General features: G+C 45.0%; 73 protein-coding genes, 1 tRNA gene and 5 pseudogenes. 45 read left to right on the forward strand and 34 right to left on the reverse strand.

All coding sequences use genetic code 11. The features are described 5' to 3' along the window. Positions 1-75 precede the first annotated feature (75 nt). Positions 76-876 (forward strand): annotated as a pseudogene (locus ACERC8_RS00460) (site-specific integrase); the annotation flags it as partial. A gap of 487 nt (positions 877-1,363) precedes the next feature. Here ACERC8_RS00460 and ACERC8_RS00465 read toward each other — a convergent pair. Further along, a tRNA-Leu gene (locus ACERC8_RS00465) sits at positions 1,364-1,445 on the reverse strand. A 481-nt stretch (positions 1,446-1,926) separates the two neighbouring features. On the opposite strand from ACERC8_RS00465, the gene rsgA reads away from it, so the two are divergent. The 9 genes from rsgA to ACERC8_RS00510 all read left to right on the forward strand — a co-directional run bounded on the left by rsgA (position 1,927) and on the right by ACERC8_RS00510 (position 10,004). Beyond that, entirely contained in the window at positions 1,927-2,799 is an 873-nt protein-coding gene (gene rsgA / locus ACERC8_RS00470) for a ribosome small subunit-dependent GTPase A (RefSeq protein WP_373657935.1), read from the forward strand. A 64-nt stretch (positions 2,800-2,863) separates the two neighbouring features. Beyond that, on the forward strand, positions 2,864-3,523 hold the full coding sequence (gene rpe, locus ACERC8_RS00475; protein ID WP_373657936.1) for a ribulose-phosphate 3-epimerase: 660 nt from the start codon (positions 2,864-2,866) through the stop codon (positions 3,521-3,523). Further along, positions 3,516-4,151, forward strand: a complete 636-nt coding sequence (locus ACERC8_RS00480; protein WP_373657938.1) for a thiamine diphosphokinase — start codon at positions 3,516-3,518, stop codon at positions 4,149-4,151. The genes rpe and ACERC8_RS00480 overlap by 8 nt, the downstream gene beginning before the upstream one ends. Continuing rightward, positions 4,151-5,425 carry a DNA recombination protein RmuC gene (locus ACERC8_RS00485; protein ID WP_373657940.1) on the forward strand — a complete coding sequence of 425 codons (1,275 nt, stop codon included), beginning with the start codon at positions 4,151-4,153 and terminating at the stop codon, positions 5,423-5,425. Before ACERC8_RS00480 ends, ACERC8_RS00485 begins: the two co-directional genes overlap by 1 nt. Next, entirely contained in the window at positions 5,415-6,353 is a 939-nt protein-coding gene (locus ACERC8_RS00490) for a 3'-5' exoribonuclease YhaM family protein (protein WP_373657941.1), read from the forward strand. The genes ACERC8_RS00485 and ACERC8_RS00490 overlap by 11 nt, the downstream gene beginning before the upstream one ends. Positions 6,354-6,451: 98 nt before the next feature. After that, the gene (gene purR / locus ACERC8_RS00495; RefSeq protein ID WP_373657942.1) at positions 6,452-7,270 is read left to right on the forward strand and encodes a pur operon repressor; all 819 of its coding nucleotides are present in this window, start codon (positions 6,452-6,454) and stop codon (positions 7,268-7,270) included. Positions 7,271-7,366: 96 nt separating this feature from the next. Next, positions 7,367-7,801 carry a low molecular weight protein-tyrosine-phosphatase gene (locus tag ACERC8_RS00500; protein ID WP_373657943.1) on the forward strand — a complete coding sequence of 145 codons (435 nt, stop codon included), beginning with the start codon at positions 7,367-7,369 and terminating at the stop codon, positions 7,799-7,801. Continuing rightward, positions 7,774-8,190, forward strand: a complete 417-nt coding sequence (locus ACERC8_RS00505) for a hypothetical protein (RefSeq protein WP_373657944.1) — start codon at positions 7,774-7,776, stop codon at positions 8,188-8,190. The genes ACERC8_RS00500 and ACERC8_RS00505 overlap by 28 nt, the downstream gene beginning before the upstream one ends. After that, positions 8,187-10,004 (forward strand): acyltransferase family protein, encoded by a 1,818-nt coding sequence (locus ACERC8_RS00510; protein WP_373657945.1) that lies wholly within the window; start codon positions 8,187-8,189, stop codon positions 10,002-10,004. Before ACERC8_RS00505 ends, ACERC8_RS00510 begins: the two co-directional genes overlap by 4 nt. Positions 10,005-10,059: 55 nt before the next feature. Here the strand turns inward: ACERC8_RS00510 and ACERC8_RS00515 are convergent. After that, positions 10,060-10,208 (reverse strand): annotated as a pseudogene (locus ACERC8_RS00515) (ISL3 family transposase); the annotation flags it as partial. An 86-nt stretch (positions 10,209-10,294) separates the two neighbouring features. Between ACERC8_RS00515 and ACERC8_RS00520 the strand changes: the two are divergent. From ACERC8_RS00520 to pflA, 18 genes are all read left to right on the forward strand, one after another. Then, positions 10,295-11,017, forward strand: coding sequence for an SH3 domain-containing protein (locus ACERC8_RS00520; RefSeq protein ID WP_373657946.1), 723 nt, complete (start codon positions 10,295-10,297; stop codon positions 11,015-11,017). Positions 11,018-11,324: 307 nt separating this feature from the next. Then, positions 11,325-11,495 (forward strand): hypothetical protein, encoded by a 171-nt coding sequence (locus ACERC8_RS00525; protein WP_373657947.1) that lies wholly within the window; start codon positions 11,325-11,327, stop codon positions 11,493-11,495. A gap of 86 nt (positions 11,496-11,581) precedes the next feature. Continuing rightward, complete coding sequence (locus ACERC8_RS00530; protein WP_373657948.1) at positions 11,582-11,860, forward strand: hypothetical protein; 279 nt, start codon at positions 11,582-11,584, stop codon at positions 11,858-11,860. A 999-nt stretch (positions 11,861-12,859) separates the two neighbouring features. Continuing rightward, complete coding sequence (gene adhE / locus ACERC8_RS00535) at positions 12,860-15,508, forward strand: bifunctional acetaldehyde-CoA/alcohol dehydrogenase (protein WP_373657949.1); 2,649 nt, start codon at positions 12,860-12,862, stop codon at positions 15,506-15,508. Positions 15,509-15,626: 118 nt separating this feature from the next. Further along, positions 15,627-15,944 carry a PadR family transcriptional regulator gene (locus ACERC8_RS00540; protein WP_373657950.1) on the forward strand — a complete coding sequence of 106 codons (318 nt, stop codon included), beginning with the start codon at positions 15,627-15,629 and terminating at the stop codon, positions 15,942-15,944. After that, positions 15,941-16,456: a DUF2812 domain-containing protein gene (locus tag ACERC8_RS00545; RefSeq protein ID WP_373657952.1), complete on the forward strand. Its 516-nt coding sequence runs from the start codon at positions 15,941-15,943 to the stop codon at positions 16,454-16,456. Before ACERC8_RS00540 ends, ACERC8_RS00545 begins: the two co-directional genes overlap by 4 nt. A 1-nt stretch (position 16,457) precedes the next feature. Beyond that, on the forward strand, positions 16,458-16,685 hold the full coding sequence (locus tag ACERC8_RS00550) for a hypothetical protein (protein ID WP_373657953.1): 228 nt from the start codon (positions 16,458-16,460) through the stop codon (positions 16,683-16,685). A 91-nt stretch (positions 16,686-16,776) separates the two neighbouring features. Beyond that, on the forward strand, positions 16,777-17,811 hold the full coding sequence (gene hrcA / locus ACERC8_RS00555) for a heat-inducible transcriptional repressor HrcA (protein ID WP_373657954.1): 1,035 nt from the start codon (positions 16,777-16,779) through the stop codon (positions 17,809-17,811). A gap of 10 nt (positions 17,812-17,821) precedes the next feature. Beyond that, a complete protein-coding gene (grpE, locus tag ACERC8_RS00560) occupies positions 17,822-18,352 on the forward strand; it encodes a nucleotide exchange factor GrpE (protein WP_373657955.1) in 531 nt (176 codons plus the stop codon). Further along, positions 18,352-18,780: a GNAT family N-acetyltransferase gene (locus ACERC8_RS00565; RefSeq protein WP_373657956.1), complete on the forward strand. Its 429-nt coding sequence runs from the start codon at positions 18,352-18,354 to the stop codon at positions 18,778-18,780. Before grpE ends, ACERC8_RS00565 begins: the two co-directional genes overlap by 1 nt. Before the next feature lie 338 nt (positions 18,781-19,118). Next, positions 19,119-20,942 carry a molecular chaperone DnaK gene (gene dnaK / locus ACERC8_RS00570; RefSeq protein ID WP_373657958.1) on the forward strand — a complete coding sequence of 608 codons (1,824 nt, stop codon included), beginning with the start codon at positions 19,119-19,121 and terminating at the stop codon, positions 20,940-20,942. A gap of 432 nt (positions 20,943-21,374) precedes the next feature. Then, entirely contained in the window at positions 21,375-22,517 is a 1,143-nt protein-coding gene (gene dnaJ / locus ACERC8_RS00575; protein WP_373657959.1) for a molecular chaperone DnaJ, read from the forward strand. Positions 22,518-22,768: 251 nt separating this feature from the next. Then, positions 22,769-25,270: a leucine--tRNA ligase gene (gene leuS / locus ACERC8_RS00580; RefSeq protein ID WP_373657960.1), complete on the forward strand. Its 2,502-nt coding sequence runs from the start codon at positions 22,769-22,771 to the stop codon at positions 25,268-25,270. Positions 25,271-25,815: 545 nt separating this feature from the next. Then, positions 25,816-27,096, forward strand: coding sequence for a uracil-xanthine permease family protein (locus ACERC8_RS00585; protein ID WP_373657961.1), 1,281 nt, complete (start codon positions 25,816-25,818; stop codon positions 27,094-27,096). A gap of 22 nt (positions 27,097-27,118) precedes the next feature. Next, on the forward strand, positions 27,119-27,334 hold the full coding sequence (locus tag ACERC8_RS00590; RefSeq protein ID WP_373657963.1) for a hypothetical protein: 216 nt from the start codon (positions 27,119-27,121) through the stop codon (positions 27,332-27,334). Next, positions 27,331-28,677 carry a Trk system potassium transporter TrkA gene (trkA, locus tag ACERC8_RS00595; RefSeq protein ID WP_018369103.1) on the forward strand — a complete coding sequence of 449 codons (1,347 nt, stop codon included), beginning with the start codon at positions 27,331-27,333 and terminating at the stop codon, positions 28,675-28,677. The genes ACERC8_RS00590 and trkA overlap by 4 nt, the downstream gene beginning before the upstream one ends. 8 nt (positions 28,678-28,685) lie before the next feature. Continuing rightward, the gene (locus tag ACERC8_RS00600) at positions 28,686-30,125 is read left to right on the forward strand and encodes a TrkH family potassium uptake protein (protein ID WP_373657965.1); all 1,440 of its coding nucleotides are present in this window, start codon (positions 28,686-28,688) and stop codon (positions 30,123-30,125) included. 128 nt (positions 30,126-30,253) lie between these two features. Then, positions 30,254-31,042: a pyruvate formate-lyase-activating protein gene (gene pflA / locus ACERC8_RS00605; protein WP_373657966.1), complete on the forward strand. Its 789-nt coding sequence runs from the start codon at positions 30,254-30,256 to the stop codon at positions 31,040-31,042. 121 nt (positions 31,043-31,163) lie between these two features. Here the strand turns inward: pflA and ACERC8_RS00610 are convergent, their stop codons facing one another. The 6 genes from ACERC8_RS00610 to mnmE form a co-directional block, all read right to left on the reverse strand. Then, positions 31,164-33,020: a proline--tRNA ligase gene (locus tag ACERC8_RS00610; protein WP_373657967.1), complete on the reverse strand. Its 1,857-nt coding sequence runs from the start codon at positions 33,018-33,020 to the stop codon at positions 31,164-31,166. A gap of 14 nt (positions 33,021-33,034) precedes the next feature. Next, entirely contained in the window at positions 33,035-34,282 is a 1,248-nt protein-coding gene (rseP, locus tag ACERC8_RS00615; RefSeq protein ID WP_373657968.1) for an RIP metalloprotease RseP, read from the reverse strand. 18 nt (positions 34,283-34,300) lie between these two features. Next, positions 34,301-35,092, reverse strand: a complete 792-nt coding sequence (locus ACERC8_RS00620) for a phosphatidate cytidylyltransferase (protein ID WP_373657969.1) — start codon at positions 35,090-35,092, stop codon at positions 34,301-34,303. Between the two features lie 12 nt (positions 35,093-35,104). Then, entirely contained in the window at positions 35,105-35,854 is a 750-nt protein-coding gene (locus ACERC8_RS00625; protein ID WP_373657970.1) for an isoprenyl transferase, read from the reverse strand. A 114-nt stretch (positions 35,855-35,968) separates the two neighbouring features. Further along, positions 35,969-36,292, reverse strand: a complete 324-nt coding sequence (yajC, locus tag ACERC8_RS00630; RefSeq protein WP_373657971.1) for a preprotein translocase subunit YajC — start codon at positions 36,290-36,292, stop codon at positions 35,969-35,971. A gap of 272 nt (positions 36,293-36,564) precedes the next feature. Then, positions 36,565-37,932: a tRNA uridine-5-carboxymethylaminomethyl(34) synthesis GTPase MnmE gene (gene mnmE, locus ACERC8_RS00635; protein ID WP_373657973.1), complete on the reverse strand. Its 1,368-nt coding sequence runs from the start codon at positions 37,930-37,932 to the stop codon at positions 36,565-36,567. Between the two features lie 116 nt (positions 37,933-38,048). Here mnmE and ACERC8_RS00640 point away from each other — a divergent pair, with 116 nt between their 5' ends. Next, the gene (locus ACERC8_RS00640; RefSeq protein ID WP_373657974.1) at positions 38,049-38,234 is read left to right on the forward strand and encodes a DUF3272 family protein; all 186 of its coding nucleotides are present in this window, start codon (positions 38,049-38,051) and stop codon (positions 38,232-38,234) included. On the opposite strand, the gene birA is transcribed toward ACERC8_RS00640, so the two are convergent. Next, the gene (gene birA / locus ACERC8_RS00645; RefSeq protein ID WP_373657975.1) at positions 38,203-39,156 is read right to left on the reverse strand and encodes a bifunctional biotin--[acetyl-CoA-carboxylase] ligase/biotin operon repressor BirA; all 954 of its coding nucleotides are present in this window, start codon (positions 39,154-39,156) and stop codon (positions 38,203-38,205) included. The two genes, ACERC8_RS00640 and birA, sit on opposite strands and share 32 nt — an antisense overlap. A 237-nt stretch (positions 39,157-39,393) precedes the next feature. Between birA and rplM the strand changes: the two genes are divergently transcribed. Both rplM and rpsI read left to right on the forward strand, forming a co-directional pair. Continuing rightward, positions 39,394-39,840 carry a 50S ribosomal protein L13 gene (rplM, locus tag ACERC8_RS00650; RefSeq protein WP_373657976.1) on the forward strand — a complete coding sequence of 149 codons (447 nt, stop codon included), beginning with the start codon at positions 39,394-39,396 and terminating at the stop codon, positions 39,838-39,840. Between the two features lie 19 nt (positions 39,841-39,859). Beyond that, the gene (rpsI, locus tag ACERC8_RS00655) at positions 39,860-40,252 is read left to right on the forward strand and encodes a 30S ribosomal protein S9 (protein ID WP_018369092.1); all 393 of its coding nucleotides are present in this window, start codon (positions 39,860-39,862) and stop codon (positions 40,250-40,252) included. Between the two features lie 105 nt (positions 40,253-40,357). On the opposite strand, the pseudogene xerC reads toward rpsI, so the two are convergent. From xerC to ACERC8_RS00675, 4 genes and pseudogenes are all read right to left on the reverse strand, one after another. Then, positions 40,358-40,867, reverse strand: a pseudogene (gene xerC, locus ACERC8_RS00660) (tyrosine recombinase XerC); the annotation flags it as partial. Between the two features lie 152 nt (positions 40,868-41,019). Next, positions 41,020-41,490: a hypothetical protein gene (locus ACERC8_RS00665; protein ID WP_373657977.1), complete on the reverse strand. Its 471-nt coding sequence runs from the start codon at positions 41,488-41,490 to the stop codon at positions 41,020-41,022. A gap of 12 nt (positions 41,491-41,502) precedes the next feature. Continuing rightward, on the reverse strand, positions 41,503-42,366 hold the full coding sequence (locus ACERC8_RS00670; protein ID WP_373657978.1) for a hypothetical protein: 864 nt from the start codon (positions 42,364-42,366) through the stop codon (positions 41,503-41,505). A 195-nt stretch (positions 42,367-42,561) separates the two neighbouring features. Then, positions 42,562-42,975 (reverse strand): hypothetical protein, encoded by a 414-nt coding sequence (locus ACERC8_RS00675; protein ID WP_105209103.1) that lies wholly within the window; start codon positions 42,973-42,975, stop codon positions 42,562-42,564. A gap of 172 nt (positions 42,976-43,147) precedes the next feature. On the opposite strand from ACERC8_RS00675, the gene ACERC8_RS00680 reads away from it, so the two are divergent. From ACERC8_RS00680 to ACERC8_RS00705, 6 genes are all read left to right on the forward strand, one after another. Next, positions 43,148-43,789, forward strand: a complete 642-nt coding sequence (locus ACERC8_RS00680; protein ID WP_373657980.1) for a hypothetical protein — start codon at positions 43,148-43,150, stop codon at positions 43,787-43,789. Between the two features lie 789 nt (positions 43,790-44,578). After that, positions 44,579-44,716, forward strand: a complete 138-nt coding sequence (gene rpmH, locus ACERC8_RS00685; protein WP_018368178.1) for a 50S ribosomal protein L34 — start codon at positions 44,579-44,581, stop codon at positions 44,714-44,716. A gap of 555 nt (positions 44,717-45,271) precedes the next feature. After that, positions 45,272-45,985, forward strand: coding sequence for an adaptor protein MecA (locus ACERC8_RS00690; RefSeq protein ID WP_373657981.1), 714 nt, complete (start codon positions 45,272-45,274; stop codon positions 45,983-45,985). 7 nt (positions 45,986-45,992) lie between these two features. Next, on the forward strand, positions 45,993-47,171 hold the full coding sequence (locus ACERC8_RS00695) for a glycosyltransferase family 4 protein (protein ID WP_373657982.1): 1,179 nt from the start codon (positions 45,993-45,995) through the stop codon (positions 47,169-47,171). A 421-nt stretch (positions 47,172-47,592) separates the two neighbouring features. Then, positions 47,593-47,958 (forward strand): Asp23/Gls24 family envelope stress response protein, encoded by a 366-nt coding sequence (locus ACERC8_RS00700; protein ID WP_018368174.1) that lies wholly within the window; start codon positions 47,593-47,595, stop codon positions 47,956-47,958. Further along, a complete protein-coding gene (locus ACERC8_RS00705) occupies positions 47,959-49,617 on the forward strand; it encodes a DAK2 domain-containing protein (RefSeq protein ID WP_373657984.1) in 1,659 nt (552 codons plus the stop codon). A 92-nt stretch (positions 49,618-49,709) separates the two neighbouring features. Here ACERC8_RS00705 and ACERC8_RS00710 read toward each other — a convergent pair. The 6 genes and pseudogenes from ACERC8_RS00710 to ACERC8_RS00735 form a co-directional block, all read right to left on the reverse strand. Continuing rightward, positions 49,710-49,781, reverse strand: a pseudogene (locus tag ACERC8_RS00710) (IS3 family transposase); the annotation flags it as partial. 360 nt (positions 49,782-50,141) lie between these two features. Beyond that, positions 50,142-51,602 (reverse strand): NCS2 family permease, encoded by a 1,461-nt coding sequence (locus ACERC8_RS00715; protein ID WP_373657986.1) that lies wholly within the window; start codon positions 51,600-51,602, stop codon positions 50,142-50,144. Positions 51,603-51,715: 113 nt separating this feature from the next. Next, the gene (locus ACERC8_RS00720) at positions 51,716-52,309 is read right to left on the reverse strand and encodes a DUF1361 domain-containing protein (protein ID WP_373657987.1); all 594 of its coding nucleotides are present in this window, start codon (positions 52,307-52,309) and stop codon (positions 51,716-51,718) included. 2 nt (positions 52,310-52,311) lie between these two features. Continuing rightward, a complete protein-coding gene (manA, locus tag ACERC8_RS00725) occupies positions 52,312-53,268 on the reverse strand; it encodes a mannose-6-phosphate isomerase, class I (RefSeq protein WP_373657989.1) in 957 nt (318 codons plus the stop codon). Between the two features lie 194 nt (positions 53,269-53,462). Continuing rightward, positions 53,463-54,353 carry a fructokinase ScrK gene (gene scrK / locus ACERC8_RS00730; RefSeq protein ID WP_373657990.1) on the reverse strand — a complete coding sequence of 297 codons (891 nt, stop codon included), beginning with the start codon at positions 54,351-54,353 and terminating at the stop codon, positions 53,463-53,465. Positions 54,354-54,531: 178 nt separating this feature from the next. Then, positions 54,532-56,409 carry a glucose PTS transporter subunit IIA gene (locus ACERC8_RS00735; protein ID WP_373657991.1) on the reverse strand — a complete coding sequence of 626 codons (1,878 nt, stop codon included), beginning with the start codon at positions 56,407-56,409 and terminating at the stop codon, positions 54,532-54,534. A 191-nt stretch (positions 56,410-56,600) separates the two neighbouring features. Here ACERC8_RS00735 and ACERC8_RS00740 point away from each other — a divergent pair, with 191 nt between their 5' ends. Together ACERC8_RS00740 and ACERC8_RS00745 are read left to right on the forward strand one after the other, a co-directional pair. Beyond that, the gene (locus ACERC8_RS00740; RefSeq protein ID WP_373657992.1) at positions 56,601-58,040 is read left to right on the forward strand and encodes a sucrose-6-phosphate hydrolase; all 1,440 of its coding nucleotides are present in this window, start codon (positions 56,601-56,603) and stop codon (positions 58,038-58,040) included. Continuing rightward, positions 58,040-59,002, forward strand: coding sequence for a LacI family DNA-binding transcriptional regulator (locus ACERC8_RS00745; RefSeq protein ID WP_018368166.1), 963 nt, complete (start codon positions 58,040-58,042; stop codon positions 59,000-59,002). The genes ACERC8_RS00740 and ACERC8_RS00745 overlap by 1 nt, the downstream gene beginning before the upstream one ends. A 445-nt stretch (positions 59,003-59,447) precedes the next feature. Here the strand turns inward: ACERC8_RS00745 and ACERC8_RS00750 are convergent, their stop codons facing one another. The 14 genes and pseudogenes from ACERC8_RS00750 to uvrA form a co-directional block, all read right to left on the reverse strand. Then, positions 59,448-61,244 (reverse strand): glycoside hydrolase family 3 protein, encoded by a 1,797-nt coding sequence (locus ACERC8_RS00750; RefSeq protein ID WP_373657993.1) that lies wholly within the window; start codon positions 61,242-61,244, stop codon positions 59,448-59,450. 9 nt (positions 61,245-61,253) lie between these two features. Next, positions 61,254-61,994 carry an HAD family hydrolase gene (locus ACERC8_RS00755; protein WP_373658011.1) on the reverse strand — a complete coding sequence of 247 codons (741 nt, stop codon included), beginning with the start codon at positions 61,992-61,994 and terminating at the stop codon, positions 61,254-61,256. A 65-nt stretch (positions 61,995-62,059) separates the two neighbouring features. Beyond that, positions 62,060-63,610, reverse strand: coding sequence for a beta-glucuronidase (locus ACERC8_RS00760; protein WP_373657994.1), 1,551 nt, complete (start codon positions 63,608-63,610; stop codon positions 62,060-62,062). A 120-nt stretch (positions 63,611-63,730) separates the two neighbouring features. Beyond that, a complete protein-coding gene (locus tag ACERC8_RS00765; protein ID WP_373657995.1) occupies positions 63,731-64,570 on the reverse strand; it encodes an SDR family oxidoreductase in 840 nt (279 codons plus the stop codon). Between the two features lie 16 nt (positions 64,571-64,586). Beyond that, the gene (locus tag ACERC8_RS00770; RefSeq protein ID WP_373657996.1) at positions 64,587-65,681 is read right to left on the reverse strand and encodes a mannonate dehydratase; all 1,095 of its coding nucleotides are present in this window, start codon (positions 65,679-65,681) and stop codon (positions 64,587-64,589) included. Between the two features lie 18 nt (positions 65,682-65,699). After that, a pseudogene (gene uxaC, locus ACERC8_RS00775) lies at positions 65,700-67,099 on the reverse strand (glucuronate isomerase). Position 67,100: 1 nt separating this feature from the next. Next, the gene (locus tag ACERC8_RS00780; protein ID WP_373657997.1) at positions 67,101-67,721 is read right to left on the reverse strand and encodes a bifunctional 2-keto-4-hydroxyglutarate aldolase/2-keto-3-deoxy-6-phosphogluconate aldolase; all 621 of its coding nucleotides are present in this window, start codon (positions 67,719-67,721) and stop codon (positions 67,101-67,103) included. A gap of 266 nt (positions 67,722-67,987) precedes the next feature. Then, positions 67,988-68,662, reverse strand: coding sequence for a FadR/GntR family transcriptional regulator (locus ACERC8_RS00785; RefSeq protein ID WP_373657998.1), 675 nt, complete (start codon positions 68,660-68,662; stop codon positions 67,988-67,990). A 169-nt stretch (positions 68,663-68,831) separates the two neighbouring features. Continuing rightward, positions 68,832-70,643 carry a beta-glucuronidase gene (gene uidA / locus ACERC8_RS00790; RefSeq protein ID WP_373657999.1) on the reverse strand — a complete coding sequence of 604 codons (1,812 nt, stop codon included), beginning with the start codon at positions 70,641-70,643 and terminating at the stop codon, positions 68,832-68,834. An 11-nt stretch (positions 70,644-70,654) separates the two neighbouring features. Then, positions 70,655-71,677: a PfkB family carbohydrate kinase gene (locus ACERC8_RS00795; RefSeq protein ID WP_373658001.1), complete on the reverse strand. Its 1,023-nt coding sequence runs from the start codon at positions 71,675-71,677 to the stop codon at positions 70,655-70,657. Positions 71,678-71,751: 74 nt separating this feature from the next. Then, positions 71,752-73,299: an MFS transporter gene (locus ACERC8_RS00800; protein WP_373658002.1), complete on the reverse strand. Its 1,548-nt coding sequence runs from the start codon at positions 73,297-73,299 to the stop codon at positions 71,752-71,754. Positions 73,300-73,625: 326 nt separating this feature from the next. Then, a complete protein-coding gene (gene recG / locus ACERC8_RS00805; protein ID WP_373658003.1) occupies positions 73,626-75,644 on the reverse strand; it encodes an ATP-dependent DNA helicase RecG in 2,019 nt (672 codons plus the stop codon). Between the two features lie 214 nt (positions 75,645-75,858). Beyond that, positions 75,859-76,041: a DUF1905 domain-containing protein gene (locus tag ACERC8_RS00810; protein WP_373658004.1), complete on the reverse strand. Its 183-nt coding sequence runs from the start codon at positions 76,039-76,041 to the stop codon at positions 75,859-75,861. A gap of 85 nt (positions 76,042-76,126) precedes the next feature. Then, positions 76,127-78,949: an excinuclease ABC subunit UvrA gene (uvrA, locus tag ACERC8_RS00815; RefSeq protein ID WP_373658005.1), complete on the reverse strand. Its 2,823-nt coding sequence runs from the start codon at positions 78,947-78,949 to the stop codon at positions 76,127-76,129. A gap of 125 nt (positions 78,950-79,074) precedes the next feature. Here uvrA and ACERC8_RS00820 point away from each other — a divergent pair, with 125 nt between their 5' ends. From ACERC8_RS00820 to ACERC8_RS00830, 3 genes are all read left to right on the forward strand, one after another. Beyond that, entirely contained in the window at positions 79,075-80,019 is a 945-nt protein-coding gene (locus tag ACERC8_RS00820; RefSeq protein ID WP_373658006.1) for a magnesium transporter CorA family protein, read from the forward strand. A 107-nt stretch (positions 80,020-80,126) separates the two neighbouring features. Continuing rightward, a complete protein-coding gene (locus ACERC8_RS00825; protein ID WP_373658007.1) occupies positions 80,127-80,786 on the forward strand; it encodes a DUF1129 domain-containing protein in 660 nt (219 codons plus the stop codon). A 276-nt stretch (positions 80,787-81,062) separates the two neighbouring features. Continuing rightward, entirely contained in the window at positions 81,063-81,314 is a 252-nt protein-coding gene (locus tag ACERC8_RS00830; protein ID WP_373658012.1) for a YSIRK-type signal peptide-containing protein, read from the forward strand. On the opposite strand, the gene ACERC8_RS00835 is transcribed toward ACERC8_RS00830, so the two are convergent. Beyond that, complete coding sequence (locus tag ACERC8_RS00835) at positions 81,290-81,424, reverse strand: hypothetical protein (protein WP_373658008.1); 135 nt, start codon at positions 81,422-81,424, stop codon at positions 81,290-81,292. The genes ACERC8_RS00830 and ACERC8_RS00835 overlap by 25 nt on opposite strands. Before the next feature lie 43 nt (positions 81,425-81,467). On the opposite strand from ACERC8_RS00835, the gene ACERC8_RS00840 reads away from it, so the two are divergent. The 3 genes from ACERC8_RS00840 (at position 81,468) to ACERC8_RS00850 (ending at position 86,812) form a co-directional block, all read left to right on the forward strand. Then, complete coding sequence (locus ACERC8_RS00840; RefSeq protein WP_373658009.1) at positions 81,468-81,998, forward strand: discoidin domain-containing protein; 531 nt, start codon at positions 81,468-81,470, stop codon at positions 81,996-81,998. A 140-nt stretch (positions 81,999-82,138) separates the two neighbouring features. Then, complete coding sequence (locus tag ACERC8_RS00845; protein ID WP_373658010.1) at positions 82,139-85,762, forward strand: alpha-N-acetylglucosaminidase; 3,624 nt, start codon at positions 82,139-82,141, stop codon at positions 85,760-85,762. A gap of 351 nt (positions 85,763-86,113) precedes the next feature. Next, complete coding sequence (locus tag ACERC8_RS00850) at positions 86,114-86,812, forward strand: N-acetylmannosamine-6-phosphate 2-epimerase (protein WP_018368159.1); 699 nt, start codon at positions 86,114-86,116, stop codon at positions 86,810-86,812. Positions 86,813-86,907: the final 95 nt, after the last annotated feature.

Below are 86,907 nucleotides of genomic sequence, written 5' to 3' on the forward strand. Positions count from 1 at the left end.
ACACCTATGGTTAAGCGAGTTATCGCTTAACAAAAACACTTTATAAAAATTGTACAGAAAAGGGGTGCCTTTTCAGAACATTACTCTGAAAACTATGCGAAGAATTTATGGTCACGATTTAAGGCATGCATGGGTTATGCTGAGAGATTAGGATATATTTCATCAATGCCATGCAAGGCGTTAGATAATCCTAGAGGCAAGCACCCTGATACACCATTTTGGACTTATATTGAGTTTCAGAACTTTATTAAATCATTTGATTTACAAGATTACGAAGAGTTACAAAGATTCACAACTATTTGGTTATATTATATGACAGGTGTTCGTGTGAGTGAAGGTTTATCGTTATGGTGGGAAGATGTCGATTTTGAGCATAAATTCTTGAAGGTTCATACAACCTTGGAAAAGGATGAAAATGGAAATTGGTACCGCAAAGACCAAACCAAAACACCAGCTGGAGAACGCCTTATTGAATTAGATGATGTGACAATATCAGTATTGGAAAACTGGCGAAAAAATCAAGTTTCCAATCAAGATACAGATTACATCATTTCACAATTTGGTGAACCGTTTTGTAAATTAACAATCTGTCGAATTATCAAGAGAAAAGCTCAAGAAGTTGGAGTACCGGTGATAACAGGAAAAGGTTTGAGACATAGCCATGCTTCTTATCTCATAAATGTTTTGCAGAAAGATATTTTATATGTAGCAAGACGAATGGGACATGCTGATAAATCTACAACTTTGAATACATATAGTCACTGGTTTAATGCATTAGATAAAACAGTATCAGAAGAAATCACTCAAAATGTAATTAGTGCAGGACTAGATTCCATTTTATGCCAAAATTCCTGCCAAACTCTGAGTAAAGGCTAAAAAGCCTATTATATCACCAACAGAGTAACGTGTGTTATTGTTACTCTTAAATAATCGATATCAGATTGTTTAAGGCTGAAAGCCTAGTATTATAGCCTTTTCAATGAGTTAAGGCGATTAAAAAATGGAAAGTCACCCCACAATTTTTTGTGAGGGTGTCTTTTTGCAACATTTAGTCTAGTAGGGTAATAGTGTCACACCTTAGGGTGATGAAAAGATAGAAGGAAATGGATTTTATTCCATTCTAGTAAGCCTATCAGTAGCATTATAACAGATTTTCGCTCGCTCATGTTGATATCTGCTAGAAAACTAAGGAAAAGTAGCTTTTTAGTTGAAGCTGAGCAGGGGCAAATCAGGTAGGTATTTTCAAATAATGCCGCAGAGCATTTACAGAAAATTCTTTTCTAAAAAGTTCAAGGAAAAGAAAAAAGTTGAAGAACAGTACTTGAAACGTTTCTGTCTTCAACTCAGTAATTGTCTAAAGAAATGCGGAGGAAGGGATTTGAACCCTCACACCCTACGGGCACATGCGCCTGAAGCATGCGTGTCTGCCGTTCCACCACCTCCGCAGGTGATATAACTATCTTAGCTGATTTTATGAAAAAAATCAAGCCTTAGGCAGAACTTTTTTAACCTTCCTAGTCATTCAGTAGCAGTTTTCCAGAGTGAACGAGGGAGTGGGCCAAAAATCGATAACCCAAGGGGGTCGATGTTGTTGCTCACCCCTCGCAAAGTTGAGTAGGGCTGTTATAGCTGATAGCATCAGCGTATTAGGGAGGAGAGTTGCTTTGCAACTCACGATTCCCCACCGTCAAGGCTCAAGCACCTTGAAGCATTCAGCAGTGGTTCATTGGTGCTGAAATACCTAATGAACTGTGCAAGGGCAGCTCTAAAACTGGCAAAGCCAGTAAAAGTTGCTTCCGATCACTGCGTATTGCAAGTAATACCTTATCAACGTTGAAGTTGGAGACTTTTGTCTCAGCCCCAGTACCTATACTAGAGACATTTGATAAAGTATGGTATAATAAAAACAAAAACAGAGGAGTTCATTTGCGAGGAAGAATTATTAAGGCCTTGGCAGGTTTTTACTATGTTGAGGCAGACGGACAGGTTTATCAAACCAGAGCGCGTGGCAATTTTAGAAAGACAGGACAGACGCCTTATGTAGGCGATTGGGTTGACTTTTCTGCTGAGGAGCAGTCAGAGGGTTATATCCTAGCCATCGAGGAACGCCATAACGCTTTGGTGCGTCCACCTATCGTCAACATTGATCAGGCGGTCGTTATCATGTCGGCGCGTGAGCCTGACTTCAATCCCAACCTGCTGGATCGCTTTTTGGTGCTTTTGGAGCACAAGCAGATTCACCCCATCATTTACATTACCAAGCTGGATTTAGTTGGGGAAATGGCAGAGCTGGACGAGATTCGCAGGCAGTATGAGAAGATAGGTTATGAGGTCTGCTATAGTGTCGAGGAGCTAGCGCCTCTTCTGACTAATCAGGTGACGATCTTTATGGGACAAACTGGAGTGGGCAAGTCTACTCTACTCAATAAAATTGCCCCAGATTTAAAGCTCGAAACAGGCGAGATTTCAGATAGTCTAGGTCGAGGACGCCATACCACGCGAGCGGTCAGTTTTTATGATGTCTTCGGTGGCAAGATTGCGGATACCCCAGGTTTTTCCTCCCTCGACTATCAAGTGACCACTAGCGAAGACCTCAACCAGGCCTTTCCAGACATCTCAAAGGTCAGCCAGTCTTGCAAGTTTCGCACCTGTACCCATACCCATGAGCCAGCCTGTGCCGTGAAACCGGCAGTAGCAGCTGGTGACATCTGGCAGGTTAGGTATGATAACTATTTGCAACTGCTCAGCGAAATTGACAACCGCCGTGGAACTTACAAAAAAGTTGCTAAGAAAAAATAAATGACATATCCTTGTCCCCTTTTTAAAGCCGTCGTTCCCATATCTATGTAGAAAGAGGTAACCCATGTCTTCTTACAAAATCGCCCCATCCATCCTAGCTGCTGACTACGCCAATTTTGCCAGTGAATTGCAGCGCATTGAGAAAAGCGGTGCAGACTATGTCCACATCGACCTCATGGACGGTCAGTTTGTGCCTAATATTAGTTTTGGGACAGATGTTGTTGCCAGTATGCGCAAACACAGCAAGCTGGTCTTTGATGTCCATCTCATGGTGGTTAATCCAGAGCGTTATGTGGAGGCCTGCGCCCAAGCAGGGACAGATATTATGACCATCCACACTGAGAGCACTACCCACATTCATGGTGCACTGCAAAAAATCAAGGCAGCGGGTATGAAGGCTGGTGTGGTCATTAACCCTGGCACGCCAGTTGAAGCCCTCTTTCCTGTGCTAGAGTTGGTCGATCAGGTGCTCATCATGACGGTTAACCCAGGGTTTGGTGGTCAAGCCTTTATTCCAGAAACCATGTCCAAGGTCGTTCGAATCGCAAAAGAGCGTGCTCGCCTTGGCTTGAGCTTTGATATCGAGGTGGACGGTGGCATTGATGACCAGACCATTGTCCTAGCAAAAGAAGCAGGCGCCAACGTCTTTGTCGCTGGTTCCTACCTGTTCAAGCAAGACCTGACAGCTGGTGTTGCTCGCCTGCGTGAGGTGCTAGATGCCTAGGATTGCCCTCTGCTTGGGTGGTCAGCCGACTCTTGTGCCACGTACCTTCGATGCTTATGTTGGTGTTGACCGAGCCTGTCTCTTTCTTTTGGAACATGGGCTGGCGCTGGATATGGCAGTGGGGGATTTTGATTCGGTGACAGCAGAAGAGCTTGCGACCATCAAACATCATGCTCTGATACTTCATCAAGCGCCGGCTGAAAAAAACGACACGGATGCTGAACTCGCCCTCAAACTAATTTTTGCCCAATACCCGACAGCTGAAGTGACAATTTTTGGTGCCTTTGGTGGGCGACTGGACCATGAATTGTCCAATCTCTTCTTGCCCAGCGACCCAGAACTTGCGCCCTACATGCAGCAACTGGTTTTGGTCGATGACCTGAACCGTGTCCAGTTTTTCCCGGTTGGCAGCCATGAGGTCACACAGGCAGAAGGGATGACCTATCTTGCTTTTATGGCATCAGGCGAGGGACAATTCACCATTCAAGGAGCTAAATACGAGATGACGCGCAGCACATTTTTCCAAAAAAAAATCTATAGTAGCAATGAATTTTTGGGACAGCCCGTTTGCTTTAGCCTAGATGAAGGGTATGCAGTGGTGATTCAGTCCCGAGATAGGAGGGCGTGATGGCTCTGTTGACCCTTGTCATGGTGGTTTTGGTGTTGTTGGTGCTGATCATCGTTCTCTGGAAGCAACGGCAACAGCAAGATCAACTCATCAAAACTTTAGAGAACCAAGCTGATAACCTCTCAGACCAACTGACTTATTTAATTGACATGGCAGGAAAAAATCAGCTCCTTGCCCAACAGGAGCAGTTGCTCCGCCTGCAAGATGGGCTTTATCAGCAATCTAGTGACCTACGAGAAGCTTTATACGATAATTTAACAGCCAGTCGCAATCAGACGGATCACCGCTTGGAGCAGTTGCAGACCCAGCTGACACTTGCGATTAAAGATTTGCAGACCTCTAATGAGCATCGCTTGGAAGATATGCGCCAAACGGTATCTGAAAAACTCGATCAAACCCTCAATCAGCGCTTGCAGACCTCCTTTGAGACGGTATCCAAGCAGCTGGAGAGTGTCAATCAAGGTCTGGGGGAAATGAAGACAGTAGCGCGTGATGTTGGTAGCCTGAGCAAAGTGTTATCAGGTAGCAAGACACGGGGGATTCTTGGAGAAATTCAACTGGCTCAGATTATTGAGGATATGCTGACCCCTAGCCAATACGAACGTGAGTTTGCGACGGTATCAGGTTCTAGTGAGCGAGTCGAATATGCGATTAAACTCCCTGGCCAAGCATCAGACACCCCAGTCTATCTGCCCATCGATGCCAAGTTTCCGCTAGAAGACTATTACCGTCTGGAAGAGGCATATGAACTGGCTGACCGTGACGGCATTGATCAGCACCGCAAAGCCCTGATGACCAGCGTCAAACGCTTCGCCAAGGACATTCAAAAAAAATACCTGAACCCGCCTGAAACGACCCAGTTTGGGATTCTCTTTTTACCGACGGAAGGTCTCTATGCCGAGGTGGTTAGGCAGGCTGATTTCTTTGACCGCTTGCGACGGGAGGAGCAGATTTTGGTGGCTGGGCCATCGACCTTATCGGCTCTACTGAACGCTCTATCAGTTGGTTTTAAGACCCTCAATATCCAAAAAAACGCGGATGACATCAGTAAGGTCTTGGGCAATGTTAAGACGGAATTTGGGAAGTTTTCTGGGCTTTTAACTAAGGCGCAAAAACAGCTCAATACCGCCAGTCGTACCTTGGACAGCGTTTTAACGACCAGAACTAATGCTATCGTGCGTGCCTTGACCACCATTGAGGCCTATCAAGACAGTCAGACCCAGTCGCTACTTGATTTGCCCCTTTTAGAAGATGAGGAAGATAATGAAGATTAATCAAATGAAAAAGGATGAGATTTTTACTGGTTTCTATCTCATCAAATCGGCTGACGTCAGAAAGACGCGGGCAGGCAAAGATTATATTGCCTTGACCTTCCAAGATGATACTGGAGAAATTTCAGGTAACCTCTGGGATGCCCAACCCTACAATATCGACACCTTTACCACAGGACGTGTGGTAAAAGTCAAAGGACGCAGAGAAGTTTACAATGGGATGCCTCAGGTCAATCAGCTCGTCATGCGGTTGCCAAAAGATGGCGAGCCGAATGACCCTGCTGATTTTAAGGAGAAATCACCAGTTGACTCTGCGGATGTTCGTGATTATCTGGAGCAGATGCTCTTTAAAATTGAAAATGCGACTTGGCAACGCATCGTTCGCGCCCTATACCGTAAGTACAACAAAGAATTTTTTACCTACCCTGCTGCAAAGACCAATCACCATGCCTTTGAGGCAGGTTTGGCCTATCATACAGCGACCATGGTTCGCTTGGCAGAGGCGATTGGGGATATTTACCCTGCACTCAACAAGAGCTTGCTCTATGCTGGGGTAATGCTCCATGATCTGGCTAAGGTTATCGAGTTAACTGGTCCTGACAATACGGAGTATACCATCAGGGGGAATTTGATTGGGCATATTGCCCTGGTCAATGAAGAAATTACCAAGATCATCACTGAACTAAACATCGATGATACTAAAGAAGATGTGACGGTGCTCCGCCATGTTCTGCTCAGTCACCATGGGCAGTTGGAGTATGGCAGTCCTGTTCGTCCAAAGATTATGGAGGCAGAAATCCTCCATATGATTGATAATATCGATGCGGAGATGATGATGATGACAACAGCACTCAATCGCATTGAACCAGGTGAAATGACAGCAAAAATCTTTGCCATGGATAATCGATCCTTTTACAAACCACGGTTTTAAGACGAATACCAAGAGAGACGGGCAATTTGAGCAAAAATGTTCGTCTTTTCTTTTGAATTATGATATAATGGGGAGAACATGAAAAGGTGGCTAATAACATGAAAATAAAACGCAGTGAACGTATGGTTGTCATCTCCAACTATTTGATTAACAACCCCTATAAATTAACCGGTTTGAATGTTTTTGCTGAAAAATATGAAGCAGCAAAATCATCAATCTCTGAGGATATTTCCATCATTAAAAGAGCTTTTGAAAGCAGTGGCATTGGTGAGGTGGAGACCGTTACTGGTGCGGCTGGGGGTGTCATTTTTACACCGATGATTTCAGAAGAAGAAGCCCGTCAAACAGCTTTAGAGCTGTGCGAGCGCTTGTCAGAAAGCAATCGGATTCTTCCTGGAGGCTACATCTACCTATCTGATTTATTGAGCACACCAAAACTCCTGAGAAACATCGGGCGTATCATTGCTCATAGCTTCAAAGGAGAAAAGATTGATGCGGTCATGACAGTTGCGACCAAAGGGGTGCCTTTAGCTAATGCTGTGGCCAATGTCCTTAATGTGCCTTTTGTTATCGTTCGCCGTGACCTCAAAATCACAGAAGGGTCAACGGTCAGTGTTAACTACGTTAGTGGTTCAAGTGGAGACCGTATCGAAAAAATGTTCTTGTCCAAACGTAGCCTAGCGCCAGGTAGCCGTGTCTTGATTGTTGATGATTTCTTAAAAGGCGGCGGGACAATCTCAGGTATGGCCAGCTTATTGGAAGAGTTTGACTCAACCTTGGTTGGAGTGGCTGTTTTTGCAGACAATACCCAAGAGCACCGTGAGCACTTCGCTTATAAATCTTTGCTTAGTGTGTCTAGCATTGATGTCAAATCACATACCGTCAAGGTGGAACTTGGCAATATCTTTGACCAATAAGGTTATCATCCCTTATGAGTATTCAACTGATAAGGGTGTTTCTTGTTTCCCTACATTAGTCGGGGTTGATCTCGCATGTTACGGAGGTAGTAGTAAATGAAAGTGGCGTTTGTTTGTCTTGGCAATATCTGTCGTAGTCCGATGGCGGAGTTTGTGATGAAACAGCTGGCGCAAGACCATGACCATCATCTGACGGTTGTCAGTCGTGCCACATCAAGCTGGGAGCATGGTAACCCAATTCATCGGGGCACCCAAGACACGCTTAATCGTTACGGCGTGTCTTATGACACTCACAAAACATCGCAGCAGATTAGTCTTGCAGACTTGGAAGACTATGATGTGGTGATTGGGATGGACGACCAAAATGTCATTGATTTGAAAAAGCTTTCGGCAGGTCGCTACGATGACAAAATCTTTCTCTTCTGCGATGGCGGAGTTCCTGACCCTTGGTACACAGGCGATTTTGAAGAGACTTATCACTTAGTAACAAGGGGGTGCCAATCATGGTTGGACAGATTAAAGAACAACTAAACCGAATAGCTAAAAACCAATCGTTTGACCGTCCTTTGTTAGAAAAATTAGCCTTTCTATTTGTCTTCTTGATGAGCCTAACCCTTCTGATGGCAACGGTTAGCCGAAAAATAGAGCTCACTCTTGATGATGGGCGCTTAATTTACGTTGGTGATGTCCAAAACCATCGCTTAAATGGCTATGGCGAGCTGACTTATGACAATGGTGATTCTTATAAAGGGCAGTTTAAAAAAGGCGTCTTTCACGGCGAAGGCACCTTTGTTTCTCATTTGGGTTGGACTTACAAAGGGGAGTTCAAAAACGGTCAGGCAGATGGTAAAGGAGTCTTAAACACTGAGGATAAAGCTGTTTATGACGGCACATTTAAACAAGGGATTTATCAAAAATGAAGATAAAATGGTTTTCAATCATACGAGTGGTCGGTCTCCTTTTGGTCTTGGCTTATCACTTCTTTCAAAAGCAATTTTCAGGTGGATTTATTGGGGTTGACCTCTTTTTCACCTTTTCTGGCTATCTGGTCACAGCTGTTTTTATCGATGAGTTTAGTCAAACCGGTCAGATTGACTTAGCAAGTTTTGCCAGACGACGGCTCTACAGAATTTTGCCCCCGTTGGTCTTATCTGTTTTAGTCACCTTGCCTTTCACGCTACTGGTTAGACTAGACTTTGTCGCCAGTATCGGGCGTCAGGTGGCGGCAGCCCTAGGATTTGTAACCAATTTTTATGAAATCCTAACAGGTGGCAATTACGAAGCGCAATTTATTCCGCATTTGTTTGTCCATACCTGGAGTTTGGCGATTGAGGTCCAATTCTACCTGTTCTGGGGATTATTGGTTTGGTTCTTATCACGACGAGAAACACGTATCAACCGACTGAGGGGGAACTTATTTCTCTTGTCTGCTTGTTTATCGCTGGTGACATTTTCAAGCATGTTTATCAGTAGCTTCTTTGTGAGCAACTATTCGACCATTTACTTTTCTAGTTTGACTCATGTTTTTCCCTTCTTTTTAGGGGCTTATTTGGCAACGCTGGTAGGATTGCTCGAGACGACATCTTTTTACAGACGCCTGAGCCAACGGCTTAAAAAACAAGAGTTAGCCTTGCTGGCAACGGGAGCTGGTCTCGTTCTTCTTCTATTGGGTCTATTTTTGGACTTTAATCATATTTTTTCTTATTTATTTGGTTTTCTCTTGTCTAGTTTGGCAACCCTTGTCTTGATTGTGGTTTGTCGCATTTGGAGTGACCGAACACCAGACGGAGTCAATGAGCCTCCGGTGCTCAGTTTTTTAGCTAACATCAGCTATGGTGTTTATCTTTTTCATTGGCCACTGTACAATATCTTTAAAGAAGTAATGCCAAACCTGTTAGCTGTTTTACTCACGACTGCTTTATCACTGATTTTTGCCAGTGCTTCATTTTACCTTCTTGAGCCTTGGTTAGCAGGGGGACAAGCAAAAATCTGGGGTCAAGTCATTGATATCGCCCCTTATCGTCGCTGGTTGCAAGGAGGTCTTGCGGTATTTACAGCAGTTGCCTTGCTCATTATCAGCTTTGCCCCTGCTACTGGTGACTTTGAGCGGCAGATGATGGTCGATAACCTGCATCAGGCAGCGACGCAACTGCAACAGACACGCACTCTTGCTGGACAAGAAAAAGCATCTAAATATGATATCACAGAAGGTGTGACTATCATTGGGGACTCAGTTACCTTGCGGGCGAGCAAATCAATCACAGAAGCACTTCCTGAAGCTCTTGTCGATGCGCAAGGGAGCCGCAACCTCGCACAAGCCAATGAGATTGTTGCTAACCATATTGCTAACGGAAGTTTAACAAAGTATCTTGTCATTGGAACGGGTGTTAATACTATCTATAATTATCAGGAGGAGCTTGACCGACTGGTAGAACAATTGCCAAAAGGCTACCACTTAATCTTAATAACGCCTTATGACGGTAACTCAGCGACATATGATAATCCTGTTGCGCAAAAAACTCGTGATTATGAACTAACCCTAGCCAAGACATATGATTTTATTACCTTGGCTGACTGGCACCAGACCGCTTTGTCAAATCCAGATATTTGGGTGGGTAGTGATAATATCCACTTCGGAGGTGATGGGGACGGCATTGTAAAAGGTGCGACGCTTTACGCTCAAACGATTCAAAAAGCAATTGAGGAAGCTAAAACAAAACCGGTCAAAAATTGATTCCGGCCTTTCAAATAAAACCGGCTACTGATTAACTGTAGTGGGTTAATCACTCCTAGAACCGAGAGAGGACAATTGTGTTCTTCTCTCGTTTTATGTTTAAAGCAATGAAAATGCGAGTTTTGAAGTTTTCATTTTCGGAAGCCGAATGTTTTCATTCTTAATGATGTGGATAAAATTGTTTGTAGTTTCAAGTTTGGTGTTTTAATAAGTTAATTCACGAATAAAAAATTATAAAGCAAGTAGCATGATTAATGGTTGTATGCTATAATAAGTCCAGGAGGATGATCATGAAAAATCAACGCAAGAAGTTCTACTTGACAATTCCTGTTTTTCTGGGAATGCTATTGGCTTCTGGTAAAGTAGCCGCTAATGAAACATCTGCAGAGCAACCACCCGTACCACCAACCACCGAACCCTCTCAGGCAACAACTATAACGCCTGCTGAATCAAGTACTGTTAGTGAGACGACACCTACGGCCGAAGCTAGTCCTGCTATTGCAGTTCGTGCTGCTGTTGAGACCAGCGCAACTACTCCTGCTTCCCAAGTGTCAGAGGAAAGTCTACCAGCTAGTGGGACTTATACCTTTACTGAGCGAGTTGGGGTCAAGAGCGAGCCTAAGATGTCAGCACCAGACCGCGACTACTACACTGAAGGTGAAAAAGCCAACTATGACAAAACTGTCGAGAACGACAACTATCTGTGGATCAGTTACGTCAGCTACTCTGGCAGTCGTAGTTATGTCCCTGTAAAAGATTTAGGAACATCAACTTCCTCAACACCTACTGAAACAGCCAAACCTGTCGCCGAGAAGGCACCTGCCAAAGTCGAGGTTGTCGATTACAAGGAAGATAAGACTAATTTCACGGTCAAAGTGACTGGTTCAAAGGACACTAAGCCATTTTCTCATGTTCGCGTAGCGGTTTGGTCGGAAGATAAAGGACAAGATGATTTGAAATGGTATGAACCTAAGGTATTTAATGACCAGGCAAGTGTTAAGGTTAACAAATAAAATCATTCCAATACCTCAGATGACTGCCACGTCCATGTCTATACGACCTATGAAGACAAAGTAACTATTGGGACAGATCTCGGTAAGATTAAATTATCATCAGCTAGCGGGAGTTATAAGGAAAAAAACCAACAATTTGCAGGTAAATTATTTAATGTAATTGGTGACTATGTAGCAAACGAGCATATGTTATCGCCTCTCGTTTCAGCAATTAAACATATCGAAGATAAGGGGTATCAAGTTGGTTTCAAACTTTCTGATGTTCGTACAAATAAAGGAATTGAGTATAATGCCAATAAACGCTTCTATGAGTGCTAGTACCATTAAAGCACCATTTCTAGTCAGCTTAGCAGAGCAATATCCTGAGAAGATTGCAGAGCACCCTACAGTTATGGAGGCTGTTGCTAAGCAATCGAGCAAGGGGCTATGCTCAATTGCACGAGAACTATGGTCAAGCGGTTATACATCACTGGGCTGATCAATCAGGTATTAGTCGTGATCGCATTAGTCGCCGATGTCCAGATTTGACTCCAAAAGAACTCCATGCTCTTTGGGAAAGCAACTATGAGTACATCCAAGAGGGGGGCTCATGGTAAACAGATTGGTGCCATGTTTGAGACACCAAATCTATCACCGATTAAGTCTGTTTTAGGACAAACTTACAAAACCCAGAGCAAGGCGGGATGGATTGGAGACTTGGACTATCAAGCAGCTAATGATGCGGGCATCATCTATACAACAAAAGGTGATTACATTGTCTCCATCATGTCTAATAGTTATGGTAATTTAGGACTTTTGAATCCATTGGTTAAATCCTTAGATCAATTCCATCAAAATCTATAGTTCATTTTATTGCGATTTATCACAGTCTTAACCCAGATGAAACTTGGTCGCTGTTCTCTTCATCCTGCTTTTGATTTTTACTTCTCAGTTCATAACTAATTTTCCAAACAGAAAATTTGTCATAAAAAAGAGTAATGACGGGAATTTTTAGAAGGCTACAATCGCTTCGAGTTATCACAACAGCGAAACTTCAATAAAGTAAACTAAGTAACTAATCTATCTTTTAAATTTTTATTCTACACCGTAAGGCATAAATAAGCATAATATCCTAGAGGGAATCAAAAAACGATTAGATTTATAGGCTTAGCAGACAAAATAAAGAAATTGTGATAAAAAATTTGAAAATAGTAGTTCTACCACTCCTTGATGACCTGGTCAAGAAGTAGATGACATAAAATTTTAGTGATAATGTCAACTGATTTGAATGATGGTTACTAGGAAATTAAGCTCTTTATTAACCGTATTAGACTGATTACACCTAAGCCTGAGAGAGGATAAATTTTATCCTCTCTTATTTTATGTTTATGGCTAGAAACCATAAAAGTACACCAAAGTTATTTTTTTGACCTAATTTTAGGTGTGTAGTCCATAATTCCTAAGATGGATTCACCCACTATAGCCTTGGTCTTACGAGCTTTAAACATTAAAAGTAACGATAAGGTATTAAACCTGTCCAGCAACAGGGAAGTTCTTATCGTTTTTTCTGTGCTTCGGAGAATAAAAGTTTGCTAGGCAGGAATTGCTTGAGAACGTTCAAAAACTGGGTAGTAATGATTTAGATAATTTATTGACTTGATATAAAAACTTGATTTTTTTAAAGGAAAGGTGTAAACTATATCAGTAAGCGTTTTCTTGTTCAAAATAAAAAACTCGTTGACTTTTGTTAAAAAAATCACAAAAAGGGTTTACAAATGAATGGAAAAGTTGTATAATGAACATGTAAAACAAATGTGAAAAAATTAACAAGAAAAAATCTTGTTAAACAGAGGAGGAAAACCCATGGCTGAAAAATCAGTTAAACCAGAAGACAAAGCACTTAAAGCTCAAGTTCACGTGGATGAGTTGGTGCAAAAAGGTTTTGTTGCGCTTGATGCTTTCCGTCAACTGAACCAAGAACAGGTTGACTACATTGTGGCAAAAGCATCTGTTGCTGCCCTTGATGCGCACGGTATCTTGGCACAACATGCTTACGAAGAAACAGGACGTGGTGTTTTTGAAGATAAGGCCACCAAAAACCTCTTTGCCTGTGAGCACGTGGTCAACAACATGCGTGGTGTGAAAACTGTTGGAGTTATCTCAGATGATCCAATCACAGGTATCACACAAATTGCTGAGCCAGTTGGTGTAGTCTGCGGTGTTACCCCAACAACCAACCCGACCTCAACCACTATCTTCAAATCTCTGATTGCCCTGAAAACCCGTAACCCAATCGTCTTTGGTTTCCACCCATCAGCTCAAGAATCATCAGCTCATGCGGCGCAAATCGTGCGTGACGCAGCGATTGCAGCAGGTGCTCCTGAAAACTGTATTCAATGGATTACTGAACCTTCTATGGAAGCAACAGCAGCTCTGATGAACCACGACGGTATCGCAACCATCCTTGCGACCGGTGGTAACGCCATGGTGCGTGCCGCTTACTCATGTGGTAAACCAGCGCTCGGTGTTGGTGCAGGTAATGTCCCAGCTTATGTGGAAAAATCAGCTGACATCAAACAAGCTGTACATGACATCGTGATGTCTAAGTCCTTTGATAACGGTATGGTTTGTGCGTCTGAGCAAGCTGTTATTATCGACAAAGAGATCTACGATGACTTTGTAGACGAATTCAAATCTTACCACACCTACTTTGTTAACAAGAAAGAAAAAGCCCTCCTTGAAGAGTTCTGCTTCGGCGTGAAAGCCAACAGCAAAAACTGTGCAGGTGCAAAACTCAATGCCAACATCGTTGGTAAACCAGCAGAATGGATTGCAGAGCAAGCAGGTTTCAAAGTACCAGAAGGTACCAACATCTTAGCGGCAGAATGTGCTGAAGTTGGTGAAAACGAGCCACTTACTCGTGAAAAACTCTCTCCAGTTATCGCTGTTTTGAAAGCAGAAGACACCGAAGATGGTCTTGAAAAAGCCCGTCAAATGGTTGAATTCCACGGTCTTGGTCACTCTGCGGCGATCCATACTAAGGACGAAGCTCTTGCCAAAGAATTTGGTACCCGTGTGCGTGCCATGCGTGTTATCTGGAACTCTCCATCTACTTTCGGTGGTATCGGGGACGTTTACAACGCCTTTATTCCATCATTGACCCTTGGTTGTGGTTCTTACGGTCGCAACTCAGTTGGTGACAACGTGAGTGCTGTCAACCTCCTCAACATCAAGAAAGTCGGAAAACGGAGAAACAACATGCAATGGTTCAAAGTACCTTCTAAGATTTACTTCGAGCGCAATTCTATTCAATACCTGCAAACTGCAGAAGGTCTTGAGCGTGTCATGATTGTGACAGACAAGTCCATCGAAAAACTAGGGTTTGTGCAACGTGTGATTGACCAGCTCAACCTGCGTTCTAACAAAGTGACGGTTCAAGTCTTCTCAGATGTTGAGCCAGATCCAGACATCACCACTGTTCGTCGTGGTGCCGAAGTGATGCGTGCCTTTGAGCCAGATACCATTATCGCTTTAGGTGGTGGTTCTCCAATGGACGCTGCGAAAATCATGTGGCTCTTCTACGAGCAACCAGAAGTGGACTTCCGTGATCTGGTTCAAAAATTCATGGACATCCGTAAACGTGCCTTCCGCTTCCCATCATTGGGTGCAAAAGCTAAGTACATCGGTATCCCAACTACATCTGGTACTGGTTCAGAAGTAACGCCATTTGCGGTTGTGTCTGACAAAGCCAATAACCGCAAGTACCCATTGGCGGACTACTCATTGACACCAACTATTGCCATTGTGGATCCAGCTCTTGTAGAGACTGTACCAGGTTTTATCGCAGCAGATACCGGTATGGACGTCTTGACCCACGCGACAGAAGCTTATACCTCAAACTTTGCCAACGACTACACAGACGGTCTCGCTCTTCAAGCCATCAAGTTAGTCTTTGAATACCTTGAAAAATCAGTCAATGATTTTGACAGCGAAGCGCGCGAGAAAATGCACAATGCTTCCACCATGGCTGGTATGGCCTTTGCTAACGCCTTCCTTGGCATGAGCCACTCTATGGCGCACAAGATTGGCGGACGCTTCCACACCGTACACGGTCGGACAAACGCCATCCTCTTGCCATACGTTATCCGCTACAATGGTACTCGCCCATCTAAGACGACAACATGGCCGAAGTACAACTACTGGAAAGCGGATGTGAAATTCCAAGAAATCGCTCGTATGCTTGGTTTGCCATGCGCTACACCGGAAGAAGCGGTTGAGGCTTACGCTAAAGCTGTGTATGACCTCGGTGTGCGTGTCGGTATCAAGATGAACCTACGTGACCAAGGTGTCGACGAGAAAGAACTCAAGAAATACTCTCGTGAATTGGCTCTTCTGGCTTACGAAGACCAATGTTCACCAGCTAACCCACGCTTGCCAATGGTTGACCACATGCAAGAAATCATCGAAGACGCCTACTACGGCTACGCAGAACGCCCAGGACGTCGGAAGTAAAAAAATAAAAGGAAAAGCGATCAGGTAAACTGATTGCTTTTTTCTTGACAAGACTATCGCACTGCGATATAATCAATGTATAACGAACCTCGATATATCAAGAGACGAAAGGAGTGCTATGCAGGAGAAGATTAAGCGGGTCTACATTCCCATGACCGAGACGGCTTTTTATATCCTCTTTGCCTTACAAGAGGAGCGGCACGGGTATGAGATTACCCAGCGGACCAAGGAGCTAACTACTGGACAGGTCATCATCAGCCCTGGCACCATGTACGGCACCTTATCCAAGATGGAAAAGGATGGCTTGATTGCCTTCAAACGAGAAGAAGAAAAACGCAAGATCTACCAGATAACTGCCCTGGGTAGGGAGATTCTGGCTCTAGAGTTGACACGGATCGAACGCCTATATAAAACCAGCAGAGGAGAAAGCCTATGACAACCAAGACGGAAGTGAAATTCTTTTTTATCACCGATTTTGAGGAGGAAGCCAACTACCTGACGGCCATGCACCGCAAGGGCTGGAAGCTGACCAAGATTCGCTTTGACTGCCTCTTTCATTTTGAAGAAACGGCGCCTCAAGAAGTGGTCTATCGCTTGGATTTTAAGGATAATGGCAGAGCTGACCAGGAGACTTACTACCAGCTCTATCGGGATTATGGTTGGGAACCTGTAACGACCTGCAACAGTTTTGAGATTTTTAGAAAACCTGCCAGCCAAGTGGAAGATGATGATATTTTCAGTGATGAGACCAGTCGCTGGGAGATGATTCGACAAATTTTTATAAGACGGTTTTTGATTTTGTTGAGCATGGTTGTCTTGACTATTGCTGGCGGCTCATTCTTTAATAAGCTAGATTTAGCGGTGACAGTTGCCATGATTGATGTACCGATTTGTTTTTATGTCGGTTACCGTTTTTACCAATTATGGAAGAAATACAGAAGGAACTAATATGAAAAAACAACCAATCGCAGCTCTGCTACTGAATGTTGTGACTTTTGTCAGCTTTGTTTTGCCACGGACAGACCTATCAGCCACAACTCTTTCTGACTGGGGGGGTCAATCTTCTGGCTCTGGTTCAGCTAGTCGTGATGTCACTTTTAGTGATTCGATTCTTCAGACAAAAGAAGTCTTCTCGGTCTTAAGACTGAAATTAGCACTCTTGGTAAAAGAGTGCTAATTTTTTCTTGACAAGGAGAGAGGATGGTGTATAATAGGAGTATAAGATTTAGCACTCGATACTTTAGAGTGCTAATAGAAAGGAGCTCGCTATGATTACCCAACGGCAGACAGAGATTCTGAATCTGATTGTGGAGCTCTTTACCCAGCATCATGAGCCGATTGGCTCCAAAGCCTTGCAAGACGTCTTGTCATCTAGTTCGGCGACCATTCGCAACGACATGGCAAAACTTGAGCAGTTGGGCTTGCTGGAAAAGGCGCATACCTCAAGCGGTCGCCTGCCTAGCCGAGCTGGGTTTCAGTATTTCGTGACCCACACGCTCAATCGAGAGTGGATGGACGAGGCGGATGTCTATCAGGTGGTCAAAGCCTTTGACTTTGAAGCCTTTCGCCTAGAGGATATCTTGGAGCGGGCGGCACAGGTCCTGGCAGAGATGACAGGTTACACGGCTGTCTTGCTCGATGTGGAGCCGACCCAGCAACGCTTGACCAAGTTTGATGTGGTGCAGCTGAGTAGCCATGACGCCTTAGCTGTCTTGACACTCGATGCTTCTAAGCCTGTCACCGTTCAGTTTGCCATTCCAAAAAACTGGTTGACACGGGATTTAGCGACCCTCAAGCAGTTGGTTGATGAGCGTTTCATCGGGCAAACGGTCTTGGACATCCACTACCGCCTGCGGACGGAGATTCCTCAAGTGGTGCAGCGCTATTTCACCACGACGGACAATGTGCTGGATGTCATGGACTATCTTTTTCAGCCCCTTTTTCAAGACACTGTCTTTGTCGCTGGGAAAATGGCTACGCTGACCTACGGCAGTCCAGAGACCTATCAGTTTTTGGATAGCCCACAAGCCTTGGCAGTCAGCCTGCGGTCAACCGTGACAGAGCAGGAGACGACCGCTATCTTGGTCGGTGATGCACGAGAGTCTGTCTTGAGTGAGCTGACTGTCATTCATCACCGCTTTCCAGTCCCTTATCGGGGCATGGGGCAGATGAGCTTGATAGGACCGATTGACATGGATTACCATCGGCAGATGAGCCTCATCAATGTCATCAGTCGAGTCCTCTTCATGAAGCTGCAAGACTATTACCGCTATCTCAATAGCAATCATTACGAAGTACATTAAAGGAGGAAGCATGTCAGAAGAAGTGAAACAAGACGACATTCTTGAAGAAGAAGGTGTCGACGAATCAGTAGAAATAACCGAAGAAGTCACTGAAAGTCCAGAAAAAACAGAGCTGGAAATGGCGACTGAGCGAGCAGAAGAGTTTGAAAACAAATACCTGCGAGCCCACGCTGAAATGCAAAACATTCAGCGACGTGCCAGTGAAGAACGCCAGACCCTGCAACGCTACCGTTCGCAGGACTTGGCCAAAAAAATCTTGCCTAGTCTGGACAACTTAGAGCGTGCCTTAGCTGTTGAAGGCTTGACGGACGACGTCAAAAAAGGCATCGAAATGGTGCAAGATAGTCTCCTCCAAGCCCTGAAAGAAGAAGGCGTCGAAGAGGTTGAGACAACAACTTTTGATCCAAATCTCCACATGGCAGTTCAAACCCTACCAGCTGATGACGACAACCCAGCAGACACCATCGCTCAAGTCTTCCAAAAAGGCTACAAACTCCATGAACGCCTGCTTAGACCAGCTATGGTGGTGGTGTATAATTAATGTTATTCTTACGTAACATTACAGAAGAAAACTTTTTTGACTGTCTGGGCATAAAGTCGGGCTTGTTGGAAAAAGACCATGTGGATTCAGTTGAGTTTTCATTGGCAGAAGCGTGGCTGAATTCTGATTTTCAACCACGAGCGATTTATCAAGATGACGATTTAATCGGCTTTGTTTCCTTTTATGTGGGAGACAATCATTATCAAATCATCAACTTTTTGATTGATCAGCCTTATCAAGGCAAAGGTCTAGGAAAAGCAGCCGTCCAGCTGAGCTTGGACTATCTGAAAAAAGAATACCAAGCTAAACAAGTTTCCTTACCTGTCCATTTAGAGAATCAAAAGGCTAGAAGGTTCTGGACGGCGCTTGGCTTTCAAGAATCGGAGAACATCGAAGACGCGTATCTTTACATGCGTCGAACACTCTGACCGCAATGTCATTAAACTAGGCGGTAAGTCAGAAATCTTTGATTTCGTTGACGCACCCCCGCAAGGCTGATTAGGTTTTTCACAGTCCATAGGACGAAGAAATACCAATCAGCTACTGCGAAAAGAAATAACCAATCAGCGAGCGGATGCGAGCTGATAACCGACACTTTTCGCCGTAGCAAGAGTGATGACAGCGAGAATCGCAGTCATCACGGCGGAAATTCTGAGACTTTGGCTCAAAATTTAGCAATGAAACGCCGTAGGCGGTTGCTTGCGTCCGTGCTACCTAAGAAAAGTGTCAAAAACAAAAAGAAAATAAATAATAAGAGGTAAACACTATGTCTAAAATTATCGGTATTGACTTAGGTACAACTAACTCAGCAGTAGCAGTTCTTGAAGGAACTGAGAGCAAAATCATCGCTAACCCAGAAGGGAACCGCACTACTCCATCTGTTGTGTCCTTCAAAAATGGCGAAATTATCGTTGGTGACGCGGCAAAACGCCAAGCAGTGACCAACCCAGATACCATCATCTCCATCAAATCTAAGATGGGGACTTCTGAAAAAGTATCTGCCAACGGCAAAGAATACACCCCACAAGAAATCTCAGCCATGATTCTGCAATACCTCAAAGGCTATGCAGAAGATTACCTTGGCGAGAAAGTGACTAAGGCAGTTATCACTGTTCCTGCCTACTTCAACGACGCGCAACGTCAAGCGACCAAAGACGCTGGTAAAATCGCTGGTCTGGAAGTAGAGCGTATCGTCAACGAGCCAACCGCAGCAGCTCTGGCTTATGGTCTTGACAAGACAGACAAAGAAGAAAAAATCTTGGTCTTTGACCTTGGTGGTGGTACCTTTGACGTGTCTATCCTAGAACTCGGTGATGGGGTCTTCGACGTTCTCGCCACTGCTGGTGACAACAAACTTGGTGGTGATGACTTCGACCAGAAAATCATCGACCACATGGTGGCAGAATTCAAGAAAGAAAACGGCATTGACTTGTCAGCTGACAAGATGGCTCTCCAACGCTTGAAAGATGCAGCTGAAAAAGCTAAGAAAGACCTGTCAGGTGTGACCCAAACTCAAATTAGCTTGCCGTTCATCACTGCGGGAGCAGCTGGACCACTCCACTTGGAAATGACCCTGACTCGTGCGAAATTTGATGAAATGACCCATGACTTGGTAGAGCGTACCAAAGTGCCTGTTCGTCAAGCTCTTTCTGACGCTGGTTTGTCAGCTTCTGAAATTGATGAAGTTATCCTCGTTGGTGGTTCAACCCGTATTCCAGCGGTGGTTGAAGCTGTCCGTAAAGAAACAGGTAAAGAACCAAACAAATCTGTTAACCCTGACGAAGTCGTTGCTATGGGTGCCGCTATCCAAGGTGGTGTCATCACTGGTGATGTGAAAGACGTTGTTCTCTTGGACGTTACGCCATTGTCACTCGGTATCGAGACTATGGGTGGGGTCTTCACTAAACTCATCGATCGTAACACCACTATCCCAACTTCTAAATCACAAGTCTTCTCAACAGCGGCTGATAACCAGCCTGCCGTAGACATCCATGTTCTTCAAGGTGAGCGCCCGATGGCAGCAGACAACAAAACACTTGGTCGCTTCCAGTTGACAGATATTCCAGCAGCGCCTCGCGGTATCCCTCAAATCGAAGTAACTTTCGACATTGACAAGAACGGTATCGTCTCTGTTAAGGCCAAAGACCTTGGGACACAAAAAGAACAAACCATTGTCATCAAGTCTAACGATGGCTTGTCTGAAGAAGAAATTGAGCGCATGATGAAGGACGCTGAAGCCAACGCTGAAGCTGATGCGAAGCGTAAAGAAGAAGTGGATCTTCGTAACGACGTGGACCAAGCCATCTTTGCGACTGAAAAGACCATCAAGGAAACTGAGGGCAAAGGCTTTGACGCCGAGCGTGACGCTGTCCAAGCTGCTTTGGACGAACTCAAAGCTGCCCAAGAAGCTAACAATTTGGATGACATGAAAGTTAAATTTGACAACCTCAATGAGAAAGCGCAAGCCTTGGCGGTGAAAATGTATGAGCAAGCCGCAGCAGCTCAGCAAGCTGCCGCAGGCGCAGAAGGTGCTAGCCAAGCTAACCCAGCAGGTGACGATGTCGTAGACGGCGAGTTTACGGAGAAATAATGCACCAACATTGATTGTTGCTAAAGCAACTAATCAATGAACGCCAGTCGCTATTCTGGCGACTGGCTAGGTGCCTTACTAGATGATTCGGGAAGTTATTATCGAACTTCCTGAATAGTCGTCGTCTCTGTACAGTTGAATACCGTTGTTGTACAATAAACATTCAAACCAGAGGTTGATACCCAGCCTCTGGTTTTCGGGTAATGGAAAAAGTTTCCAACTAAATGTGACTTGCTGCTCTGCTATGGCGAGCGAAGCGAGCTCTTAACGGATACTTTTCGCCGTAGCAAGAGTGAGGATAGCGATTTGTCGCAATTCTCACGGCGGTCTTCTGAGACTTTGGCTCAGAATTTAGCCATGGAACTCCGAAGGAGATCGCTGGCGTCCGTGCTACTTAAGAAAAGTATCAAGAAAAAACCGAAAGGTAAAATTATGAACAATACAGAATACTACGACCGATTAGGCGTCTCTAAGTCTGCGTCGCAAGACGAGATTAAAAAGGCTTATCGGAAATTATCTAAAAAATACCACCCAGACATCAACAAGGAAGCTGGGGCGGAGCAAAAATACAAGGGCATCCAAGAGGCCTATGAGACGCTCGGTGACGAGCAAAAACGGGCCAGCTATGACCAGTTTGGACCTGCTGGAGCAGGCGGTGGTTTTGGTGGCGGTGGCTTCGGCGGCTTTGATGGCTTCTCTGGCGGCGGCTTTGGTGGCTTCGAGGACATCTTCTCTAGCTTTTTCGGTGGTGGCGGTGGTTCTCGGAATCCTAATGCCCCTCGTCAGGGCGATGATCTTCAGTATCCAATCCGTATCAGCTTTGAAGAAGCTATCTTTGGTACGGAGAAAGAAATCAGCTACCAACGTCAATCCACTTGTGGGACATGTAGTGGGTCAGGGGCCAAGCCAGGTACCAGTCCTGTGACCTGTGGACGGTGTCATGGTCAAGGGGTGATCAATGTTGATACGCAAACGCCGCTTGGCATGATGCGTCGTCAGATGACTTGTGATGTCTGTCACGGACGAGGCAAGGAGATCAAAGACCCATGTCAGACCTGTCATGGTACAGGTCATGAGACCAAAGTACATAAGCTATCCGTGAAAATACCTGCTGGAGCAGAAACTGGACTGAAACTACGTCATTTAGGCGGTGGAGAAGCAGGTTTCAATGGCGGTCCTTACGGTGACTTATATGTCATCATCACCGTTCTCCAAAGCGATAAATTCAAACGCGATGGCACAACGATTTACTACAGCATGGATATCAATTTTGTTCAGGCTGCTCTTGGTGACACGGTTGAGGTACCGACTGTTCATGGTGCGGTTGAGATGAGCATTCCAGCAGGGACACAGACTGGCAAGACTTTCCGCCTCAAAGGTAAGGGAGCACCGCACATCAGAAGTGGCGCAGTGGGTGACCAGCATGTCACGGTTAATATTGTGACCCCGACCAAACTTAACGACGGTCAGAAAGCTGCGCTCAGAGATTTTGCGGCAGCCAGCGGCTTGGATGATGTCCATCCTAAACGCAAAGGTTTCTTTGACAAGGTGAAAGATGCCCTGGAAGAGTTATAAGAACTGCTCTGCTATTTTTCCAAAGCCCTGCGGGGCTTTTTTGGCGAAATGGTCAGAGAAATCAGAAAATTTTAGGGAATCCAGCTATCAAATTGTCTTAAAATATGATAGAATAAAGAGGCACCTGATAACGTGGGAGCTTGAATAACGCTGCTAAATCAAGTTGATTTTGTCTGGTTTAGCATGACGATATTATTCTAGCAGTAACATGTCGAGGTGAGACTAGAGACGATACGATAAAGGAGAACCTTATGGCAACTTACAATCACAAAGACATTGAACCCAAGTGGCAGAAGTACTGGGCGACTAATCACACTTTTAAGACGGGTACGGACAAGGATAAGCCGAACTTTTATGCCCTAGACATGTTTCCTTACCCATCAGGAGCGGGTCTCCATGTGGGACACCCTGAGGGTTACACGGCGACAGATATTCTCAGCCGTTACAAGCGGGCGCAAGGCTACAATGTCCTTCACCCTATGGGCTGGGATGCCTTTGGTCTGCCGGCTGAGCAGTACGCCATGGATACGGGAAATGACCCTGCTGACTTTACGGCAGAGAATATTGCCAATTTCAAACGTCAGATTAACGCTTTGGGCTTTTCCTATGACTGGGATCGGGAAATCAATACGACTGACCCTGACTACTACAAGCGGACCCAGTGGATTTTTACCAAGCTTTATGAAAAAGGGCTGGCTTATGAAGCCGAAGTTCCTGTCAACTGGGTAGAGGAATTGGGGACCGCCATCGCCAACGAAGAAGTCTTGCCAGACGGCACGTCTGAACGAGGTGGTTATCCAGTCGTTCGCAAGCCGATGCGCCAGTGGATGCTGAAAATAACTGCCTATGCAGAGCGTCTTCTCAATGACTTGGAAGAGCTGGACTGGCCAGAATCCATCAAGGACATGCAGCGCAACTGGATTGGCAAATCAACAGGTGCAAATGTGACCTTCAAGATCAAGGATACAGACCGTGAGTTCACTGTCTTTACCACACGACCTGATACCCTTTTTGGAGCGACTTATGCGGTTCTTGCGCCAGAGCACGCCCTGGTCGAAGAGATTACAACTGCTGACCAAGCCCAAGCTGTTGCAGACTACAAGCACCAAGCCAGCCTCAAGTCGGATTTGGCTCGGACAGACCTCAACAAGGACAAGACGGGTGTTTGGACGGGTGCCTATGCCATCAACCCTGTCAATGGACGAGAGATCCCCATCTGGATAGCAGACTATGTTTTAGCGAGCTACGGGACAGGTGCCATCATGGCAGTACCTGCTCACGATGAGCGGGATTGGGACTTTGCCAAGGCCTTTGACCTTGAGATTATTCCTGTCCTTGAGGGTGGCAATGTCCAAGAAGCAGCTTATACAGAAGATGGTCTTCATATCAACTCTGATTTCCTTAATGGACTGGATAAGGCGGACGCTATTGCTAAAATGGTGGCTTGGTTAGAAGAAAACGGCGTTGGTCAGGAGAAAATCACTTATCGCCTTCGCGACTGGCTCTTCAGCCGTCAGCGTTACTGGGGTGAGCCAATCCCAATTATCCATTGGGAAGATGGGACCAGCACGGCGATTCCAGAGAGTGAGCTGCCGCTCATCTTGCCAAAAAGCAGTGATATCAAGCCGTCTGGCACAGGCGAGAGCCCATTGGCTAATTTAACTGACTGGTTGACAGTGACCCGTGAAGATGGGGTCAAGGGTCGTCGTGAGACCAATACCATGCCGCAATGGGCAGGCTCAAGCTGGTATTACCTGCGCTACATTGACCCGAAAAACAGTGAAAAATTGGCAGACGAAGACCTTCTCAAGGCCTGGTTGCCAGTTGATATTTACATCGGTGGGGCTGAGCATGCTGTGCTTCACCTGCTCTATGCCCGCTTCTGGCATAAGTTCCTCTACGACATTGGCGTGGTGCCGACCAAGGAACCTTTCCAAAAACTCTTTAACCAAGGGATGATTTTGGGGACTAGTTACCGTGATGGTCGTGGGGCGCTGGTGGCTAGTGACAAGGTAGAAAAACGTGATGGCAGCTTCTTCCATGTGGAAACGGGTGAAGAGCTAGTACAGTTGCCAGCCAAGATGTCCAAGTCCCTAAAGAATGTGGTTAACCCTGACGATGTGGTCAACCAGTACGGGGCTGACACGCTGCGGGTTTACGAGATGTTCATGGGGCCGCTTGATGCGTCTATCGCTTGGAGCGAGGAAGGTCTGGAGGGCAGTCGCAAGTTCCTCGACCGTGTCTACCGCTTAATCACGACCAAGTCATTGGTTACGGACAATAGCGGAGCGCTGGACAAGGTGTACCATGAGACAGTGAAAGTCGTCACTGAGCATATTGAAGAGCTCAAGTTCAACACAGCCATTGCCCAGATGATGATTTTCGTCAACGCTGCCAACAAAGAAGACCAGCTCTATCTCGACTATGCCAAAGGCTTTATCCAGCTGCTAGCACCATTTGCACCGCACTTGGGTGAGGAACTCTGGGAGCAGGTAACAGGTGTAACAGATGGCATTTCCTATGTGACCTGGCCGACCTATGATGAGAGTAAACTGGTCGAAGACGAAATCGAAATCGTTGTCCAAATCAAGGGCAAGGTCAAAGCTCGCCTAACGGTTGCCAAAGACCTGAGCCAAGAAGAGCTGGAGAAAACTGCTCTGGCAGATAGCAAAGTCCAAACCGAGATAGCAGGACAGACGGTGGTCAAGGTCATTGTTGTACCGAATAAGTTGGTCAACATTGTGGTTAAGTAAAACGTTACTCGTTTGCCACCTTCCAGAGTCTCCCCAGTCTCTGGAAACCAACCAAACTTGTCAGCATCGTTACAAGTAACGGTCACTCGTTTCTTTGCTGATTTCCAACTTCCAACAGTCTACTTCCAGACTGTTGGGGGGAATCGGTAGGGGAAGCCCCTTTAGATTAGATATTGCGCTGGGGAGTTTTTTCCAAATGCCATTATTTAAAACGTTACACTAATGTTAGTTGATAGATGCTAGTTTACACTACTGAGATTGTAAACTAGTGTCTGTTTTTTGTTTACTTTTACGATATGCTGTAGCATCGGGGCTTAAAAAATATTTTTTCAAAATGTCTTGACTTTATCTGAAAATTTGATAAAATATTTCAAGAAATAAGGACTTTTAAGGTGGGACAGAGAGCCTACTAAGGGACTTCGACAGTAAAAAGAAAAAGGCATTGGCTTTTTCTGCATTATCGAATAACCAAGCAAGTCTCATTTCGGTATCATTGGGACTTATTTTTATGCCAAAAATCAGTCTCATCAAGAAAAGGAGAAGACATGGCAGAGAAAAAATTATTGTTTGATATTCACGAGAGCCCTGATTTGGGGAAAGGGTTGTTGCTTAGTATTCAGCACGTGTTTGCGATGTTTGGCGCAACGATTTTAGTGCCACTGCTATTAGGAATGTCGGTGTCAACAGCCTTGCTAGCTTCTGGTATAGGGATCTTGATTTATATGGTGTCAACTAAGTTCAGTGTTCCCGTTTATTTAGGTTCATCGTTTGCCTACATTTCAGCGATGGGATTTGCCAAAGAGCAGATGGGGGGAGATATTTCAGCAGCACAGACAGGTATTATTCTTGTCGGTTTGGTCTATGTCCTTGTGGCTTTGTTGGTTGGTAAGGTCGGTACAGCGTGGATTGATAGGCTCTTGCCACCTGTTGTTATCGGGCCGATGATTATTGTGATTGGTCTTGGGTTGGCTAATACTGCTGTAACTAGCGCAGGTTTCGTTAAAGACGGTGACTGGCGCAACATGCTGGTAGCAGGGGTCAGCTTTATGATCGCCGTCTTGGTTCAAACCAAGGGCAAAGGTTTTATGAAGGTCATTCCCTTCTTGATTGCCATTGCTGGTGGCTACATCGTGGCTGCTTTGATTGGGTTGGTTGACTTTACTCCTGTTAAGGAAGCAGCATGGTTTGCTCTACCGACCATTAGCCTACCATTTGCCACTGGTATCGAGAGTTTTGGTCAGTACAAATTTTACTTTGGTCCTGAAGCGCTAGCTATTCTACCGATTGCTATTGTAACCATTGCTGAGCACATCGGTGACCACATGGTTCTAGGTGAAATTACTGGTCGGAATTTCTTGAAAGAACCTGGGCTCAATCGTACCCTAATCGGTGACGGGGTGGCAACGGCATTCTCAGCTTTTATCGGAGGTCCTGCTAATACGACTTATGGTGAGAATACGGGGGTTATTGGGATGACACGGATTGCCAGCGTGTCAGTCATCCGTCACGCAGCTTTCATCGCTATTGGTCTTAGCTTCTGTGCCAAGTTTACCGCCCTCATTTCAACGATTCCAACAGCAGTATTGGGAGGGATGTCCATTCTTCTTTATGGGGTTATCGCCAGCAACGGTCTTAAAGTCTTGATTAAGTCAAAAGTCAACTTTGGGGCTTCGCGTAACCTTGTTATCGCCTCTGCGATGCTGGTGCTTGGTCTTGGCGGAGCGGTTTTGCAGATCGGCTCTAGCTTGGTCATCTCAGGGACAGCCCTAGCAGCTATTGTTGGTGTCTTGCTCAATCTGATTTTACCAAAAGAATCAACAGAATAAACAGTCAAAAGCTGGAGCAGAAATGCCTCAGCTTTTTAGCATGATGGCTACAAATAAAGGACAAAATGGAGAGATGGTTCAGTCAGATTATTTTGAAGAGATTTTCTTCTCCGATTTGTCCTATAAAGAGGAGTCAAAAGGTGCAATTTTTCTAAAAAAAGGTATAATGAAAAGGAGTGACAACTCACAAAATAGAAGGAAAAGCTCTGCTATTTTCCTAAAAGAGGATAAGACATGAAAATAATTATCGTCGGAGGTGGAAAGGTCGGTACCGCCCTCTGCCGTTCTCTGATTGACGAAGATCATGATGTGACCCTGATTGACGAGGATGAGCAAGTCATTAAGACGGTGACCAAGCGTCATGATTTGATGGGAATTGTTGGTAATGGGGTGAATTTTCAAATTTTAGATGAAGCAGATGTCCGTCACTGCGACATTTTTATTGCCCTAACGGATAAGGACGAAGTTAATATGATTGCTGCTGTTTTGGCTAAAAAAATGGGAGCCAAGGAGACGATTGTGCGGGTGCGTAATCCCGAATATTCAAACCCTTATTTTCGTGACCACAACATTCTTGGTTTTTCACAAATTATCAACCCTGAGTTATTGACAGCTCGCTATATTGCTAATGCTATCGAGTTTCCAAATGCCCTATCGGTTGAGCATTTTTTCAACGGTCGCATTATGTTGATGGAATTTAAGATTGCCGAGAACAGTCGTTTGGTTGGCCTGTCTTTACAGCAATTCCGGAAAAAATTTGAAGACATTCTGATTTGTGCCATTGTGCGTGGCAAGGAGGTCATCATTCCTGACGGTCTGGTCTCCATTCAAGCCAATGATAAAATTTTTGTGACAGGGCAACGTCAAGCCATGGTTAATTTCCACAATAGCATAAAAACACAGGTCATCAAAAACTTTATGGTTATCGGAGCTGGCAAGATTGCTTACTACCTCATGACCATTCTCAAAAATACAAAAATTAATGTTAAGTTAATCGAACTCAAACGAGATCGGGCTGAATTTTTCAGTGAAACTTTTTCACACTTGCATGTGGTCAAAGGTGATGGCACTGCAAAAAATGTCTTGCTTGAAGAGGGCGTTGAGCATTACGATGCTGTCGCAACCTTGACTGGGGTCGACGAAGAAAACATCATTGCGTCGATGTACTTAGACAGTCTCGGTATTCCTAAAAATATCACTAAGATTAACCGAACAAGTTTGCTAGAAATTATCGGAGACCGCGATTTTTCGAGCATTGTCACCCCAAAACTCATTGCCGTTGATAGTATGATGCACTTTATTCGTGGCCGTAAGAATGCTCAAGAATCAAGTCTTGAAGCCCTGCACCATGTGGCGAAAGGTAAGGTTGAGACCCTCCAGTTTGACATTACAGATCATAATAAAGCGACGGACAAACCACTTGATAGTCTACGCTTAAAGCCAAATATTGTCATTATGGCTATTATCCGAAAAGGGAAAGCTATTTTCCCAACTGGACAGGATTGCTTCCAAATCAATGATAAGGTGATCGTTGCGACGTTGCAAAAAAACATCCACAATATTTGTGATTTGTTAGATTAGGAGGCGATATGAATCATTCAATTATTCGCCGTACCCTTTCAAAATTACTCTTGATTGAAGCGGCACTGATGGTCGTCCCATTAGTTGTTGCCATGATTTACCAGGAAGAAGCAAAGGTTTTTCGAGCCTTGCTGATCACAATGGGGCTGTTAACGCTGATTGGTCTTTTTGGGAGTCTCATCAACCCCAAAACTGAAAAAATCTACGCCAAAGAAGGCATGCTAATTGTCTCTTTGTGCTGGGTACTTTGGTCATTTTTTGGTGCTCTTCCTTTTGTCTTTAGTGGTCAAATCCCATCTCTAGTTGATGCTTTTTTTGAAGTGAGTTCAGGATTTACCACAACAGGGGCAACGATTTTACCGGATGTTGGCGTTTTGTCCCCGTCACTCCTCTTCTGGCGGAGCTTTACGCACCTTATTGGCGGCATGGGGGTATTAGTTTTTGCCTTGGCCCTGCTCAATAACGAGAAAAATAGTCATCTTGAAATCATGCGAGCAGAGGTCCCTGGGCCCGTCTTTGGTAAGTTAGTGTCGCGACTGAAGGACACTGCCCAAATCCTTTACGTTATTTACCTCAGCCTTTTTGCCATTTTAACCCTCCTACTTTACTGGGCTGGTATGCCATTCTTTGATAGTCTGATTATTAGTATGGGAACAGCTGGAACAGGCGGTTTTGCGGTCTATAACGATAGCATTGCCCATTACAATAGTTCTTTGATCACAGGGATTGTAACCGTTGGTATGCTTGTTTTTGGTGTAAACTTTAGCCTCTATTATCTCCTCTTGCTCAAGAAAATCAAACTTTTTTTCAAAGATGAAGAGTTAAGGGCCTATCTTATTGTAATTTTTGGGAGTGCTGCGCTGCTTTTTCTCAATATCGGAGGTTTGTTTGCAAGCTCTGGTAAGGCTCTGGAAGTCATCTTTTTCCAAATTGCGAGCCTGTTAAGTTCCACTGGTTTTGGCTTGCTTGACATATCGTCGTGGCCGATGTTTTCTCAGATGATTTTGCTCATGCTCATGTTTATCGGAGGGATGGCAGGATCGACCGCTGGTGGTTTTAAGGTGATGCGAGTCTTGATCTTAGCTAAAATTATCCGACTCCAAACCCTACAAAATCTCTATCCCAATCGCATCATGACCGTCCATGTTAATGACCGCACCTTAGATAAGGGCACTCAGCATAGCATCATGAAATATTTTGTGGTCTACGTTGCCCTATTTATCGGATTAGTCTTTGTCCTTAGTCTTGATAGTAACAACTTTTTGGTGGTTATCAGTGCCAGTACCAGTATTTTTAACAATATTGGACCAATATTGGGAACAACAGAGACCTTTGCCTTCTTTAGCCCATTCTCAAAATTGGTCATGTCCTTCATGATGATTGCTGGGCGATTGGAAATTTTTCCGCTCCTCTTGCTCTTTAGCAAAAAAGCCTGGTCTAAATACTGATTAGCAGGGCTGTTCTAGCACACATTGCCCTATCTCAGGACAGTTTTTATGAGAATTCTCTCACAAGTCTTTCTATTTTTCTAAAAATCTGTTATAATAAGGCTATAAAACGTTTTCAGAGGTGTGCGATGACTGATATTGATTACAGCCAAGTAACGGGGATGATTCATTCGACAGAGAGTTTTGGAACAGTTGATGGACCTGGTGTTCGTTTCATCGTCTTTATGCAGGGGTGCAAGATGCGCTGCCAGTATTGCCATAATCCCGATACTTGGGAAATGGAAACCAACAACTCTCGTGAGCGAACAGTTGCTGATGTGCTAAAAGAAGCTTTACGTTATCGTGGTTTTTGGGGCAAGGAAGGTGGGATAACGGTCTCTGGTGGTGAAGCCTTGCTTCAGATTGAGTTCGTGACAGCCCTCTTTACAGAAGCTAAAAAATTAGGCATCCACTGTACACTGGATACTTGTGCTCTGCCATTTCGCGATAAACCAGAGTACCATGCCATCTTTGACAAACTTCTCGCCGTTACCGATTTGGTGTTACTAGATATCAAAGCCATTGAAAATGAGCGGCATAAACTAGTCACCAGTCAGTCCAACCGCAATATCATTGCTTGTGCCAAATACCTCTCTGAAAAAGGGGTTCCCGTCTGGATTCGCCACGTGCTAGTGCCTGGCTTAACCGATATTGATGAGGATTTGATTGCATTGGGCAGGTTTGTTGAAACTCTCTCAAATGTTAACCGTTTTGAGGTTCTCCCCTACCATACCATGGGTGAGTTTAAGTGGCGACAGCTTGGTATTCCTTATCCGCTGGCGGGAGTTAAACCTCCAACCAAGGAACGAGTGCAAAATGCTAAAAACTTGATGAAGACAGAAAGTTATCAAGATTACATGAAACGGGTTCAGAGCTGATACCCTCACTAAATCTCAGCTCTTGTCTATTAGTCGGTGAGCTTTAGAGCTGATTTGACTTAAAGTAAAAACCTACCTTCGCTAGCTTTTCAACTAGTGGGGTAGGTTTTTTGTGTCTTAACTATTTCTTCGCTGTTAAAATCGTCAATGTTTCCAACAGGTTTTCGGCATGGACTTCAATGCTATCGCCTGTGGCTTTGATTTTGACTTCAACAATGCCTTCGCTGGCTTTTTTACCAACGGTGACACGAATCGGCAGTCCGATGAGGTCACTGTCAGAGAACTTAGAGCCGACACGTTCGTTTCGGTCGTCTGTCAAGACCTCATAGCCTGCCATTTGCAGGTCCTTTTCGATTTGAGTTGTGAGATGTTGAGAAGCCTCGTCTTTGACATTGACGGTAATCAAGTGAACATCGTAAGGTGCAAGCTCTTCTGGGAAGTTGATGCCCCAAGCGTAGCGGTAGTCACCTTTTGGTGTTTTGTTGACAAATAGCCGAGCGTGTTGTTCAATAACAGCTGATAAGAGACGGCTTACACCGATACCGTAGGATCCCATCACCATCTCGACTGCTTTGCCATTTTCATCCAAAACCTCAGCGCCCATGCTAGCTGAGTAGCGTGTACCAAGTTTGAAAATGTGTCCAATTTCGATACCGCGAGCAAAGTGTAGGGTACCTTGACCATCAGGCGAGAGCTCACCCTCGCGTACCTCACGGATGTCGGTATAATCAGCAGTGAAGTCACGACCTGGGTTAACGCCTGTATAATGGTAGCCATTGCTATTAGCTCCTGCAACAGCGTTAGCCAAGTCCTGTACTTTGCGATCGGCGATGATTTGGATGTCCTCAGGCAGACCAACAGGTCCTAGTGAGCCAAAGTTAGCACCAAGGAATTGTTCTGCCTGTTCTTCTGTTGCAGGCTCCAAGAAAGCCACGCCGAGGTGGTTTTTTAGTTTGACGTCGTTGACTTGGTCATTGCCGACAAGAAGTGCGACCACTGGTTTGTCATCAGCCATGAAGAGCAGGGTCTTGATGGTCTGCGTGTCCTCAACAGATAGGAAGCTTGCCACTCCATCAATGGTTTTGCAATTTGGTGTTTCAATCTTGGTCAACTCTTCTTGGGTGACCACTTTTTGTTTTGGCTGGTAGAAATCCGTTGCCATCTCAAGGTTAGCAGCATAGCTGGATTGGTCAGAATAAACGACCGTATCCTCACCAGAGACCATCCATTTGGTCAGCTCTGCCTTGATGTCAGTTAGAACGTCTTCTGGAATCTCCTCAATTGATGGAATCGACTTATCTAAAACTAGCCAGCGACCAAGGTCTGTGCGGTCAGGGGTAATAGCCATGAACTCCTGGCTGTCCTTACCACCCATGGCTCCACCATCACCGATGATGGCTTTAAACTCGAGACCAGCTCGTGTGAAAACCGCCTCATAAGCCTTACGGTAATCTTCGTAAGTCACATCCAGACTATCATAGTTTTGGTGGAAGCTGTAGGCATCTTTCATGATGAACTCACGGGTACGCAGAAGACCATTTCGAGGACGTTTTTCGTCACGGTATTTGGGTTGAATTTGGTAGAGGTTGAGTGGTAATTGCTTGTAAGAGTTGATGGCATCACGTACCAGCATGGTGAAGGTTTCTTCGTGGGTCGGACCTAGGATAAAATCAGACTGATCACGGTTTTTAAGTTTGTAAAGGTCAGCTCCGTAGGTTTCATAACGTCCAGATTCCCGCCAGAGGTCAGCAGTTAGAAGAGCAGGCGCTAACATTTCGACAGCATCTATTTTTTCGAACTCTTCGCGCATGATTTGTTTGGCTTTTTCGATGACACGATTGGCCAGAGGCAGGTAGGCGTAAATCCCAGCGGAGACTTGGCGGACATAGCCAGCTCGCACAAGCAGGGCATGGCTGATGACTTGTGCATCGCTTGGCATCTCACGCAAGGTTGGAATCAATAACTTACTTTGTTTCATGAGTTATTCCTTTCTTAGAAAAAAGTGCGGACAATATCGTTCCAGGTGACCGCAATGGTTAACAGGAGCATCAGTGCGACCCCTGCCAGAGTAATATAGCCTTCTGTTTCTTGCTTGAGAGGCTTCTTACGAATGGCTTCAATGATGTTAAGCAAGATTTTCCCGCCGTCAAGTGCAGGTATAGGCAAGAGGTTGAAAATACCTAAGTTCATAGAGAGCATAGCCATCAGCGTCAACACAGAAAGCAGACCTTCTTTGGCAGCTGAACTGCTCATTTGGTAAATGGCTATTGGTCCACCGAGTTTTGTCACATCAGGCTTCAAAATGAGATTTTTTAGCGCTGTTGCAATAGCGAAGGCACTCTCCCAAGCCATGGCAAATCCACCTTTTAGCTTATCCCAAAACCCTGTTTTGAGGGCAGGGGATACCCCAATGAGGTAGCGGTCATCTTCTTGTTTCGGCGTGATAGTTACTTCTTTTTTGCGGATTCCATCTCCATCTGATAATTCCAGAACTATGGTAGAGCCGCCTGCCTGTACCGCTTGACTCAGGCTTTCCCAATCCGTCACAGGCTGATGATTGATTTGGTAAATTGTGACCTGACCAGATAAACCTGCTTGCGACAAGGGTCCATTGTCCGCTACTAGAAAGGTATTTGACGTATAATCTCTGACGCCACCTTGTAAAAAAGCAATCAAGGTAAATACAACTATACCTAAGATAAAGTTGTTCATAGGACCAGCAAAGTTAGTCATCAAGCGTCCCCAGACACTGGCGTTCTGATATTGGACGTCGAGTGGCGCTATCCGCACCTCAGTGCCATCTTCTTCGATGATGGTCGCGTTTTGGTCAACAGCATAGCTCTTGGATTCACCGGCAACTAATCCCATCACTTCGAGACTGTCTTCAAGGTCATAACTGGTGATGGCAATCGGAAGAGCTGTTTGATCAACCACACGGTCAGACAAATTGATCCGACTAACTAGACCTTTTTCATTGAAAGATAGGCTGGCAGAGTGTCCAGTTCTAATCTCTGTCTTATCTTCCCCCCAGCCAGCCATACGGACATAACCACCTAATGGCAACAGACGCAGAGTATATAATGTGCCATCAGCCGCTGTATGAGAGAAAATCTTAGGTCCCATGCCAACTGCAAATTCACGGACAAGGATGCCAGCACGTTTGGCAAAGTAAAAGTGTCCGAACTCATGGATAATCACTAAAATACCAAAAATAGCAATAAAGGTTATTAGACCTTGCATAATCGCCTCTTTTCTAAGTTAAAATAAGCCAAAGAAGTGCATCAAGGGTAAGACAAAAATGACACTATCAAAACGATCAAATACGCCACCGTGCCCTGGAATCAGCTTACCAGAGTCCTTTACCCCATAGTGGCGTTTGATGGCGCTTTCTACCAAATCCCCGAACTGTGCAACGGCGCTAAATAGTGCGATGAGAGGAAGTGTTCCTAGCAAAGAATAAGGCGTTACTGTTTTTCTAATGAGGATAAAGATGGCGGCAATAAGCATAGCAGACAAGATACCGCCTAAAAAGCCTTCAATACTCTTGTTCGGTGAAATCTGAGGCGCCAAGCGTCGCTTGCCAAATCGACTGCCAATCATATACGCCCCAATATCTGTTGCCCAAATGATAAAGAGCACAAACAAAACATGTTCAATCCCTGCCAAGCGGGCAAGTACCAGATGGTGAAAACCAATACCCATATAAAAACTAGCAGCTATCGCAAATGCCGCATCCTCGAAGCGATAGTTAGGAAAAGTGAAGACCATACCAGCTAAGATGATAAAGGCGATGACTGTAAGAGCTGAAACATTAGCTTGCAACGGTAAGGCACTGAAATAATGTCCCAATGGAACGGTTAGCACAAAAGCCCCCAACGTAGCTAGAGCACCTTCGAATGAAAAAGGCTCTAGTCCTTTCATTTTGAAGAGCTCTGCGACAGCAAGCATGGCTAGCCCTCCCAAGAGAAGGTGCAATGGTAGACCTCCTAAAATCAAAATCGGTAAAAAAATTGCTGCTGCTATCGCTCCATAAATCATACGTTGTTGCATACGCATCCTCCTTTAGATACCGCCAAAGCGACGATGACGACTACTATAATCTCTAATCGCTTGTTCCAGTTCAGCTTCCTTAAAATCAGGCCAAAGCACCTCGGTAAAATAGAATTCACTATAAGCCGCTTGCCAAGGCAAGAAATTACTCAACCGCTCTTCGCCACTGGTTCTGATAATCAAATCTGGGTCCCTATAGTCCATCGGTAAACTAGCGGTCATCAAGTGCTGGCTGATGATGGTTTCGGTGATGTCACAAGGTTCTAATTGTCCTGTTTTAACCTGTTCGGCGATCGCTTGCATGGCTAAGGTTAATTCGGCACGTCCACCGTAATTAAGCGCAAAATTTAAAATCAGTCCTGTATTTTCAGATGTTTGAGCGATTGCGCGTTCCATAGCTTCTAAAGTATCCTTTGGTAGGCGATTCGTTTCTCCCATAATTTGAATACGGACGTTATTTCGATTTAGTTCGGGCACGTATTTGTCAAAAAACTCCACCGGTAATTTCATGATAAAACGAACCTCATCTTCTGGACGAGACCAATTTTCTGTTGAGAATGCATAGACCGTCAACACTTTGACACCGAGTTTGGAGGCAGCAATGGTGACCGCTTGGAGGGCATCCATACCTGCCTTGTGTCCCATGACTCGAGGCTGAAGCCGCTTTTTAGCCCAGCGGCCATTGCCATCCATAATCACCCCAATGTGATGAGGAACCTTTAAATCAGCGAGTTTTTCCTCTTTGTTGAATAAATTAAGCATATGTTTCCTATTTTAGTGTATGATAAGACCATTTTACCATAAAAAAAGCCATTTGTGACAACTCCGTACTCAAACAAAAACTTTCTAGCTGACTAATCTAGAAAGTTCCTTTTGCTACTCTTGATGTTCGACAACAGTTTCTGCTGTTTCTGTTGTTTCAATGCTCCCATCAGCTAATTGAGCTTTTACAACATGTTTAATAGCGATCAACTCATAGGTCAGAAAGATACCGTCAGCATCTAAAACAACCTTGCCTTGATCCGGATCAACATGGTCAATGGTTGCATACAGCCCCCCAATGGTAATCACCTGATCGCCTTTTGATAATTTTTTAAGTTGCTCATAGCGCTCTTGCATTTGTTTGCGCTGTCTGTACTGCATAAAAAAGCTAAAACCTAAAAAAATAGTCATCAAAATTACTAAAATTATTGGGTCCATTTTTAATCTCCTTTTCTATTAACCCTACTATTATAACATTTTAGAAAAAATTTTCAAGAGAAAGCCGTTTATCTCGCTGGGTAACAACCAGGAAAATCGTTGTTTAGAGACCTTTTTTACGATATATTTTCTATCTCTAATGACCCTTGTATATCTAATCACCTTATCTTTATCTACAATGTTTTGGGTTAGGGATGACATCTAGATACAAAAGAATGTTATGACACATTTAAGAAGTCTATTGTACAAAGGCTGTTCAATCGGTCCGTGGGTTATTTGCCTAAGCAGAACTGGCTAAAGAGCTGGGTAATGAGCTCATCTGGCGCAGCGTCGCCAGTGAGCTCTCCCAAGATTTCCCAGCAACGGGTCAAATCAACTTGCAAGAGGTCAACTGGCATACCCATCTCAAGTCCTTCATTGACCGCACGCAAGCTCTCCAAGGCTTTTTCAATCAAGGAAATATGACGGGCATTAGACAAATAAGTCGCATCTTTTTCTACTAACCCTGCTTTATCAAAAAAGAGTTGGTTAATACGGTCTTCAATTTGGTCAATGTTGCGGTTTTCTAATACCGAAATGTCAATCACATCATCTGGAAGTTCTTTGCGCTCAATCTGCTCTGGTAAATCGGTCTTGTTGAGCAGAATGATGCGATTATTGGTCTGACTGAGTGCTAATAACTGCCTATCTTGATCGGTGAGAGGTTCACTGCTATTAAGGACCAGAAGCACTAAATCAGCCTCAGCTAAGGCTTTTTTGGAACGCTCAACCCCAATTTGTTCCACGACATCATCCGTCTCACGAATGCCTGCCGTGTCAATCAACTTCAATGGGACGCCTTTGATATTGACATACTCCTCAATGACATCCCGCGTTGTTCCTGCGATATCGGTGACAATGGCCTTGTCTTCACGTAGAAGGTTGTTTAAGAGACTGGATTTACCAACGTTGGGGCGCCCGATAATGGCTGTAGCTAGGCCTTCTCTGAGAATTTTCCCTCGTTTTGCTGTTCTGAGCAAGTTTTCTAACAAAGCCTGAAATTCAGCCGTTTTCTCACGCACAATAGCGGTGGTCATCTCTTCCACGTCGTCGTACTCAGGGTAGTCGATATTAACCTCAACCTGAGCTAGAGTGGCTAGAATCTCCTGACGAGTGCTGTCAATCAGTTCTCTGAGGGACCCTTCTAAATGACTGACGGCCACCGCCATGGCCTTGTCGGTCTTGGCACGAATTAAATCCATGATGGCCTCGGCCTGGGTCAGATCAATGCGCCCATTGAGAAAGGCTCGTTTGGTAAATTCACCAGGTTCGGCTAATCTAGCCCCATGCTTAATCAGTAGTTGTAAAATCTGATTGGTCACCGCCAGACCGCCGTGGGTGTTAATCTCAACCACATCTTCACGGGTAAAGGTGCGAGGAGCTCTCATCACTCCCACCATCACTTCATCAATGATGGCATCTTTTTCGACAATATGACCGTAGGTCAGGGTATGACTAGCTACTACTTTCAGAGCCTTACCTCTAAAAACTTGGTCAGCGATAGCGATGGCTTGGCTGCCAGACAAACGCACAATGCCAATGGCTCCTTCACCAAGTGGCGTTGAAATGGCTGCAATAGTATCAAATTCTTTTGTAATCATGAATATCCTCGGGTTTAATCCTTTTAGATTATTTCTAGTCATTAGTGACAAACTGGTGGTCAACGTTGCTAAGTTTTGAACAACTGAAACTCGTCAAGTTATGGTATAATACGCTTATGCCAATTCGTCATTTTGTCATAATGGCACTAACATGTGCCATTCAAACCATTCTCTTTACTGCTTCCCTATCAGCTGAGCAATTTTTGCTCACTCTCTTCTGGGGAATTTTACTAGGGCGCAACCTGGTTCGTGTTTATATGATTGACCGCCTCAGTCGCTTGCTTTTGCCTCCCAAGAAGTGAGACTAATCTCACCGCCATGTAGGACAGCTGTCTCGCCAGAAGCTAGCTGTACCACCAGTTCTCCTTTATCAGTGAGGTCAATAGCTGTCGCAGTCACAGCTTGTCCTTGTTCAAAAAAGGCGATCTCACGTCCCAAAACGAGTGACTTTTCCTTATAATAGGCAACCAACTCTTGCTCATCACTCTTTAGGAAAATGTTCAAAATCTCTGTAATAAGCTGGTAACGAAAAATTGGCGGTTGCTCAGTAAAAAGTGTCCCGGCCCTGTCTCTGAGTTCGTTAGGGAAATCTGTGATGTGGAAATTTAAACCAACACCAATAATCACATCGGTCACCAGCCCTGTTTCGACAGATGTGATTGCTTCAGTTAGCACACCAGCTATTTTTTTTTGCCCGACATAAATATCATTGACCCACTTAATCCCACAAGACCTACCACAGAGCTTGTCAATAGCTTTGACGATACTGGCTGCAACCATCATGGTGTAGGGCGGCAGCTGGGCATGCCTAAGGTTGGGTTTGAGATGGAGGGACATGTAAATTCCGCCTTGTGGACTGGTAAAAAAAGAGCGCCCAAACCGACCAACTGCGGCTGTTTGATGGGAAGCCAAGTACAGTCTAGGCGCAGTCAACCCTTGACTAATGCCGATTCGAGCATCCAGCTGTGTTGACTGGCTGACATGCTGATAGCTAACTGTTAACCCAGAATCTTGCGCGATACGACTCGGTAATAACAGGTCACCAGCCAACCAGCGGTAGCCTTTATTTTTAACCGATTCGATGATGATGCCTTGGTGTTCCAACGCTTGTATCGCTTTCCAAATAGCTGTCCGTGACAGCCCTAAACGATTAGCCAAATCTTGCCCGCGAACAAAATCGGTTGTCTTAATCAGTTCCTCAAACATAATTTCGTAGGTTTTCATAGAGCTATTATACCGTATTTATCCACGAAAAACCAATGAGCAACTTCGACTCAGGAACCTTTGCTGTGTTTTTTGTAAAAAATCAGGTAAATGACTTGACGAAGAACAGTTTATTTTGGTATGATATAAGACGGTATTGTTTACCCCATTTGAAAGGCCCCGGAACCTTCCAAATACCTTCGATGGGACGGAACACCCATCACCTGTAAACAAAAACGAATTCGTATAGGAGACCCCATGAACAAAACAACATTTATGGCTAAACCAGGCCAAGTTGAACGCAAATGGTACGTTGTTGACGCAACTGATGTACCTCTTGGACGCCTTTCTGCGGTAGTTGCTAGCATTCTTCGCGGCAAAAACAAGCCAACTTTCACACCACACACAGACACTGGTGACTTTGTTATCGTTATCAATGCTGAAAAAGTGAAATTGACTGGTAAAAAAGCAACTGACAAAATCTACTACACCCACTCACTTCACCCAGGTGGTTTGAAGGCTATCTCTGCTGGTGATTTGCGTTCTAAAAATGCTGTGCGCCTGATTGAAAAATCAGTGAAAGGTATGTTGCCACACAACACTCTTGGACGTGCACAAGGCATGAAACTGAAAGTCTTTGTTGGTAGCGAGCACAACCACGCTGCTCAACAACCAGAAATTCTTGACATTTCAGGATTGATCTAAGAGAAAGGAGTAACACATTATGGCACAAGCACAATATGCAGGTACTGGCCGTCGTAAAAACGCTGTTGCACGCGTTCGCCTCGTTCCAGGTACTGGTAAAATCACTGTCAATAAAAAAGACGTTGAAGAGTACATCCCACACGCAGACTTGCGTCTCGTTATTAACCAACCATTTGCAGTAACCTCTACTGCTGGTTCATACGACGTTTTCGTTAACGTTGTTGGTGGTGGTTATGCAGGTCAATCAGGCGCTATCCGTCACGGTATCGCTCGCGCCCTCTTGCAAGTTGACCCAGACTTCCGCGATTCATTGAAACGTGCTGGTTTGCTCACACGTGACGCTCGTAAGGTTGAACGTAAGAAACCAGGTCTCAAAAAAGCCCGCAAGGCATCACAATTCTCAAAACGTTAATATTCAGTTATATCAACGTTTCAGAGCACTTTGCGAAGTTTTCGCAAGGTGCTTTTTTCTATGCTTTTTACGAAAGTTTGCCCTAAAAGTTGCCCTAAATTTACCCTATTTATTTTGAATATGTTGATAGGCGAGAGTACCAGCAGATAGAGGAACAACGTTCGAGGTGTTTACATAGGTTTTTGTAGTTGATGTATCGCTATGAGTCAGAGCCTCAGAAATGGCTTCTAGGCTCATTCCTGCCTGCCTAGCAAGTGTAGCACCTGTATGCCTTAGTTTATGTGGTGTGGCATGCTTTAAGCGTGGATGGCGTCTCCTTACTGAGTTCATTTTATTGTTCAGATAATCAACGTGTAATGGGCTATTGACATTCCCTTTTGTATCGATATAAGTAAATACTAGCTGGTCAGGAGTTTGCATAATATCAAATTGTGCTAACTCTTGTTTTTGTTGTATTTTCCATTGGGATAGGAGTGTTACAAGGTAATAAGGGATAGAGAAAATTGTTTTCTTGTTTCCTTTTGTAGATTTCAAGTTTTTATATTTATCAAGAGCATTTTTCAGATTAATTTCTGCCTTGTCTAAATCAATATTTTTCCAATGCAGAGCATAGGTGAATCGGTTACTTGAAATAATGTAATTTCTTGTTAAGTCAGCAACTTGCTTTAATTTAAACATAGGTTATTTCTTTCTTTTGAAACGATATGAGTAGTACAACAACTATACATTTTAGGGAGATAAAAATCTAAACAGCTGAACTGCTTAGATTAGTGTTGTTCTTTCCAGTAGGAATATACAACAAGTTTGATAATATAGCTAAGCCGAGGTAGTCTAATAGCACCGTCTTCTTTCATCAGATTATAGCGAAAATCATCAAGTCCAGCAAGTACATCCTCGTCTAAATAAATACGGGAGGTAACTGTGGTTTCTAAGTTAGGATTAACATTTTTTACGTCTGCTTCCATCTGTTGGCGTAGCTTTTGCCATTTGTCAATTGGATAGTGTCTAGTATTTCGATAGGATTCTTCTATGACACTTCCTATAGAGGCTTTCAGAATGATGTTAAATGAAAGACCATTCAATTCATTGTAGTGATTGGTAAGAAGTGTTTTTTCAAGTTTTTCTAGAAAATCCACTTTATTTAGTTCTTGAATTTTACGTTCTTTTTCTTGAATCAGTTCATCTATCCATACCTTTGCTTCGTATGCAAGGCGGACACTCTTATATACCCTAGTCATACATTTTCCTTTCTAAAGTTCGTTTGAGAATTTAATTCTATCCATTGTTTCAAGATCTGTATAGAAGTTGAAATCTGTTTTATTTAGTTTATTACAAATTTGTTTAATCATATACTTGCCACGTTCTTCGATCCGCTCATTGACTTTTTTAAGAAAAACTGGATAATTTTCTTTTTTTGGAAGGATTTTTTTATCGTGACCTTCCCAAAATAATTCTACATTGTATTCGGTATTAACGTAAGGTTGTAAGTAGTATGTTTCAACAAAATTGGTCCATGCGTCAGGAGACAAAATATTTAACCATTCTTGTAATGACAGTAAAGTTATATCCCAATAGTCCCTAGAAAAATAATATCGACCTGTGTTCATCCAGCTGGGAAGGACAGTAAAATTTCCAATTGTATGGGTTAAGGTTGCAAACTTTTGGAAATCATCTAAATTATTTTGAATGTTATCAAACATTAAATAGTTTTGACTTTGATAGAGGGTAGAATATGAAATATGGCGTTCTTTTTCTTTTATTCCTAATACTTTTGATAAAGTGCCATAATCAGAACTATCTTTTATAGCTTCGTTAAAAGTTGTAATAAAGGAATTCATCGCTTCCCCTCTAATAATGTCTTTTACTGAATTTTGCCAACCTAACATTTGATATAAGTAGAATGCTTCTTTATCGCAATCAGCATATTCACCACTTTTTCCTGTAACACAAAATTCAGTTGGTTTTTTTAATTCATAAGACTTGTATTTTAGAATGTTACAAAGATTATTTGTTGATAAATCATCAGAATAACAATTCTTGAAATCCCATAACCACGGTTTGATATTTTGACTATCGCAGTACTTAAGCCATTTAATAATTTTTTTGTTTTCCATAGGAATCCTCCTGAAAAATGTGTTAACACCACTATACATATACTATACCACAAATTTAGTAGATTTCAATTATTTTTTAAAAAAATAAAAAATTTTTTTCTTTTTTCTATAGTAAATAATGTGTTGTAATGAAAAAAGCAATTTTCAATATATAAAAATAGCATTTCATTTAGAATGAAGTGCTTAAACAAGATCTTATAGATATTTTATTTGGAGATATTGGTTTTTATGATTCTTAATTGTAAAATGTTTTTTAAGATGAAGCAACTGGTCTAATTGAATATTTCCAGCAATTATTGCCCCTTCATTTTTTTGACTGATTCCAAAACAGGCGAACCATTCACCATTAGTGGAAGTTGACAGCATATCTGTACTAAAGTATGCTTTATATTCTTCATGATTTGGAAGAGAACGAGGGTCAGGAATCACGAGAACATCATTGCTAAAAATATATTCAAAATCATTACCTCCCTCAACCCATTTATCTAGAACTGGAAAAACAAAATCAGATTCTGAATAGTCTAGAAGAGTATTATAAGCTACTACGCTATCATCTTTGATTTTAAAAACTAGGATATTTGGCTTATCTAAAAATGTTATTGAAGTCATAGTTCCTCCTCTCAAGTTTTAATAAAAGATATTTTTAGGCTTTTAATATTTACAGTGAAAGTAGATATTATTTTTACTATAATTATATCATAAAAGCGCTTGTAATCTAACTGTTTTTTTTTCTATACTGATTGGGAAAAAGTATAAAAATAATTAAAAGGTGGTAGAATATATGTCTGATAATAAATTACAACAAATATGGAGTTCTGCGAAAACTTCAGAAGCATTGATTGAACGTTTAAAGGAAAGTGATTCATTGGAATATATTGATAAAAATAAAATTTTTTCCTGTACAATTTATAAAGAAGCATGGGATGAGGTAGAAAAAACTGGACCTAACGGAATAAGAGGAAATATTAAGACGGCTTTTACGAATAAAGAGCTTTCTGACATAACTGGGTTAGAATCTTCGAATGGTTCTAATATTAATTTTGTATTTATTGGTATTAGTTCTTTCGGTGATATTATTGAAGTTGGAAAATCTAGTATAGACGGTGACTGGGCAAATAAAATATATTTTGAAAAAGGTGTGTCAATTGAATACCTTGAGTATATAATAGAAAAAACTTTGGAATCTTCACCCAAAATGAAAGCTAAAGAATTGTTAAATATCCTATCTCTAAACCTGAATAAGTTTTATGAACGTATGATTATACTTCCTATTATCTCTGATCAAAATACAGATGATGATATTGCTATACAAATGGAAAAAGTTGTAGGTAATCATGTGGCTATACCGTTTATAAAGGATAATAAGAATATTAAGTTTGTTCGACCAAATAGTCATAATGGTGGAGCGAAAAATACAAAATAATACACTAACTTATCTTTTACCTTTTTTAGTGTGAAGGGAGTCACGCAATAAAAACTTAAAATACCATCCTTACTTTTGAGAGTAGAGATGGTATTTGAATTTACTCATATCAGTTTAGGAAATAGGGCAAATTATTGATATACCTGACTCGTATTATCTTAATTTTATGGTAAAATTGCCCTATTTAGATAAAACTATTTGAAATTCATTAAAAGTTTGTAAGAAAATTTAGACCCCAAATAGCTTAAATAAAGGAATATGAGCTAGTTTAGATATTGGATTAGCCAAACCAGGTCTTAAGAAAGCTCGTAAAGCTTCACAATTCTCAAAACGTTAATATCAGCGATATATCAACGTTTCAAACGCCTTTTGGTTCACACTATCAGGCGTTTTTTAATGTTTTTTTAGCAAAGTTCACACCACTTTTCACACCAAATTCACACCATTTAATTTTATAGTTATCGGCAGGCAATCTCTCCAACTGTAATAGGACTCAGCTTTGTAATCACCCCTGTGGGGGTGTATTAACAGTGTTTATTTCTGAAATAATTATTTAGCAGAATGATTAGGAAACAATATTAAATGCTATAAGCACATAACGAATCTGAGTATTCGAAAACATCAAGGAACAAAAATAGCCCAAGAAATTTTTCAGGCTTATGGCGTGAAAAATAGAGAACTTCTCTTGACAAGAATAGATTTTTACGGTAGACTATTTAGGTATGTTTAGTAACTGATATCACAATAGCCGGCTAAACGAATACGAAAATTCTAGAGGAGGTATTCATCGTGAAACGTACTTTTCAACCAAGTAAAATCCGTCGTGCACGTAAACACGGTTTCCGTAACCGTATGTCTACTAAAAATGGACGTCGTGTTTTAGCAGCTCGTCGTCGCAAAGGCCGCAAAGTTCTAGCGGTAGCATAAGACAGATGAAACCACCGAAAACTCGAGTTCGGTGGTTTTTTGATGGAAGAATTTAAGTCAAAAAATATAAAGTGAACTTCAGGTAACTAGCTATTTTTATCCGATGTAGTGACAGCTTATGCGAGTGATGATAACGATGTTAGCCCGGTAGTTTTATCTCTAGCTCTGCCAGCAGTTTTAAGCATTAAATGGTTTTTCTTTGAAAAATACCCTAAAATTGACAATCATAAAAATGGTGGTGACATCTTGAATACTGGACGAGCGGGGATATGATGTGGCATGCGAATGAGACAACAGCAAGATGTCTCATCTCAGAGTTAATTGCTAAGTCGCTGATGAACAGTTATAAAAGAGACTAGGCTTGGTAATATGGACTTGTTAGTGACCAGCATGAGCGACGCTAACTGTCGAACGGATCGCTCAGCTCCATGTTGGCAATAAAAAGAAAGCGAAAAGAGGTCAGGATTGCATGCGTACTTAGCATTGTCATCCTAAAAATGACTTTTAGCTTAAAATATGGTATACTATAGGGACGATGTGATTGCGAGGTGAAAAATGAAAGCAAAGCAAATCAGTGAAACAACGTTTAAAATTACGATTAGTATAAAAGATTTAGAAGATAGGGGCTTGGAACTAACTGATTTTATCATGCCGCAAGAAAGAACGGAAGAATTTTTCTATGCCATGCTAGAAGAAGTTGATTTGCCTGATGCCTTTAAGCAAAGTGGCATGCTCAGTTTTCGGGTGACACCAAAGCCGGATAAGGTGAATATTTTTGTCACCATGTCTGAAGTTGCGACAGATTTCTCGATGGCCGATTTGTCTAATTTTGAAGATTTAGCTCATCTGACACCTGAAGAAATTTTCAAGAAAATCGAGCAAAAAGTTTCCGAAAATGGAGACTCGGAAGCCCTGCAGCGATTAGCTCAAGCTGAGGAACAAGACATGGAAGAGGCTGACGAGCTGGGAATTATTTCAGATTTTACGCACTATGTCTTGTCATTTGAACAGCTGTCAGATGTTATCGCATTTGCGAAAATGGTTGACTATCCTGTTGAAGCGGCTGAATTATATAAATTTCAAGGCACGTATCGCCTGACGGTATTGATTTACGTCAAAAACCGGCCAGAAGCTTATCCACACCAGATTTATGCGAGATTGTTAGAACATGCGACTGAAGCCTCTGAGACTAGAGCTTACTTGAGGGAGCACGCAATATCGCTTAGGGAAGGCGACGTCCTCGCAGAGTTAGCAAGTATAAGGGGCTAAGAATCATATGGTATCATTTTCTATAGAATATGTCCTCGTTCTTATCGCTACCTTGCTCCTATCCTTAATCGCTACGCCGCTCGTCCGTTTCCTAGCCCTGCGTGTAGGTGCAACTGATCAGCCTAATGCGAGACGTATCAATAAAAAACCCATGCCAAGCAGTGGTGGATTAGCCATTATTTTTGCCTTTGTGGTGTCAACGCTGCTCTTGATGCCCTTGGTTTTGCCCATCAAAGAGGGCTTTGCCTCCTATGTTGACTACATTTTTCCTGTTGTCTTGGGCGGTCTTGTTATCGGTATAACAGGTTTTATAGATGATATTTATGAAATTAAGGCGATTTACAAAATGTTAGGAATTGTTGTGGCTGCGATTCTGGTTTATCACTTAACTGATTTTCGCTTTGACAGCTTCAAAATTCCTTTTGGTGGTCCTCTATTGCAGTTTGAGCCGTGGCTGACCTTCATTTTAACCATTTTTTGGATTGTTGGCATTACAAATGCAATCAACTTTTTAGATGGTCTAGATGGCTTAGTGTCTGGGGTGTCAATGATTACCTTAACGACGCTCGGTTTGGTCTCAAACTTTTTCCTCTTTGAGAGTGATTTGTACCTTACCCTAACCATCTTTATTCTGATTGCAGCCATTATTGGTTTCTTTCCTTACAACTATCACCCGGCCATCATTTATCTGGGTGATACAGGTGCCCTGTTTATCGGCTTCATGATTGCTGTACTGTCCTTGCAGGGGTTGAAGAATGCAACAGCAGTTGCTGTCGTGTCACCGGTTTTGATTTTAGGTGTGCCGATTATTGATACAGCGCTGGCGATTATTCGCCGTCAGTTGTCGGGCAAAAAATTCTATGAGCCAGACCGCATGCATCTACATCACCGTTTGTTAGTGCTTGGCTTTACCCATCGTGGAGCAGTCTTAGTCGTCTATGGACTGACCCTCCTGTTTTCAATAGCCTCCCTCTTGTTGAATGTTTCCAGCCGATTTGGCGGGATTTTACTCATGTTTGGCGTCTTATTAGGGGTTGAGTTGCTGGTTGAGAACTTACGAATCTTAGGGCAAAACCGCACCCCTTTGATGACAACGTTACGTTTTATCGGCAATAGTGATTTTAGACAAGAACAGCTAGCCATGAGGAAACATCAAAAACGCCAACGTCAAAATAAGAAACCATAGAGATGCTAGAACAAACACCCAGGCTGGGGTTGCCATCACTCAGCAGATACGAAAACTAAGCCCAGCCCTCATTAGGTGTGTAATCCTAGTGAGGGCTTTATGGTTGATTTTTTATTGGCATTAAGTGCCAGAAGATAAACGGATTTATTCTATTGACGGAAAACCAACATTATCGCCTCTGGTATGAGTATAAAAAAAACAAGGATACTACGAATGATACCTTAGCCTATCAAAAAGTTATGGTTGGTGATTTTAGTCATCTTGTGCTATAATGAGATGATAGGAACATTTAGCAGTGCTGGATGTTTCGCTGGCTACTTGTTAAAAATGATGTGATTTCTTCTAAAAAATGTTGAGTCACTTCGTTTAGATGAGTATGCGACTTGCTTATAGCAAAATATGATAGAAAAAGGTAATGGTGATGACTGTAAAAATCAATACCAAAGACGGTCAAATTGAACTGTCAGATGATGTGATTGCGACGGTTGTTGGCGGAGCAACCACAGAGATTTTTGGGGTGGTTGGCATGGCTAGTCGTGCTGCTCTGAAGGATAATGTACAAGCACTTTTGCGCCGTGAAAATTACGCCAAAGGTGTTGTGGTAAAATCCATTGAAGAAGGCATAAGTGTAGATGTCTATACCGTTCTTAGCTATGGCGTTAAAATCAGCGAGGTAGCAAAAAACATTCAGGAACGGGTGCAATTTGCGTTGGAAAATCAGCTGGGCATTAAGGTCAACGCTGTTAACATCTATGTTCAAAACATTAAGGTAGCAGGAGATAACTAAGTGACTAAGATTACAACAAGTGTATTGCAAGATATGGTGCAAGCAGCTAGTACTCGCTTGGGTAACCAGGTGGAGTATGTCAACTCCTTAAACGTCTTTCCAGTTCCAGATGGTGACACAGGGACAAACATGGGAATGACCATGGATAATGGTGCTAAAGAAGTTGCAGACAAACCAGCCTCAACGGTTGGACAAGTTGGACAAATTTTATCCAAAGGCCTCCTCATGGGTGCACGTGGAAACTCTGGGGTGATTACCTCCCAGCTTTTCCGTGGCTTTGCACAATCAATCAAAGATAAGACCGAGCTTGATGGTAAGGATTTGGCACACGCCTTTCAGAATGGTGTTGAGGTTGCTTATAAGGCTGTGATGAAGCCTGTTGAGGGAACGATTTTAACGGTTTCAAGAGGTGCTGCTACAGCGGCTCTAAAGAAAGCAGAGCAAACAGATGATGCTGTCGAAGTGATGCGTGCAACCGTTGAAGGTGCTAAGCGTGCTCTGGCTAAAACACCAGACCTCTTGCCAGTGCTCAAAGAAGTTGGCGTCGTTGACTCAGGCGGTCAAGGTCTCGTTTACATCTATGAAGGTTTCCTAGCTGCTCTTACAGGTGACTATGTCGCCTCAGAGGACTTCAAACCGACCCCAGCTAATATGGGAAGCATGATTAATGCCGAGCATCATAAATCTGTAGCTGGTCACGTTGCAACTGAGGACATCAACTTTGGTTACTGTACAGAGATTATGGTCGCTCTGGGACAAGGACCGACTTACGTTAAAGAGTTTAACTACGAGGAGTTTCAGGGCTACTTGAGCACACTGGGCGATTCGCTTCTTGTTATCAATGATGATGAAATTGTCAAAGTTCATGTGCACACAGAAGACCCAGGTCTCGTTATGCAAGAAGGTCTCAAATACGGTATGTTGGTTAAAGTTAAAGTTGACAACATGCGTGAGCAGCATTCTGCTGAATTACAAAAGTCAACCGCTCCAGCTGCACCGAAGAAAGACTATGGTATTATCGCAGTAGTTGCAGGTCAGGGTTTGGCAGATATTTTCACTTCACAAGGTGTAGACTATATTATCTCAGGTGGTCAAACCATGAACCCATCGACAGAGGATATTGTCAAAGCTATAGAAGCAGTCAACGCAAAACAGGTGATTATCCTACCAAACAACAAAAATATTTTTATGGCCGCCCAATCAGCGGCAGATGTTGTTGACATCCCAGCAGTTGTTGTTGAAACTCGAACTGTTTCACAAGGCTTCACCAGTCTGTTGGCCTTTAACCCAGAAGCTAGCTTGGAAACAAATCAGGCTGCAATGACGGATAGCTTATCAACTGTGACTAGCGGTAGCGTCACTTTGGCAGTACGCGATACAACAATTGATGGCTTGGATATTCATGAAAATGATATTCTGGGTATGGTTGATGGTAAGATTCTGGTATCCACACCAGACATGGAAGAAGCACTGCGTGCGACCTTTGATCAGATGATTGATGAGGATAGCGAAATTGCAATGATCTACATCGGTGAAGAAGGCGACCAAGAGGTGGCAGAAGATTTGGCAACTTATCTGGAAGAAAAGTATGAGGATATAGAAGTTGAGATCCATCAGGGAGACCAACCTGTTTATCCGTACTTGTTCAGTGTTGAATAGCTCAAAGCTCCAATCTTGTTTGGAAGATTATAGAACTACAAAGCGAGGTTGGGACGAACGTGAACTGCACTCCAAAAGTTGGACAAGAAATATTATTGAAAGGATTTGGTTCTGTATTGCACAGGACTAAGTCCTTTTAGTTTTGTCTTAATGCGTTTATTGTTTTGTAATGGCTTATTCAGTTGTACACAAACGGAGATGGAAAACGGATTTACAGATTAGTTTAAGACGTCAGTTCACCAGTTTCTCGAAGATTTTATAGTAGTGTCTCGATAAAGGATAAGTGATGTTGGTTAATGTGAACTCTTAATTAAAGACTTAATTTCTGGAGTGGGACTAGGATTGGCACAGTCGGTTCTGAATGAGAAAATACTGACAAATGATAGGCGTGAGTAAAGAGAGTCTTCTATAAACTGAGTGTAAAAGAAATCTGGCGTTTTATTTCTCAGATGTTAGGCTTAAGAGATGAAAAAAGCCCGATTTGGGCTTTTTCGTATCTCTAATTAACTGTGTGGAAGAGTCACTTACAACTTGGTCAAGATGATAAAGTTCAGGATAAAGAGGGCAGTTGCACCCCACAGGATTGGGTGAACATCTTTGGCTTTGCCGGTGACAATCTTGACTAGGCAGTGAAGGATAAAGGCTGCTGCAATCCCATAAGAAATGCTGAAACTCATGGCCATGAAAACAGCTGCAAAGAAGGCTGGAAGAGCTTCCTCAAAGTTATTCCATTCGACATCAAGGAAGGACGACACCATCATGACCCCAACGATGATCAAGGCAGGTGCGGTTGCTGCAGCTGGGACAAGACCTGCAACAGGAGCCAGTAAAGTTGATAGAACAAACAAAGCAGCTGTCATCATCGCTGTCAAGCCTGTTCGACCACCAGCCGCAATACCTGCAGCAGACTCGACATAAGTTGTTGTGTTTGATGTGCCGAAAATCGCACCGATAGAGGTTCCGATGGCATCTGCAAAGAGGGCTTTATCCATCTTAGAGTTGAACCCCGAACTGGTTTCAAGGGCACGTTCATCCTCTTCAGAGAAGATACCTGTCTTGCGACCAGTTCCGATAAAGGTTCCCAAGGTGTCAAAGGTATCTGACAGACTAAAGGCAAAAATCGTCATGAGAACCGTTGGGAGCTTAGCTGGGTCACTGAAGAGTGAGCCCATACCGTCAAAGGCTGCAAAGGTTGTTGTGCCAAGTTCAGCAAAAGCATCCGCAAGGCTATTTTCCGCTAGATTGATGGCTGACAAATCAACGACACCAAAAGGAATACCCAAGAGGGTAGTTGCCACGATACCGATTAAAATCGCTCCGCGGACATTTTTGACGACAAGGATAGCTGTCAGCATCAAACCGAAGACTGCCAATAAAACACTGGGTTCAGTGAAAGTCGTAATAGAAGGCACAACCCCTCCACCAGCTAGAACTGAATAGACACCATTTTCAAAGGTTGCGGCAGTTGCTTCAGCAGGTGCAACGCCATTAACCGTGATAATATCGCTCCCTGAGGTCAAGAAAGTAATCAGATTAGCGTTTTTGAATCCAAGATAGGCGATAAAGACACCGATACCACCGCCGATGGCATGTTGAAGACCTAGCGGAATTGATTTAATGATACTCTTACGAACCTTGGTTACTGTGATAAAAACATTAAACAAGCCACAGATAAAGACCATTGCCAAGGCTTCTTGCCAGGTAAAGCTAAGCCCAAAGACGACCGTATAGGTGAAAAAGGCGTTTAGACCCATCCCTGGAGCCAAAGCGTAAGGCACATTGGCAAAGAGTCCCATAATCAAGGTAGATACCGCAGAGGCAATAATTGTCGCCAAAAAGACCGCTTGAGATGGCATACCAGCGGCACTCAAGACACTAGGGTTGACGAACAAAATATAAGACATAGCAAAAAATGTTGTAATCCCTGCCATGATTTCAGTTGTTGTATTCGTTCCATGCTCTTTGAGCTTGAAAAACTTATCCATGTTCAACAGAACTCCTTAAAATCGCATATTTTCCTAAAAGGGAGTTTTTATTATAACGCAAGAAAAAACCTTTTTCAAGGTTTTTTTGTTATTTTTTGTGTATCGTTCGCTTTTTACCTGTCGTCTTCCATGAAAATTAGCACCATAATTTGGATAAAGGTAAATCCGATGATAAATGGCAGAGCTTCACGGCTGACAACTGCTAGCATTTCATCGATGACCAGTTTAGGACGGGTCAAAATATCCCAAGAATTGAGCCTAGCGTAACGTCCGATATGAATGGCAAAGCTGGACACACTAGACAAAATGACAATCAAACCCCACCTCAGATAAGGTTGCCGAATTTTTAAGCTCTCAAAGGCATAGCGTACACTTAGTACCCCTGAGAAGACTCCCAGCAAGATACTAGGCACATAGAGCATAAAGAGAATCATGCTAGAGCGCTCCCAAAGCACGGTTGAGGTAAAGTGCATGTGAACAATATCCGTCAGCATATAAAAGGTATTTGGAAAGAAGAAGAACCAAGCGAGCAGAAAGGGCAGGCGAACATACCACTTGCTTGTACTGGTAGCAACTGCCGAACAGTTCAGAGCGATGAGTGACAAGCCCATGTTCCACGTCAGGTTGGGACCTGTAAAGTTAATGTAGAGCATACTTGCTGCCAAAGCCAGAAAACAGAGATGAATCACAACTAATTTTCGAAGCATTTTTAGTCCTCTTTCTCATTGACATGGCTGGCGATCAGTGTCATATCTCCGTCAAATGCCCAAGCCGTCACATCATTTGGCAAAATGAAATGGTCTCCTTTTGTCAGTTGATAAATCGTGTCCTCAATTTTTAACTGACCATCACCGTCTAAAACACTGATAAGGAGGTAAGGCGCTGTTTGAGTCATCTTGACTTCACCTGTAATGTCCCACTTGTAAACGGTAAAAAAGCTGTTGCTGACAAAAACCGTTGTCGTGAGGTGCTCAAGCTCCAAGCGAGCTGGTGTCGTGTTGAGGGGCTTTCCAATCGTTGCCACGTCAATCGACTTGGACAAGTGAAGTTCGCGTAAATGACCTGCATCATCACGTCGGTCGAAATCGTAGACCCGATAGGTGGTATCGCTTGACTGCTGGGTCTCCAGAATCATAATCCCTTTCCCAATCGCATGAATGGTTCCTGCTGGCACATCAAAAAAATCTCCAGCTTTGACAGGGACATGTGTCAGCAGCTTATCCCAATCGCCTGCCTCGATACGTTCAGCTAATTCCTCACGGCTGGTCGCTTCATGTCCGTAGATAATCTCTGCACCTTCGTCTGCTGCGATCACATACCAGCACTCTGTTTTGCCAAGCTCACCTTCATGTGCCAGACCATAGGCATCGTTAGGATGAACCTGAACACTTAACCAGTCATTGGCATCTAAAATTTTAGTTAAGAGGGGAAAGACTGGGCTTTTTGGGTAACCAAAAAGATCGGGGCGCTCGGCATAAAGGGTGTCCAGCGCTTGTCCAGCTAAGGCACCGTTTGAGACAACTGATACACCATTGGGATGAGCGGAAATTGCCCAATATTCGCCAATCTTATCATTTGGCAAGGTATAGCCAAATACATCGCGTAAGCGATGACCGCCCCAAATTTTTTCCTGCAAGACGGACTTAAAAAATAATGGTTGTGGCATAATAACTCCTTGAATGATTTTCTTGATTGTAGCATATTTTGAGGCATTTGGAAAGTCTGACCCTTTTGGGCAATAGCAGAGCGACGACCCGGTACCAGATGTTACTCTAAATTAGACTTGTCTACTCATTAGGTCGCTCTGCAATCTTCCAAAAGAAAAACAGACCGACCATAGATCGAATCTGTTTTTGGATCTTAGATGGCGCCCTCGGCTTCGGGAGCAATGTTCATCGCCAAGGCGAAGTTTCCGATGATTGCAGAGCCGTTTTCTGGCACAATCGGGGTCACGATATAATCCTCAACCGCAGGTACTGGCAGGTAGCCGTTGAGGAGCTGGCTAAAGTAATCCCGCACGCGTTTGAGCATGTGGTCTTGAGCCATGACGCCACCACCGAAGACGATAACCTCTGGGCGGAACATCATGGTTGCCTGAATGGCAGCTTGGGCAATGTAATAGGCTTGTTTATCCCAAACATCACTATTTAGTGGGATGTGTTCCCCACGGATACCGGTTCTGGCCTCAAGAGATGGACCGGCTGCCAACCCTTCGAGGCAGTTTTTGTGAAATGGGCAAATCCCTTCAAATTCGCATTCCTCTGGATGGATAGCCATATAGGTGTGTCCCATCTCGGTATGCCCAATACCACCGATGAACTGTCCATTCATGTAAGCCCCAGCGCCAATGCCTGTGCCGATCGTGTAGTAGACCAAGTTTTCGACGCCATCGCGGGAAATAACTTCGCCATAAGCAGACGAGTTAACATCCGTCGTAAAGTAAATCGGCACATTAAGAGCCTTTTTCATAGGACCAATCATATCGGCATTAGACCAATGTGATTTTGGAGTTGTTGTCACGTAACCGTAGGTCGGTGAGTTTTCATCAATATCAATAGGACCAAAAGACCCCACCGCAATAGCCTCTAATGCCTCAAATTGTTCAAAAAAGGCAATCACTTGGGCAATGGTCTCATCAGGAGTGGTCGTTGGGAACTGGGTTTTAGCCACCACGTCAAAATCGCTGTTGCCGACAGCACAGATAAACTTGGTGCCACCAGCTTCCAGACTACCGTAAAGTTTTGTTGTCATCGTCTTCCTTTCTATCTCTGAAGAATATGTTCTTGTCAGAACAGAGACGCTCACTTTAGGACAAGTATTGGCGCCATCTCTGATCTGACTATCAGAGCGTTGACGGTGCTGTTTACTTGTTCTAAAACAGTCTCTAGTCTAACAAGCAAGGCTAGGACAATGCCTAGCCTTGGGAATATTAGTTGCTCAAGGCAATCAAGTCTTGACCAACAGTCACTGTACCGTCTGCAAGTGGGGTCACTTGGGCATAGGCATCTGTGTTTGTGATGATAATCATGGTTGTGTCATCAAGACCTGCCGCTGCAATTTTCGCAGAATCAAAGGTAGCGATGACATCACCAGCCTTAATGGTTTGACCTGCTTTAACCTTAGGCTCAAAACCATCACCAGCCATTGACACGGTATCGATACCGATGTGAATCAGGATATCAGCACCCTTGTCAGACTGGATACCGTAGGCATGCCCAGTTTCAAAGGCCACAGAAACCGTTCCATCAGCTGGAGCGTAAACGGTATTAGCACTAGGTTTGATGGCAATTCCTTGCCCCATAGCACCGCTAGAAAAGACTGGGTCATTAACGGTTGCAAGAGCTACCGCTTGCCCAGCAAGTGGGCTAACAAGCACCTCATCTTTAGAGGTCACTTCAGCTGCGGGTGCTTGTACTGGTGCAACTGAAGGACTAGGCTTTTTTACAGCAGCCTCATCTTCAAAACCAAAGAAGTAAGTGAAGGCAAATCCAAGTGCAAATGAAACAGCTACCATAAGGAGGTATTGGAACAACTGACCATTACCCAGGTAGAGGGTAGTACCAGGGATGATGGTGACACCTGAACCTGTACCAGCCAAACCAAGGATAGAAGCCAACATACCACCTAGCGCACCTGCACCGAGTGACAAGAAGAATGGTTTACGGTAACGCAAGTTAACACCGAAGATAGCAGGCTCAGTAATACCCAAGAAGGCTGCAAGAGCTGCTGGGAAAGCAAGAGCTTTCAGTTTCGCGTCTTTTGTTTTCACACCAACCGCAACAGTTGCCGCACCTTGAGCCGTCATAGCTGCTGTGATGATAGCGTTGAATGGGTTGAGGCCAGAGTCAGCCAAGAGTTGGATTTCAAGCAAGTTGAAGATGTGGTGTACACCTGAGACCACGATGATTTGTTGCGTACCACCGATAATCAGACCGCCAAGACCAAATGGCAAAGCAAGCAGAGCCTTAGTCGCAGCCAAGATGTATTCTTCTACCACGTGGAAGACTGGACCGATGACAAACAAGCCCAGGATAGACATCACAAGAAGGGTGATGAATGGCGTTACCAAGAGGTCAAGGACTTCTGGGACAACCTTGCGGACAGCTTTTTCAAACTTAGCACCGACCACACCAATCACGAAGGCTGGCAAAACAGAACCTTGCAAACCAACAACTGGGATGAAGCCGAAGAATTTCATGGCTTCCACATCACCGCCTGAAGCAACCGACCAAGCGTTAGGGAGTTGACCAGCAATCAACATTGAACCAAGAACGAGACCGATGGTTTGGTTGCCACCAAATACACGGAAAGTTGACCAAACAACGAGAGCTGGCAAGATGATGAAGGCCGTGTCTGTTAAGATTTGTGAGTAAACCAAGAGATCGCCTTCAAGTGGCATGTTCAAGGCAGCCAAGAGTCCACGCAGACCCATGAACAAACCAGTCGCTACGATAGCTGGAATGATTGGGACAAAGACGTCACCAAAGGTACGGATAGCACGTTGGAACCAGTTGCCTTGCGCAGCAGCTTCCGCTTTTTGCTCACCAGTTGTTGCGGTTGGCAAGCCAAGGCCAACGACTTCATCGTAAATTTTGTTAACAGTACCTGTACCGAAAATCAGCTGGTACTGACCTGAGTTAAAGAAAGCGCCTTTAACCTTGTCGATGTTTTCTGCTTTTTCTTTGTCAATTTTCGCTTCATCAACGACCATGACACGCAGACGAGTTGCACAGTGGGCAACGCTCTTGATGTTCTCGCGACCACCCAGAGCCTCGATCACTTCTTTTGCAATTTGTTTGTTATCCATTGCAAGATGTCTCCTTAAAATTTTTTCGTTCTGAAAACGTTTTTGGTTTTCGTTACCCTTTTATTTTATCACCTTTCTAAAATATGTCAAGCGTTTTGCAGAAATTTTTTATTTTTACTAAAAATCCTTGATTTTTCAGTCGCAAACGTTTACTATATATAGTGACGATAACTGACTAGAAAGGTTTGAACATGAATTTACCGACAGAGATACGCTATAAGCGCTACGAGGATTGGACAGAAAAAGAACTGACTGATATTCAAGACAAGACAGCCAGTTCTCCATGGCGAGCAGGTTACCATATCGAGCCCACATCAGGAATGCTCAATGACCCCAACGGTTTTTCTTACTTTAATGGGAAGTTTACCCTCTTTTACCAGAGCTGGCCCTACGGTCCTGCTCATGGGCTCAAGTCCTGGGTGCATACGGAGAGCGAAGATTTGGTTCGCTTCACGGAGACCGGCACAGTCATCTACCCAGACACGCCACTGGACAGCCACGGTGCTTATTCAGGTTCAGCCTATGAGATAGATGGGAAACTCTTTATCTTCTATACGGGCAATGTCCGCGATGAGAATTGGGTGCGGACACCCTTGCAGGTCGGCGCTTGGATGGATCAGACGGGACAAATCGAGAAAATCGCCGAGGTGCTGATTGCGCCAGCTAGTGATGCGACTGAGCATTTTCGTGATCCACAGATTTTTGAATACGAGAATGAATTTTATGCCATCGTCGGCGCTCAAAACCATGATAAACAAGGCTTTATCAAGCTCTACAAGGCTGAAGATCGTGACGTGACCAAATGGTCTGAAGTGGGTAACCTAGACTTCGGTGGAAGAGGGAGTGAGTACATGATTGAATGCCCTAATCTGGTCTTTGTTGATGGACAGCCTGTTCTCCTCTACAGCCCGCAAGGTCTGGACAAGGCAGAGCTGGACTACCAAAACATCTACCCTAACACCTATGTCATCGGTCAAACTTTTGATGCTGAAGCAGCCCGTCTGACCAATCCAAGCACTATCATCAACCTTGATGAGGGCTTTGAGTGCTATGCCACTCAAGGGTTTAACACGCCTGACGGGCGGGCGCTGATTGTCAGCTGGATTGGTCTGCCTGATGTGGACTACCCAACTGACGACTATGGCTATCAGGGTGCCATGAGTTTGGTTAAGGAACTATCCATCAAAGACGGCAAGCTCTACCAGTACCCTGTTCCAGCCATCACTAGCCTGAGACGAAGCGAACAGGTTTTCTCTGCTCTGCCATTGACCCAAAACAGCTACGAGCTGGAGCTTAGCTGCGCTCCTGGGCAAGTGAGCGAGCTCCTGCTCTTTGCTGATCGTGAGGGGAATGGTTTGCGCCTGACAGTGGACACGGAAAATGGTATCATAGAACTGGATCGCAGTCAGGTGGGGGTCCCCTTTGCGACTGACTTTGGCACAACGAGGAGCTGCCAAGTGGCTGCTGGTGCAGTGACGCTCAATGTCTTTGTGGACAAGTCCATCGTGGAAATTTTTATCAATAAAGGAGAAAAAGTCTTTACCAGTCGGGTCTTTCCAACGGCTGAGCAGACCGGCATTGCGCTTTTGTCTGGGCAGGTAACTGGTAGCTACTTTGAATTAGCGAAATAATGGTTGCAAAACTTACCGACGTGGCGGAACTGGCTGGGGTCAGTCCGACCACCGTCTCTCGGGTCATCAATAAAAAAGGCTACCTGTCTGAGAAGACGATTCAAAAGGTTCAGGAAGCCATGAAAGAACTGGGCTACAAGCCTAACAATCTGGCGCGGAGCTTGCAGGGCAAATCAGCCAAGCTCATCGGTCTGATTTTCCCAAAGATTTCCAACGTTTTTTACGCCGAACTGATTGAATACCTTGAGATTGAACTCTTCAAAAAAGGCTACAAGGTCATCATCTGCAACAGCCAAAATGACCCTGACAAGGAACGAGAGTATCTAGAGATGCTGGCAGCCAACCAAGTCGACGGTATTATCTCATCTAGCCATAATTTGGGAATTGACGACTACCAGCGAGTGGAAGCTCCTATCGTTTCATTCGACCGTAACCTAGCTCCTGATATTACGGTGATTTCATCGGATAACTTTGCTGGCGGGATTACGGCTGCTATGACCTTGCACCGCTCTGGCTGTCAACGCATCATGATGATTGCTGGTAATGATAATTCGGACTCACCAACAGGCCTACGACGTCAAGGTTTTCAGTCTATTTTGCCTCAAGCTCCTGTCGTCAATATCCCGACAGACTTTTCTCCCATTCGTAAAACCATGGAAATCAAATCTTGCTTGACACAACACCAGCCGGATGGGGTCTTTGTTTCTGATGATCTGACAGCACTTTTGACCATGAGCACTGCTCGCCAGCTGGGCTTACAGATCCCTGAGCAACTGAAAATCATCGGCTATGATGGCACACACTTTATCGAGACCTATCATCCCGAGTTGACGACCATTAAGCAACCCCTGCGGGAAATAGCAGAGCTTTTGGTTGATGTCCTCATGAAAAAAATTGATAAGCAACAAACTAATCGTGAGTATATCTTGCCGATTACTCTCCTAACTGGGGGAAGTGTTTGAAAGTAAAACGTTTAAGAGACAAGTTAGCACTCGGGTGCTTCAATTTGTCTTATCTCGGTTACTTGATGCGTATAAGTAAAAAAACTCTTTTTTCTCTATGAGAGTAGAAAAGTCTTAGGTTTTCTACTCTCATAGGATTTCTTGCTCTTAATGTTCTTGATGTAGAGGACACCAGTTGACTAATCTCTGATTAGAGAGTACGATGAATACAGCTGATGTTATTCTTCGACTACTACACCTACTAACTCAATAACGATAAAGCCCTTGCTAAGATGATACTCCTAGCAAGGGCTTTATATCTGCCTTATTTTTTTATTTTGTGGGCGAGAATAATGTTGGCTAGACGGTATCGTCTAGAGTTCTATGATTCACTTCAGAAATCTGATTCGGTCTAGCTGGTGTTTGTACTCTCGGCATATGCCTCGCTAGTTTCGTTAATGGTTCGTCAGCTCTTCGGATTCCGCCAAATCTGGGTGTCAAGCAAGCCACAGAAAGCATCAACAGGTGACATGCCTGTGAATTCTGACTCACCAGCCAATTTCGCTACTAGGGCTGTCATGGTGTTGTCCATACTGTCGTAGGTATTGATGTAAGTACCGACCTGTGGCATATCTGCTAGGGCAAAGGCATGCTGAACAGAGATGACGATGGTTGGCACTTCGTGCACATAAAAAGGTTGGTCTGGCGTCCCCTTGGCTGCTGGCCAGATGATGCGCTGGGTTGTACCTCCTGAGTTGACATCGACCAAGTTAATGATGAGGTCATAGTGGTCGGTCAGATTGGCAATCGGTTGTTTCTGAGCATAGACATTGGCAATGGCTGCTCCGCGCTCCTCAGGAGGCAGTTTTATGATTCGCTCTTCGGTGGACTCCCAGATGGCAACCTCGTGCCCTCTGGCCTCTAAGAGTTCTTTGACCTTGTCAGATGCTCGCTTTTTCCCAGCGTTAATCATAGCTCCAAAGCCACCCTTGTAGCCCTCAACATTGACAATTAGAATTCGCTTGTAGCGCTCTGGCGTCACAGGGAAGATCCCTTGTTGCTTGGCCTTAACGAGGGTAATGGCCTTGTCTGCTACCTCATCTGAAATGGCTTGCGCTTCTGCCGTATGAATGCGAGACAGAGCCTCCTCTTTTGGCAACAGGATGTCTTCACGGCGTCCTTCGAAGGTATGAAGGCCCAGTTTGGCCTTGAGTCCCAGCGTCCGACGCAGGGCATCATGCAGGCGTTCGTCTGTCAGAATCCCCTTCTCATACCCCTCTTTCATCCAAGCGATGTCTTCATCAGGGTCATTGAAGAAGAGGAAAAGGTCACACCCTGCCTCGATAGCCGTCGGCAAAAGCTCTCGACGGGGCATGGATGCTGTCATCCCAATCATGTGAGAGGCATCGGTCACGATTGCACCGTTATAACCCAATTCGCCGCGCAGGAGCTCATCCAACAGCGTCTTATTGAGAGAAGCAGGCAACATGTCATCCAGCTCACGCTCTGGGTGCAGTTCTTTTTCAACATTTGGCAGGTGAATGTGACCAGCCATCACCCCTGGTAACCCTGCGTCAGTCATTTCCTTATAAATCCGTCCAAAACTCTCCATCCACTCAGACTTGGTCATGGGGTTGGCTGCATAGGAGAGGTGATGGTCACGCTCATCAATCCCGTCCCCTGGGAAATGCTTGGCAAAGGGCAGAATGCCCTGTTCCATAATCCCTGTCATGTAGACCCTGGAGAGCTCGATGGTCTGATCCACATCAGCCCCCCAGGTACGGTTAGCAATGATGGGATTGCGCCAGTTTAGGGTCAAATCCATGATTGGGGCAAAGGAGGCATTGCAGCCGACAGCTGAGGCCTCAATCCCAGCAATTTTGCCCATGTCATAAGCATAGCGAGGGTCGTTGGTCGCTGCGATTTTGATTTCGTCACCGACCTTTGTCCCGTCTGTCACGGCCCCATCACCACCAGCTTCTGTATTGGCAGCGATGAGGAGCGGAATCTTAGACTTGGTTTGCAAAATGTAATTTTGCTCCCAGACTTCTGCGGCTGTTCCCTTATTGTAGCGAACTGCAGCAATCTTATAAGTATCCAAGACTTCTGTCAGGTAGTCCTCGCTACGGCTGGCTCCCATATTGACAAAGAGTTGACCGATTTTTTCATCTAAGGTCATGCCAGCGATGGTCTCTTCCACCCAAGCAATGGCCGCCTCATCCAAGTTGTAAGGCGTTTTGGTTAAATCAACAAGATGTGTCATAAATTCTCCTTAATCTAAATTCTCCCAGAAGCGGCTCTTATAGCTTGCTTCATCATAACAACCTGCGATAACGTTATCCGCTTCATGCTCTAACAAGTCTGACCAAGACTGGGCCTCATCCCCGACGATAATCGGATAGAAAGCCACACCATTTTGCTCGGCCGCCTGACAATCGCCTGGGGAGTCTCCAATCATCAGCAAATGGTCTGGTTTCTCCACCCTGGTCAGGAGCTGAGCGAGGACATCTTCTTTTTTGCCGCGGTCTTGGCAGTAGAGGTCCGTCACAAACTCCAGAAGCCCTTGGTCGCTCCATTCTTCTTCGACCGCTTCGCGATTGGCAGAGCTAACCACATAGACCTCGCCTAACTGACTGAGTTTTTTTAGTCCTTCTCTGGCATTCGGAAAGGCTAACGCCTCACCCTCATAGGCTTTGATGTGGGTGTTAACATCATTAGACCAATCCAAGGCTGCCTGCAAATCCTGGCTGTCCTGCTCAGCAATTGCCGCCTCTAAGGAGGCGTTGGACAGCGAATCAGTCGTCTTAGCCCAATCCACCAAGCGATCAATACCTGTCACTCCAGCCGCTTGCAAGGACATGACCAGACCCGTAAAGCGGTTGACCCCACGGGTACGGGAATAGAGATTGAGTTTCTCCCAGTCTGTTTGAAAAGCATCTGGGTCTGCAATCGGAAAATGTTTCGTGATCAGCGGACCAAAGAAAAGCTCGTGCTTGTAAGTCATAGTATCCATGGCACAGCCATCTGAATCCACACAGAAAAGATAGGTTGCTCGTGTTGTCACAGTATCCTCCTTGTTCACATGATTAGCCTAGTCTGCATCCAGCAAAATAAAGGCAGAGCTGGCAGGAGGCAAGTCCAAGTCCCCAGCAGCCTGTCTAACAGCTGGGAGGTCTGGTAAAGTGCCAGGCCAGCACTGGTCAACTGCAAGCTCTGACCGTTCAAGGTCATGACAGCCGAACGACGCTTGCCTTCAGTAGGGGCGAGCAGGTAAAGGTCCGCCGATGTTGGCAGGGTTACCCGTGTTGCGCTCGTCTCTGAATTGTTGATGACCAGATAAGCATAACCTCCCTTGCCATCTTGACGAGAATGGACAAAGACATGGGCCCCCTCTCGAATAGGTTCACCACTGGCAAAGACCTGCTGCCCCATCAGGCGGTTCCAAAGGAGCACAGCAAAGTAATTTGGCCGTGGGGTAAAGACCACCCGTTCTAAGAAACCATAATCAGAAGCCGCCAAGGTATTGTGGAAAATAACCCCCTTGGTCAAACTAGCAAAGGTTCCCAATTCATTGAGGGTCCGTGGGACATCCAGATAAGTCGATGCCCAGGTATTGCCACCGCCGCCAGCATCCCCCGACTCCGTCACCCACATCTCCGCTCCAGGCACAAAGCGGTCTCGCAGCGGCAAGTAGGTCTGACAGAAATTCCCAGACACCGCCAGATACTCCTCTGACAAGGCCTCCTCAGCTGACCAATGACCACTTGGCAGGACTGGCGCTAGACGTTCGGACACCCCATTGTAGTAGTGGTAAGAAAAGACGTCCAAGCCTTCTTTGATCCCTTCCAAGAGATCCTCACAGTTGGCCACCTCACCGACCAGTTGCTCAACACCACCCGTACCTGTCGTATCAGGCTTACCAAAGACGATGTTATCCCCGCCTGTAGTACTTGGCCCCACCCTGAGACAGTCTGGGTAATGCTCACCTAACCAGGCAAAGAAAAGGTCATGGTCCCTACGATAATGGGCTGCGGTATAGCCTTTTGGAAAACCCGTCTCTTCCATCATGTTCGGCTCATTAGTAAATTCTACCGCTTCAATCGGCACTCCATAGCGTTGACTGAGGGCAAAGAGCTGCTCAGCTTGCTCGGGATTCCAGGGCTCCTCCGCCGAATGCAGCCCAGGACAGTTGGCCAAAGACACCATGAGGTGTCCCCCAACCGCCTTGACAAAGTCCAAGACACCGATCCACTGCTCCTTAGTCAGGAGGTTGAGATAGCCATCAGGCACTTGACCACCAGCTCTGCCATCAAAATCATAATAGGTCTTGGTCGCCCAAGTTCCCGACACCCGAATCCAGGCTTCGCCCAGTTCTTTGGCCAAATAGCGGAGCTTCTCATTGGACAGGTCAATCGGATCATAATACTGCATCAAATCCTTGTACATGGCTGTAATGCCTTCGCCTGTCGGTTCTACATAGAAGTCCTTAGTCCCTGCGATTTCCTCTGGCGAATAGGCCTTCCAAAAGGTCCCACCCGTCACCTCAGCAAACTCAATATTGTAAGAAACTAAGAGGGGATTGGTCTCATGAAGGGGTTGTAAGCCGTCTGTTTGTAAATGTAAGTGCACGATGCCTGTCATCCTTTCTTATAGGGATTAAGGTTAGCTGGTCAATCCCACCCTGCTAGATTGACAGAAGGGTAGGGGCTACTCCAGCTAACCTGTGATCTTATACCAGTCTTATAACTATTACACACCTGAATAGGCAGAGAAGCCACCATCAATCGGCAAGACAACGCCGTTGACAAAGCTAGATAGGTTCTCATCAGCCAGGAAGAAGATGCCACCGATTAACTCTTCAGCTTCACCAAAGCGCCCCATAGGTGTGTTGCGCAAGATTTTCTCTGCACGGGCAGATGGCGTGCCATCTTCGTTGAAGAGCAAGCCACGGTTTTGGTTGGTCACCAAGAAACCTGGAGCGATGGCATTACAGCGGATACCGACTTTTGAAAAATGCACTGCCAGCCACTGGGTAAAGTTTGAAATTGCTGCTTTAGCACCTGAGTAGGCAGGGATTTTGGTCAGAGGAGTGTAGGCGTTCATGCTGGAGATATTGATGATGTTAGCACCTGTTCGACCGATCATGTCTTGGGCAAAGACCTGTGTTGGTAAGAGTGTCCCCAGATAGTTGAGGTTGAAGACAAATTCAATCCCAGCCTTGGCAAGGTCAAAGAAGGACTTGGTTCCCTCAGGGAGATCCGACTCATGAAACTCGTTGTCCGTTGTGGCGCGTGGATTATTACCTCCGGCTCCATTGATGAGGATGTCGCAAGGGCCAAGGTCTGCCAACACTGCCTCACGCACCTCTTCTAAACTGTCTTTTTCAAGGACATTGGCCTTGTAAGCCTTGGCCACACCGCCATCAGCCACAATAGCATCCTCAAAAACTTGGGCAGCCTCTTGGTTGAGGTCCAACAGAGCAACCTTAGCTCCTGCCTCGGCAAAGGCCTTAGCCATCGAACCGCAGAGCACACCCCCTGCACCTGTAATCACCACAACCTTATCCTGAAACGAAATCACCTTTGTCATATTAATTTTTTCCTTTCTAGTTATCTCTGACTGTTTTGGTCTTGATGCCAAAATCAGGGGTTTTTCCAGCCGCTCGCATGTTGGCCTCGTAGAGACCATTGAAATAAGCCGCTCCCAAGGCACGATCGTAGAGGCCGTAACCAGGGGTCTTGGTCTGGTCACCCCAGATGCGACGCCCATGGTCAGGACGTAGCGCCCCTTGCCAGTTGTAATCAACCAAGAGCTTGATGACCGCGTTCATGTCAATGTCACCAGCCGAGGACAGGTGAGCGGTCTCTTGGAAGCCCCAATCGCCCGCGGTCACGTTACGGGTGTGCATAAAGTTAATCCGATTGCGTTTGAGGGCGTATTCGTGGATGGCTAGCACATCGTTAGCTGGGTCAGACGCGTAAGAGCCGACACACATGGTGATGCCATTGTTTGGCGAATCGTAGAGGTCGAGGAAACGCTCCACAGACTTGAGACCTGTGATGATGCGTGGCAAACCAAAGATACCATATGGAGGATCATCAGGATGAATGGCCATTTTGACACCAGCCGCCTCAGCCGTTGGCATGATGGCCATGATGAAGTATTCCAAGTTCTCCCAGAGGTCTTCTTCACTAATGTTTTCACGATAATTCTCAATGATGGCCTTCATCTCCTCCTTAGAATAGGACGAGTCCCAACCTGGCAGGTTAAGGTCATCTGCCACAGGGTCAACCCCTGCTAAGTCAGCCTTGAGAAAGGCTAACGAGGTGGTGCCGTCTGGTAGTGGGTGATGAAGGTCTGATCGCGTCCAGTCAAAAACGGGCATAAAGTTGTAGCAGACCACTGGAATTCCTGCTGCTCCAACGTTTTTAATTGAGGTCTTGTAGTTTTCAATCAACTCATCACGGTTGGGCTTGCCCTGTTTGATGTCTTCATGGACCGGGATGGACTCAATCACGGTAATCTCAAGGCCAGCAGCCTCCACCTGTCTTTTCAACTCTAGAATATTCTCCAGAGGCCAGGCTTGACCAACAGGCACATCATAAACAGCTGTGACAATCCCTTGCATCCCAGGGATTGCTTTAATTTCTTCTAGGGTAACGGGATCCTTTTTCCCGTACCAACGAAAGGACATTTTCATGACTTGTCTCCTTAGGGGTTAATTGTTGAAAAATAGCTGAGCGTTATGGTAGCAAATCCCTTCGATAAAAGGCTTGAGCAGGTCATCATCATTTGGGATTTCTTCTGCCTCAACCCAGTCACCGATAAAACTGCAGAGGATACGGCGGAAATAATCATGCCGCTGGAAGGACATGAAGCTCCGTGAATCAGTTAACATCCCAATAAAGTTGGCCAAGAGACCCTGCTCTGCATAATGGGTCATCTGATCTATCATGCCAGTCTTGGTGTCATTGAACCACCAACCTGCTCCAAACTGTAACTGACTACGCTGACCAGCCGAATTAGCTTGGAAATTGGCCAGCGTATTGGCCAAAAGTACATTGTAACTCGGATTAAGAGTGTACCAGACCATTTTAGGTAGCTGGTCGCTGCTAGCTAGGGCATCGAGGAAGCGGTTGAGGGATCGGACAGATCAATCTGGTCACCCATAGAATCAAATCCGCTATCAGGTCCCAGCTGACCAGAGAGACGGCTATGGCTGTTACGAACAGCTCCAAAATGAACTTGGGTCACTAAACCGTACTGGTGATAGAGTTTGCAGAGTGCCAGATAGATGCCTGATTGCCAGTAGGCCTTGTCTTCTTCTGTCAGGGGTTGACCAGCTAGCGCCTTGGTCAAAATCTCGTCCAACTGTTCTGGTTCAGTCGCCAGGTACTGCACTGCCCCAAAGCTAATGTCTGACGCCTGACAACCATGCGCCACAAAGTAGGCGATTCGGTCTTCCATTGCAGCGACTACATCTGCAAAACCTGTGATAGTACGGCCTGTTTTGATCGCCAGACGGTCAATAAAGTTGGCAAAATTGGCATGAGCCACAAAAACCTCATCTGGACGGAAGGTCGGCGCTACCACCATATCAATGGTCTCATCTGCTGCAATTTTCTCATGCCAGACGAGGTCATCTAAGGGATGGTCAGTTGTGCCAACAAACTTGACTTTGGCTAAGCGTAGGAGCGACCGAGGGCTGATGGCGCCACCTGCTAGGATGTTGTTCAGTCGGTCATATAGGCTCTTCCAGTTCTCAGACTTGATGACCTCATTAATCCCAAAAACGGTTTTCAACTCCAGATGGCTCCAATGGTAGAGCGGGTTCCCGAAAGCCCTGCTGACGGTTTCAATCCATGCTCGGAATTTCTCCGATTTTGGGGCTTCACCAGTGATCAAGTCCTCCGCTATGCCATTTGCCCGCATGAGACGCCACTTGTAATGGTCACCAGCCAACCAGAGGTCAACGATGTTGTGGTAGGGCTTATCCTCAAAAATCGCCTGCGGATCCAGGTGGCAATGGAAATCGTAGATTGACATGTCCTTGGCAAAGCTGTACAGGTGTTTGGCGCTTGCCGTCGTCAACATAAAGTCCATATCATTAAAAGTCATCTTATCCCTCCACTGCTGCCATAAAGGCTTGGGCAAAAGTTGTCACACTGGCGTAGCCCTCAGTCTCCACCTTGGCACTCAAGGCAGAGCCAACACCAACCGCACAAGCACCGGCTGCCTTCCAGCTGGCGACATTGTCAATTGACACCCCGCCCGATGGCATAAGCTCTACCTGTGGTAGCGGTCCGTGAATATCCTTGATAAAAGCAGGCCCTAAACTGCCGCCAGGAAATAGCTTGATGATTTCACAACCGACCTCCATCGCTGCCACAATCTCTGTGGCTGTCGCACAACCTGGGAAATAGAGCCTACCAGCCTCCTGGGCAAGGCGCTGGATACTGGCGGAAAAATGTGGACTGACCAGAAACTTTGCTCCTGCCACCAACGCCTCACGCGCCAGATCATCTGTCATGACCGTCCCAGCCCCGATGACCACGGTCTCGTCACCTGCATACTCGTCAAGCAGGGTCGCAATGACCCGACTGGCCTCTGGTGTGGTGTAGGTGATTTCGATATTTTTAATCCCTCCTGCGATGGCATGGCGAGAAATCTCCAAAGCATCATCTGATGATTTCCCGCGAATCACTGCAAAAGCATAGTTGGTTTTTAGCCGTTCTAGCATGTTAACTCCTTTCGATTATCTGATTATAAAAACGTTTACCTAATTTTATCCTATCATTCATCAGATGATTTGTCAAGGAAAAAACTTATTTTTATTTGAAACAGGAGCAAAAAAGTTAAATTCATATGATGATTCGAGAGAAGGGATGGGACAAGAGTTCCCCTGACTATCTCAAAAAAGCAACGGATTTGCTACCATTGCTTTCTGCATTAAGAAGTATGAACCTCTGTTTTTTGAACTGAGAAAAGTTTTGTTTCAGAAACTCGCTATTCAAAACCAGCGCTGACAGCTAGGATATGCCGTAGCATAGCATCATGAGCTTGGATGCTGTCCTTGCTCTTGACCGCTTCAAGAATTTTTCGGTGGGCCAGACGGCTATCATCTTGTAACTCTTTTGTAGCAAAATTATGGTTAATCAGGGTGATGGACTGATGGATAACCGGTAAAAGACTATCCAAGGCCAGATTGCCACTCATTTTAGCCAGACGACGATGTAAGGCCACGTCTAGCTGGACATGGTCGGTCGTTTGGTTATCATAAGAGGCTTCAATGGCTGCAATCAAGTCTTCCAGCTCCTGACAATCCTCTTCCGTCGCGTTGAGCGCGGCCTTAGCAGCCACACGAGGCTCTAAGAGCAAACGGATTTCAAATAAGTCGTGGGTTAATTTAGCTGTATCTTTGATAAAGGCAAATCCAAGCGGATCGTCAGCCACTCCTTTCTTGCTGCTGATATAGGTACCCGATCCCTGTCTGACTTCTAAAATATTGCGGGCAGCCAGCCGACGAACGGCCTCACGAATGGTACTGCGACCAACCTGCAACAAGGCGCCCAAATCGTATTCATTGGGCAGGCGCGTGCCTGGTTCAAATTGCTGTTCTTTGATATAGGCTTCCAGCCGTTGAGCTGCCTGGTCTGCCAAGGGTTGATGACTTTTCTTCATGTGTCCTCCTCTTCTCTTTATTATAGCAAGCCCACCCGTTCTGTCAACTTATACGAGTAAAATTTCTCTCCAATTTACAGTAAGCTATATCATTTACTGATTTGTTGCCCTCTCCATTTGACCGCACATAGTGAAAGACACCTACATCAACGTGCAGGTGCCTAACGCTTTATGATTTATAGCCAAAATTAGGGATTGCCGCCCAACGTTCCTTAAACAAGCGCACCACTTGTTTAGGGTCACGGTTACGACTAAAGAGACCCTTGTGGTTGCCCTTGATGCGAATGAGACTGACATTGGTCTCAAAATCAGCAAAGTTCCAGACCTGCTCTCCGACAAAGTAAGGTAGGCTGTCAAAGACCTCATGGTTAGCAGCGTAGTAGTCACACTGGTACTCCTCCGTATACGGAATATCCCAGAGTGAGTGGTAGCCAGGTAGGGTATCTGCACCGTACTCGGTAAACATGATTGGCTTGTCTGGGTAAAGGCGATGCCAGTGCTCTAACTCCTCTTTCAGGTTTATCTTGGCATCTTCTAATTCAGCATGGTCCTTGTACCAGCCATAGTAGCGGTTGAGGCAGATAACGTCCAGCAAATCCGTGACCAAATCCTTATCTGGCAGAGCCATCATGATATTGACCAGAGTTACTGGGCGTTTTTGAGGGTCTAAGTCACGGTAGAGCTGGATAAGCGGTGCAAAGTATTCACGCGCCCCTGCTTCATGAGAGGACGGCTCATTAGCAACCACCCACATGACCACACAGGCATGGTTCTTATCCCGCTGGACCAGTTCACGAATGACCGCTTCATGCGCCTCCTTGGTCTTCATGACTGACCAGGTGTTATCAGATGTTTCCTTATCGCCTAACAAATCCAAGGCTGCGGTAAAATTCTGGAAGAGCCCAACCGCAGGCACTTCATCGATAACCACGATTCCCATACGATCCGCCAAGCGCATCATCTCCTCAGAATAAGGGTAATGAGAGGTGCGGAAGGAATTGGCACCGATGGATTTGAGCAAATTCAAGTCCATCAGGTTAGCAGCTTCATTGAGCCCCCGACCGTTGATATAGGTATCCTCATGTTTACCAAAGCCCTTGAAATAAAAGGGGTGGTTATTGATGAGAAACTGGGCATCCTTAACCTCAACCTTACGGAGACCAAAAGGCTCATCGTAGCAATCGACGACGGTTGCCCCATCCAGTAGCTCCACACGGCAGGTGTAGAGGTAAGCATCAAGCGGTTGCCAGAGTTGCACTGGAGACAGTGTTAACTTTTGGTCAGCTTGTCCCTGCGCCACCAGCCGTCCTTGCTCGTCAAGTAGGCTAACACGCGCTTCTAACTGACTGCTTTGGGCCACTGCCACACGGATACGAGCCTCTGATAAATCTTCTGACAAAACATAGTTGACAGTAATATCCTCAATATGCTGTTTTGGTCGAGTGTAGAGCTTGACAGGTCGGTGAATCCCTGCGTAGTTAAAGAAATCAAAGTTTTCCTTAACCACCTGTTTAATGCCACCATCAGGCAGAGCTTTCTCGATGTAGTTGCCCACAGGAAGTGTGGTGTAGTCCAAAATATTATTGGCACAAACCGTGATTTTGAGGGGAGAAGCGGTCAAAAACTGAGGAGCCACCACCACTTCAAAAGGAGTAAAACCGCCTTTGTGCTCAGCTACCAGTTGCCCATTGAGGTAGACCTTGGCCTGATGGGTCACCGATCCAAAGCGCAAGACCACTTCCTCATGGTCAGCCAAAGGTGGCAACGCCATCTCGCGCTCATACCAGTTGTCTCCGATAAAGAGCCGTTTGTCCTTGTCGACCAAGACATCATTGAAAGAGGACGGTACGACCATAAGCTCGCTAACCACCTCATCCGCCAGTCGCGATTGAGCAGACGGCGCGTAAGCCCCCTGCTTAAAGTGCCAAAGCCCATTGAGGTCAAATAGTCTACGGGTTGGGGTCAAGAGTGGGTATAACATATAATTTTCTCCTATCTTATGATTTCTTGTTGGGGATGGCTGAGCAGTCCCTCAAGTTCTTGTCGACCAAGGAGATTAATATCTCCTTCAACGCTATGTTTGTAAAGGAAACTAGCCATAGCTGTGTCAAGCAAATACTGTTCCTTGCGACCATCTAGGTGACCAAAAATAATACCTGTCGTGAAGGCATCGCCAGTCCCGACACGATCGATTGCAACAGTCTCTTCAAGCGGGGTTTGTAAGAGTTGACCATTTTGGTAAAGAAAACCTTTTAGGTGGTAGCAATTATTGATTAATTCCCTCTGTGTAAAAGCGAGTGCTTTGAGTTGGTAACGTTCTACCAACTGATTAGCAACTCTAGCTACAAGGTCCAAATCCTGATAAGGACGCGTCAGGCCAAGATTGTCTTTGACATCGTGACCAGCTTGATCTGGTAAACTGATTGGCTCCAAGCCGATACAAATATCAGCTAACTCAACAAGGGGCGTCAGACCTTGTCTAGCTTCTTCAAAAGAAGGCCACAACTGCTCACGGTAATTAAGGTCAAAACTAATCCCTATCCCAAGGTTTTTAGCCGTTTTCATCGCTTTTAAGGTTAGGTCATAACAAGTTGGACTAAGTGCTGCTGTAATGCCTGAGACATGGAACCAATCAACTTCCTTGAAAATTGTCTCCCAGTCATACTGCTCAAAATTAGACTGCGAAAACGCAGAACCTGAACGATCATAGGTAATACGGCTCCTTCTAACACCAAAACCACGTTCGTAAAAATACAGTCCTAGACGACCCTCTTGATGTAGCAGATACCGACAACCAATGCCGTGTTTCTGGATAAATTTTTGGCAGGCTTGACCAACACTATTATAAGGTAAAACAGTGATGAACTCAGTCTTATAACCAAGGGAAGCTAGCCCTCCCAGAACATTGAGCTCTGCCCCTCCAAACTGGCTCTGTAATTGGGTTGTCTGTGAGAACATGAGGTGCTCAGGTGGCGAAATCCGCCACAATACCTCACCTAAACCAATAACATTCATAGTTGTCCTTTCTAGTTGCTTTTTATTGCACTAAAACGGATGGGCAACAACCAATCCGCTTTAGTAAGGAAACCTTAAGGTTCGTCTACTGGGTACTGTGATAGGTCGACATAGTCCATATCAGATAATGGGACGTTTTTAGCAATGTCTTGTACCCGTTCATTATCTTTAGCTGCTTTCATGGCGTGGATTTTCTCTTGGACACGTGCCATTTCTTCATTGTCAAGTTTGTAAAATTTCATCAAGAAGAGGGACACCAGCAAGACTGCTATCGGAATGATAGCAAAGAGTGCAATGGTCGCTAATTTCAAATCAGAGGTTAAAGCTGTTTCAGCAGTTGGGTATTCTTTGGCAAAACCAACCGCAGCTAGCACCCAGCCCACCACCATCGGAGCAAAGGATGATGCAATAGAATCTGTGAAAGAGAAGATGGTCCCAATCATCCCTGACACATAACGCCCAGAGACGGAGGTTTCATAGTCAGAAATATCAGCGCCCATGGTCAATACCAAACCTGACGGCGCTGAGGCAAAGTAACGTCCAAGCGCGTAGAGAACAACAAAGGCTAAACTAACCCCACCCCAGCTAGTAAGGTTTAAACTACCAGGTTCAGCTACAAAGAGTAAACCAGCCACACCCGCAAGGGCAGCAATCCCAACTTGTAAACACATGATGTAAGCTCGACGCAACCCTTTCTTACGAGCAACGCTAGCGGCAAAGGTTGTAACTAAAACGTTTGGAATGACCATCAAGCCTGAAATCACACCAGATAAGGCATAATCACCAAAGAGAATCCCAAAAAGCATCACGGTCACTACCGCATCTCCAAAAAGCTGAGCGCTAAATTTAATTAAAGCAGCAGAGATGGAGAGTACCTGCAGGGGCTTGTTGCCCTTGATGACCTTGATATAATCTTTCATTTCGGTCTTTTGAGTTTTCTCTTCTCCGAGGCCAAAGTATTTCTTATTATCCTTCTCCCAGATACCGACAACAGCCAGAGCTCCTAGGATAGCCGAAATGATGATGACACCCCACATGAGTTCATTGAAGAAAGAATCGGTAAAGCCCCCATGCTTCTTCATCAAGTACCCAGACACAACAATCTGGCTGCCAGAGAAGAGAATAGCTGACATGACACCGTCTGCGATGTTGAAAATCGGGCGCTGTTTAGGGTCATTGGTCAAAGCTGTCTGACCTGCCTTGGTAATAGTTTGTTGCATGGAGTAGCCTATTTTATGAATAATCAGGGCTACAATAAAGAGTGGCATGGTCAAAGCTTTGCCAAAGTGATCGATATTGAAGAGAAAGATAAAAGACAAGGCTGTGATAAGATTACCCAAAATCAAAATCGGACGGTATTTCCCAAATTTGGTATCGGTCTTATCAATTAAGACCCCAATTGATGGGTCGATAATCCCATCAAAAATACGGATATAACCCATGAGTTGGCTGACAAAAATAGCAGCCAAACCTAAAATCCCAGTAGAGAAATAAGTAACAAAACTAAAGGCAACCAGATAGATATTGGTTGAGGTATTGTTAGCAGCAAAAAGAATGATTTGCCACAACTTAGCACGGTTGTAAGCGACGTTCTCGCTTCTATCGACAGTTTGTTGACCCATGACGAGCCTCCTTTTATTGAAATAAAATGGTGGAAACGTTTTTACAAGGTCATTCTATCATTCATCTGATGAATTGTCAAGTGTTTTTGTGTTTTTTATTTAAAATTATCGCTTTTTCTTGAAATACATAAGATGTTTTTTTGTGTGAAAAAAGATTTATTTTACAAAACATCATACCAATTTCTCCCTCGATCAAGCAGAAAAAGAGCCACTAACCATTTAAGCACCAGCACCATTTGTCAATAAAAAAATGATCACCCGATGTTAATCAAGGTCATCATTTTTTCTCTGCCTTCTTCTGAGGTAGAGGATAGGTCTTTCTCCCATCAATCAAAATGCTCTTTTTTATTGAGATAAGGGAGGAGCACAGCATTTTCTGGTTGAGTTTTCCAGTCTGGGTTAGATACTATCTGACTGGCTACCTTTCTGGCTTCTTCTAAGATGGGGTAATCCTCAACCAAATCCGCTACCTTAAACTCAGGAAGACCTGATTGACGGGTGCCAAAAATCTCACCAGACCCTCGCATCTTGAGGTCGGCCTCTGCTAGAACAAAGCCGTCTGTGGTCTCGGTCATAATGGTCATGCGTTCCTTGCCTGAATCAGTCTTTGGATTGGCAACTAAAATGGCATAAGACTGCTTATTTCCACGACCAACTCGACCGCGGAGCTGATGAAGCTGGCTGAGTCCGAAACGGTCCGCATCCATAATCAGCATGACCGTGGCATTAGGAACATTGACCCCAACCTCGATGACCGTTGTCGATACTAACAGCGATGTCTTCTGAGATTTGAAGTCCTGCATGATGGCATCTTTTTCTTCATTTTTCAGGCGACCGTGGAGTAGCCCGACCGCGGTCACATCCGCAAAATAGGCAGATAGTTCCTCGTGGAGAGCGATGGCATTCTTCAAATCCAAGCTCTCACTCTCCTCAATCAAAGGAGAAATCACATAGGCCTGAGCCCCCTTTAACAGTTCATCCTTGAGCCACGCCAAGACCTGTTCCAACTGGCTGTGTTTGACCCAGCGGGTGATGATGGGTTTGCGTCCAGCAGGCAACTGGTCGATGATGGACACATCCATGTCCCCAAAGGCTGTGATGGCTAACGTCCTTGGAATGGGCGTTGCCGTCATCATGAGGACATCGGGATTATCCCCCTTTTCACGAAAAATCCGCCGTTGCTTAACCCCAAAGCGATGCTGCTCGTCGGTAATGACCAGTCCCAGCTTGCGGTAGGTCACGCCCTCTTGAATCAGAGCGTGGGTGCCAACGACCATATCGACACTTCCGTCAGCAATGGCAGCTAGGGTCGCACGCTTAGCAGCAGCCTTCATTCCCGAGGTCAAGAGAGCGATTGAGACATCTGGCAAGAGCTGGCGCAGACTTGCCACATGTTGTTCCGCCAAAATCTCTGTCGGCACCATCAGCGCTGACTGGTAGCCGGCCGTCAGCGCGGCATACATGGCTAGCGCTGCCACCACGGTCTTACCGCTCCCCACATCCCCCTGCAAGAGGCGGTTCATGTGCCTGCCTGACGCCATATCCGCCAAAATTTCTGTTAAGCTCTTTTCTTGGGCTGGGGTTAGGGCAAATGGCAGAGCTGCCACCTGTTTGTCCAACCGCTTTTTATCGTAGGTCAAGGCTAGGCCACTGGTTTCCTGTTTGTTCTCATGCTTCAAAACTTGCAAGTCCAGCTGAAAATAGAGGAGTTCCTCGAACTTGACCCGTCGTAACGCCTGCTTATAATGGGCCAGATCAGTTGGAAAATGCATGGCATAACAGGCCTCTTGTCGACTGAGCAGGCGATATTTATCTAGTAAGTACTGGGGGAGGTTTTCTTGTAAGAGCGTCAGATACCCCAAATCAATGGCAGCTGTGATGGCCTTGACCAGATTAGTTTGGGTGACGCCTTGGGTCGTGTGATAGACTGGTTGCAGGTCCTCATTTAACTGTGCCAGTACCTTCATGCCTGTCAAGTGCCCTTTAGCGGTATCCCATTTCCCAAAGATAGCGACCTGCTGCCCAACCTGAATCTTTTCCTGCAAGTAAGGCTGGTTAAAAAAGCTGACCCCAACAACCACCTCACCCTGACGCAGTTTGAAGCTCAGCCTATTTTTCTTAAACCCATAATACTGAACATGAGCAGGTGTGGCGACCTCGCCTGCTACCACAGCCTTTTCGCCGTCGAGCAAGTCCAGGACCTGACGACTGCTGAAATCCTCGTAGCGAAAGGGGTAGTGAACCAGTAGATCCTCGATAGTGACTAGACCCAGCTGGGCAAATTTTTCCGCTGACTTAGGCCCGATGCCTGGGAGCACAGCCAGCTTGTCATGTAAGCTTATCATGGGACTATTATAACATAAAACGTCTTCAGCAGGATGATTGATTATTTGGAAGTGTGTCGCGTTGCCACATTGAGAACGGGGATGTTCAGTAGATAATAAAAACCATAACCATTCTTTAGACGAGTGGTTATGATTTTGTTGTCACAATTTTTTCAGTAGTTATCAGTTCACTTAATGACTGACAGATTGTGTAGACTTCTAATCTTCCATCATACTAAAGTGTAACGGTAATCATATCACCATCTGTCTTTTGAAGCGCCTCACGCAAGGTCTTGTTGATGGAGATGATAGGGAAATTCTCTTTTCTTGGAGCTAAGAAGCGTTCGGGTAGCTCGATGCCGTCTAGCAAACCATAGACCTTAACCTTGCCCCAGCCAAAGGTCGGTTGCTTGGTCAAGGGATTTCAAGATAGTAGGTCCATGCGCTGTTACCTGGCTTGTAGCGGAGAGGCAAATTAACCTAATCCAGTAATAGGAGCTTCACTAGAGCTTCGCCTTTAAATACTGGCCTGTGTAGCTAGCTTCCACCGCTGCAACGGCTTCTGGTGTGCCAGTGGCAATGATTTGCCCACCGCCGTCCCCCCCTTCTGGCCCGAGGTCGATGATATGGTCAGCGGTTTTGATGACATCTAGATTATGCTCGATAACCAGTACTGTATTGCCATCGTCGACGAAGCGTTCCAAGACATTGAGGAGGCGAGCGATGTCGTCGGTGTGGAGGCCTGTGGTCGGCTCGTCCAAAATATAGAAGGACTTGCCTGTGGAGCGCTTGTGGAGCTCGCTGGCTAGTTTCATCCGCTGGGCTTCACCGCCTGATAGGGTAGTGGCTGGCTGTCCTAGAGTGACATAGCCCAGACCGACATCCTTGATGGTTTGGATTTTCCGAGCGATTTTGGGAATAGCCGCAAAGAACTCCAAGGCATCGTTGACCGTCATGTCAAGAATTTCAGCGATGTTCTTGTCCTTGTAACGGACTTCTAGCGTCTCACTATTGTAGCGGCGACCGTGGCAGACCTCGCAGGGCACATAAACGTCTGGCAGGAAATGCATCTCAATCTTGATAATCCCATCGCCTGAGCAGGCCTCACAACGTCCCCCTTTGACATTAAAGGAGAAACGCCCTTTTTTGTAGCCACGGATTTTGGCTTCGTTGGTCTGGGCAAAGAGGTCACGAATATCATCGAAGACCCCGGTATAGGTCGCAGGGTTTGACCGCGGTGTCCGCCCAATAGGGCTCTGGTCGATGTCAATCAACCGCTCGATGTACTCGATACCAGTGATTGCTTTGTGCTTGCCAGGTTTGTCACTGTTTTTGTAAAGTTTTTGAGCAATGGCTTTTTTGAGGATACTGTTGATCAGGGTTGATTTGCCAGAGCCTGAGACCCCAGTCACGGCGATGAATTTGCCCAGCGGGAACTTGGCAGAGACGTTTTTGAGATTGTTCTCAGTAGCGCCAATGACCTCAATAAAGCGACCGTTGCCTGCTCGTCGTTCAGTTGGGACAGGAATGTTCTTCTTACCAGACAAGTAGGCGCCTGTGATGGACTGTTTATCCTTGGCGACTTGTTTGGGTGTGCCAGAGGCGACAATTTCGCCACCAAACTGACCAGCACCAGGTCCCACATCAATGAGCCAGTCTGCCGCCATCATGGTATCCTCGTCGTGTTCCACGACAATCAGGGTATTGCCTAGGTCACGCATCTTTTTCAAGCTGTCAATCAGGCGGTCGTTGTCCCGCTGATGGAGACCGATAGAAGGCTCATCCAGCACATAGAGGACGCCAGATAGGTTGGAGCCTATTTGGGTCGCTAGGCGAATTCGCTGACTCTCGCCTCCTGATAGGGTGCCTGCGGAGCGAGACAGGGTTAGGTAGTTGAGCCCGACGTTGTTGAGGAAGGTCAGGCGATCATGGATTTCCTTGATGATGGGTCTAGCAATGATGGCATCGTTGTCGCCTAGTTCCAGCTCGTTGAGAACCGCCAGGTGCTTTTCGATGGACAGGTCGGACAACTGCCCTAGATGGATTCCCTGTTCACCACCGACCCGAACAGACAGAGCTTGGCTATTGAGGCGGTAGCCGTGGCAGGTCGCACAGGTTAGCTCGTTCATATAGGAACGCATGACATTTCGAGTATAGTCACTGGTGCTCTCGTGGTAGCGGCGGTTGATGTTGACCGCAACGCCCTCAAAAGGTAGGTCGATGTCACGAATACCGCCAAACTCGTTTTCGTAGTGGAAATGGAACTCCTGCTCCCCAGAGCCGTAGAGCACCAACTCCTTATCAGTGTCAGACAGGTCAGCCCAAGGCTTGTCCATATCAACCCCCAACTGACCCATGGCCTGCTCCAGCATTTGAGGGTAGTAAGTAGAAGAAATCGGGTTCCAAGGTGCAAGCGCCCCCTCATGCAGGGTCAGGCTAGGGTCAGGAATAACCAAGTCCAAATCGACCTCAAGCCGTATGCCCAGACCATCGCAGGTCGGACAAGAACCAAACGGTGCGTTGAAAGAGAAGAGTCGCGGCTCCAGCTCAGGCACGGTAAATTCGCAGACAGGGCAGGCATAGTGCTCAGAAAAGAGCAATTCGTTGCCGTCCATGGTGTCGATGATGACGTAACCATCTGCCAGTCGCAAGGCCGCCTCGATCGAATCAAAGAGTCTCGACCGAATGCTGTCCTTATTGACCAGACGGTCGACCACAACCTCGATGTGATGGAGCTTGCTCTTGGACAGTTCAGGCACTTCAGTCACATCGTAAACCTCGCCATTGACCCGCACCCGTACATAGCCATCCTTGGCAATCTTTTCAAATAAGGGTTTGTGCTGGCCTTTCTTGCGCCGAACGACAGGCGCTAGAATCTGCATCCGTGTCCGTTCGGGCAGCTCTAGAACCTTATCCACGATTTGCTCTACTGAACTGGCCGCAATCTCACCGTGCCCATTGACGCAGTAGGGCTTGCCGACCCGCGCGTAGAGCAGGCGCAGGTAATCGTTGATTTCCGTCGCTGTCCCTACGGTTGAGCGTGGGTTCTTACTGGTGGTTTTTTGGTCGATGGAAATGGCAGGGCTGAGCCCCTCGATGCTATCCACATCAGGCTTTTCCATGTTGCCCAAAAACTGCCTGGCGTAGGCGGACAGGCTCTCCACATAACGGCGTTGCCCTTCGGCATAGATGGTATCAAAGGCCAGACTGGACTTGCCAGACCCGGAGAGACCAGTCACCACGACCAGTTTGTCACGAGGAATCTCCACCGTGATATCTTTCAAATTGTGGGCACGCGCCCCACGAACGATGAGTTTATCTTGCATAGTTAGTTATCAGTCTTTCTTCATTATCTTTCCATTATACCAAATTTTTTAGAACAACTTCGTCCCAAAAGTTTCATAATTAGTGTATAATAGAAAGGTATGACCATTAATCAAGGAGGGCTATCATGAAACAGATATTCTTATCATCCGTTGGACAGTTTGACGAAATTGAAACTTTCCAGCCGGGCTCTTGGATTAATTTAGTCAACCCCTCACAAGAAGAGTCTGTCAAATTAGCCGAGCAATTTAATATCGACATCACTGACTTACGTGCACCGCTCGATGTGGAAGAAACGTCACGTGTTGCTATCGAGGATAACTATACCTTGATTATCGTTGACGTTCCGACCCAGGAAGAGCGTAATCACAAAAATTACTATGCCACCATTCCTTTGGGCATCATTGTTACAAAGGAGGCTATTATTACCACTTGTCTTGAGCACTTATCTCTCTTTGATAATTTCCTCAAAAAGCGAGTGAAGAATTTTTACACCTTTATGAAAACGCGTTTCGTCTTTCAACTGCTTTATCGCAATGCTGAGCTCTTTCTGACAGCGTTGCGCAGCATTGACCGCCAAACAGACCGAATTAGTGCCCATCTGGAACGTGCCACCCGAAATGAGCAAGTCATCGATATGATGGAGCTGGAAAAGTCTGTCGTTTACCTGAAGGCTTCCCTGAAACTCAATGAGCGCGTGGTTAAAAAGCTATCGTCTCATAGTAGTAGCCTGAAAAAGTACCCCGAAGACGAAGATTTGCTAGAGGATACCCTGATTGAGACCCAGCAGGCCTTGGAGATGGCGGATATCTATGGGACGGTCTTATCAGCTCTGACAGAGACGTCTGCAGCCATTATCTCCAACAATCAGAACACCATTATGAAAACCTTAGCGCTGATGACGATTGCCTTAGATATCCCTACGGTGATTTTCTCAGCTTACGGCATGAACGTCGGCGAAGCTGGTATGCCCTTTAGTCAGTATCCACAAGCTTTCACGATTGTTGTCTTGATTTCGCTTGGCTTTAGCCTCAGCGTTGTTGTCTACTTTATCAAAAATAAATGGTTCTAAAAAAACATGTTCTGTGCCAAGGCTTCTAACAGTAGCTCTATAAATCAGAATAGCTCAGCTCTGCCATTGACCACTCCCTAACTTATCCCAAACTAGAAAGGACAATCATGTCACAACTCGAACAACTCACTAAGAAAAATCAGGAATTTATCCACATCGCTACTAAGCAATTGATTAAAGATGGTAAGTCAGACGATGAGATTAAAGCGATTCTGGAAGACATTTTGCCAACGATTATTGAGGCGCAACAGACAGGCGAGACCGCTCGTCATCTGCTGGGGGCTCCGACGGTTTGGGCAGTTGGCTTTAGTCAGCCGGAAATAAGCCAGTCAGCCATCGCTGAAAAAAATACCAATCCTTATCTCATGTGGCTTGACATGACCTTACTTTTGATTGCCGTTATCGCTCTTTTGAATGCGGCGACTACGCTGTTTAGCAAGGAAGCTCTGCCGACCAAACTAGTGTCTCTGCTGGTTCTTGCGATGCTGGGTGGGGTTGCGATGTACCTCAACTACCACTTCATCTACCGTTACATGGGGCTCGACCGTAGCCAACGTCCGCCGATGTTCAAGAGTCTGTTGATTTTAGTTACCTCGATGGCACTTTGGATTACCATCAGCTCGGCGACAGCACTATTGCCAGATAGCATCAACATTACCCTTCCTCTGCCTGTTTTGCTCGTTCTTGCTGCTATCGGTTTTGGCGCACGCTATTACCTCAAACGCAAATATAATATTCAAAATGCTATGGCACCTGCTGGAAAATAAGATGGCTAAGACATCTAAACTCTCAGTTTCTGGGAGTTTTTTTATATTTTCATCAAAAAGTTTGCTACTCAACCAAGCATCTATGACAGTTAGAACCACAGGTCACTTATAGCTAACTCACACTGAACTAACAATGGTAAATTTAACATCTTTTTACTAAATTTTACTTAATAAGTGTTGATTTTCTGTAGTCGTTGAGCTATACTATAAATATATTGAAAACGCAACCAAAAGGAGTTAGCCATATTTTTATCTGACAAACAGAACCGCTATAGCATTAGGAAATTTTCCGTCGGTGTTTGCTCTGCCATTATCGGATTAAGTTTCCTAACCAGTACGCAGGTCGCTGCGGCAGAGACAGAAGAGCTTAAACCAGAAATGGCACCTGTCGTCAAGGAGGTCGTCCAGCCTATCGAGAACACACCTGCTTCAAGTCTTACAAAGGTTTCGGAGCAAGCAGAAGAAGCCGCTCAACCGACGAATCAGACTGACAATGCTAGCAGTCAGCCGACGATAGTAATGGATTGAGCAGCTGAGCCAACCAGCAGTCCAGAAGTTACCGTCGGCGTCACCAATATCAGCGCTAAATCTGGTAATAACACCAGCCCTGAAGCAGTTCTTGACGGGAACTCTAGCACGGTCTGAGAGTCTGTCCCCAGTCAACCAAACAGCTATGAGGGCATGTATGACCATAATCGCGTCTTGGATTTAACCTTGGACGGCACATACGACCTGACCAAGATTACTGTTAAAACAAGAGTTGACAATTCATTCAGCAATTATTACATTTACGCCTCCGAAGATGGCAACGACTACAAGCGCATCGCTGCTAAAGTAGACGAAACTCCTGCGACAGCTCAGGGTGAGACCTATGCCCTTGAAAACACGCGTGCAGCTTACATCCGTGTCAATATGGCTTATAACTCTGAGCGTTTTATCACCAATTTAGCTGAGCTTGATATCCGTGGTCACAAGGTTTCTGACCATATTCCAGCAAAAGAACCGATCACTGTCACTGATTGGGAAAAAAGCGAGTGGAAAGAGAAATGGGATCGGTTTGAAGAAGATAAGACCTATGCCAAAGATACGGTCATCAAACAAATGGGAGAGCTGGTTGGGCGAGTTATCGGTCAAGAATGGCAGGACAAGTTCACTTTTGAGTTCAAAGAAGCCATCAATGATAAGGATACTTTTGAAATTGATAACCGCTAAGATGGCGGTATTGTCATCAAGGCCAATAACGGGATCGCCTTTGCATCAGGTTTTAACTATTACCTGATGCAAAGGTTGATTATGACCCTGTTTTCGCCTCCAACACCGCTTTTTCCGAGGTCACACCAGTAGAAGGTCCAGTGATTAAGCAGGCTAACTTTGACCACCGTTACGCCTTGAACTACACGACCTACTCCTACACCATGGCCTTTTGGGACTGGGATGAGTACGAGAAGCTTCTCGACTGGTCAGCTATGAATGGTATTAACCTCATGCTAGACATCGTTGGGCAAGAGGAAGTTCTCCGCCAGACCCTGAGGGAATTTAATTACAGTGACCAAGAGATTAAGGATTACATTCCAGGACCTGCCTACTATGTTTGGTTCTACATGCAAAACCTTTATAGCATCGGAGGTTCTCTGCCTGATAACTGGTTTGCCCAAAGGGTGGAGTTGGGGCGTCGGATTCATGACCGCATGCAGACGTTTGGCATCAAACCTGTTATTCAAGGCTTTGCTGGTCAAGTGCCTGAAACCTTTGCTCAGAAAAATCCTGGTGCTGTCCTGACACCGAAAGACCACTGGCCGAGCTTTATTCGGCTATCAATTATCAAGACCTATCTGACGCAAGAGGAGCGCCAGGCAGGTAAGGAGGATTTCTTCTCTCGGGTAGCTGATGTTTTCTATGCCAAGCAACGTAATGTTTTCGGCTCAGTATCACATTATTATTCTACTGACCCATTCCACGAAGGGGGCAATACAGGTGGCTTAGATGTCCGTCAGATTTACCGCTCTGTGCAGCAAAAAATGCTAGAACACGACCCACAAGCCATTTGGGTTATGCAACAGTGGCAAGGTAATCTAAAAGCGCCACAAATGCTGGATTTGGACAAGTCTAAACTTTTGGCTCTTGACTTGCAGACCGATATGCGGCACGAGCATGGGCTTTTTGAGAATAATGGCACGCCTTGGATTTACAACGTTCTCCATAACTTCGGTGGACGCATGGGCTCTGATGGGAACCTCACTAAAGTTGCTGTTGATCCCCTAAAAATGCTCAAGCAACGTAAGCACATGGTGGGTATCGGTCTGACAGCTGAAGCATTGGAAAACAATCCTGTCGTTTATGGGTTATTATTTGACACTAACTGGGCAGATGGGCCGATTGACATCAACCAATGGCTGGATAAATACGCAGAGCGCCGTATCGGCAGCGACCATGCACCGATTAAAGAAGCGTGGAAACTCTTGTTAGAGACCTCTTATCGCGATAAGGGACAATATTATCAAGGTGCACCGGAGTCCGTTATCAATGCCCGACCAACGGAAAACTTCAAAGCTGCTTCCACTTGGGGACATAGTAGCATTTACTACGACCGTGAAAAGATCGACCAAGCCCTGAAGTTGATGCTATCAGGCTACGACACCTTCAAAGATTCAGCCGCTTATCGCTATGATGTCGCTGAATTAGCCAATCAAGTTTTAAGCAATGGGGCTAAAGAATACTACGACCGCATGATTGCGGCTAAACAGGAACGAAACCTCAATAAATTCAACCATTATGCTGGCGAATTTCTGAAAACCATTGATTTGACAGACCAGCTGGCTGCAACAACGCAAAAATTTATGCTGGATAATTGGATTTTGATGGCTCGTAAGCTGCTGCCTGATGCTGATGATTGGACGAGCGACCTGTTTGAAGCCAATGCCAGAACGATTGTCACCACATGGGGGACAGAGCGCTCTGGTTCATTAAAAGATTACTCTAACCGGAAATGGTCTGGACTGACGGCTGACTTTTATAAAAAGCGTTGGGAAATCTGGATTCGCAACCGTCAAGCTGAGTTAGCTGGCACCAGCAAACGACCTGAGGATGTCAAAGCTGAGAGCAACTGGTACCGTTGGGAATCACGGTGGACAGCTCTCAAATCTGACACCGCCGATCTGGTCACTCAACCAGATACAACAAGCCTCGGTAGCTTAGCTCGTACAGTGCTCAACCAGAATTCTTACAGAACCATTAAACGGCAAGGGGAACAACTTATTCCTAAAAGTAATCTGGTGCTGGGTAAAACCTTTGTCACAGCTTCTGAAACAGCGGAAGGCAAAATAAGCCTGCTCAGCGATGGCTTAACGGACTTTACTTGGCAACCAAAAGGCGGCGGGCGTCATCAGTTAGAGGTTGATTTAGACGGCACTTATCGTCTGGATAGCATTAACTTGGCCTTCCCGCAGTTAGCCACAACCTTCCCATACGATATTGATGTCGAAGTGTTCAATCCCTTCCTCAACGATTGGACATTAGTGGAACGTCGCTACAATCGCCAACTGGATGCTAACGAGAGCTTTACGACGACAGCTATTGCCAGCAAGTTTAGATTAAAAATGACGTCACGGGAGACGACGTCTCCTATACGTCTCAGTGATATCGAGATTATCGGTCATGCGCTTGGTGAAGAAAGGGTAAATCTTGTCAAAGGGGTAACGCCAACAACCAATAAAGGAAATACAGACAATGGTTTCCCGCTGACCAACATTACCGATGGTAATGAGGACAATCTCTGGAAAACAATGGACTGGGGAACAAGAGCTTACCCAGCTACAGTTACTGTACCAGTAGCTGAAACAGCCCTAGTTGATACGATTGATGTGGTGTTTGAATCTGCTGGTCGTCCCTTTAAGTTTGTGGTGAAAGTCACCGAACTTGATGGACGAGAAACAGTGGTCTATGACCGCTACCGCAATCACACAGGGACACTTGCTGAAAAAGATTTTGTGATTCCCGTTAAACGAGCGATTCGCAGTGCTAAGATAGATTACTACGGTATCACTGGAAAAGGTACCTTTTATGCAGCTGGTCCAGCTCTTGCTGAATTTAATCTTATGGGGCACTTGAAAGCTGAGGACTATCTATTGGCAGATTATGCAGAGCTGAACAAGGTCCTCGAGCGAGTTCCTTCTAACCTGTCTTTATATAAAGAAGAAGTCGCTCAGCCACTTCAAGCATTGCTTGCGGCAATCAGTCCCAACCGGGAACGTCATGAGCAGGAGATTGTTAACGATTGGCAGAGCAATTTAACAAGCTATCTGGAGCGATTAACCTACAAGGCTTCCGATTACAGCGCCATTAGAAGCATATTGTCAACTGTTCCAGAGGACTTGACGAACTACACATTAACCACTGTGCTCAATCTCGACCGTGTGATGCAGCGGATTGACTATAACAAACTGATTACCGAGCAAGAACAGGTTGATGCCTATATCGAAACGCTTGATAAAGATGGTCACATCCTCAAGCCGAAGTTTCCAGCAACGGTCTCTCTTCCAATTGATGCCGAGAAATCTGTTGCACATGTTGTTTATTTGCCCAATAGCAATGAGCGTGAGGTCTTGCCATTTACTGAAATCGAACAAAACGGTCAGCGCTATGTCGTCTTCACCGCTAATCACTTCAGTGAATATGGGATTGTCTACAAACCAATAGCGACTGTTCCTCCTCAACAGCAGGTTACCGCAACAACTTTATTGGCAAACGATCTAGAACCTGAGTGCTTAGTGAATATTTCTGAAAATATCACAGCTGTTATGAGGTCATCCGCCAGCGCACCATTAAGTCAGATGATGAATGTCGCCAAGCCAGCTACCATGTTACCAAATACTGGCGAAGAAGATTCAAGGCTTGCAGTTACGGGAACTATTTCATTTCTCGCGGCTCTTGGGCTAGCAACCACTAGCTTAAAAAGACCTAGAGTCTCACGCAGATAAGGTTAATCAAATGGTTAAAAGCTAATCTGTTGCTCCTATTCAGAGAAGCCTATCCTAACCAAGAAACGTCCGAACATCGGGCGTTTTTTGTCCTCATTACTTTTTATTTTGTGAGATTTTAATCGTAATCATCGGCTTGAGTTTAATGCTGTCCTCTACAGTAAAGCCTATTTTATTTGAAGACTGATTCTATTTTCAGAGTGCTGAAAGTAGTTTTAAGGTTATGAAAGCAGATACAGAAGCGTGAAAATGAAACCGAAACAAAAAAAAACGCTTGCAAAAAAATGGGAATAATGTATAATAAAACTTGTAAACGTAAGTTGTTATAGATTAGAAAAGGAGGCAAGGTCTATGGGCCAAATGACCAAAGAAGCATTTTTAGGTCAAGTCAAAGATGGTCTCATCGTTTCTTGTCAAGCCTTACCGCATGAGCCGTTATACAGTGAAACAGGTGGTGTGATACCGCTTCTCGCTAAGGCTGCTGAGCAAGCTGGTGCTGTTGGGATTCGTGCTAACAGCGTCCGTGATATCAAAGAAATTCAAGCGGTAACGGACTTGCCGATTATTGGCATTATTAAGCGAGACTATCCGCCACAGGAACCTTTTATCACGGCAACCATGAAAGAAGTAGATGAGCTAGCCGAACTAGGTATTGCCGTCATCGCCCTTGATTGCACAAAACGTGAGCGTTATGATGGGCTGACAATTAGCGAATTTATTGGTCAGATTAAGGCTAAATATCCAAGTCAACTGTTGATGGCAGATATTTCAACCTATGATGAAGGTATGGCGGCATATGAAGCTGGTGTTGACTTTGTTGGGACAACATTATCTGGCTACACCTCTTATAGTCGTCAAGAGTCAGGTCCGGATTTGGAGTTGATGAAACAGTTGACAGAAGCTGGGGTAGATGTTATCGCAGAAGGTAAAATTCATTATCCTCACGAAGCAAAAGCCGTCAAAGACCTAGGTGTTGCTGGTATCGTTGTTGGCGGTGCCATTACTCGACCAAAAGAAATTGCTGAGCGCTTTATCGCCGCACTAAAATAAGAAAAAGGAAGGTTTCTAATGACAACATTAAAACTGAACAGCCTTTACAAGAAGTACCCAAACAGTGACTTCTACTCTGTTGAGGACTTTGATTT

This window comes from Streptococcus sp. E29BA (genome assembly GCF_041807805.1).
GTDB classification, from domain to species: domain Bacteria; phylum Bacillota; class Bacilli; order Lactobacillales; family Streptococcaceae; genus Streptococcus; species Streptococcus entericus.

Bases quoted from the DNA above. Each gene is read 5' to 3' on its own strand.
- pflA (WP_373657966.1), top strand. From the start codon at position 30,254: ATGACTGATATTGATTACAGCCAAGTAACGGGGATGATTCATTCGACA.
- rplM (WP_373657976.1), top strand. From the start codon at position 39,394: ATGAACAAAACAACATTTATGGCTAAACCAGGCCAAGTTGAACGCAAA.
- ACERC8_RS00735 (WP_373657991.1), bottom strand. From the start codon at position 56,409: ATGGATAACAAACAAATTGCAAAAGAAGTGATCGAGGCTCTGGGTGGT.
- ACERC8_RS00675 (WP_105209103.1), bottom strand. From the start codon at position 42,975: ATGACTTCAATAACATTTTTAGATAAGCCAAATATCCTAGTTTTTAAA.
- ACERC8_RS00540 (WP_373657950.1), top strand. From the start codon at position 15,627: ATGCAGGAGAAGATTAAGCGGGTCTACATTCCCATGACCGAGACGGCT.
- manA (WP_373657989.1), bottom strand. From the start codon at position 53,268: ATGCCACAACCATTATTTTTTAAGTCCGTCTTGCAGGAAAAAATTTGG.
- ACERC8_RS00825 (WP_373658007.1), top strand. From the start codon at position 80,127: ATGTCACAACTCGAACAACTCACTAAGAAAAATCAGGAATTTATCCAC.
- ACERC8_RS00545 (WP_373657952.1), top strand. From the start codon at position 15,941: ATGACAACCAAGACGGAAGTGAAATTCTTTTTTATCACCGATTTTGAG.
- ACERC8_RS00700 (WP_018368174.1), top strand. From the start codon at position 47,593: ATGACTGTAAAAATCAATACCAAAGACGGTCAAATTGAACTGTCAGAT.
- rseP (WP_373657968.1), bottom strand. From the start codon at position 34,282: ATGCAAGGTCTAATAACCTTTATTGCTATTTTTGGTATTTTAGTGATT.
- ACERC8_RS00720 (WP_373657987.1), bottom strand. From the start codon at position 52,309: ATGCTTCGAAAATTAGTTGTGATTCATCTCTGTTTTCTGGCTTTGGCA.
- ACERC8_RS00750 (WP_373657993.1), bottom strand. From the start codon at position 61,244: ATGACACATCTTGTTGATTTAACCAAAACGCCTTACAACTTGGATGAG.
- hrcA (WP_373657954.1), top strand. From the start codon at position 16,777: ATGATTACCCAACGGCAGACAGAGATTCTGAATCTGATTGTGGAGCTC.
- ACERC8_RS00670 (WP_373657978.1), bottom strand. From the start codon at position 42,366: ATGGAAAACAAAAAAATTATTAAATGGCTTAAGTACTGCGATAGTCAA.
- ACERC8_RS00520 (WP_373657946.1), top strand. From the start codon at position 10,295: ATGAAAAATCAACGCAAGAAGTTCTACTTGACAATTCCTGTTTTTCTG.
- ACERC8_RS00490 (WP_373657941.1), top strand. From the start codon at position 5,415: ATGAAGATTAATCAAATGAAAAAGGATGAGATTTTTACTGGTTTCTAT.
- ACERC8_RS00765 (WP_373657995.1), bottom strand. From the start codon at position 64,570: ATGACAAAGGTGATTTCGTTTCAGGATAAGGTTGTGGTGATTACAGGT.
- recG (WP_373658003.1), bottom strand. From the start codon at position 75,644: ATGATAAGCTTACATGACAAGCTGGCTGTGCTCCCAGGCATCGGGCCT.
- ACERC8_RS00620 (WP_373657969.1), bottom strand. From the start codon at position 35,092: ATGCAACAACGTATGATTTATGGAGCGATAGCAGCAGCAATTTTTTTA.
- ACERC8_RS00770 (WP_373657996.1), bottom strand. From the start codon at position 65,681: ATGAAAATGTCCTTTCGTTGGTACGGGAAAAAGGATCCCGTTACCCTA.
- ACERC8_RS00745 (WP_018368166.1), top strand. From the start codon at position 58,040: ATGGTTGCAAAACTTACCGACGTGGCGGAACTGGCTGGGGTCAGTCCG.
- adhE (WP_373657949.1), top strand. From the start codon at position 12,860: ATGGCTGAAAAATCAGTTAAACCAGAAGACAAAGCACTTAAAGCTCAA.
- ACERC8_RS00820 (WP_373658006.1), top strand. From the start codon at position 79,075: ATGAAACAGATATTCTTATCATCCGTTGGACAGTTTGACGAAATTGAA.
- ACERC8_RS00485 (WP_373657940.1), top strand. From the start codon at position 4,151: ATGGCTCTGTTGACCCTTGTCATGGTGGTTTTGGTGTTGTTGGTGCTG.
- ACERC8_RS00715 (WP_373657986.1), bottom strand. From the start codon at position 51,602: ATGGATAAGTTTTTCAAGCTCAAAGAGCATGGAACGAATACAACAACT.
- ACERC8_RS00510 (WP_373657945.1), top strand. From the start codon at position 8,187: ATGAAGATAAAATGGTTTTCAATCATACGAGTGGTCGGTCTCCTTTTG.
- ACERC8_RS00505 (WP_373657944.1), top strand. From the start codon at position 7,774: ATGGTTGGACAGATTAAAGAACAACTAAACCGAATAGCTAAAAACCAA.
- yajC (WP_373657971.1), bottom strand. From the start codon at position 36,292: ATGGACCCAATAATTTTAGTAATTTTGATGACTATTTTTTTAGGTTTT.
- dnaK (WP_373657958.1), top strand. From the start codon at position 19,119: ATGTCTAAAATTATCGGTATTGACTTAGGTACAACTAACTCAGCAGTA.
- ACERC8_RS00585 (WP_373657961.1), top strand. From the start codon at position 25,816: ATGGCAGAGAAAAAATTATTGTTTGATATTCACGAGAGCCCTGATTTG.
- ACERC8_RS00640 (WP_373657974.1), top strand. From the start codon at position 38,049: ATGCCAATTCGTCATTTTGTCATAATGGCACTAACATGTGCCATTCAA.
- mnmE (WP_373657973.1), bottom strand. From the start codon at position 37,932: ATGATTACAAAAGAATTTGATACTATTGCAGCCATTTCAACGCCACTT.
- ACERC8_RS00795 (WP_373658001.1), bottom strand. From the start codon at position 71,677: ATGAATGTTATTGGTTTAGGTGAGGTATTGTGGCGGATTTCGCCACCT.
- ACERC8_RS00665 (WP_373657977.1), bottom strand. From the start codon at position 41,490: ATGACTAGGGTATATAAGAGTGTCCGCCTTGCATACGAAGCAAAGGTA.
- ACERC8_RS00680 (WP_373657980.1), top strand. From the start codon at position 43,148: ATGTCTGATAATAAATTACAACAAATATGGAGTTCTGCGAAAACTTCA.
- ACERC8_RS00755 (WP_373658011.1), bottom strand. From the start codon at position 61,994: ATGGATACTATGACTTACAAGCACGAGCTTTTCTTTGGTCCGCTGATC.
- ACERC8_RS00780 (WP_373657997.1), bottom strand. From the start codon at position 67,721: ATGCTAGAACGGCTAAAAACCAACTATGCTTTTGCAGTGATTCGCGGG.
- rpsI (WP_018369092.1), top strand. From the start codon at position 39,860: ATGGCACAAGCACAATATGCAGGTACTGGCCGTCGTAAAAACGCTGTT.
- purR (WP_373657942.1), top strand. From the start codon at position 6,452: ATGAAAATAAAACGCAGTGAACGTATGGTTGTCATCTCCAACTATTTG.
- uidA (WP_373657999.1), bottom strand. From the start codon at position 70,643: ATGTTATACCCACTCTTGACCCCAACCCGTAGACTATTTGACCTCAAT.
- ACERC8_RS00565 (WP_373657956.1), top strand. From the start codon at position 18,352: ATGTTATTCTTACGTAACATTACAGAAGAAAACTTTTTTGACTGTCTG.
- ACERC8_RS00480 (WP_373657938.1), top strand. From the start codon at position 3,516: ATGCCTAGGATTGCCCTCTGCTTGGGTGGTCAGCCGACTCTTGTGCCA.
- ACERC8_RS00800 (WP_373658002.1), bottom strand. From the start codon at position 73,299: ATGGGTCAACAAACTGTCGATAGAAGCGAGAACGTCGCTTACAACCGT.
- dnaJ (WP_373657959.1), top strand. From the start codon at position 21,375: ATGAACAATACAGAATACTACGACCGATTAGGCGTCTCTAAGTCTGCG.
- ACERC8_RS00850 (WP_018368159.1), top strand. From the start codon at position 86,114: ATGGGCCAAATGACCAAAGAAGCATTTTTAGGTCAAGTCAAAGATGGT.
- ACERC8_RS00625 (WP_373657970.1), bottom strand. From the start codon at position 35,854: ATGCTTAATTTATTCAACAAAGAGGAAAAACTCGCTGATTTAAAGGTT.
- ACERC8_RS00525 (WP_373657947.1), top strand. From the start codon at position 11,325: ATGAGTGCTAGTACCATTAAAGCACCATTTCTAGTCAGCTTAGCAGAG.
- ACERC8_RS00740 (WP_373657992.1), top strand. From the start codon at position 56,601: ATGAATTTACCGACAGAGATACGCTATAAGCGCTACGAGGATTGGACA.
- ACERC8_RS00785 (WP_373657998.1), bottom strand. From the start codon at position 68,662: ATGAAGAAAAGTCATCAACCCTTGGCAGACCAGGCAGCTCAACGGCTG.
- ACERC8_RS00500 (WP_373657943.1), top strand. From the start codon at position 7,367: ATGAAAGTGGCGTTTGTTTGTCTTGGCAATATCTGTCGTAGTCCGATG.
- uvrA (WP_373658005.1), bottom strand. From the start codon at position 78,949: ATGCAAGATAAACTCATCGTTCGTGGGGCGCGTGCCCACAATTTGAAA.
- scrK (WP_373657990.1), bottom strand. From the start codon at position 54,353: ATGACAACAAAACTTTACGGTAGTCTGGAAGCTGGTGGCACCAAGTTT.
- leuS (WP_373657960.1), top strand. From the start codon at position 22,769: ATGGCAACTTACAATCACAAAGACATTGAACCCAAGTGGCAGAAGTAC.
- ACERC8_RS00600 (WP_373657965.1), top strand. From the start codon at position 28,686: ATGAATCATTCAATTATTCGCCGTACCCTTTCAAAATTACTCTTGATT.
- rpe (WP_373657936.1), top strand. From the start codon at position 2,864: ATGTCTTCTTACAAAATCGCCCCATCCATCCTAGCTGCTGACTACGCC.
- grpE (WP_373657955.1), top strand. From the start codon at position 17,822: ATGTCAGAAGAAGTGAAACAAGACGACATTCTTGAAGAAGAAGGTGTC.
- ACERC8_RS00530 (WP_373657948.1), top strand. From the start codon at position 11,582: ATGAGTACATCCAAGAGGGGGGCTCATGGTAAACAGATTGGTGCCATG.
- ACERC8_RS00840 (WP_373658009.1), top strand. From the start codon at position 81,468: ATGTATGACCATAATCGCGTCTTGGATTTAACCTTGGACGGCACATAC.
- ACERC8_RS00590 (WP_373657963.1), top strand. From the start codon at position 27,119: ATGCCTCAGCTTTTTAGCATGATGGCTACAAATAAAGGACAAAATGGA.
- ACERC8_RS00695 (WP_373657982.1), top strand. From the start codon at position 45,993: ATGGTATCATTTTCTATAGAATATGTCCTCGTTCTTATCGCTACCTTG.
- ACERC8_RS00550 (WP_373657953.1), top strand. From the start codon at position 16,458: ATGAAAAAACAACCAATCGCAGCTCTGCTACTGAATGTTGTGACTTTT.
- trkA (WP_018369103.1), top strand. From the start codon at position 27,331: ATGAAAATAATTATCGTCGGAGGTGGAAAGGTCGGTACCGCCCTCTGC.
- birA (WP_373657975.1), bottom strand. From the start codon at position 39,156: ATGAAAACCTACGAAATTATGTTTGAGGAACTGATTAAGACAACCGAT.
- ACERC8_RS00690 (WP_373657981.1), top strand. From the start codon at position 45,272: ATGAAAGCAAAGCAAATCAGTGAAACAACGTTTAAAATTACGATTAGT.
- ACERC8_RS00610 (WP_373657967.1), bottom strand. From the start codon at position 33,020: ATGAAACAAAGTAAGTTATTGATTCCAACCTTGCGTGAGATGCCAAGC.